This is a genomic window from Falsiroseomonas ponticola, from assembly GCF_016805305.1.
GTDB lineage: Bacteria > Pseudomonadota > Alphaproteobacteria > Acetobacterales > Acetobacteraceae > Falsiroseomonas > Falsiroseomonas ponticola.
Genome location: NZ_JAERQN010000003.1, coordinates 1 through 113577, shown reverse-complemented (window position 1 = coordinate 113577; position 113577 = coordinate 1). Strand labels below are relative to the sequence as shown.

Here is a 113577-nt window from a genome sequence, read left to right as displayed (position 1 = left end):
CCGGCCTTTTTCATGCGTGCTACACGCCGAAGACGGAAAGGCTTTCCTCGAACACCGCGGGCCCCTCGCCCGGGCGGGCCCAGGCACCGATCACGGCGGTGCTGTCCACCGTCACCATGCCGGCCGTGACGCGTTCCCCATACACCGTGATGGTGCCGAGCGCGTCGCCATTCGCGCCGGCGGTCAGGCGCAGGATGCTCTCCGCCACGCGGTCGCCATTCACGTCGCGCCAGGTGATGCCGGCCAGCACGACGCCATGGCCGCGCAGCACGATCGCATCGCCGCTGCTGGCGCTGAAATCGGTGATGACGTCGTCGCCGATCCCCTCCAGCCAGCGGTCATGGGCAGCAAGGCTTTCCGTCGCCGCCACCGCCGCCCAGTCGATGCGGCCATCCGGCAGCAGGTGCCTGGCCGCGGCGGCATCGCTGGCGCCCGTCAGCAGGTCGAAGCGGAAGATGTCGGCGCCGGCATCGCCGGTCAGGCGATCCGCCGTCGCATCGGGCAGCGGCACGGTCACGCGCGCGCCGCCGCCGATGGGCGCGGGTTCGCCGGCATCGGACCGGCTGAGCAGGAGGTCGGCGCCGCTGCCGCCGCGCAGCGTATCCGCGCCGAAGCCGCCGAGCAGCGAATCATTGCCCGCGCCGCCATCCAGCGCATCGTCGTCCCGCCCGCCCAGCAGCAGATCCGAATCATCATTGCCGGAGAGGCGGTCCGCCCCCGTGCCGCCGCGCAGCGTATCCGCGCCCGCGGCGCCCGACATGCCATCGCCATCGGCGCCGCCCAGCAGCAGGTCGCCATCCTCCCCGCCATCCATGTTGTCCGCGCCGTCATCGCCCGACAGCGTGTCGGCCCCTGCCTCCCCCCGCAGCGCGTCGGTGCCGGTGCCGCCGGACAGGCTGTCCGCCCCGGCGCCGCCCAGCAGGCGATCGGCATCGCCCTCCCCCAGCAGCGTGTCGTTGTCGTTGCCGCCACTGAGCCAGTCATTGCCGGCACCGCCCACCAGCGAATCCGCGCCCGCCACGCCGCGCAGCGAATCCGCGCCGGCATCGCCGGCCATCACGTCATTGCCGGCGCCGCCTTCCACCTCGTCATTCCCGTCGCCGGCGGTGAGCGTATCGGCGCCGCGGCCGCCGACCAGGCGGTCATTCCCCGCATCGGCCTGCAGCAGGTCGGCATCGTCGCCGCCCTCCAGCGTGTCATTGCCGCTTCCGCCATAGAGCCGGTCGCGGCCGCTGCCGCCGGCCAGGGCATCGTCGCCGGTCTCGCCGAACAGCGTGTCGTTCTCCGCCTGCCCGTTCACCGTGTCGTTGCCCGCGCCGCCGCGCAGGCGGTCATTGCCGAGCGCGCCCCAGAGCTGGTCGTTGCCGGTGCCGCCATCCAGGCTGTCATTCCCCTCATCGCCCGCCAGCCGGTCATTGCCGATGCCGCCCAGCAGCGTGTCGTCGCCCTCGTCGCCCTCCACCCAGTCATCGCCGAGGCCGCCGGCCACGACATCCTTGCCGAGGCCGCCATGGAGGTCGTCATTGTCGGCGCCGCCATCGATGGAATCGTCGCCCTCCCCGCCATCGGCCCAGTCGCGGCCGGCGCCCATGTCGATGGTGTCGGCGCCGCCCATGGCCTTCAGCCCGTCATCGCCGCCCATCATGCGGAAGGTCTCGGCGGTGGCATCCCCCTGGTGCCAGGTGCCGGCATCGCTGCCCTCCACAAGCGCCCGGCCGAAGAGGAGGTAGTTCAGCCAGGTCGCGACATCGCCGATATCGGCATTGGCGTCGCCATCCTCGTTGCGGAAGCGCTGGTCCACGATCTCGAAGCCGATGTGGTAGATGCCATCCGCGATGGTGTTGACGAAGTTCTCGTCGAGGAAGCGGCTGTTCGCGCCATCGTTCTGCACCAGGTGGAAGCCGGTCTCGGTGCCGTTCTCGTCGTCGCCATGCAGGTCGATGAAGCGGGCGAGCCGCGCCTCGTCCGCGCGGATCCAGGCGCTGGCGGCGGCGACCTCCGCCGCGGTGATGCGGCCATCGGCCCGGGCGCCGCCGGCATCGAGGGCGGCCAGCACCAGCTGGTTCAACTGGTTCGCCGCGCGCGCGCCGCCCATGATCTGGTCCGCGGCGGTCCCGCCGGCGAGCCCGCGGTCGGTCACGATGACCTCCACGATGTCGTCGAGGCCGGTGCCGGTACTGGCGACATTGGCGAAGAAGTAGTCGAGCCAGGCCGCGACATCGGCGACGGTCTGATTCTGGTCCCCGTCCTCGTTCACGAAGCGGTCGCCATCGGCGGTCGCCACGATGTCGAAGCCGATGTGGTAGAGGCCGTCGGCGACGGTGTTGACCAGGTTGCGGCCGAACATCGAGGTCCAGGCCCCGTCATTCTGCACGAGGTGGAAGCCCGTCTCCTCATCCGTGTCGGCGTCGTCGTCGCCATGCAGTTCGACGAAGCGCGCTTCCCGCGCGGGATCGGCCTTGAACCAGGCATTGAGGGCCAGGACATCGGCGGCGGAGATGACGCGGTCCGCATCCAGGCGCAGGGTCCTGATGCCTTCCGTGATCATCAGGCTGAGCCCGTTCGCGGCCTGGGCGCCGGCCAGGATCTCCTCCCGCGGGATCTCGAAGCGAAGGCCGCGGTCGGTCAGGATGAGATCGACGATCTGGTCGATCCGCCCCCTTGCGGTGCTGGTGCCGCTGACGGTGGCGATGTCGAGATCGGCATGGGCCAGGGTGAAAGCGCGCATGGATGGGGCTCCGTCGATCGGACGGGCACGTCCAGGCTAGCCCGCCCGGCAGCTGCGCTGCGGGGACGGGAAAGGGTTAACAACCTTTGGTAGTCTTGTCCCGCAAAGAATCAGCCATGGCGCGCAGGCTTCCCAGCGGGGAAAGGCGCGCGGTCAGACCTTCAGCCGCTCCGGGATCGCCAGCCCCAGCCGCAGCGGCACGGGCCAGACCTCCCGCACCGTGCGGACCACGCGGAAGCCGGCGGCCTTGTAGTTGGGCAGCGCACGGGGATGGTCGGCGGTGCAGGTATTGACCGTCAGCGCGCGCGGATGCTCGCCCCAGGCCTCGTCCACCGCGTGGCGCAGCAGGGCGCGGCCGGCGCCGAAGCCGATGGCGTGCGGCATCAGCCCGAAATAGGCGAGGTTGGTGCCGTGGTCCCCGCGGCGCTCCAGCTCATAGAACCCGGCCGGTTCGCCGCCGTGGTAGAGGACGTGGATGCTGATCTCATGCCGCGCCAGCAGGGATGCGATCTCGCTGTCCGGCATGGTGCGGCGCAGCCACCAGACATAGTCCCGCCCGACCGTGTCGTAGAGGTAGCGGTAGAAGGGCACGGAGCATTGCGCCACGCGCTGCACGGCGCTGCCGCGCGGCAGGGCCGGGGCAGCTTCGTCCGGCGGGCTGTCCATGCGGAGGAAGGTGACATCCACCGCGATACGCTGGACCGGTTCACGGGCCACGGCGATGGTCGCCACCTCAATTGTCCAGGAAGCTGCGCAGCTTGCGGCTGCGGCTCGGGTGCTTGAGCTTGCGCAGCGCCTTGGCTTCGATCTGGCGGATGCGCTCGCGCGTCACGTTGAACTGCTGCCCGACCTCTTCCAGCGTGTGGTCGGTGTTCATGCCGATGCCGAAGCGCATGCGCAGCACGCGTTCCTCGCGCGGCGTCAGGCTGGACAGCACCCGCGTGGTGGCTTCGCGCAGGTTCGACTGGATCGCGGCGTCCAGCGGGATGATGGCGTTCTTGTCCTCGATGAAGTCGCCGAGGTGGCTGTCCTCCTCGTCGCCGATCGGCGTCTCGAGGCTGATCGGCTCCTTCGCGATCTTCAGCACCTTCCGGACTTTCTCGAGTGGCATGCCGAGCTTCTCGGCCAGTTCCTCGGGCGTCGGTTCGCGGCCGATCTCGTGCAGCATCTGGCGGCTGGTGCGGACCAGCTTGTTGATGGTCTCGATCATGTGGACCGGGATGCGGATGGTCCGCGCCTGGTCGGCGATGGAGCGCGTGATGGCCTGGCGGATCCACCAGGTGGCATAGGTCGAGAACTTGTAGCCGCGGCGGTATTCGAACTTATCGACCGCCTTCATCAGGCCGATATTGCCTTCCTGGATCAGGTCCAGGAACTGCAGGCCGCGATTGGTGTATTTCTTGGCGATGGAGATGACGAGGCGGAGGTTGGCCTCGATCATCTCCTTCTTCGCCTGGGTCATGTCGCGTTCGCCGCGCGACACGGTGGCATAGACGCGCTTGAAGTCCGGCACCGGCAGGCCGGTATCGGCGGCCACCTTGGCGATCTCCGCGCGGATCGCTTCCGCATCGTCCTTGGACCGCGCGACGAAGGCCTTCCAGCCCTTGCCCGGCAGCTTGGAGATCCGGTCGAACCAGGCGGGATCGAGTTCGCTGCCGCGCCACTGCTCGATGAACTCGTCGCGCTTGACCTTCTGCGCCTCCGCCAGGCGCAGGACCTGGCCTTCCAGCATGGTCTGGCGGCGGTTCAGGCCCTTGAGCTGATCGACCAGCTCCTCGATCCGGTTGTTGTGGAGGTGGACCTTCTCCACCAGCGCCACCAGCTCCTGGCGCTGCTTCTCATAGGTCTTCTCGCTGCGCGCGGACTGCTCGCCGCCGGAGGTATAGGCGTCCATCCGCTTGGAGGTGAGCTTGTTGAGCTTGCTGTAGGCGGCCTCGATCTCCTCGAAGGCCTTCAGCGCTTCCGGCTTCAGCTTTTCCTCGAGCGCGGAGAGGGAGAGGCCCACGCCTTCCGCGGCCTCGTCGCCTTCCTCGTATTCCTCCTCCGGCGGCGGCGTGCCTTCGGGGGTATTGGCGCCGGCAGTGGCTTCCAGGTCGATGACGTCGCGCAGCAGCATGCGGCCATTGTTGACGGCGTCATGCCAGGCGACGATGGCCTTGAAGGTCAGCGGGCTTTCGCACAGCCCGCCGATCATCATGTCGCGGCCGGCCTCGATCCGCTTGGCGATGGCGATCTCGCCCTCGCGCGACAGCAGCTCGACCGAGCCCATCTCCCGGAGGTACATGCGGACCGGGTCGTCGGTGCGGCCGAGATTGGCCTCATCGACGTTGCCGCCGCCTTCCTCATCGTCCTTCTCGTCGTCATCGGCCTTGGCGACGGGCTTGTCGGCGGAAGCCTCGCCGTCCTCGCTCTCCTCGCTCTCCACCACGTTGATGCCGATCTCGCTCAGCATCGCCATGGTGTCCTCGATCATCTCGGAGGAAACCTGTTCGGAGGGCAGCGCGGCGTTCAGCTCGTCATAGGTGACGTAGCCGCGTTCCTTGCCGCGGGCGACCAGCTTCTTGACCGCGGCGGTCAGGGTATCGAGCAGCACGCCCTCAACCGCCTCGTCACGGCCTTCTGCCGTTTCGGCGCCACCTGCGACCTTGCTCGCCATGCCTTCATCCGCTCCGTCAACGGCGCAACGACAGGCCGCGGGGTCTTGCCCGTGGCACGCGGAAGCGCGTTAAGACCTTCACCGTCAATGCCCACCGCCGATGGCCGCGTCGCCCGCGGCCCCGGCCCCATCCGATTCCGTCCACTCGCCGCGGCGCAGCGCGGCCAGGGTCAGTGTCAGCCGGATCAGGCGCTGCTGCGCCCGGGCCTGCGCCGCCGGATCGTGCGCCGCGTCCCAGTCGCGCTTCGCCGCCATCCGGTCTTCCTCCAGCTCCGCCTCGCCCCGCAGCAACCCGAAGAAGTGCCACCAGGCGTCCAGCGCTTCCTTCGGCTGGGCGTCGGCGCCGGCTTCCGCCGGCAGGCCCGGATCCCGCAGCAAGGCCGATACCAATTCCCCCCACCCGTCCCGGGCGAGTTGGTCCATCAGGCCGATGGAGTCAAGTTCATGGCCGCCCGCCAGCCAGCGGAGGGCGCAGGCGCGGCAATCCGCCAGCTGAGCGTCGCCCAGGTCGAGCCCGGCGAAGACCTCCTCCACCTCCGGCAGCAACCAGGGATGGCGGAGCGTGATGGCCATCAGGGCCCGGGCCTGGGCCACCCGGACGCGGCCGGGGGTGATGGCGGGGCGCAGCCGCGGGGCCACGACCTTGCGCGCCCCGGGCCGCCCGGGGGCACCGCCGAAGGCGGGCTTCTGCGGCCGGGTGCTTTCGAAGAAGCGGTCGAGCAGGGCGCGGCGGTATTCGGCGGCCAGCGACTTGTCGGCGATGAGGTTCGCGGCCTCCGCCAGGCGGTTGCGCAGGCTGGCCTTCTGCTCCGGCGTCGCGGCGGGGCGGCCTTCCGTCAGCAGGCCATAGAGCGCCTCCGACAGGGGCCTCGCGCCATCCAGCACCGCCTGGAAGCCCGCATTGCCCCGGCGGGAGACGAGGGTGTCCGGATCCTCCCCGGCCGGGAGGGTGGCGAGGCGCAGGCTGCGTTCGGTGGCCAGCAGGGGCAGGGCTGCCTCCGCCGCCCGCGCCGCCGCCCGCGCGCCCGCGCCGTCGCCATCGAAGCAGAGGACGGGTTCGGGGCTGAGGCGCCACAGCTCCTCCATCTGTTCGGGCGTGAGCGCGGTGCCGAGCGGCGCCACGGCGCCGCCGAAGCCGGCCTGGTGGAGCGCGATGACGTCCATGTAGCCCTCCACCGCCACCACCGCCGCGCCGCGGAAGGCGGCTTCCCGCGCCATGTCCACGCCGTAGAGGTTGCGGCGCTTGGAGAAGACCGCGGTCTCCGGCCCGTTCACGTATTTCGGCTGGCCATCGCCCAGGATGCGCCCGCCGAAGGAGACGACGCGGCCACGCCGGTCCCGGATGGGGAAGATCACACGGTTGAAGTAAAGGTCCGAATAACCCTCCCCCCCTTCGCGTTCGCGGATCAGCCCGGCTTCCGCCAGTTGTTCGGGGGTGATGCCATCGGTCTTCAGGTCCGCGGCGATGGCGCCGCGGCCGCCGCCGGACCAGCCGAGGCCGAAGCGCGCGATCGTCTCCTCGCTCAGGCCCCGGCGGCGGAGATAGGCGAGGCCCTCCGCCCCCTCCGGCAGCCGCAGGCGGCGCTGGAAGGCCTGGGCGGCGGCTTCCAGCACGCCGTAGAGGTCCCGCGCCGCACGCTCCCGCGCCGCGGCTTCCGGCGTGGGCTTCGGAACCTCGAGCCCGGCTTCCTGCGCCAGGCGCTCCACCGCTTCCGGGAAGCCCTGGCCCTCCGCCTTCATGACGAAGGTGATGGCATCCCCATGCGCGCCACAGCCGAAGCAGTGGAAATGGTCGTCATAGACGTAGAAGGAGGGGGTCTTCTCCCCATGGAAGGGGCAGCAGCCCTTCCAGTTCCGGCCTGACTTGGTCAGCCGGGTCTTGCGCTGGATCAGCGGCGCCAGCGGGGTGCGGGCGCGCAACTCGTCCAGGAATTGCGGGGGCAGCGCCATGCCGGCCCCTTAGCATGCCGCGCGGGGCCGCAAGGAACGGCGTAGCGAATTCTTCAGGGGCCGGGGCGCAACAATGCCGCCGTGCAGCGCCCGCCCCCTTCCACCGCCACCCGGCCCGGCAGCAACTGGCGGGATGCGCTGGCCATCGACTACCACCCCGTCTCCCCGGCCGAGCTGGCGGAGGCGCTGGCCCTGCATCGCCGCCATCTGCGCGGGGAACGCGGCGGCAAGCGCGCCAGCTTCAAATTCGCCGATCTCGCCCATGTCGAGCTGCGCGGGGCGCCGCTGGCCGGCGCGGACCTGACGGGCGCGCGGCTGGAGGGCGCCGACCTGGCGGAGGCCGATCTCGGCGATGCCTGCCTGTTCGGCGCCAATCTCCGCCGCGCGGACCTGACGCGGGCGCGGCTGCAGAAGGCGGATCTGCGCGGGGCCTCGCTGCTCGGCGCGAAGCTGATGCGCGCCAACCTGACGGGCGCCGACCTGCGCGACGGGCACCTGGTCCGCAGCAAGGGGGGGGAGCTGGTGCCGGCCACCGCGACGGAGGGACGCGGGGAATTATCGGAAGCCTCCGCCGCCAATGCCAACCTGACCCGCGCCAAGCTCTCCAACGCCTTCATCGTGCAGACCGACCTGCGCGATTCCAACCTGCGGGAGGCGGTCTTCGTCCGCGCCGACCTCAGCCGCGCGGACCTCAGCGGCTGCAACCTGGAAGGGGCGGACCTGTCGGAGGCGAACCTCGAAGGCGCGGTGCTGGAGGGGGCGATCCTCAGCCGCGCCACCTTCCGGTCCACCAACCTCGCCGGCGCCAACCTGCTGGGCGCCCTGCTGGACGAGGTGGACCTCGGCTCCGCCATCCTGGACGGGGCGGAGATGACGCGGCGGCTGGAGAACCTGGCGGATGCGGTGAGCGAGGCCATCGCGCTGCACCAGACCTGGATCCGCAGCAATGGGCGGGAGGGACAGCGGGCGGATTTCTCGGCCTGCGACCTGGCGGGGGTGGACCTCTCCGGCGTGAACCTGGCGGCGGCGGTGCTGAAGCACGCGGTGATGCGCGGCTGCGACCTGACCGGCACGGTATTGGCCATGGCGGATCTGGCCATGGCCGATCTGCGCGGGGCGAAGATGCCGCGGGCCAATCTGCGGGGAGCGAGCCTGGTCCGCGCCTCCCTCAACGAGGCCGACCTGACGCGGGTGGAGGCCGGGCCGATGACCCTGAAGCACGGCCAGACCTGGCCCACCACCCTGACCAGCGCGCGGCTGGTGCGGGCGCGGCTGGTGGGGGCGGACCTGGCCGAGGCCCGGCTGGGCGATGCCGACCTGACCCAGGCCGACCTGCAGGAAGCCGCGCTGGCCGGCGCGGACCTGACCGATGCCACGCTGACCATGGCGGATCTGCGCCGCGCCGACCTGCGCGGCGCGGTGCTGGTGGGTGCGGAGGGCCTGGTATTGCCCGGCCGGGACGGCGGCTAGCCGCCCAGCTTCGCCTTCACCAGCGGGCCCGCCTTGGCCATGTCCAGCACCGCCCCGTGCTTCGCGCGCAGCACGGCCATGACCTTGCCCATCTCCTTGATGGAGGTCGCGCCGGATTCCGCGACGGCCTCGGCGACCGCGGCCTCCATCGCGGCGCCGTCCATCTGCTGGGGCAGGAAGGATTCGATCGTGGCGATCTCGAACTCCTCCTTCTCGGCCAACTCCGGGCGTCCGCCCTGCCGGTACATGGCGGCGCTTTCCGCGCGGGACTTCACCATGCCGCGCAGCATGGCGACGATCTGGTCATCCGGCACCTTGTCCACGCCCGACGGGCGGGCGGCGATGTCCACATCCTTCAGCTTGGCCGTGATCATGCGGATGGCGGAGGTCTTCGGCGCATCCTTGGCAATCATGGCGGCCTTCAGGGCCTCGGTGAAACGGCTGCGGAGATCGTCGGCCATGGGAAATCCTCCTTGATGGCGGGGCTGTAGCACGGGAGGGCGGTTGGGAAAAATCTTCCCAAGACCAGACTCGCCTTGCGACCGGAAGTTTTTTCCCACATATGCCCGGCATGCGCAGCGTCGATGACATCATCACCCTGCTGGGCGGCGCGGAAGCGGCGGCCCAGCGCCTCGGCATCGGGACGGAGGCCGTGCGCAAGTGGCGCCAGGCCCGCGCCATCCCGGCCAAGCACTGGCCCGCCATCCTGGGCGCCACGGGCCTGACCCTGGCCGACCTGCCCCAGAGTATATCCCCCCTTGGCGACACCGCCCCCCGCAAGCCCCGCATGGAGACCGCCCCGGTGACCGAGACGACCCCGACCGCCCCCGAAGGCGCGACTGCCGCCCTCGTCCTGGCCGATGGGTCCGTCTTCTGGGGCCGCGGCTTCGGCGCGCACAGCACGACCGTGGCGGAAATCTGCTTCAACACCTCCATGACCGGGTACCAGGAGGTGCTGACCGATCCCTCCTATGCCGGGCAGACCATCTGCTTCACCTTTCCCCATATCGGCAATGTTGGCGCGAACCCCGAGGATATCGAGGCGGTGACGCCCGCGGCGCGGGGCCTGATCGTCAAGCAGGACGTGACCGATCCCTCCAACTACCGCGCGACCCGGCACCTCGAGGACTGGCTGAAGTCGCATGGCGTGCCGGGCATCGCGGGCATCGACACCCGCGCGCTGACGGCCCGCATCCGCGATGGCGGCGCGCCGAATGGCGTGCTGGCCCACCCCGCGGATGGCGTCTTCGACATCCCCGCGCTGATCGCGCAGGCCAAGGACTGGCCGGGGCTGGAGGGGATGGATTTGGCGAAGCAGGTCTCGACGCGCCAGACCTATGGCTGGGACGAGGCCGAATGGGCCTGGGGCCAAGGCTACACCACCCAGACGGCGCCGAAGGTGAAGGTCGTGGCGGTGGATTACGGCGCCAAGCGCAACATCCTGCGCTGCCTGGCGGCCGCCGGCTGCGCGGTCACGGTCGTGCCCGCGACGGCGACGGCGGAGGATATCCTCAGCCACGCGCCGGATGGCGTGTTCCTTTCCAATGGCCCAGGCGACCCCGCCGCCACCGGCGAATACGCGGTGCCCGCGATCCGGGGCGTGCTGGAGAAGGGCGTGCCGGTGTTCGGGATCTGTTTGGGCCACCAGCTGCTGGCTCTGTCGCTCGGCGCCAAGACCTTCAAGCTGGATCGCGGCCATCGCGGCGCGAACCAGCCGGTGAAGGACCTGGTGACGGGCAGGGTCGAGATCACGTCGCAGAACCACGGCTTCGCGGTGGATGAGAAGACGCTGCCGGAGGGCGTGACGGTGACGCATCGGAGCCTCTTCGACGGGACGAATGAGGGCATCGCGAGCAGCAAGTACCCGGCCTTCTCCGTGCAGTACCATCCGGAGGCGTCCCCGGGCCCGACGGACAGCCACCATTTGTTCAGGCGCTTCGTGGGCATGATCGAGACGCGCAAGGCGGGCTGAGCATGGTGGAGCCCGGCGCCCTGCTGGCCTTCGCGGCGATCGCACTCGGCATGGTGCTGACGCCCGGGCCGAACATGATCTACCTGGTCAGCCGCACCATCCTGCAGGGGCGTGCGGCCGGCTTCGTCTCGCTGGCCGGAGTCGCGCTGGGCTTCGTCTTCTACCTGCTCTGCGCGGCGCTCGGCATCACGGCCATCGTGATGGCCGTTCCCTTCGCCTATGACGCGCTGCGCATCGCGGGCGCGGCCTACCTGCTGTGGCTGGCCTGGCAGGCCGTGCGCTCGCCCGGCACGCCATTCGCGCCGCGCGCGCTGGCCCATGACAGCCCCGCGCGGCTCTTCGCCATGGGCTTCCTCACCAATCTGCTGAACCCGAAGATCGCGGTGCTCTACCTGTCCCTGCTGCCGCAATTCATCGACCCGGCGGCGGGCCATGTCTTCCTGCAATCCGTGATGCTGGGCGCGACGCAGATCGCGGTCAGCGTCGCGGTGAATGCGGGGATCGTGATGGCGGCCGGGTCCGTTGCCGTGTTCCTCGGCACGCGGCCGAGCTGGCAGCGCCTGCAGCGCTGGCTGATGGCGACGGTCCTGGCGGGGCTGGCGGTGCGGCTGGCCTTCGACGGACGGCGCTGACATGCCCTCCGCCGACACGCTGCTCGTCTTCGCGCTGCTCTCGCTCGGCCTGGCGGTCACGCCGGGGCCGAACATGCTCTACCTCGTCTCGCGCTCCCTCGCGCAGGGGACGGGCGCGGGGATGGTGTCGCTGGCGGGGTGCCAGGCGGGGTCGCTGACCATCATGGTCTGCGCGGCGGCCGGCATCACGGCGGCGCTGCTGGCCATTCCCTATGCCTGGGACGTGCTGCGGCTGGGCGGCGCGGCCTATCTGCTGTTCCTGGCCTGGCAATGCGTGCGGCCGGGCGGGCAGCCGATCTTCGCCCCCAGGGCCATGCCGCGGGAGCCGGCGCCGCGGCTGTTCATGGTGGGCTTCGCGACGGCGGCGCTGAACCCGAAGGTGGCGCTGTTCTACATGGCGGTGCTGCCGCCCTTCCTCGATGCCGATCGCGGCAGCCTCTTCGTCCAGGCGGCGATCCTCGGCTTCGTGCAGATCGCGGTCTGCACGCTGTGGGATGCAGTGCTGGTCTGGGGTGCGGCGGGGACGGCGCGGTTCCTCTCCACCAAGCCGCTCTGGATGGCGGTGCAGCGCTGGGTGCTGGGCGGCGCGCTGGCGCTGCTGGCCGTGAAGCTCGCGGCGGAGAGCCGGGCATGATGGACATCGCCCTCGGGCTTTTCGCGCTGGCCTATTCGGGCCTGGTGCTCTTCACCGTCGCCTCCTCGTTGCGGCGCCTCTATCCGCCCGTGCGGTCCGCCGTGATGGCCTTCGTGCTGTCCGTGGTCGTGCATGGCGCCACCACGCTGATGGCCGGCGAACTCGCGAAAATCGCCTTCTTCTTCTGGGCCGTGCCGCACGCCCTGATCCTGCCGCTGCTGCTCTACAGCGCGCGGCGCCAAGCCAGATCGACCGGAGCCTGACATGCCGAAGCGCACCGACATCAAGTCCATCCTCATCATCGGCGCGGGCCCGATCGTCATCGGCCAGGCCTGCGAGTTCGACTATTCCGGCGCCCAGGCCTGCAAGGCGCTGCGGGCGGAGGGCTATCGCGTCATCCTGGTCAACTCCAACCCGGCCACGATCATGACCGATCCGGGCCTGGCGGATGCGACCTATATCGAGCCGATCACGCCCGAGATCGTCGAGAAGATCATCGCCAAGGAACGCCCCGATGCGCTGCTGCCGACCATGGGCGGGCAGACCGCGCTGAACACGGCGCTGAAGCTGGATGCCGCGGGCGTGCTGAAGCAGTATGGCTGCGAGCTGATCGGCGCCAAGGCCGACGTCATCGACAAGGCGGAGGACCGCCTTAAGTTCCGCGATGCCATGAGCAAGATCGGCATCGAGAGCCCGCGCAGCGCCATCGCGCATTCGATGGAGGAGGCGCGCGCGGGGCTGGAGGTGGTGGGCCTGCCCTGCGTCATCCGCCCCTCCTTCACGCTCGGCGGCACCGGCGGCGGCATCGCCTATAACCGGGAGGAGTTCGAGCAGATCGTCTCCGCCGGCCTCGCGGCCTCCATGACCACCGAAGTGCTGGTCGAAGAGAGCGTGCTGGGCTGGAAGGAGTATGAGATGGAAGTGGTCCGCGACAGCGCGGACAACTGCATCATCGTCTGCTCCATCGAGAACCTGGACCCGATGGGCGTCCATACCGGGGACAGCGTGACCATCGCGCCGGCGCTGACGCTGACGGACAAGGAATACCAGCGGATGCGCGATGCCAGCATCGCCTGCCTGCGGGAGATCGGCGTCGATACCGGTGGCTCCAACGTCCAGTTCGGCATCAACCCCGTCGATGGCCGCATGGTGGTCATCGAGATGAACCCGCGCGTGTCTCGCTCCTCCGCGCTGGCGTCGAAGGCGACGGGCTTTCCCATCGCCAAGGTCGCCGCCAAGCTCGCCGTCGGCTACACGCTGGACGAACTCGCCAACGACATCACGAAGGTCACGCCCGCATCCTTCGAGCCCACCATCGACTATGTCGTGGTGAAGATCCCCCGCTTCACCTTCGAGAAATTCCCGGGCACGCCGGCGACGCTGACGACCTCCATGAAGTCGGTCGGCGAAACCATGGCGATCGGCCGCAGCTTCGCCGAGGCGCTGCAGAAGGGCCTTCGCGGGCTGGAGACGGGGCTCTCCGGCCTCGATGAGATCGAGCTGCCGGGCGATGGCAGCCACGCCGCCATCCGCACCTCGCTGGCCACGCCGAAGCCCGACCGCGCGCTGGTCGTGGCGCAGGCGCTGCGCGCGGGGATGAGCGTGGAGGAGATCCACGAGGCGTGCCGCTTCGACCCCTGGTTCATCCGCGAGATCGCCCGGATCGTGGACGCCGAGAATGTCGTGAAGGCGCAGGGGCTGCCGAAAACGGCGCAGGAGTTCCGCGCGCTGAAGGCGCTGGGCTTCAGCGACAAGCGCCTGGCCAAGCTGGCGGGCACGACGGAAGCGGCGGTGTTCGCGGCGCGCGACGCGCTCGGCGTGCATGCCGTCTTCAAGCGCATCGATACCTGCGCGGCGGAGTTCGCCTCCGATACCCCCTACATGTATTCGACCTATGAGGGCGGCTTCGGCACGCCGGATTGCGAAAGCAGGCCGACGACGCGCCAGAAGGTGATCATCCTGGGCGGTGGCCCGAACCGGATCGGCCAGGGCATCGAGTTCGACTATTGCTGCGTCCATGCCTGCTACGCGCTGCGCGATGCCGGCTACGAGACCATCATGGTCAACTGCAACCCGGAGACGGTCAGCACGGACTACGACACCAGCGACCGCCTGTATTTCGAGCCACTGACCGGCGAGGACGTCATCGCCATCATCCGGAAGGAGCAGGAGCAGGGCGAACTGCTGGGCTGCATCGTGCAGTATGGCGGGCAGACCCCGCTCAAGCTCTCCCAGGCGCTGCACAAGGCGGGGATTCCGATCCTGGGAACCTCCGCGGAGGCGATCGACATCGCGGAGGATCGCGAGCGCTTCCAGCTTCTGCTCAAGCAGCTCGGCCTGAAGCAGCCGCAGAACGGCATCGCGCGCGACCTGGATGAGGCGATCGTCGAGGCGGAGCGCATCGGCTACCCGGTGGTGGTGCGCCCGTCCTATGTGCTGGGCGGCCGCGCGATGGAGATCGCCTACAACAAGGAACAGCTGCGCCGCTTCGGCGCGGAGGCCGTGAAGGTTTCCGGCGAGAACCCGATCCTGATCGACCAGTACCTGGTCGATGCGATCGAGGTCGATGTGGACTGCATCTGCGACGAGGTGGGCGAGGTCTATGTCGCCGGCGTCATGGAACACATCGAGGAAGCCGGCATTCATTCCGGCGACAGCGCCTGCTCCCTCCCCCCCTATTCCCTGCCGCCCGCCATCGTCACGGAGCTGAAGGCGGAGACGGAGGCGATGGCCAAGGCCCTCAAGGTCAAGGGCCTGATGAACGTCCAGTACGCCGTGAAGGATGGCGAGATCTTCGTCCTCGAGGTCAATCCCCGCGCCAGCCGCACCGTGCCCTTCGTGGCGAAGGCGACGGGCGTGGCGGTGGCCAAGATCGGCGCGCTGGTCATGGCGGGCGCGCGGCTGAAGGCCTTCGGGCTGGATGACACGGCCGTCTCCCGCCATGTCGCGGTGAAGGAAGCGGTCTTCCCCTTCAACCGCTTCCCCAATGTGGACGTGATCCTGGGCCCGGAGATGAAGTCCACGGGCGAGGTGATGGGCCTCGACCTCAGCTTCGAACGCGCCTTCCTGAAGTCCCAGCTCGGCGCCGGCGTGAAGCTGCCGGAAGCCGGCACGGCCTTCCTTTCGGTCAAGGACAGCGACAAGGCGGGTGCCGTGACGCTGGCGCGGCGCCTGACGGAGATGGGCTTCAAGGTGATGGCGACGCGCGGCACCGCGGCCCGGCTGCGGGACGTCGGAATCGAGTGCTCCGTGGTCAACAAGGTGGCGGAAGGCCGCCCGCATTGCGTGGATGCCATGAAGTCCGACGCCATCCAGCTGGTGATCAACACCGCGAGTGGCGGGCAATCCGTGGCCGACAGCTTCGACATCCGCCGCAGCGCGCTGACGCATGGGATCCCGCACTACACCACGCTGGCGGGCGCCCGGGCCGCGGTGCACGCCATCGCGGCGCTGAAGGGCGGAACCCTTGATGTGGCGCCCCTCCAGTCCTACTTTGCGGGCTCATTCTGAGCGGGCGGGGTGGGGGCGGAAGCCTCCACCCCGTTTGCCTGTTCCAGCCCCGGCCAGAACATGCTTGCATGGTGCCGGCCCGTCCTGTCGGGCCCGGCACCGCTGGCGGGATCGGTGCCGGGCCGGGCAGGACCCGCCGGTCTGTCACCGCTTTCCGTTGCCTGGAGGATAGACGCGACGTGCAGAAGTTCCCCATGACCGCCGAAGGTCTCGCCCGGCTGGAGGAGGAACTCCGTCAGCTCAAGGCCGAGGAACGCCCCGCCGTGATCCGCGCGATCGCGGAGGCTCGCGCGCATGGCGACCTGTCCGAGAATGCGGAGTACCACGCGGCGCGCGAGAAGCAGTCCTTCATCGAGGGCCGCATCGCCGAGCTCGAATCCGTCATCCCTTCCGCGGAGGTCATCGACACCTCCAAGCTCACCGGCAACCAGGTGCGCTTCGGCGCGCATGTGACGGTGGTGGATGAGGAGACGGAGGACGAGAAGACCTACCGCATCGTCGGCCAGCATGAGGCCGACATGAAGAAGGGCTCCATCTCCATCTCCTCGCCGCTCGCCAAGGCGCTGATCGGCAAGAAGGTCGGCGACAGCGTCGAAGTCCCGGCGCCGGGCGGCGCGCGGGTCTATGAGATCGCGGGCGTCCGCTTCGTCTGATAAGGCCTGACCATGTCGCCTGTCCGCGCGCTCGCCCCGGTGATGGAAAGCTCCACCGCCCCCTCCATCACGCTGGCCGATGTGCGCGCGGCGGCGGCGCGGATCGCGGGCGCCGTGATCCGCACGCCGACCATCCGCTGCGACGCGCTGTCGCGGGCGACGGGGGCGACGATCCACCTGAAGCTCGACAATCTGCAGGCGACCGGCGCCTTCAAGGAACGGGGCGCGGCCAACCGCATCGCCCTGCTGACGGCGCGGGAGAAGGCGGCTGGCGTCATCGCCATGTCCGCCGGCAACCATGCCCAGGCAGTGGCGCGCCACGCGTCCCTCGCCGGCATCAACGCGACCATCGTGATGCCGCGCTTCACCCCCGCCACCAAGGTGACGCGGACGGAAGGCTGGGGCGCCCGGGTGGTGCTGCAGGGGGAGACGCTGGCGGAAGCGGCGGCCCATGCGCATGAACTCGCGCTGCGGGATGGCCTGACCTTCGTCCACCCCTATGACGACCCCGGCGTCATCGCCGGCCAGGGCACCGCGGCGCTTGAGATGCTGGAGGACTTTCCCCAGCTGGACAGCCTGGCCATCCCGGTCGGCGGTGGTGGCCTGCTGGCGGGCTGCGCCACCGCGGCGCTGGAATTGAAGCCCGGCATCAAGGTCTTCGGCGTGGAGGTCGAGGGCTATCCCGCCATGGCGCAGCGCCTGGCGGGCGAGCCCGTGGCCGTGGGCGGGCCGACCGTGGCCGAGGGCATCGCGGTGCGCGATGTGGGCGAAGTGCCCTACGCCATGCTGAAGCGCCTGGGCACGGAAGTGCTGGTGGTGCCGGAACGCGCGGTGGAACAGGCGATCGCCATGCTGGCGGAGGGCGCCAAGCTGGTGGCGGAGGGTGCCGGCGCCGCGGGCCTCGCCGCCGTGCTGGCCTATCCCGAGCGCTTCGCGGGCAAGGCCGTCGGCATTCCCGTCTGCGGCGGCAACATCGATGCGCGGGCGCTGTCCAACGTGCTGCTGCGCCAGCTGCTGCGGGATGGCCGCATCCTGCGCCTGCATTTCGACATCCCCGACCGCCCCGGCATGCTGGCCGATATCGCGGCGCGCATCTCCGCCCTCGGCGGCAACGTGATCGAGGTGAACCACCAGCAGCTCTTCGGCGCGCCGACGGTGCAATCGACGGAGCTGTACCTGATGGTGGAGGTGCGCGACGGCGCGCAGGGCAACGCCATCATCGCGGCGCTGCAGGCGGCGTCCTACGTGGTGCGGCGGGGCTGATCGCCATGCGGGGGCACTGCACCTGCCGCCGCATCCGCTACGAGGTCACGTCGAGGCCCCTCTTCGTCCATGCCTGCCATTGCCGCTGGTGCCAGCGGGAAACGGGTTCGGCCTTCGCCATCAACGCGATGATCGAGACCGACCGCATCCGCCTGGTGGCGGAGGCGCCGGAGCTGGTGGACACGCCGTCGGCCAGCGGCCGCGGCCAGAAGATTCTGCGCTGCCCCACCTGCCGCGTCGCGGTCTGGAGCCATTATCCCGGCGCTGGCCCGCGCTTCGCCTTCCTCCGCGTCGGCACGCTGGAGGACCCGGATTCCTGGCCGCCCGACATCCACATCTTCACCAGTTCGAAGCAGCCCTGGGTGGTGCTGCCGCACGGCGTGCCGGCGGTGCCGGAGTATTACGACCGCGAGGAACTCTGGCCGGCGGAAAGCCTGGCGCGGCGGCAGGCGGTGCTCAGCGCGGCCGCCTTCAACGGGGATTGACCCGCGACTCCCAGGAAGGCGGCGTGTAGCCCGACAGCACGCGGCATTCGCCGGCGTAGCGCGCGCGCAGCGCCTCGCAGCGCCCGCGCACCTCCCCCGGCGTGGGGCGGCGCCGAGTCTCCGCCCAGTCGGCCAGCGCGGCCAGCGCGGCGGGGTAGAGCGCGGCGGAGAGCTTGTTGTGCTCCCCGTCATCGACAAAGACCTGCGCCAGCAGATGCGCGGTGCCCGCGGCCTCCAGCGTCGCGCGATAGGCGGCCTCGTGCTCCACGAAGACGGTGCTGTCGGCGATGCCGTGGAGCGTCAGGACGGGGATGGCGATGGCCCCGGTGGGGTCGCCATCGGCGGCGAGCCGGGCACGGGCATCGGGATCGGCCGCGATGCGCGGCACGCGGGCGTTGAAGGCGGCATCGTCGCTGGTGCCGCTGTAGCGCACCCCCGCATTCCCGAAGGCGCTGCGGCCTTCCATCATCCGCCAGGCGATATCGGCGAAGACCGTGGTTGCCCACATCAGGTGCCCGGGAATCGCCCATTCGGTGATGCGGCTCGCGGCGGAGAGGTCGGCCATCGCCTGGCGCTGCGCCGGTGTGCGCGCTTCCGGCGCCAGATCGGCGCCGGTGCAGGCGAGGTAGCGGTCCATCAGCGCCTCCCGCGTCATCGCCTGGCCCTGGGGCAGGCCGAGCGTCACGGGGTATTGCGGCTCCTCCGGCCTTGGATGCGTGCCGCAGACCGCCTGGAAGGCGGCGCGGAGATCGACCCGCATGTCATAGGCCCGCGTCGGCCCGGCCAGGACGGCGGAGGTGAGCAGCGCGGCCTGCCAGGGGCGGCGCCCCTCCCCATCCGGCTCGTTCAGTGTCTCGATCGCCTTGGCCGCGACCGCCCCGCCCCAGGACTGGCCATGCAGCACGCTGAGGCGCGGGCGGCCGAAGGCGGCTTCGGCGGCACGGGTCGCGGCCAGCGTGTCCTCGCCGGCCCGGCGGATGCCGAAGCCTTCCCGGCGGCGGCTGGAGGAAGCCCAGGCCCAGCCCTCGGCCAGGAATTCCTGGTAGCGGATCAGGTCCTCGTCCGTCGTCTCCCGCGCCGGCGGCGCCATGCGGGGCCCGCCGAAGATGTGGGTGACGAGGCCGCCATGCCAGTTGGCCGGGCGCGCCAGCAGCAGCCAGGCGCCGTTGCCGTCCTGGCCCCGCAGGCAGGTGGTACCGGCGGGCAGGCCGGGGGGGCAATCGGCCGGCGCGACCTCCGCCCGCGCCGCCGCGGGCAGCAGCAGCGCAAGCGCCAGCGACGCACGGCGCAGCCAGCTCACCCCGCGGTGCCTTCCCGGTCGATCGGCACGCCCGTCTGGTCCTTGGCGGTGTGGATGGTCTGCAGCGTCTGCACGCGCAGCACATTGGGCGCGCCGGTCAGGCGGGCGGTCAGCTGGTTCTCATGCGCCGTGTCGCGGGCGACCAAGCGCAGCATGAAGTCGCCGCCGCCGCGGATCATGTGGCATTCTCGCACTTCCGGCCATTCGCAGACCATCGCCTCGAAGGCGGCGAGCACGGCCTGCTTCTGCGTCTCCAGCCCCACCAGGGCGAAGAAGGTGATCTCCCACCCCAGCACATGGGGGTCTAGGTCCGCATGGTAGCCGCGGATCACGCCCTGTTCCTCCAGCCGCCGCACGCGGCGCAGGCAGGGCGGCGCGGAGAGGCCGACGCGGCGCGCCAGTTCCACATTGGTCATCCGGCCATCGCCTTGCAGCTCCGCCAGGATGTGGCGGTCCACCTGGTCGATGTCCTGGGCAGCGGCGTCCGTCATGGCGCGGTGAAATGTCCCGGTCAGCGTTATGCGCGCAATATCCTTGCGTTGAACCATGTCTGCAAGATGGCCGGACGGGGGGAGGTTGAGCATTCCGCCGCGGGCGCCGATATCCCTGCCCGAAGACCCCGACCGCAACGGATTCCCCGCCCGTGTCCCAGACCATCACGACCCGCCTGCTGATCCTCGGTGCCGGCCCCGCCGGCTACACCGCCGCGATCTACGCCGCCCGCGCGGGGCTGCAGCCGCTGGTCGTGGCCGGCATGCAGCCGGGCGGGCAGCTGACCATCACCACCGATGTCGAGAATTTTCCTGGCTTTGCCGGCCCGATCCAGGGGCCCTGGCTGATGGAGCAGATGCAGGCGCAGGCGCTGCATGTCGGCGCGCGGATCGAGCAGGACGTCATCACCGCCGTCGATCTCTCCCGCCGCCCCTTCCGCTGCACGGGCGACAGCGGCGTGACCTATGTGGCGGAGGCGCTGGTGATCGCGACGGGGGCGCAGGCCCGCTGGCTCGGCATCCCCGGGGAGAAGGAGCTGTCGGGCTTCGGCGTCTCCGCCTGCGCCACCTGCGACGGCTTCTTCTACCGGGGCAAGGACGTGGCGGTGGTCGGCGGCGGCAACTCCGCGACGGAGGAGGCGCTCTACCTCTCGAACCTGGCGCGGCACGTCACGCTGATCCACCGGCGCGACTCGCTGCGCAGCGAGAAGATCCTGCAGCAGCGCCTCTTCGCCAAGGCGAACATCACCTGCCTCTGGGACACGGCGGTGGAAAGCGTGCTGGCCGACCCCTCCGGCCGTGTGCCGGTGGCGCGCGGCGTGGCGCTCAGGAACCTGAAGACCGGGGAGCGGTCGGAACTGGCCGTGCACGGGCTGTTCGTGGCGATCGGGCATGATCCGGCGACGGCGCTGTTCAAGGGCCAGCTCGGCATGGACGGGGACGGCTATATCGTGACGAAGCCCGGCACGACCCAGACCAGCATCGCCGGCGTCTTCGCCGCCGGCGATGTGCAGGACCGGATTTATCGCCAGGCGGTGACGGCGGCCGGCACGGGCTGCATGGCGGCGCTGGAGGCGGAGAAGTTCCTGGCCCATGTGCCGGCCGATGCGCCGGCCCTGGCCGCCTGGGATTGAGGCTGCGCGGCTCCTCCTGAAGGGGCCATGGAAAAAACCTGTCGCCGATGTCAGGCAAAGCCTACTCAAGCGCCATCATTGCATGGCAGCCTGCGCGCCGAATCGAGAGCTGGGAGAGCGCGCGGGCATGCCGCTGGACTGGGACAAGCTGCGGGTCTTCCACGCCGTCGCCGAGGCCGGGTCCTTCACCCATGCCGGGGAGACGCTGAACCTTTCCCAATCCGCCGTCTCGCGCCAGATCCAGGCGCTGGAGGAGGCGCTGCAGGTTCCGCTGTTCCACCGCCATGCGCGCGGCCTGATCCTGACCGAGCAGGGGGAGACGCTGAACCGCGCCGTGCGCGAGGTCTTCGCCAAGCTGGCGATGACCGAAGCGCTGCTGACGGAAAGCCGGGAAAGACCGACCGGGCGGCTCAAGGTCACCACCACGACGGGCTTCGGCAGCGTGTGGCTGGCGCCGCGGCTCCGCCGCTTCATGGCCATGCACCCCGACGTGACGCTGACGGTGCTGCTGGACGACGCGGACCTCGACCTCGCGATGCGGGAGGCCGACGTTGCAATCCGCATGCATCCGCCGCGGCAGCCGGACCTGATCCAGCGGAACCTCGGCACCTTCGGCTGGCGGGTCTGCGGCGCGCCGGACTACCTGAAGACGGCCGGGATGCCGCAGCGGGCCGAGGACCTCGATGCCCATCGCATGATCGTCTATGGCGACTACCGCCCGCCGGTGGAGAGCGTGAACTGGCTGAGCGAGGCGGGGCGCCGGCCAGGCTCCTCACGCCGCGCGGTGCTGGAGATGAACTCCCTGCCCGGCATCCTGGCCGCGGTGCGCAGCGGCCTCGGCCTCGCCGCCCTGCCCGACTACATGGGGGAGGAGCTGGACGGGCTGGTGCAGGTGCTGCCGGAGCTGAAGGCGCCGCGGATCGAGGCGTATTTCGTCTATCCGGAGGAGCTGCGGCACTCCAAGCGGGTCGCGGTGTTCCGCGACTTCCTGGTGGCGGAGCTCGCCGCCCCCTCGCGGATCAACGGCGCGGCCTGATCGTCGGCATGATCGTACGCCGGGCCGTGGGGGGATGCCTGCGGCGATGTTCCGCGGGCTGAGAAAACTCGCCAGTATTTTTCCGTTCGCGCAGGCCTCCCGCTTACCCATGCGTCACGCGCATGTCGGCTACCGCCAATTCACCAATCCTCCATGCCGCAGCGCAGCACTATGTTCTGGGTGTGCCGGCGGCGACGCTGGCTCAGGGTCACTCGGGACACTCTCCCGAACCCCTTCGTCTCCCAGACGTGAAGCCTCCCTGTTTGACTAGGCCGCCGCCCCCACGGGCAGGCGGCCTTCTTTTTTTCGCGCGGCTGCACGGCCGGAACCGCGGCTTCGCCCGGGTCGCGCAACGCCACGGGCGCGGTGCCGGCGAGGCCGCGGCCTTGCCACGCCTGGCGCGGGGTTGTTGCATGGCGGCGCGGCGGCACCGTGATCGCCGCCAATCCTCGAGGAAGCGCCCATGACCCCGCCCGATCGCCTGCGCGCCCTGCTGGCCCGGCCCGATTTCGTCACCATGCCCGCGGTCTGGGACGGCATTTCCGCGCGCCTGGCCTCCGAAGCCGGGTTCGAGACCGCCTTCCTCTCCGGCTCCTGCGTCGCGGCCAGCCGGCTCGGCGGGCCGGACCTCGACCTGATCTCCTTCGGTGAGATGTTCGACAGCTTCACCATGGTGCGCAACGCCGCGCCGAAGACGCTGATCCTGGCCGATGGCGACCATGGCTACGGCAACGCCATGAACGTGCAGCGCACGGTCGCCGCCTATGGCCGCGCCGGCGCCGCCGCCGTGCTGATCGAGGACAAGGTGACGCCGCGCGCGCTGACCGCCGCCGGCAAGCCCTGCATCCCGCGGGAGGAGGCGCGCATGAAGATCCGCGCCGCCGTCCAGGCCGCGAAGGAAAGCGGCATCCTGATCTGCGCCCGCACGGATTGCCGCCCCACCCGGGGGATCGACGAGGCGGTGGCGCGGATCGAGATGTATGTGGAGGAAGGCGCCGACATCCTCTTCCTCGACAGCCCGGCGGATGAGGCCGAGATCCGCCGCGCGGTGGAAGCCTCGAAGGGCCGGCCGCATTTCGCGGTGCTCTCGCCCGGCGGCAACCGCATCATCCCGGACCGCAGCCTGGCGGAGCAGCTGGGCCTCAAGATCGGCACCTACCCGACCGCCATGCTCTCCCCCGCCATCGCCGGCATCCAGTCCGGCCTGGCGGCGCTGCGGGCCGGCAAGGCGGCGAGCGACCTGGCGCTGCCGCCGGCGGTGCACAACGCGACGCTGGGCTACGGCACCTATGACGAGGCCGCGAAGCCCTTCATCGTTCCGGCATAGGGTCCAGCAGCGGCAGCGCCGGGGCCAGGCCCTGGCGCCGCCGGGGCCGGCCGCGGCGCGCGGCGGCGGCACGCAGCCGCAGCAATTCGTCGAGCATCCGGTCCATGGTGCGCCACAGCGGTTCGTCGCCCCGACGTTCGGCCATCACCAGGCGATGCGCGGCCAGCGTCACGTTCAGCGTGCCCCGCGTCGTCTCCGGCCGGGGGGAGCGCATCTGCACCAGCGCCTTCTCCACCTCCTCCACCGGCACGCCGAAGCGGGCGGCGATGGCGTCCGGCTCCATCCCCTGGCGGCGCAGCGACCGGGCGCGGGTGGCGGCGGCGGGGTCCAGCGCGATGGGCGGCCGCAACGCCGCGGTGCGGCGCGACATCTCCCCCGATCCGGATCCCGGCGGCTTCCCCCTGAACGGCATGTCGGGCCTCACGCGGTGTTGTGGGCGAAGACGCGCAGGGGCGCGGCCGGGTTCCGTCAGCCCGGCCCGCGGATCGCCTTTCTGCCATCCGGGTCGCGCACCCGCCGCCACAGGCCGCGCAGCGCCACGCCCAGGCGGCCGGCGCGCGCCACATTGTCGGGGGCGCGGGAGAAGAGGGCGGCGATGATCCGCCGCCGCGCCACGGCATCGATCCGCCAGGCGATGCCCACCACGCCGGGGGCGCCGCGGCGCACCACCTCCCCGCGCACCGCGCCCACTTCGGGCAGCACCAGGTCGAGCGTCGTGCCGATGGCCGGCGCCAGGGAAGGGTCGTCGTAGCGCAGCCGCGCGCCGCTGACGGAGCAATCCTCCACCGTGAGCCCGGGCAGGCGCCAGCGGACATCGAAGCGCTCCTCCCCCCGCGGCCGCGGCAATTCGCAGGAGACGAGCATGCAGACCAGGGCGAGGACGATGGCGATGGAGGCCCAGACGATGTTCATCACATCCTCGGCCGCCACCTCCACCGGATTGTCCGGGCCGATCAGGGACCAGGCGATGCCGCCCAGATTGGCCGCCAGGATGGCGCCGAAGCCCATGGCGAAGCCGCGGTTGAAGGTCATGGCGGTGCGCGACCTGCCCTTGGCCGTCACCTTGAAGGGCCGGCCGAAGGGGCGGATGGCGGCGGCGACCAGGGACATGGTCACGGGCAGGGCGGCGACGGCGTGGCTCACCTCCGTGAACAGGGGCAGCGAGCGCCCGCCGGAGATCCAGGCGCTGTGGATCCAGAAGCAGGCCAGCGCCGGGACGCCGTAGGTGACGAAATCGACGTGGTCGGCCTGGAAGGCCGGCACGCCGAGCACCCAGTAGATGGCGGGCCCCAGCAGCAGCAGCAGCAGGAAGGGCTTGGACAGCCAGTGCAGCAGCCCGTGCAGGTAGTGCAGCCGCTGGCCGATGGTGTAGCCGCGGCCGACGAAGGGCCCGTCCCGCAGCAGGGCCACCTGGATGGTGCCGAGGCACCAGCGCGCGCGCTGGGTGCAGTATTCCGCCATGTCCTCCGCCGACAGGCCGATGGACAGGCGCTCGTTCAGCCAGCGCGTCTCGTAGCCCCGGCGGAGCAGGGAATAGGTGAGGTAGATGTCCTCGCTGACCGCGCCTTCGGGGAAGCCGCCCATGCGGTCCAGCAGGTCGCGGCGCACGATGAAGCCGGTGCCGACGCAGAAGGCGCAGCCCCAGGCATCCTTGGCGGGCTGGAACAGGTCGAAGAAGACGCGCTGGTCATCCACCCAGGACCCGGTGATGCCGAGGTTGTGCTGGATGGGATCGGGGTTGAAGTAGAATTGCGGCGTCTGCACCACGCCGACCTTCGGGTCCAGGAACAGCCCGACCATGCGCTTCAGCATCTGCCGCTGCGGCGCGAAATCGGCGTCCAGCACCAGGATCAGCGGCGCGCCGGTGATCGCCGCGGTCTGCCGGTAGCCGCTGTTGAGGTTGCCGGCCTTGGCACCCTTGTTGTCCGGGCGCGTCAGGTAGCGGGCGCCCACCTCCTCGCAATAGTCGCGCAGCCAGCCGCGGCGCGTATCGTCCAGCACCCAGACCGTGAAACGGTCGCGCGGGTAGTCGAGCGCGAGGGCGGAGACGATCGCCTTCTCCAGCACCTCCAGCTTCTCGTTGTAGGTGCAGATGAAGATGTCCACGGCCGGCCAGTCGCCGCTGCGCGCCAGCAGCGCCTCCGCCGCATCGGCCTGCGCGCGGACCCGCGCGGCGGAACAGCGCGTCATGATCAGCGCGGCGCCGAGCGTATAGGCGATGGAGATCGTCTCGAAGAGCAGGAAGAGCCGCGCCCAGAGCGGTTCGAACGCCATGTCGAAGGCGGGCAGGGTCTGGGTGATGCGCCAGTGCAGGTAGACCAGGATGGGCAGCATGGCGCAGCCCGTGAACAGCACGCGGTCGAAGGGCCGGGACCGGTCGAGCAGCAGGGCCAGCAGCAGCGCCGCCAGCGCGAAGCCCGCCCCCCAGGACAGCGCGGCCTGCAGGTCCCAGGGCGCGCCCGCGATCAATTCGGCCCTTCGCCCCGCGGGGGGGAGGCCGCGTCGCGCGTGGGCGATGCCTCGGCGCGGCCGAAGATCATCGCCACCACGCCGCGCGTCCAGCGCCAGGCGGTGGTGGTGACGTCGCCGAAGAAGCTGCCATCCACCTCCACGCTCACCCAGCGGCCGATATCGCAGGGGACGGAGGGGGCGAGCCGGCTTTCATAGCCGCGCGACCAGCGGCGCGGCGACCGTTCGTCGAATTCGACCAGCACGTACATCTCCCGCCGCTCCATCGGCGGAAAGGGCACGGCGTAGCCGGTATCGACGCGGTCCGTGGTGCGCGGCAGCACCTGCACCACCACGCCCAGCCGGGTCTCCTGCCAGCCATCGGCCTCGATCCTGACGCGGGTGCCGAGGCCGAGGCGATGCGCCTGGCGGACGGAGAAGATGGCGACGACGAAGGCGCGGCCGCATTCGACCGTGCCCGCGATGGTGTCGCCGGCCGCGAGCCGCTGGCCGGGGCTGGCGAAGGCGCGCAGCACATGCCCGCCATTGGCGGAGACGGCCTGCGCGGCGCGCTGCTGGTTGAAGCGCTCCTCCTCCACCCGGGTCTGCGCCTCCAGGCTGGCCAGGCTGGTCATCAGCTGCTGGCGCTCGACCCGCATGCGGTTGATCTCGAGGATCGTGTCCCGCCGCCGCTCCACCAGCGCGCCGAGCGCCCCCTGGCCATCGCCGACATAGCTGCCGGTCTCCACCGCGATGCGTTCCGCGACGCGCCGCGCCAGCGTGGCCTCCGCGGCGATCAGCTCCTCCCGCGCGCCGCGCTCCCGCATCTGGGCGATGCGGTACACGGTCTCCGTCACCACGCCGCGTTCGAACAGGATGCGCTGGCGGTTGGCCAGCGCCGCCTGTTCCGCGACGGCGGAGGCCGCGGCGGCGGCCTTGGCGCGGGCCTCGCGCTCCCCCTCCTCCGCCATGCGCATGGCATGGGCGCGGTGGGTCGAGAGCGCCGCCTCCAGCGTCACCACCCAGGATTCGGCGATGGAGAGGCGCTGTTCGAGCCCGGTCAGGGCGACCCGGGTGCCGGCGGTCTGGTTCTGCAGGCCGATCAGGGTGGAGCGGTCGAGCCGTTCGTTGCGCAGATGCGCCAGCACCTGGCCGGGGCCCACGGCCTCCCCGGGCTGGGCCAGCAGGCGGTCCAGTTCGCCATCGATCGGGGCGGTGACCAGCGCGATCGGGGCATTCACCACGGCGCGGGTGGAGGTGTCGGACAGGATGGGCGGCAGGGTCGCCAGCAGCAGGCTGCCCGCCAGCAGGATGGCGCCGGAATAGGTGACGGCGCGCAGCGTCCAGGCGGGCCAATGGGCGCGCAGCTCCGCCAGGCTCGGCGGGTCCAGCCGGTGCAGCAGCGCTTCCGCCGCGTCACGCCAGGGCCGGTGGTGGGCGGCCGGGGGTTCGCCCGCGGGCGGGGGGGCGGGGCGCGCGGCCGGGGGCTCCGGCGGCGGGGGCGGCGGCGGGGCCTGGCCGAAGCCGGGGCTGGCGGCTTCGTCGAGGAAGATCGGCTGGGGCGGCGCGGGCGTGGCGCGCGGGGCCACGGGTTCATGGTAGCGCCCGGCCGGGGGCGGGCCGCCGGCCGGCTGCCAGGGGAAACGGGGGCCGGCGGCAGGGTAAGCGGCGCCATCCCCCGGCGCGGCATCACCCGCGGCGGAAGTCGCCCCCCCGTCTGCCGTCCGCGCGGGTTTGCGCGGGTAGCCCCACAATCGCATGCGGGGTTTGGCCCCTTCTTGCGCCGGCCGGCCGTGCCATCAGGGCAGCCCGCGAGCGCAGCGTAAAAATTGAGAGCGAGCCTACCGAATTGGCTCACGCCTTCGTTCTAAATTCACATTCATGTCAAAACAAGCGATCGCTGGTTGCAGCGGCCGCGGACCTGCACGCGCCGGGCTCTATTCCCCGCGCAGGGCCGCCCCGGCCGCGAGGGGCGCGAGCGGCGCGGCCAGCGCCAGCAGCGCGCCCAGCAGCAGCAGGTAGGGGCGCGCCTCCATGCCGCCGGCCGCGGCCTCGATCGCCGCGGCGCCGAAGATCACGGCGGGGATGGACAGCGGCAGCACCAGCAGGGGCAGCAGCACGCCTCCGCGCCGCGCGCCCAGCGTCAGCGCCGCGCCCGCCGTGCCGAAGAGGGAAAGGATGGCGGTGGCGATCCCGAGCGCCGCCATGGCCGCGCCCCAGGCTTCCACCGGCAGGTTGAGCAGCGCCGCGGCGACCGGGCAGGCCACCAGCAGCGGCAGGCCCGTCACCACCCAGTGCCCCGCCGCCTTGGCGGCCGCCAGCAAGGCGGGCGGCAGGCCGGAGAGCAGGAGCTGGTCGAGCGAGCCGTCCTCCGCCTCCGCCCCGAACAGCCGGTCGAGCGGCAGCAGCGCCGCCAGCAGCGCCGCGGCCAGCAGCGCGCCGGGCGCGATGCGGGCCAGGGTCTGGGGCTCCGGCCCGATGCCGAAGGGGAACAGCGCGCAGACCAGCACGAAGAACAGCACCGCCGCCAGCGCATCGCCGGGGTGGCGGAGGGCGAGGCGCACCTCCCGCCCCAGCACCGCGAGGAAGCCCCTCACAGCCGCAACTCGCCGGCGCCCGGCAGGGGCAGGGGCAAGTGCGTCGCCGCCAGCACGGCGCCGCCCGCTTGCCGATGCGCCGCCAGCAGCAGCCCCAGCCGCTCGACCGAGGCCGTGTCGAGCCCGACCGTCGGCTCGTCCAGCAGCCAGAGCGGCGCCGGCGCCAAGGCGAGGCGCGCCAGCGCCAGCCGCCGCTTCTGGCCGGAGGAGAGGACCCGCGCCGGCAGGTCCGCAAGGTCAGACAACCCCACGGAATCCAGCGCCGCCTCCGTATCCCCGCCCCAGAGACGGGCGAAGAAGGAGAGGTTCTCCCGCGCACTCAAGGAGGGTTTCAGGGCGTCCTGGTGGCTGAGGTAGCGGAGCCTGGCGGCGTGGGCCACGCGGTCCGCCAGCGCATCCTGCCCCTGCCAGAGCAGCTCGCCCTCCGCGAGAGGCACGAGGCCCGCGAGCAACCGGAGGAGGGATGACTTGCCCGCACCATTGGCCCCCACCAGCAGCAGCGCGCCGCCAGGCGGCAGCGTGAAGGACAGGCCGGCGAAGACCGCGCGTTCCCCCCGCCAGCAGGCGAGGTCCCGACCTTCCAGCATCAGCGCCCCTTCAACCCCGCCTCACCGGATGGACCGGCCCCCTTGCCTGTGGTTTAAGCCCAATGCTGCGGTCGCGAAAGCGCCGCGGGCGAAACCGCGCCTGGGTCGGCGGAAGGCGCCCCGCTTCCGGGGTCGCACCGGTCCCGGTGCCACGACGGGGATAACCGGACCATGCGGATGATCGGGCAGGACAGCCTGAAGACCCGCCGTACCCTCACGGTGGACGGCAAGGACTACAACTACTTCAGCCTGCCCGAGGCGGCGGCCAAGATCGGCGATGTGACGCGGCTGCCCTACAGCCTGAAGGTGCTGCTGGAGAACGTGCTGCGCTTCGAGGACGGGCGCAGCTACACGGTGGACGACGCGAAGTCGATCGCCGGCTGGCTGGCCGAGGGCCGGTCCACCAAGGAAGTCCCCTTCCGCCCCGCCCGCATCCTGCTGCAGGACTTCACGGGCGTGCCGGCCGTGGTGGACCTGGCCGCGATGCGCGATGCGCTCGACAAGCTCGGCGGCGATCCGCGCAAGGTGAACCCGCTGGTTCCCGTGGACCTGGTCATCGACCACTCCGTGATGGTCGATGTCTCCGGCAGCAAGGACGCGCTGCAGAAGAACGTGGACATCGAGTTCGAGCGCAACGGCGAACGCTATGAGTTCCTGCGCTGGGGCCAGTCCGCCTTCGCCAATTTCCGCGTCGTGCCGCCGGGCACCGGCATCTGCCACCAGGTGAACCTGGAATATCTGGCGCAGGTGGTCTGGACGTCGCAGGACGGCCCCGACACCTACGCCTTCCCGGACAGCTGCTACGGCACCGACAGCCACACGACGATGGTCAACGGCCTCGGCGTGCTGGGCTGGGGCGTGGGCGGCATCGAGGCCGAGGCCGCGATGCTCGGCCAGCCCATCGCCATGCTGATCCCCGACGTCATCGGCTTCAAGCTGACGGGCAAGCTGCGGGAGGGCATCACCGCGACCGACCTGGTGCTGACGGTCACGCAGATGCTCCGCAAGAAGGGCGTCGTCGGCAAGTTCGTCGAGTTCTACGGCTCGGGCCTCGATGAGCTGCCGCTGGCCGACCGCGCCACGATCGGCAACATGGCCCCGGAATACGGCGCCACCTGCGGCTTCTTCCCGGTGGACAAGACCACCATCGACTACCTCCGCATCTCCGGCCGCGACGAGCACCGCATCGCGCTGACGGAGGCCTATGCGAAGGCGCAGGGCATGTGGCGCGATGCCTCCACGCCCGACCCCGTCTTCACGGACACGATGGAACTCGACCTCTCCACCGTCGAGCCCTCCATGGCCGGCCCGAAGCGGCCGCAGGACCGCGTCGCGCTGTCCAATGTCTCGGCCTCCTTCGCCAAGGACCTGGCGGCGGGGACGATGGGCGTGCCGGGCGACAAGGCCGACCTCCGCGTCGGCGTCGATGGCGCCAACTACGACCTCGGCCATGGTGACGTCGTGATCGCGGCGATCACGAGCTGCACCAACACCTCCAACCCCTACGTCCTCGTCGCCGCCGGCCTCGTCGCCCGCAAGGCGCGGGCCAAGGGGCTGAAGCCGAAGCCCTGGGTGAAGACCTCGCTGGCGCCTGGCTCCCAGGTGGTGACCGAGTATCTCGACAAGGCGGGGCTCTCCGCCGACCTCGATGCGCTCGGCTTCCAGACGGTCGGCTATGGCTGCACGACCTGCATCGGCAATTCCGGCCCGCTGCCGGATGCGATCGTCGATGCGGTGGAGAACAACAAGCTGGTGGTCGCCAGCGTGCTCTCCGGCAACCGCAACTTCGAAGGCCGCGTGCACGCCAATGTCCGCGCGAACTACCTGGCCTCGCCCCCGCTGGTCGTCGCCTATGCGCTGGCCGGCACGGTGAAGCTGAACCTGGCGACCGACCCGATCGGGACCGGCAGCGACGGCCAGCCGGTGTACCTAAAGGACATCTGGCCGACGACGCAGGAGGTGAACGACACCGTCCACGCCGTCGTCACCCGCAAGATGTTCATGGAGCGCTACGGCGACGTCTTCAAGGGTCCGGCCCAGTGGCAGGCCATCCGCGTCGATGCGGACAGCGACACCTATCGGTGGAACTCCGGCTCCACCTACGTCCAGAACCCGCCCTACTTCACGGGCATGACGATGGACGTGGCGGACATCAAGAACGTCACCGGCGCGCGCATCCTGGCGAGCCTCGGCGACAGCATCACGACCGACCACATCTCCCCGGCCGGCTCCATCAAGAAGACGTCCCCCGCGGGCGACTACCTGCTGGAACACCAGGTCCGTCAGGCCGACTTCAACAGCTACGGCGCGCGCCGCGGCAACCATGAAGTCATGATGCGCGGCACCTTCGCCAATATCCGCATCAAGAACGAGCTGGCGCCGGGCACCGAGGGTGGCGTGACCAAGCACCACCCCTCGGGCGAGGTGATGCCGATCTACGACGCCGCGATGAAGTACAAGAACGAGGGCGTGCCCCTCGTCATCTTCGGCGGCAAGGAATACGGCACCGGCTCCTCGCGCGACTGGGCGGCCAAGGGCACCTTCCTGCTGGGCGCCAAGGCGGTGATCGCGGAGAGCTTCGAGCGCATCCACCGCTCCAACCTGGTCGGCATGGGCGTGCTGCCGCTGGTCTTCAAGAATGGCGAGGACCGCAAGAGCCTCGGCATCACCGGCGCGGAGACGATCGACCTGCTGGGCGTGGAGAATTTGTCGCCGCGCATGGACGTGACGATGGTGATCCATCGCCCGGACGGCACGACGCACACCACGACGCTGATGTGCCGCGTCGATACGGCGGATGAGGTCGAGTACTACAAGAACGGCGGCATCCTGCACTACGTGCTGCGGGGCATGGCCAAGGCGGCCTGATTCCCCACGGCGACGCCTTCGGCGTTGCCGCGGCCTGCCCGGATTGGGTGCCGGTCCTCTGGGGTCGGCGCCGCCTGCCGCGGTGAAGCCGCGGCAGGGCATCGGGGGGCGGCCCAGGGATCGGGCACGGGCGGGTTCCGCCGGTGCCGGCAAGGTGGAAGGGGCGCGGTCCGGCGGGGCCGCGCCCCTTTCGCATGCGGGGGCGAGGCGCGTCGCCCGACAGCCTCTTCCACGTCGGGGATGGCGACGGCATCGAACCCGACGCATCCGCGGCCGTTACGGCCGCCATGCGCATCGCCGTCGTCATCAATTCGGCCTCCGGCACCGCCCTCGGCCGCGACCGGATCGCGGAGGAGGTGGCGCGCCATCTCGCCGCCGCGGGGCTCGATGCCGAGCTGATCCCGGACCTGCCGGGCGGGCTGCTCGCGCGGCTCGATGCCGCCGTGGCCCATGGTGCCGATGCCGTCGTGGTCGGGGGCGGGGATGGCACCATCGCGGCAGCGGCGGCGCGGCTCATGGGCGGGCCGACGGCCCTCGGCATCCTGCCGCTCGGCACGATGAACATGCTGGCCAAGGATCTCGGCATCCCGCTCGACCTAGACCAGGCGGCGGAGGCGCTGGCCCATGGCGCGATCCGGGAGATCGACGTGGCGGAGGTGAACGGCCATTTCTTCCTCTGCTCCTCCGTCATCGGCTCCCCCTCCTGGCTCGGCCGCCACCGGGAGAAGCATCGCGGGCGCGCCTCGCTACGGAATCGGATCGCCTTCGCCCTCGCCGCGCTGCGCTCCGAATGGAAGCACCGGCCGATGCGGCTCAGCGTCTCGCTCGATGGCGGGCGGGCCGTGCGGCTCTGGACGCGTGCGCTCTCGGTCGCGAACAATCCCTATGCCGAGGCCTTCGGCCAGGTGATGGCGAAGCCCGAACTCGATGGCGGGCGGCTCGCGCTTTATGTCGCGCGGCGATACGGCGCCTGGTGGTGGGTGCGGCTGATGGTGGGCATGTTCCTCGGCACCTGGCGCGGCGCACGCCTGGTACATGAACGCACCGCCCGCGGCGTTACCATCCACACGCCGCGCACGGCGGTCCGCGTGATGAATGACGGCGAAGCGGTGCTGCTGCCCCCGCCGCTGGTCTATCGCACCCATCCCGGCGCGCTGCGCGTCATCGCGCCGCGCCCGGCGCCGGTGACGGTGGACGCGCCCCTGGAGCAGGCGGTACCCCCCGGCGCCGCCATCGCCTGACCATGGTCCGCTGCATCGCCCATCTGTCCGACCTGCATTTCGGGGCGGAGGACCCCTCCGTCGTCGCCGCGCTGGCGGCCGACCTGGCGCTGAACCCGCCGGATCTGCTGGCCGTGTCCGGCGACCTGACGCAGCAGGCGCGGCACCGGGAATTCGCCGCGGCCATGACCTTCCTGCGGGCCATCCCCGCGCCGGTCCTGGCCGTGCCCGGCAACCACGACATGACGCCCTATGACGTCATCGAGCGCTTCACCGATCCCTATGGCCGCTGGCACCGCCATGTGGGGCCGGAGACGGAGCCGGTCTTCACCGATGCGGAGATCGCGGTGGTGGGGCTGAACACCGCGCGGCGCGGCGGGCTTTACCTGAACTGGGCGCGCGGCCGCGTCTCCCCCTCGCGCCTCGCACGGGCGGAGGCGCGGCTGGCGGCGCTGCCGGCGGGGCTGTTCCGCATCGTCGTCGCGCACCACCCCTTCGTGGCGCCGGCCCTGGCGCCGGCGGCGCGGCTGGTGGGCAATGCGGCACCGGCCCTCGAAGCCTTCGCGCGGCACGGGGTCGGGCTGGTGCTGACGGGCCACCTGCATCTGGGCGACATCCGCCCGGCGGGCGATGGCGGCATGCTCCTGGTGCAGGCGGCAACCGCCACCTCCACCCGGCTGCGCGGCACGCCCAACGCCTATAACCGCATCACGGTGGCGGAGGGCCAGGCGCGGGTCTCGACCCGGGTGTGGGATGGCGCGGCCTGGCGGGACGCGCCGGCGGCCGTCACCGCCTGAGCGCGCGGCCCAGCGCCAGCGCCGCGGGCACGGCCAGCAGGCACAGCGCCGCCATGCCCCAGAAGCCGCCGCCCCCCAGCGCCGCATAGGCGGGGCCGCAGGCCAGCGTCACCAGCATCATCCACAGGCCGACGCCCAGCGCCGCGTGCAGCGTCTGCGCCGTCGCGGCCTCCGCCGGCGGCACCACGCGGGCCAGCACCGCCATGGCGGCCAGGTGTTGCATGCCGAAGGTAGCGGCGTGGAGGATCTGCGCGGGGAACAGCAGCAGCGGATCGACCGTGACCGCCGTGATGCCCCAGCGCAGCACGCCCGCCAGCGCCGCGGCCACCGACAGGCCGGTCGGCCCCAGCCGCGCGACGATTCCCCGCCCCCAGAGGAACAGCGCCACCTCCGCCACCACCCCCGTGGCCCAGAGCGCGCCGATCAGCCCCGCGCCGAGCCCCGCCGCCTGCCAGTGAAGTGTGCCGAAGGCGTAGTAGAGCGCGTGGCTCGCCTGGATCAGGGCGGAGACGGCCAGCAGCCGCCGGAAGGCAGGGATGCGCAGCGGCGCCAGGAAGCCGCCCCAGCCCCGCGCGGCGCGGGGTGCGGCGGGGGCCGCGCGCGGCAGCAGCAGCGCGGCCAGCGCGGTGCCAGCGAGACACAGGACCAGCAGCACCACCGCCCCCTGCGTGCCGGCCACCGCCACCGCCTGCCCGCCCGCCAGCGCCGCCAGGATGAAGGCGATGCTGCCCGCGGCGCGAACCCGTGCGTAGTCGAATCCCGGCTTCCCGCGTGCCGCCGTCACGGCTACCGCATCCGTCAGCGGCACGATCGGCGCGATGGCCGCGCTGTGGACCGCCTGCACCACCAGCAGCGCCACGAAGCCCGCCGGCAGCAGGAAACCCGCCGCCGCCAGGGCCGAGATCGCGGCGGAGGCCGCCAGCACCACCGGCGCATTGCCGATCGAATCCGCGATCCGCCCGCCGAGCGGCCCCGCCACCAGCCGCACGGCGGACCCCACCGCCAGCACCACCGCCACTTCCTCCGCGGAAAGGCCGTGGCCCGCCAGCACGGCGGGCAGGAAGGGCAGGATGACGCCGACCGCGGCGAATTGCGTCGCGAAGATCAGGGCATGGCGCGCGGCGAGGGTCACGGGCCGCAACCTGACGGCTGCGGGCCGGGGGCGGAAGGGGTTCAGGCCGCCTTTCGAAGCGGTTCGATCCTGCCGGGGGGCAAGGGATGGCTCCGCGCGGGTGAGATGGCGAGCCCGCCACGCCCTTCCGCCGGCGGCTCCAGGCTGCGTTCCAGCGCCAGGGCGGCGATGCCGGCCAGGATGGCCAGCGCGGCGACGCCACAGGCAAGGATGGTCAGGGCCAGGCTTTCCGCCTGTTCGATCGGCCGGGCGGCCTGATCCGGCGGATCGGCGGGCACGGCGCCTGCGGTGAGCATGAGGGCCATCGCGCCGAGCAGGGCGAGCGCCAGCCCGGCCAGCAGGGTAGCGCGCACGGGCGGCACGGCCCGGCCTCGCGGATCGGTCATGCAGGGCCTCCTGCCCCAGCTGGCACGGCGGGGGACCGGCCAGGCCCCTACCCTCCCGCAAGGAGGTTTACGCTTCGTTGCCAACCCGCATCGCCGCGCCGCCGCCCCCAATCCAGCCCCAAAGGTTGCCAAGCCCGCGGCGGCGTGCCACCCGTCACCTCCCCCACGGACCATGCCGACCAACACGATGTCCGATACCACAAGGTCACACGGCCAGATGTTCGCTCCCCGGGTCCGCGCCGTGCTCGGCCCCACCAATACCGGCAAGACCCACCTCGCGATCACGCGGCTGCTGGCGCATGCCTCCGGCATCATCGGCTTCCCGCTGCGCCTGCTGGCGCGCGAGAATTATGACCGGATGGTCGCCGCCAAGGGCGAGAAATACGTCGCCCTGATCACCGGGGAGGAAAAGATCGTCCCCCCGGAGGCGCGCTGGTTCGCCTGCACGGTCGAGGCGATGCCGCTCGACCGCCGCGCGGAATTCGTGGCGGTGGACGAGATCCAGCTCTGCGCCGATGCCGATCGCGGCCACATCTTCACCGACCGCCTGCTGCATGCCCGCGGCCTGGTCGAGACGATGTTCCTGGGCGCGGAGACCATCCGCCCGCTGCTGCAGCGCCTGGTGCCCCAGGCCGAGATCGAGACGCGCCCGCGGCTCTCCCAGCTCACCCACGCCGGCCAGGCGAAACTCACGAAACTGCCGCCGCGCTCCGCCATCGTCGCCTTCAGCGCGACGGAGGTCTATGCGATCGCGGAGGCCGTGCGCCGGCGCCGTGGCGGCTGCGCCGTCGTGATGGGGCGCCTCAGCCCCCGCACGCGGAACGCGCAGGTGGCGCTGTACCAGAATCGTGAAGTCGATTTCCTGGTGGCGACGGATGCCATCGGCATGGGCCTGAACATGGATGTGGACCATGTCGCCTTCGCCGATCTGCGGAAATTCGATGGCCACAACCTGCGCGCCCTGAATGCGCAGGAAGCGGCGCAGATCGCCGGCCGCGCCGGCCGCGGCATGCGCGATGGCAGCTTCGGCACCACCGCCGATTGCCCGCCCTTGCCGGATGAGCTCGCCCACCAGATCGAGGGCCATCACTTCGAGGCGCTGTCCCAGATCGCCTGGCGGAACAGCGACCTCGATTTCGCCAGCATCGACGGGCTGCTGGACAGCCTGGCCGCGCCACCGCCCCAGCCGGGCCTGGCCAAGGGCAATGACGCGGTGGACCACATCACGCTGAACGCCCTGGCGCGGGAAGCGGAGATCCGCGGCTTGGCGCAGAGCCGCGCCCGCGTGCGGCTACTGTGGGAAGCCTGCCAGGTGCCCGACTTCCGCAAGATGTCGGATGACAGCCACACCAGGCTCTGCGGCAAGATCTTCGGCCACCTAGCGCAGGAAGGCCGGCTGCCCACCGACTGGGTCGCGGGCAACATCGCCGCGCTGGGCAATGTGGAGGGCGACCTCGACACGCTGATGGCGCGGCTCGCCCATATCCGCATCTGGTCCTACATCGCCGCCCGCGGCGACTGGATCGCGGATGCGGAAAGCCACCAGGCGGAGGCCCGCCGCGCCGAGGAGGCGGTCAGCGACGCGCTGCATGAGCGGCTGATCGCCCGCTTCGTCGATCGCCGCGCCGCGCACCTGATCCGCAGCCTGGACGACACGGAAAAGGAACTGCTCTCCGCCGTCACCCGCCAGGGCGACGTACTGGTCGAAGGCCATTCCGTCGGCAAGGTCCAGGGCTTCCATTTCCACCCCGACCCGGATGCGACGAAGGAGGAGGAGAAGCGCCTCGTGCTCCGCGCCGCCCGCCGCGCGCTGCGGGAGGAGATGCCCCGCCGGCTCGCGGCGCTGGAGATGGCGAAGGACGAGGCCTTCACCCTGACGCCGCAGCACCGCGTGATGTGGGACGGCGCGGAGGTGGCGCGCCTGCGCCCGGGGCCGGAGCCGCTGAAGCCCCATGTGGACGTCATCGCCACCGAATTCCTCGACAACACGCAGCGCGAAAGGGTGCGGGCCAAGCTCGCCCTCTGGCTCGATGCGCTGGTGAAGAAGGAACTCGGCGGGCTGGAGGCGATGGAGGCCAAGGCCGCAGAGGACAACACGCTGCGCGGCCCGGCCTTCCGGCTGCGGGAGGCGATGGGCCTCGCCCCCGGCGCCACGGACCGGGAGGTGCCGGCCGATCTGCGCACGCGGCTCAAGGCCATCGGCATCCGGGCCGGGCGCTACGCCCTGTATCTGCCGGATGTGCTGAAGCCGCGCGCGATGCAGCTGCGGGCCCAGCTCTGGGCGCTTCGCCGCAACATCCCGACGCCGCTGCTGCCCAATCCCGGCCTGGTGGCAGTGACGCTGCCGGAAGTGCCGCTGCCGGCGCCGGCCGATCCCAACACGCCGCGCGGGCCGGAAGGCTGGCCGCCGGGCTTCGCCATCATGGCGGGCTGGCTGCCGGCCGGGCGCGTGCTGCTGCGCCTCGACGTGGCGGAGCGGATCGCGGGCGAACTCGGCTACCTCACGCGCCGCGCCCCGGCGCCGGTGCCGGAAGGCCTGGCGTCCCGCCTCGGCGTGAAGGGCGACACGCTGCCCATGGCGCTGGAGGCGATGGGTTTCCGCCTGATCCCGGGTGGCGAGCTGGAGGAGGGGCAGTTCGGCCCGCCGGCGCCGCCCCGCATCAGCGTCCACCGGCCGGAACGCCAGGGCCCGCGCGGCCCGCGCCGGCCCGACCAGGCGCGGCCGGAAGGTCGCCCCGACCAGGCGCGCGGCCCCCGCCGGGATGACCGGCCGCGCGGCCCCCGCCCGGAGGGCACGCCGGATGGCGCGCCGCGCCCGGTCTATTTCGGCCCGCCCATCCCGCCGGAACTGCGCCAGCCCCGCCCCGATCGCGGCCCGCGCCGCGATGGCGCGGATCGTGGCCCGCGCCGGGATGGCCCGCCGCGGGATGGCCAGCGGCGCGATTTCGGGCCGCGGCGCGATGGCGGCAACCGCCCGCCGCGGCATGGCGCGCCGGCTGGCGACCAGGCCCCGCAGGCCGATCGGCCGCAAGGCGACCGGCCCCAGGGCGATCGGCCCCAGGGGGACCGACCCCAGGGGGACCGACCCCAGGGTGACAGGCCCCAGGGTGACAGGCCCCAGGGGGACCGCCAGCGGGGCGACCGGCCGCGTTTCGATGGGCCCCGCCCCGACCGCCGGCCGGACGGCCCGCGCCCGCAGGGCGACCGTCCGCGCTTCGACGGGCCGCGCCCGGATCGGGGTGGCGACCGGGGACGCTTCGGCCGCGACGAGCGGCCGCGGGAGGTGATCGCGGCGCCGAAGCCCGATTCGCCCTTCGCGGTCCTGGCCCAGCTGAAGCTGAAGAAGGACTGAGGCCGGCATGGAGGCAGGGGAAGGGCGCGATTTCCAGCGTCTCGACCTCTGGCTCTGGTGCGCGCGGCTGGCCAAGACGCGGGCGGAATGCGCCCGCCAGGTCTCGGGCGGCAGCGTCCGCATCAACCGGCTGCCGACCGACAAGCCGCATGCGAAGCTGCGCGTCGGCGATGTGCTGACCCTGGCGCTGGGCGGGCGCGTGCGGGTCTGGCGCGTGCTGGCGCTGGCGGAGCGCCGCGGCCCGGCCAGCGAGGCGCGGGGCCTCTACGAGGATCTCTCCGACCCCGCCTGACACAGCCGCTTGCCTTGCGTCGCGCGCCGGGCCATGTCGTCATCTCCGCGCTGCTGGCATGGCGCGGACGAAAGCCGCCGCAGGGGCCGCGGCACGCATCTCCGCCGGAGGCGCAGTTGACCTACGTCGTCACCGAGAACTGCATCAAGTGCAAATACATGGACTGCGTGGAGGTCTGTCCGGTGGACTGCTTCTACGTGGGCGAGAACATGCTGGTCATCCACCCGGATGAATGCATCGATTGCGGCGTCTGCGAACCGGAATGCCCCGCCGAGGCGATCCTGCCCGACAGCGACGACAAGGCGACGCCCTGGGTCGAGCTGAACCGCACCTACGCCACGCAATGGCCGAACATCACCCGCAAGGGCCAGGCGCCCGCCGATGCGGATGAATGGAAGGACAAGCCGGGCAAGAAGGACCTCTTCGACCCCAATCCCGGCTCGCCCTGACCCCGGATCGCCCCGGTACCGGCGAAGACCCGCCCCGGCCGGGGCGGGGGTGGAAACGCACGCCGGTTTGTGTTATGTTATCAAAGGGATCGGGAAAACGACACGGACGGCCGGGCGTTTCCCCCTCATCGGGTTCATGACAAGCCCGCGACCGGGGCTCGCCCGCGGTGCCATTCCCCGGCGGGGGATGCCGCGCGCAGGGCTGCCCGGTCCGCGGCATGGAAAGCGGGTGGCGTGATGAAGCAAACCGCCCAGGCGAAGGCCGGTGCCGTGAAGACGGGCGCCGCGAAGGCCGGCGCCGGAAGGACCGGCGGCGCGAAGGCCGGCACCGCCTCGAAGCCTGCCGGCGCCAAGGCCGCGACCGCCAAGGCCGCCGCCGTGGCCAAGCCACCCAGCAAGGCCGCACCCGCCGCCAAGGCCCCCGCAGCCGCCCCCGCCCCTGCCAAGGCGCCGGCGAAGGCGGCAGCGGCCGCTCCCAAGACAACCGACAGCAAGGCCATCCCCATCAAGACTCCAGCCACCCCGGCGCCGGAGGCCAAGGCCCCGGCCGCGAAGGCCGCCACCGCCAAGGCGCCGGCCGCCAGCAAGGCAGCCGCCGAGAAGACCCCCCCGGCGAAGGCCGCGGCCGCGCCGGAAGCCAAGGTCGCCGCCCCGCCGCCGGCCCGCGCGCCCGAACCCGCGCCGCGCCCCGCCGCCCCCATGCAGAACCGCAATACGCCGCCCCGCCCCGCCGCCGCAGCCGCCGCCTCCGCGCGCCCGCCGGTCTATCCGCCCCGTCCGGCGCCCCGGCAGCCGGTGGTGGAGGATGGGGATGACGCCCCCTCCCCGCCCCCGCCGCCGAAGCCCAAGGGCCCGCCGGTGGAATTCAAGGCGGGCGACCATGTCGTCTATCCCACCCATGGCGTCGGCCAGGTGCAGGGGATCGAGGACATGCCCGTGGCCGGCATGTCCCTCAAGGTCATCATCGTGACCTTCGAGGAGAACCGGATGACGCTGCGCGTCCCGGTCAACAAGGCCGCCTCCTCCGGCCTGCGCAAGCTGGCCAGCCAGGAGATGATGAATGAGGCGCTGGAGGTGCTGCGCGGCCGCGCCCGCATCAAGCGCACCATGTGGTCCCGCCGCGCCCAGGAATACGAGGCGAAGATCAACTCCGGTGACCCGCTGGCCATCGCGGAGGTCGTGCGCGACCTGCACCGCAACGCCGGCCAGCCGGACCAGTCCTTCTCCGAGCGCCAGATCTACGAACAGGCGCTGGACCGCCTGGCGGCGGAACTCGCCGCCATCGACCGGACGGACAAGGCGGCCGCGGCCGACAAGCTGCAGACCTTCCTCAAGACCGTCACCTGACGATCTCGCCCGGGGGTTGGCGAAACCCCCGGGCCTTCCCCTTTCACCGCCACCATGCGAAGGGGCCCGGCCGCGCCGGAGCCCGTAGCCATGTCCACCGCACCGCAACGTCGCCTGTCGCCCCATCTGCGGCGCCTGGAAGCCGAGGGCATCGCCATCATCCGGGAGACGGCGGCCAGCTTCCGCAACCCCGTGCTGCTGTATTCCATCGGCAAGGACAGCAGCGTGGTGCTGCACATGGCGATGAAGGCCTTCGCCCCCGGCAAGCCGCCCTTCCCGCTGCTGCACATCGCGACAGGCTGGGACTTCCGCGCCATGCTGGAATTCCGCGACCGGCGCGTGGCCGAGCTGGGCCTGGACTGCATCGTCCACACCAACCCCGATGGCCTGGCGCGCGGCATCGGGCCCCTCACCCACGGCTCCCAGCTCCACATGAACGTCATGGGGACGGAGGCGCTGAAGCAGGCGCTCGACAAATACGGCTTCGACGCCGCGCTGGGCGGCGCGCGGCGGGATGAGGAGAAGGCGCGCGCCAAGGAACGCGTCTTCAGCCACCGCACCGCGGGCCATGTCTGGGAACCGCGCAACCAGCGGCCGGAGCTCTGGGGCCTCTACAACACGCGGCTCAACGCCGGCGAGGGGATGCGCGTCTTCCCGCTCTCCAACTGGACCGAGTTCGACGTCTGGGACTACATCGCGGCGGAGGAGATCCCCGTGGTCCCCCTCTATTTCGCGGCCGAACGCCCCATGGTCCGGCGCTCCGGCGCCCTCATCATGCGCGATGACGACCGCATGCCGCTCGAGCCGGGCGAGACGGTCGAGATGATGTGGGTGCGCTTCCGCACCATGGGCGACTGGCCGCTGACCGGCGCACATGAAAGCCGGGCGGAGACGATCGGGCAGGTCCTCGAGGAAATCCGCGACAGCCGGAAGAGCGAACGCGAGGGCCGCCTGATCGACAGCGACCAGGAAGCGTCGATGGAACGCAAGAAACGCGAAGGGTATTTTTGACGGGCTGCCGCGGTCTGGTGGCACAGCGGGCCGCCTGGGTCTGGTGACGCGCGACGGCTGCCGGGTTGCACCGGGGCGCTACGCCAGTTCGTACTCAACCTCCGGCACGTAATGCGCGGCCTCCTTCCCGAGGAAGGAGGAGAAGAGCGTGAAGCACTCCACCGTCACCGGCGGCGTGCGGAACAGGCTATGCGCCTGGACGAAGCCGATCAGCTTGTGGGTCTCCGCCCGGTCGGTCCGCGCCAGAGTCACATGGGGGGCGAAGCGCTTGCGCTCCGGCTCCAGCCCGATGCGCTGCAAGGCGGTCTCCACCTTGGCCTGGAGGCGCGTCAGCGCCTCCGACCGCTCTGCCGTCACATGCAGGGACTGGATGCGCCCCGCCTTCTCGAAGGTGCCGACCCCGGCCAGCGCAAGGTTGAAACGCGGGCAGCGGATGGCGGCCAGCGCCGTATCGACCTCCTCCGCCTGCCAGCCCTGCACCTCCCCGATGAAGCGCAGCGTCAGGTGGTAGTTCTCCGGCGGCACCCAGCGGGCGCCGGGGATGCCGCCGGAGAGGGCGGAAAGCTGGGCCTTGACCAGGGAGGGAAGGGCAAGGGCAACGAAGAGACGCGGCATCGGCAGGCGCTCCGAATCCGGGGCGCCCTCAGCCTGAAGCCAAAGGCCGCACCCGGTCCAGTAGCGTTTCGATGGCAGGAAGGATGCGCTCCGCCAGCAATTGTGCGCCCCGCGCCGTGGGATGGATGCGGTCGGGCTGGTTCAGCGCCGGGTCGCCGGCGATGCCCTCCAGCAGGAAGGGGTAGAACACGATATCGGGACGGTCCCGCGCCAGGTCGGTGAAGACGGCGGCGAATTCCCGCCCGTATTCGGCGCCGAGGTTGGGGGGCGCGATCATCCCCGCCAGCAGCACCGGCAGGCGGCGCTGGGCCAGCGTGTCCAGGATGGCGACGAGGTTCGCGCGCATCTGCGCCGGCGTCAGCCCGCGCAGCCCGTCATTCCCCCCCAGCGCGACGATCACGGCATGGGGCCGGTCCGCCAGCGCCCATTCGAGCCGCGCCCTTCCCCCCGCCGTGGTGTCGCCGGAGACGCCGGCATCCAGCACGCGCACGTTGCGGCCGCGGGCCCGCAGCAGCGCCTCGATCCGCGCCGGCGGGCCCTCCCCCCGCGCCAGGCCGTAGCCGGCGGTGATGGAATCGCCCAGCATGAGCAGGCGGATTTCCTGGCCCTGTGTGCCCCCTTGGGCGAACGCTGGCGTGCCTGCCAGCAACACTCCGCAACCCGCCATGGCCTTTTGCAGCGCCGCGCGCCGCCCATATCGGGCCAAACCTTGCGAGGACTTCATGTCGAACCCCGAGAAGCTGGTGGCCGCAACCGGTCTCGTCTTCACCGCCGCCGCCGCTTCCGGCCCCGTGCCCGTGCTGCGCGGCGTGGACCTCAGCGTCGGCGCGGGGGAGGCGGTGGGCATCGTCGGTCCCTCGGGGTCAGGCAAGACATCGCTCCTCATGCTGCTGGCGGGGCTGGAACGCCCCACCGCGGGATCGCTCAGGGTCGCGGGGAGCGACCTGGCGGGGCTGGACGAGGATGCCCTCGCCCGCTTCCGCCGGGACGAGGTGGGGATCGTCTTCCAGGCCTTCCACCTCATCCCCACCATGTCGGCGCTGGAGAATGTGGCGGTGCCGCTGGAATTCGCGGGGCGGCGGGATGCCTTCGACCGCGCCGCGGCGGCGCTGAAGGATGTGGGCCTCGGCCATCGGCTGGACCACTACCCCGGCCAGATGTCGGGCGGCGAGCAGCAGCGGGTCGCGCTGGCCCGCGCCGTCGTGGCCGAACCCCGCCTGATCCTGGCGGACGAGCCCACCGGCAACCTGGACCGCGCCACCGGCTCCGTCGTGATGGACCTGCTCTTCGGGCTGCGGGAGCGACTCGGCACCACCCTCATCCTCATCACCCATGACCCGGCGCTGGCGGAGCGCTGCGGCCGGCAGGTGCGGATGGAGGATGGCCGCATCACCGATGACAGCGGCAATGGCCTGCGCATGGCGGCGGAGTAGCGCGCCGTGCTGACCCATCTCCGCCAGGGTTTCCGCCTGGCGCGCCGCGAATTGCGCGGCGGCTTCTCCTCCCTGCGAATCGTCCTCGCCTGCCTGGCGCTGGGCGTCGCCGCCATCACCGCCGTCGGCACGCTGCAATCCGCCACCAAGGCCGGCCTGGCCGCCGATGGCGCGCGGCTGCTGGGCGGCGATGTGGAGGTCCGCGTCGCCTATCGCCCGCTTTCGCCGGAAGCGCTCGCCTGGGCGCGCGGCCGTGGTGCCCGACTCTCCGAAGTGGTGGAGATGCGCGCCATGGCCGTCGCGCCCAATGGGGAGCGCAGCCTGGTCGAGCTCAAGGCCGTGGATGCCGCCTGGCCGCTGATCGGGGAATTCTCCACCGTGACCGGCGCCACGCTGGCGCCGCGCGAGGGGCGCCCGGCCGTGGCGCTGGAGGCCTCGGTGGTCGATCGCCTCGGCATCCAGACTGGCGAGGCGGTGCGAATCGGCGAGGCCAGCTTCACCTTCGTGGGCACCATCGCGCAGGAACCGGACCGGGTCGCGAGCCCCGCCGTGCTCGGCCCGCGCGCGCTGATCCTGGCGGACGCCCTGCCCGCCACCGCGCTGGTGCAGCCCGGGTCGCTGGTGAACTACGACACCCGCGCCCTGCTGCCGCCGGGCACGGAGGCCCGCGCCTTCGGCCGCGCCTGGCAGGCGGCGATGGGCGATGGCGGCTGGCGCGTCCGCTATTCGGACCAGGCGGAGCCGGGGGTCAACCGCTTCCTCGACCGCGCCGCGGCCTTCCTGACGCTGGCGGGCCTCACCACCCTGCTGGTCGGCGGCATCGGCGTGGCCACGGGGGTGCGCGCCTGGCTGGAGGCCCGCGGCCGCACCATCGCGACGCTCCGCTGCCTCGGCGCGCCATCCGGCACCATCCTGGCGACCTACCTGATCCAGGTGCTGGTGCTGGCCGCGATCGGCATCGCCATCGGGCTCGCGGCCGGCACCGCCGTGACCTGGCTGGCCGCCCAGGCCCTGGCCGGCGCGCTGCCGGTGCCGCCGCGACTCGGCTTCTATCCGGGGGCGCTCGGCCTGGCCGCGCTGTACGGGCTGCTGACAGCGCTGGCCTTCGCGCTCTGGCCGCTCGGGCGCGCCCAGCGCATCCCGGGCGCGGCGCTGTTCCGGGACCTCGTCACCGCCAATCCCGGCTGGCCGTCCAGGCCCATCCTCATCGCCAACCTGCTCGCGGCCGTCGCGCTGGTGGCGCTGGTGGTGGGCACGGCGGAACAGCCGAAATTCGCGCTCGGCTTCTGCGCCGGCGCGGCGGTGACGCTGCTGCTGTTCCGGCTCGGCGCCACCGGGCTGATGCGGGTCGCACGCTCGCTGCGGCACATCCGCCGGCCGGCCTGGCGCCTCGGCCTCGCCAACCTCCACCGCCCCGGCGCGCCGACGCCGACCATGCTGGTGGCGCTCGGCATCGGGCTGACCACGCTGGCCGCCATCGCGACCATCGAGGGCAATCTCCGCGCCCAGCTGGCCGACCAGCTGCCGCGATCCGCCCCCAGCTTCTTCTTCATCGATATCCAGAACGACCAGGCGGAGGAGTTCGACCGCATCGCCCGCGCCCAGGCCGGCGTGGACGATGTCCGCCGCGTGCCCTCGCTGCGCGCGCGGGTGGTTGCCGTGAACGGCACGCCGGCGGAGCAGGTGAATGCCACGGAGGAGACGCGCTGGGCGCTGCGCGGCGATCGCGGCCTGACCTATGCGGCGACGCCGCCAGAGGGCACGCGCCTGGTGGAAGGCCAGTGGTGGCCCGCCGATTACAGCGGCCCGCCGCTCGTGTCCTTCGACGCCGCCATCGCCCGCGGCTGGGGCATCGGCATCGGCGCCACGCTGACCGTCAACGTGCTCGGCCGCGACATCGACCTGAAGATCGCGAGCCTGCGGGAGATCCAGTGGCGCGGCCTCGGCATCAACTACGTCATGGTCGCCTCCCCCGGCCTGCTCTCCGCCGCGCCGCACACCCATATCGCGACGGTGCGGTCGGAAGCGGCGCAGGAGGTCTCGGTCCTGCGCGCCATCACCGATGCCTTCCCCAACGTCTCCGGCATCCGCGTACGGGATGCGCTGGAGGCGGTGGCCGGGCTTCTCTCCCGCGTCGGAGTCGCGCTGCAGGCCACCTCCTCCGTCACGCTGCTGGCGGGGATGCTGGTGCTGGCCGGCGCGGTGGCGGCCGGGCAGCGGGCGCGGGTGCGGGATGCGGTGATCCTGAAGACCATCGGCGCCACGCGCCGGCAGATCCGCGGCGCCTGGCTGGTGGAATTCGGGCTGCTCGGCCTGGTGGCGGGGCTGCTGGCGGCGGCCGCGGGCTCCGCCGCCTCCTGGGCCGTGATGCGCTTCGTGATGAACGCGCCCTGGGTGTTCCTGCCGGGGACGCTCGCGGTGACGGTCGCGGGCTGCGTGCTGCTGACGCTGGCGCTGGGCTATGTCGGCACGGCGCTGGCGCTCCGCGTCCGGCCGGCGGGCCTGTTGCGGAACGAGTAGCGGTCGGGCTTCATCGGGGCATGGACACAGAGCTTTCCGAGACCGACGCCGCCCACCTCCGCCACGCCTTCGCCCTGGCCGGCAAGGCGCGGGCGCGAGGCGACCGCCCCTTCTCCGCCGTGGTGGTGGCCGCCGATGGCACCATCCTGGCGGAGGGGCTCTCCACCCAGGGGACGGGCGGCGGCGGAACGCTGGCCCATAGCGAGATGAATGCCTGCCAGGCGGTCATCGCCGCCGGCATTCCGCGCGCGGCGCTGCGGGCCGCCACCATCTATTCCTCCGGCGAGCCCTGCTCGATGTGTTCGTCGGCCATCTTCTACACGGGCATCGGCCGGGTGGTTTACGGGCTCTCCGCCGCCGCCATCCTGCATCTGCGCAACGCCCAGCCGCATACCGCCGGCCTCAACCTCTCCTGCCGCGCCGTCCTGGCCACGGCGGCGGAGCCGGTGGAGGTGGTGGGCCCGGCGCTGGAGGCGGAGGGCGCCGTCCCCCACCAGGGCTACTGGGTGCAGGGCGCCGCCTGAGCCGGCCGTAAGGTCGGCGTAAGGTCGCGCCGTTACCAGATTTTACAGGCCGGGGCCCCGTCGGCCGCAGATGGCCGCGCGTCCCCGGTTGATCTGGATTACGAAAACTCCATATGATGGCGCATGCCGGGGCGGCTCTAACCCTCGTCCCGCAGGAGGTCTTCGAATCATGGCTTTCGGTCCCGACAACCGCTTTCAGACGGGCGCGTCGGCCTGGACCCAGCCCTTCGGGCGGTCCGCGGCCGTCGACCAGGCGCAGCTCGACGAAGGGCTGCGGAGCTACATGCTGCGCGTCTACAACTGGATGGCCTCCGGCCTCCTGATGACCGGCATCGTGGCCTACCTGATCGCGTCGAACCCCGACGTGGCCGCGCTGTTCTACCAGGTGGTCCGCACGCCGCGTGGCATCGCCACCGTGCCGACGATCCTGGGCTGGGTCGCCATGTTCGCCCCGCTCGCCTTCATCCTGGTGCTGAGCTTCGGCATCAACCGGATGAGCAAGACGACGGCGCAGGCGCTGTTCTGGGTCTTCTGCGCCGTGATGGGCGCGTCGATGTCCAACATCTTCGCGATCTACACGGGTGCCTCCATCGCCTCCACCTTCTTCATCACGGCGGCGATGTTCGGCGCGGTCAGCCTCTACGGCTACACGACCAAGGCGGACCTGACCCGCATGGGCAGCTTCATGATGATGGGCCTGATCGGCATCATCATCGCCGGCCTGGTGAACATGTTCCTGCAGAGCTCCGCCCTGCACTTCGCGATCAGCGTGATCGGCGTGGTGGTCTTCGTCGGCCTCACCGCCTACGACACGCAGCGGATCAAGGCGGACTACCTGGAATACGCCTATGCCGAGGGCACGGAAGAGGCCGGCAAGCGCAGCGTCTTCGACGCGCTCGGCCTCTACCTGAACTTCGTCAACATCTTCCAGCTGCTGCTGCAGTTCGTCGGCGTCCGCCGCGAATAGCCCGGCAGCTCCGGAAGGGGCGACCTGATGGCGGCGCGCATCCCCCGGGGTGCGCGCCGCTTGCGTTTTGGGGCCTTCGCAGCCGCGCCGCCCCGATGCTATGGCAGCGCCGTGCGCCTGCGCCCCGCCCTGATCCGCCTGCTGACCGTCCTGCTGCTGCTGCAGTGGGGCACGGCCTTCGGCCATTGCCTGCGCCTGGCCTCGCCGGAAGCGCTGCTCCATCTGGAGATCTGCACGCCGGACGGACTCCAGCGCGTCGCCATGCCGGCGGCGGAGGATGGCACGGACCCGGCGCAGCCCAGCCCGGCCCATCCGCCCGCCTTCATCTGCCCCGCCTGCGCGGGCCCCGCCGCGGTGGCCCTGCCGCCGCCCGCGGTCAGCCTGGTGCCGCCCCTGCTGCTGGTGCAGGCGCCGCAGCCGCCACCGCCCTCCACGCCCAGCCCGGCCCCGCCGCCCCGCTGCCAGCCCCAGCCCCGGGCGCCACCGACGTCCTGATCCCGTCCGCATGCGCCGGCGCCCCGCCGGCCCGTTCCCACGGCTTCAGGAAACCCATCATGTCCCGTTCGATCATCGCGGCCGCCGCGCTCGGCCTGCTGGCCGCCCTTCCCGCGCCCGCCCGCGCCCATGTCACGCTGGAAGTCCAGCAGGCGCCGCCCAACACCACCTACCGCGCCGTCTTCCGCGTGCCGCATGGCTGCGAGGGTGCGCCCACCATCCGCCTCACCGTCCGCCTGCCCGAAGGCGTCACCGAGGCCCGCCCCATGCCCAAGGCGGGCTGGACGCTGCGCACCACGCCGCGCGCCGCCGCCCCCGCCGCTTCCGGCCACGGCGCCGCCCCGGCGATCGCCGAGGTGATCTGGGAGGGTGGCAGCCTGGACGATGCCCATTACGATGAGTTCATCGTGCGGATGCGCCTGCCCGACCGGCCCGGCGAATTGCTGTACATCCCCGTCGTGCAGGATTGCCCGGATGGGAAGCAGGCCGCCTGGGTGGAGATTCCCGAGCCCGGCCGCCGCGTGACCGACTACCGCATGCCCGCGCCGGCCGTACGCCTGGCGCCGCGCAACTGAAGGGGCCCCGGACCATGGACCAGACCCGCCGCCTGCTGCCGATCGCCGCGCTTGCCGCCGGTGCCGCCAGCCTCGTCGCCCGCCCCGCCGCCGCCTGCGACGCGGAGGCGATGGAAGCCCACCTCACCGCCGTCTGCGACGGGGCGCTGGAACCCGCCCGCCAGGCGCTGGCCGCCGCGATGGAACACGCGACGCCGGAGGAGCGGATGGCGATGCAGCGCGCGCTGACCATCGCCAATTCCACCTGCACCACCGGCGATCCCGTGGCCGGCGCCCGCATCGCCGCCAACCTGGCGCGCCTCGCGGGGCGCATCGAGGGGCGCGCCGGCGTGCAGAGCCTCACGCTCGACCTGCTGGGCTGAGGACAAGGGCATGACCATCCTGACCCGCCGCGCCGTGATCGGCGCGGCGATGCTGCTGCTGCCCGCCACCGCGGGGGCGCAGCCGGCCGGCATCACCGTTGCCAATCCCTGGACCCGCGCCGCCGGCCAGGGCGGCACCGGCGCGGGCTTCATGACGCTGCGCAATGCCGGCGCGGCGCCGGATCGCTTGGTATCCGCCCGTGCCGCCATCGCCCGCACGGTGGAACTGCACACCCACACCAACGACAACGGCGTGATGCGCATGCGCCCCGTGCCCTCCATTGAGGTGCCGGCGCGGGGCGAGGTGCAGCTGCGGCCGAGCGGCTTCCACCTGATGCTGATCGGCCTGACCGCGCCGCTGCGGCAGGGGGAGCGCATCCCCGTCACGCTGGTCTTCGAGAGGGCCGGCGAGGTGCAAGTGGAACTCGCCGTCGAATCCGCCGGCGCCCGCGGCCCGGGAGCGGGCGGCCACCACCACTGACGCGACAGCGCCTGGCCATGCTGTGATGCCTCCCGGACCCGAGGAGGACCAACGGCATGGCCAGGCGCATCGACCCGACCACCCTTCCCCCGGTGGTGGGCACCTTCTACCCGCCACCCTTCCACACCCCCTGCCTCGCCCGGGCGCGCACCAAGCTGGGCGATGCGGCGGGGCTGACGCAGTTCGGCGTCAACCTGCTCCGCCTGCCCCCTGGCGCCTGGTCCAGCCAGCGGCACTGGCAGACCCTCTCCGACGAATTCGTCTTCGTCCTGGCCGGGGAGGTCACGCTGGTGACCGATTCGGGGGAGGAGGTGCTGAAGGCCGGGGAGGCCGCGGGCTTCAGGGCTGGCGACCCCGATGGCCACCACCTTCGCAACCATACCGCGCAGGACGTCCTGGTGCTGGAGGTCGGCACGCGGATCGAGGGCGATGGCGCCGTCTATCCGGACATCGACATGCTGTCGCCCGCGCATGCGCAGCCCGCCATGTACACGCGTCGCGACGGCACCCCCTATCCCGGCCTGAGGCGACGCGGACCGGACGAGGCGTAGCCGCCCCCGGTTGCCGCCCGGCGCGAAGCGGAGCAAACCTTTCCCCAACCCACGGGGGAAAGGACACGATCATGCTGAAGATCCATGGGATCGCGCGCAGCCGCGCCTTCCGTTGCATCTGGGCGGCCGAGGAAGCGGGCCTGCCCTATGAAGTCATCCCGGTCGGCTTCGGCCCGGGGCTGAAGGACGCGATCGCCGCGGTGAACCCGAACGGCAAGATCCCCGCCCTGACGGATGGCGACCTCGTCCTCTTCGAAAGCCTGGCGATCAACCTGCACATCGCCGCCAAGGCCGGCGCGCCGCTGATGCCGGCGGGGGACGATGCCTCCCGCGTCCTGCAATGGAGCTTCTGGGCGGCGACCGAGGTCGAGCCCTCCGCCGGGCAATGGGCCTACAACACCTACCTGAAGCCCGCCGACCAGCGCGACCCCGCCGCCGCCAAGGCCGGGGCGGAAGGGGTGGCCGCGCGACTCGCGGTGCTGGAAGGGCACCTGGCGAAGGGCGGCCCCTGGCTGCTGGGCGCCAGCTACACCATCGCGGACTGCAACCTGGCCGCCGTGCTCTACGGCGCCTGGTCCAACGGCTTCGATTTCGGGCCCTTCCCGAAGGCCAAGGCCTGGCTCGATGCCTGCGTCAGCCGCCCCGCCGCCCTCGCTGCGCGGAAGCAGCGGGAGGGGTGAGGCAAGCCGCCGCCGCGGCCGGCCTCAGCGCGGGCCGCGGCTGCGATTCTGCGCCAGCTGGTCGGGCGTCAGCTGGAAGCTGATCCGCACCACGTAGTTGCCGGCCGACACGCCATCGCCGATCGGCAGGCGCAGCCGCGCCGCCTGGCCGGTGGTGTTCACCCGGGTCTGGTTCGACGTCAGCGTCGCCCGCGCCGTGTAGGCCTGGCGCTCGATCACATCGGTGTCGCCGGCATCCGACAGCGCGATGAACCAGGGGATGTCGAGGGTGCCGCCCCGCGCGGCCGGGCCGCGTTCCACCTGGAAGCGGGGCGTGACGCGGACATCGAGCGCCCGTCGGTCGCGCGACGCATAGTCGCAGACCGCGTCGAAGCCCGCGATGCGGGCATCCAGCACCATCGTCGTCAGGTCCCGCGGCGCGCCGGGCACGTACTGGGTCAGGTCCGAGCCATCGGCCAGGATGGTGATGCGCGGGCAGGGTGCCTGTCCGGCGGTCAGCACATTGCCGGCGGTGGCGCCGCTGCCGCCGCCGCAACCCGCCAGCGCGACAGGCAGCGCCAGCACCGCCGCACATACCGCCCCCCTATGGGCCACCATGGACCGGAACCCTGGCTTCGACATGCCGGAGCACTCCCCCTTTGAACCCGTCCCCGCGGCCGGTAAGGTGGCGCCGCGCCACCCGCTGCGTCTATCGCATCGCGGGCGTCGCCAGACTATCCCCGTATGGCCATCCCTGGCCGCCGTGTCGCCAGCCCCCCACCGCCAGAAGCCGAGCCGCCGAAGCCCTGATGCCCGACGAGACCAAACCCCGGCTGAATGTGCTGCTGGCCGGCCCGCGCGGCTTCTGCGCCGGCGTGGACCGCGCCATCAAGATCGTGGAGGAGGCGCTGCGCCGCCACGGCGCACCCGTCTATGTGCGGCATGAGATCGTCCACAACCGCTTCGTGGTCGAAAGTCTGGAACGCCAGGGCGCCGTCTTCGTCGAGGAGCTGGACGAGATCCCGGATGACGGCCGCCCCGTCGTCTTCTCCGCCCATGGCGTGCCGAAGGCGGTGCCGGAAGCGGCGGCGAAGCGGAACCTCTTCGCCCTGGATGCCACCTGCCCCCTGGTGAGCAAGGTGCACCGGGAGGCCGAGCGCCATTTCGGCCGTGGCCGCCACATCCTGCTGATCGGCCATGCCGGCCACCCGGAGGTGATCGGCACCATGGGACAACTCCCCCCCGGCGCCGTGACGCTGGTGGAGGATGCCGCCCATGCCGAGACGGTGGAACCGCCCGCCGGCCTGCCGCTGGCCTACACCACCCAGACCACGCTCTCCGTCGATGACACGGCCGGCATCGTGGCCATCCTGCAGCGCCGCTTCCCGGACATCGCCGGCCCGGCGAAGGAGGACATCTGCTACGCCACCACCAACCGCCAGGCCGCCGTGAAGGCGATCGCGGCCAAGGGGGCGGAGCTGGTGATCGTGGTGGGCGCGCCGAACAGCAGCAATTCCGTGCGGCTGGCGGAGGTGGCGAAGCGCGCCGGCGCGACGCGCTCCGTGCTCGTGCAGCGCGGCTCGGCCCTCGATCCCGCCATCGCCGATGGCTGCACGACCATCGGCCTGACGGCCGGCGCCAGCGCGCCGGAAGTGCTGGTGGAGGAGGTGCTGGCCAAGCTCGCCACGCGCTTCACCCTGGCGGTGGAGGAGGTGGTGGTGGCGGAGGAGAAGGTGGTCTTCCGCCTGCCCGCCGGGCTCGCGGCGGAATAGCCCCCCTCCATGGCTGTCTATACCGAGGTCTCGGACGAGGCGCTGCGCGCCTTCCTGGCGGATTATGACATCGGCGGCCTGGTCGCCTTCCGCGGCATCGCGGAGGGCGTGGAAAATTCCAACTACGCGCTGCGCACGGATCGCGGCGACTACGTCCTGACACTGTACGAGAAGCGCGTCGATCCGACGGAGCTGCCCTATTTCCTCGGCCTGATGGACCACCTGGCGGCGCGCGGCCTGGCCTGCCCGGTGCCGGTGCGCGGGCGGGACGGCGCGGCGCTGCGGGAGCTGGCGGGGCGCCCCGCCGCCATCTGCACCTTCCTGGAAGGCGTCTGGCCGCGCCGCGTGCGGCCGGACCACCTGGCGCCGCTCGGCCAGGCGCTGGCCCGGCTGCACGATGCCAGCGGGGATTTCCCGCAGGTCCGGCCGAACGCGCTGGGCCCCGGGGGCTGGGCCCCGCTGCTGGAGGGCTGCCGGGACCGGGGGGATGAGGTCGCGCCGGGCCTGGTGGCGGAGCTCGACCGGCACCTGGCCGGCATCCTGGCCGCCTGGCCGGCACCGGGCGCGCTGCCGGTCGGGCAGATCCATGCGGACCTGTTCCCGGACAATGTCTTCTTCCTGGATGACGCCGCCGGCCGGCCCCTCGTCTCCGGCCTGATCGACTTCTACTTCGCCTGCACGGACCTGCTGGCCTATGACGTGGCCGTCTGCCTCAACGCCTGGTGCTTCGAGCCCGACGGCATGTTCAACGTGACCAAGGCCCGGTCCCTGCTGACGGCGTATGAGCGGGTGCGCCCGCTATCCGTCGCGGAACGCGCCGCGCTGCCGGTGCTGTGCCGGGGCGCCGCCATCCGCTTCCTGCTGACCCGCCTCTATGACTGGACGCATACGCCCGCCGATGCGCTGGTGACCCGGAAGGACCCCTTGGAATACCTGCGCAAGCTCCGTTTCTTCGCCCAGGCCGAGACCGCCGGTGCCCTCGGACTCTGACGACCGCCCCCTGGTCGAGATCTGGACCGATGGCGGCTGCAAGCCCAACCCCGGCCCGGGCGGCTGGGCCGCCATCCTGAAATTCGGGGAGGTGGAGAAGGAGCTGACCGGCGCCGACCCCGCCACCACCAACAACCGGATGGAGCTGACCGCCGCCTGCGCGGCGCTGGAGGCGCTGAAGCGCCCCTGCCGCGTCGTGCTTCACACCGACAGCGAATATGTCCGCAACGGCATGGAGCGCTGGATCAAGGGCTGGATCAGGAACAACTGGAAGAACGCGGCGAAGGAGCCGGTGGCGAACTACCCGCTCTGGCAGCGCCTGCTGGCCGCCGCCAAGCCGCATGACATCGAGTGGAAATGGGTGCGCGGCCATGCCGGCGACCCGATGAACGAGCGCGCCGACGTGCTGGCGACCCGGGCGCGGGTGGAGGCGGGGTAGCCCGCCTCCACCCCTGCCCTCAGCGCAGCGGCAGGGCGTACATCAGCCCGCCGCGGGTCCAGAGGTCGTTCAGCCCGCGCGGCAGGCCGATCGGGCTGCCGCTGCCCAGGTGCCGCTCAAAGCTCTCCCCGTAATTGCCCACCGCCCTGATGGCGTTGAACAGCCAGCGCTCCTCCAGCCCCAGCGCCCGGCCGAAGCCCGCCGTCACGCCCAGCATGCGCTGCACCGTCGGGTTCGGGTCGCGCAGCCGCGCCTCGACATTCGCCTGGGTGATGCCCTGCTCCTCGGCCTCGATCAGCCCGGCCAGCACCCATTTCACGACGTCGAACCACTGGTCGTCGCCATGGCGGACCATGGGGCCGAGCGGTTCCTTGCTGATGCGCTCCGGCAGCAGCACATGCTCCTGCGGGTTCTGCAGCGCGGTGGCGCGGTAGGAGGCGAGCTGGCTCGCATCCTGCGTCATCGCGTCGCAGCGCCCGGCGGCATAGGCGGCGACGAACTCGTCCGGCCGCTCGATCAGCACGGGCGTGAAGCGCATGCCGTTGGCGCGGAAATAGTCGGCGATGTTCAGCTCGCTCGTCGTCCCGGGCTGGATGCAGACTGTGGCGCCATCCAGCTGCCGCGCGGAGGTGACGCCGGACGACCGCCGCACCAGGAAGCCCTGGCCGTCATAGAAATTCACGCCCGCCATGTTGAGGCCGAGCGCCGTGTCGCGCACCAGGGTCTGGGTCGCATTGCGCGCCAGCACGTCGATCTCCCCGGATTGCAGCATGGTGAAGCGGTTCTGGGAGGAGGTGGCGACGAAGCGCACCCTGGTGGGATCGCCGAACACCGCCGCCGCCAGCGCGCGGCAGAAATCGGCGTCGAGCCCGCGATACTCGCCCCGGCTGTCGGGGGCGGAGAAGCCCGCCACGCCCTGGTTCACGCCGCAGATCACGCTGCCGCGGGCCTTCACCGCATCGAAGCTCGGCCCCGCCACGGCGGCGCCCATCCCCGTCAGCGCCAGGCAGGCGCCCAGCAGCCAGTTGCGCAACATGGCCTCATCTCCCCCGATCGGTCTGGTGGCGCACCATGCCGCGCGGGGGCAGCGCCCGCCACCCCCGCCCGTTGTCCGCGCCAGCACGACCGGGTACACGCGATGCCGGATGGATGGCGGAGCATCATGACCCGGACAGAGGCGGAAGCCCCGCCGCGCCGCGCGGGATGACGGAGCCGCCGCCCCCCTGGCGCCGGGCGCTGGGCAAGCTGGCCGGCGCGCCGCCCCCGCCGCCACCGCCGCCCGCCCCGCATTCCGTGGCCGTCGCGCCACCGGCGGACGGGTCGTTGCTGACGATGGAGCAGCTGCAGAACCTGTCGCGCACAGTCCTGGAGAACGCGTCCCGCATCCGCTGCCAGGCCGTGCAGGTCGATCCCTCGACGGTGCTCTGCCGCGTGCTGGGCCGCTACAAGATGATGGTGGATGGCCGGGACGTGGCACTGGCGCCGCATCTCATGCTGGATGGCTACTGGGAGATGTGGACGACGGAATTCATGCTCCGCACGGTGAAGCCGGGCATGGTCGTCCTCGATGTCGGCGCCAACCTCGGCTACTTCTCCATCCTGATGGCGGAGCTGGTCGGCGCCGAGGGCCGCCTCATCGCCGTGGAGCCCAATCCACGGCTCGCGCAGCTGGCGGAACGCAACCTCGCCTTGAACGGCTTCTGGCACCAGTCGCGGGTCGAACGCGTGGCCGCGGGCGATGCCAGCGGCCAGGCGCTGGCCTTCCGCTTCCTGACCTCGGATCCCAAGAATGGCCGGCTGGTGAAGGCGGGCGGCGCGGTGCCGGATGATGGCGACACGGTCGAGATCGCCGTCCCCGGCATGCGGATCGACGATCTCGTGACCGGCCGGGTGGACTTCATCAAGATCGACGTGGAGGGGGCGGAGGAACAGGCCTGGGCCGGGCTCACCCGCGTGCTGGATGCCAATTCCGACATCATCGTGCTGATGGAATTCAACGCGCTGCGCTGCCGCGCGGCGGAGGCGACGCTGGCCGACATCGCCGCGCGCTTCCCGCTGCGCGAACTCGGCCTGGATGGCCAGGTGCACCAGGTGGCGCCGCCCGCGATCCTGGAGCGGCGGGAGGATACGATGCTGGTCCTGGCGCGGGGCCCCCTGTAGCCGGTTGGCGGAAGCGTCTGGACGACCGCCCCGCCGGCGCGCGATGCTCCCGCGCAAAGGCATCGATGGGGGCTTGGCATGGCTGGCACTTCCTTCACCCGGCGCACGGCGCTGGCGGCAGGCTCTGGCATCGCGACGGCGGCGCTGATCGGGGCCCGCGGCAGCGCCGCGCAGGGCGCGCCGGTGAAGGTGGGGGAGCTGAACTCCTATTCCCGCATGGCCGCCTTCTCCGTCCCCTACCGCAACGCCATCCAGCTGGCGGTGGACGGCATCAACCGCGCCGGCGGCGTGATGGGCGGCCGGCCGCTCGAATTCGTCTTCCGCGACGATGGATCGACGCCCGGTGACGCGGTGCGCGTGGCCGAGGACCTGCTGACGCGGGAAGGCTGCGCCTTCCTGGCCGGCACCTTCCTCTCCAATGTCGGGCTCGCCGTCGCGGACCTGGCGAACCAGCGGAAGAAGCTGTTCCTGGCGACGGAGCCGCTGACCGATGCGCTGACCATGGCGCAGGGCAACCGCTACACTTGGCGGCTGCGGCCCAGCACCTTCATGCAGACGCGCATGCTGACGGAAGCGGCGCGCGGCCGCACCACGCGGCGCTGGGCGATCGTGGCGCCGAACTACGAATACGGGCAATCCGCCGCCGCCAACTTCAAGCGCCTGATCACGGCCAGCATCCCGGGCGCCGAGATCGTGGCGGAGCAGTATCCCGCCCTCGGCCGGGTCGATGCCGGCGCCACCGTCGGCGCGCTGGCGCAGGCGCGGCCCGATGGCATCTTCAACGTGCTGTTCGGACCGGACCTGACGGCCTTCGTCCGCGAAGGCAACACCCGCGGCCTGTTCGAACGCCGCTTCGTGCTGTCCCTGCTGACCGGCGAGCCCGAATACATGATCCCGCTGGGCGACGAGACGCCGGAGGGATGGATCGTCACCGGCTATCCCTGGGAACAGATCACCGACGGCACGCACAAGGCCTTCATCGATGCCTATCGCGCCCGGTTCAACGACACGCCGCGCAAGGGGTCGCTGCTGGGTTACGTCACCGCGCAGGTGGTGGCGAACCTGCTGAACAAGGCGAATTCCATCGACAGCGAAGTGCTCGTCGAGGCCTTCAAGGATCTCCGCACCGACACGGTGGTGGGCAACGTCACCATGCGCGCCATCGACCAGCAGGGCACCATGGGCACCTGGGTGGGAGAGACGGTGCTGCGCGGCCGCCAGGGCGCCATGCGCAACATCCGCTACGCCGACGGCGCGGACTTCATGTTCCCCGAGGCCGAGGTCCGCGCCGCCCGGAGAGTTTAGTTGATGCCCTCAAGCGCCGGGCGCGCGCATCCGCGCGCTTGGCTCGCCGGACTTCCGGCGGCCGCCATTCGGCGGCTCGGCCAGCAGCCGCCGGCCGCCTTGGTTTTTCAGGTGCGGTAGATGGATATCGGGTTCATCGTGGTCCAGTCCCTCTCGGGACTGGCCAGCGCCTCCGCGCTGTTCATCATCGCCTCGGGGCTGACCCTCGTCTTCGGCGTCACGCGCATCGTCAACTTCGCGCATGGCAGCTTCTACATGCTGGGCGCCTATATCGCCGTCACGGTGGTACCCTGGCTGCTGGAGATCGACCGATCCCCCGCGCTGTTCTTCGCGGGCGTCCTGATCTCCGCCATCGCCGTCGGCGTGCTGGGCGTATTGATGGAGCTTCTGCTGCTGCGCCGCCTCTACAAGGTGCCGGAGCTGTTCCAGCTGCTGGCCACCTTCGGCGTTGTGCTGATGGTGCAGGATGCGGTGCTCAAGATCTGGGGGCCGGTCGATATCCCCGGCCCCCGCGCGCCCGGCCTGCGCCATGGCGTGGAGATCCTGGGCCAGCGATTCCCGGCCTATGAGCTGTTCCTGATCGTCATCGGCCCGGCCGTGCTCGGCCTGCTCTGGCTGCTGATGCACCGCACGCGCTTCGGCATCCTGATCCGTGCCGCGACGCGGGACCGGGAGATGGTGGGGGCGCTCGGCGTCAACCAGGCGATGCTCTTCACCGGCACGCTGTTCCTCGGCGCCGCGCTGGCGGGGCTTGGCGGCGCGCTGCAGATTCCGCGCCTCTCCGCCTCCTCCCAGATGGACCTGTCCATCATCACGGAGGCCTTCGTGGTGACGGTGATCGGCGGCATGGGCAGCGTGCCCGGCGCCTTCCTCGCCGCCGTGCTGATCGGGCAGTTGCAGGCGTTTGGCGTGCTGGTATTCCCCAAGATCACGCTGGTGCTGGTCTTCCTGCTGATGGCGGCGGTGCTGGTGGTGAAGCCCTGGGGGCTGCTCGGCCGGCCCGAGGCCGCCGCCGGCCGCGCCGCCCTGCCCGAGGGCATCCTGTCGGTGCGCGCCTTCGGCCTGCCGGAACGCATCATCGCGGGCGTCGCCATCACCGCCATGCTTGCCGTGCCCGTCTTCGGCGACGCCTATGCGGTGAAGGTGGCGACGGAGGTGCTGGTCTTCGCGCTGGCCGCCTTCTCGCTTAACTTCCTCGTCGGCAATGGCGGCATCGTCAGCTTCGGCCATGCCGCCTATTTCGGGCTTGGCGCCTATGCGGCGGGGCTGCTGGTGACGAAGGGCGGGCTGCCCATGGAACCCGCGCTGGTCGCGGCCCCCATCGCGGGTGCCGCCTTCGCCGCGCTGTTCGGCTTCTTCGTCGTGCGCCTCTCCGGCATCTACCTCGCCATGCTGACCCTCGCCTTCGCGCAGATCGCCTATGCCGTCTGCTTCCAATGGGTGGAGGTGACGGGCGGGGACAATGGCGTGGTCGGCGTCTGGCCCAGCGCCTGGGCGTCATCCCGCCATGTCTATCACTACGTCGTCGCGGCCAGCGCCATCCTGGCCATCGTGGCACTGCGCCGCGTGGTCTATGCTCCCTTCGGCGCGACGCTGCGGGCGGCACGGGACTCGGAACAGCGCGCGGATGCCATCGGCATCGATGTCCGCACCCATCGCTGGCTGGCCTTCACCCTCGCCGGCGGCGCGGCGGGCCTGGCCGGTGGGCTCTACGCCTTCTCCAAGGGCTCCATCGACCCGACGCTGCTGGCGATTCCGCTCTCCGTCGATTTCCTGGCCATGATCCTGCTGGGCGGCATCCAGACGGTGATGGGGGCCGTCGCGGGCGCCGCGGCCTTCCACACCATCAAGGACATCTTCATGCCGCTGACGGATTTCTGGCGCTTCCTGCTGGGGTCCTCGATCATCGCGCTGGTGCTGGTCTTCCCGCGCGGCCTGGCCGGCGCCTTCGCGGGGTGGCGCGCATGACGCTGCTGGCGGTGGAGGGGCTGAACAAGGCCTTCGGCGGCGTCGTCGCCGCGCGGAACGTCAGCTTCGCGCTGTCGGCCGGGGAGATGCTGGCCATCATCGGCCCGAACGGCGCCGGCAAATCCACCACCTTCAACATGGTGGGCGGCCAGCTGCGACCGGATACCGGGCGCGTGGTCCTGGCGGGCCAGGACATCACCGGCCAGCCGCCGCGCCAGGTCTGCCGCATGGGCGTCGGCCGCACCTTCCAGGTGGCGCAGACGTTCCTGTCGATGTCCGTCGCCGGCAACGTCCAGATGGCACTGGTCGCCCATCACGGGCGGACGCGGGACATGGTAGCGGATGCGGCCAGGCTGTATCGCGACGACGCTCTCGCGCTGCTGGCCCGCGTCGGCATGGAAGGCGAGGCGGATCGCCCGATCGGCGAACTCGCCTATGGCGATGTGAAGCGCGTGGAACTCGCCATCGCGCTCGCCGCCGCGCCACGCCTGCTGCTGATGGATGAGCCGACCGCCGGCATGGCGCCCCGCGAACGCGCCGCGCTGATGCAGCTGACCGCCACCATCGCGCGCGGCAGCGGCATCGGCGTGCTGTTCACGGAGCATGACATGGATGCCGTCTTCGCCCATGCCGACCGCATCCTGGTGCTGGTGCGCGGCGAGGTGATCGCGGAGGGCACGCCCGAGGAGGTGCGCGCGAATGCCGAGGTTCAGCGCGTCTATCTCGGCACCAGCGGCCACAAGGCGGCGCTGCGCGCCAGGCGGGCGCTGCATGGTTGAGGCGGTGCTGGAGGTTGCGGGCCTCAAGGCCGGCTATGGCCCCGCCGAGGTGCTGTTCGGCGTCGATCTCACCCTGGCGCGCGGCGAGGTCGCGGCGCTGATGGGACGCAACGGCGCCGGCAAGTCCACGACGATGAAGGCCATCATGGGCCTGCTGCCACCGCGCGCGGGCCGCATCCGCTTTGCCGGCCAGGACATCACGGGCTGGGCGCCCTACCAGGTCGCGCGGCTCGGCCTCGGCTATGTGCCGGAGGACCGGCGCATCTTCACGGACCTGACGGTGGCGGAGAACCTGGAAGTGGGGCGCCGCCCCGCCCGCGGCGGCCGCGCGCCCTGGACGCCGGAGCGGTTGTGGAACTTCTTCCCCAACCTCGCGGAAATGCGCGGCCGCCGCGCCAGCGCCATGTCGGGGGGCGAGCAGCAGATGCTGACCATCGCCCGCACGCTGATGGGCAACCCCGATGCCGTGCTGCTGGACGAACCCTCCGAGGGCCTGGCACCCGTCATCGTGGAGCAGATGGCGGAAGCCGTGCTGCGCATGAAGGAGGAAGGCATCGCCGTGCTGCTCTCCGAACAGAGCCTCGACTTCGCCGCCGCCGTCGCCGACCGCGCGCTGGTGATCGAGCGCGGAGAGATCCGCTGGACCGGCACCATGGAAGCGCTGGAGAATGACGAGCAGGTGCGGGCGACATGGCTGACGGTATAGTCGCGGGCATCGATGTGGGCGGCACCTTCACCGACCTGCTGCTGCGCGCGGCCGATGGCCGCATCCGCTTGGCCAAGGTGCCCACTACCATCGCCAACCAGGCCGATGGCGTGCTGGCCGCCATCGAGGCCGCCGGCGCCACCCCCGCCACGCTCGACCTCATCATCCATGGCACGACGGCCACGACGAATGCCGTGCTGGAGCGGAAACTCGCCAAGGTCGGGCTGGTCACGACCCAGGGGTTCCGGGATGTGCTGGAACTCGGCCGCCGCACCCGGCCCAACCCCTATGGACTGAAAGGGACCTTCGAGCCGCTGGTGCCGCGCGAGCTTCGCCGGGAAGTGCCGGAGCGCATGGATGCGCGCGGCGCCGTCGTGACGCCGCTGGACGAGGCGGCGCTGACGCGCGAGGTGCGGGCGCTGCGCGACGCCGGCTGCGAATCCCTCGTGATCCATTTCCTGCACGCCTATGCCAACCCCGCGCATGAACGCCGCGCGGGAGAGATCGCGCGCGCGATCTGGCCCAACGGGCATGTCACGCTGGGGCATGAGCTGCTGTCGGAATTCCGGGAATACGAACGCGGCACCACGGCCTCCGTGAACGCCGCGGTGCAACCAGTGCTGGACCGCTACGTCACGCGGCTGCAGGAACAGCTGGCAGCGCGCGGCCACAAGCGCGACCTGCTGGTGATGAACGGCAATGGCGGCACCGTCTCCGCCCGCCTCGTCTCCCGCGAAGCCGCCAAGACGGTGATGTCCGGCCCGGCCTCCGGCGTGATGGCCGCCGCCGCGACGCTGGCGCAGACGGGGCTGCGCAACGCCATCACCTACGACATGGGCGGGACCTCCACCGATGTGGCACTGATCGCAGGTGGCGTGCCGGAAGTCTCGGCCGAACTCTCCATCGCCTATGGGCTGCCGATCCATTTGCCGATGGTCGATGTGCGGACGGTTGGCGCCGGCGGCGGCTCCATCGCGAGCCTGGACCGCGCGGGCATGCTGCGCGTGGGGCCGGAAAGCGCGGGCAGCACGCCGGGTCCGATCTGCTATGGCCGCGGCGGCACGCGGCCCACCATCACGGACGCGAACATCATCCTCGGGCGGCTGGATCCGGCCCGTCTGCTGGCTGTCGCGAACCCGGTTTCGCTCGACAGCATCAGGGATGTCTTCAGGCACGACATTGCGGAACCGCTCGGCATGAGCGTGGAGCAGGCCGCGGAGGCGGTGATCCGGCTCGGCAATGTGCACATGACGGGCGCGATCCGCCTGGTCTCGCTCTCCAAGGGGCATGATCCCCGCGATTTCTGCCTTTTCGCCTTCGGTGGCGCAGGGCCGTTGCATGCGGTGGCGCTGGCGCGGGAGATCGGGATCCCGGAGGTGCTGGTGCCTGCCCGCCCCGGTCTGACCAATGCGCTGGGCTGCCTGGTCGCCGATCTCCGCCAGGATTTCGTCAACACCATCAATCGCGGGCTGTTCGAGATCCCCGAGGGCGAGATCGCCGCGACGCTGGCCGCGCAGCGTGATCGCGGCATCGCGATGATCCAGGCCGACGCACCTGCGCTGGAGGAGATCGTGGTGCTGCACAGCGCGGAGATGCAGTTCCGCGGCCAGACGCACCTGATCCGCGTCGCGCTGCCGCGCGCCGACATGGCACTGACGGACATCCAGAAGGCCTTCGAGGCCGCCTACTTCGCCCGCTTCCGCGTGGAGCTGCCGGAGATCCGGGCCGTGCTGGTCAACCTGCTGACGACGGTGATCGGAAGGCGCCCGTCCTTCCCGCTCTCCGCGCTGCTCGATCCCGATGCGCGCCAGGGGGATGTGGAGGCCGCGCGGATCGGCGAGCGCGCGCTCTACGCCGATGGCGCCTGGCACCAGGCCACCGTCTGGCAGCGTGAGCGCCTGCCGGAGGGTGCGGTGCTGCACGGCCCCGCCATCATCCAGCAGGCGGATGCGACGACGGTGCTGGAACCCGGATCGCGCGCCATCGTCGATGTCATCGGCAATCTCCGGGTGGCGCCATGATGGATGCGCTGACCCTCGCGGTGATCCAGGCAGGCCTGCAGCAGGTCTGCAACGAGATGGATATCGCCTTCTCCCGGAGCGCCTTCTCCCCCGTGATCGCGGAGGCCGATGACCGGTCGGATGGCATCTACGCCGCGGAGGATGGCGCGCTGATCGCGCAGGGCGAATTGGGCCTGCCCGTCTTCGTCGGCACCATGGCGCATTCAGCCGCGCATCTCGTGCGGCTGATCCGCGAAGGCGCGGTGGCGGCACCGGAGCCCGGCGACATCTACATCGTCAACGACCCCTATCTCGGCGGCACGCATCTCATGGATGTGCGCTTCGCCCTGCCCTTCTTCGTGGAGGGCGAGCTGTTCTGCTGGCTGCAGAACACCGGCCACTGGCCGGATATCGGTGGCATGGTGCCCGGTGGTTTCTCCGCGCATGCGACGGAGGTCGAGCAGGAGGGCCTGCGCCTGCCCCCCGTGAAGCTCTTCAAGCGCGGCGTGCTGGATAGGGAGATCCTCTCCATCATCCAGTCCAACATCCGCGTGGCCGAACAGCGCATCGGCGACATCAAGGCCCAGGCCGCGGCGCTGCTGGTCGGCGAACAGCGGCTGCGGGAGATGGTGGCGCGCTACGGCCTGGCCACGCTGCGCGACGCCATCGCCGGCATCCGCGACCGCGCCGCGGAGCGCATGCGCGCCGAGATCCGGCGCATCCCTGAAGGAACCTACCGCGCGGAAGCCTTTGTCGATTCCGATGGCGTGGTCAACGAACCGCTGCGCATCGCGCTCACCGTCGCGCGCGCCGGTGACGAGCTGTACTTCGATCTCTCGGAAAGCTCACCGCCCTGCCAGGGCCCGATGAACTCCGTCTGGGCCACCACCTGTTCCGCCGTCTATCTCGCGATGAAGCACATCTTCCCCGATGTGCCCATCAATGCCGGCACCTTCGAGCCCATTCGCGTCGCGCGGCCGGCGGGCACCTTCCTCGATGCCCGCTATCCCCGCCCCGTCTCCGGCTGCGCGGCGGAGGTTTCGCAACGCGTGGCGGAGGCGGTGTTCCTGGCGCTCGCGCCCGTTCTCGACATCTGGGCCGCGCCCGCCGGCACCTCCGGCAATTTCGCGCTCGGCGGCTTCGATCCCGCACGCAGGGCGGGCTATGTGATGTACCAGATCACTGGCGGCGGTTATGGCGGCACCGCGGATGCGGATGGCCTGACGAATGGCTGCTCCACCATCGGCATCAGCAAGACCGCGCCGGTCGAGGTGATGGAACAGTACTATCCCATCCTCTTCCGCCGCTTCGCGATCCATGAGGGCAGCGGCGGCGCCGGCCAGCATCGCGGCGGCTTCGGCGTGCATTACGAGGTGGAATTGCTGCGCGGCGAGGCGCGGGCTAGCTTCGTGATGGACCATGGCCGCTTCGGCCCGCCCGGCGTGCGCGGCGGCCAGGCCGGCGCGCCCAACGTCGTGCGCCTGCACCGTGACGGCATCACCACCATCCCGCCGCATCTCTCGAAGGACCAGGGTTTGCTGCTGCGCGAAGGCGATCGCGTCGAGGTCATGACACCCGGCGGCGGCGGCCATGGCGATCCCTTCATGCGCGACCCCGCGCTGGTTGCGCGCGACGTGATGCGCGGCACCTACACGGCCTCGCAGGCGGACTCGCTCTGGGGCGTCGTGCTGCGCGATGGCGTTGTGGACGAAGCCGCCACGCAGGCAAGGCGCGCAGCGCGATGACCCGCTACCACCGCCCCGCCACGCTGACCGAGGCGCTGGCGATCCGCTCTGGCGAGGATGTCGCGATCCTCGCCGGTGCCACGGACATCTATCCCGCCGCCGCCAATCGCCGCGCCTGGGGCGACCCGACGCACAAGGATGTGCTGGACATCACCGCCATCCCCGGCCTGCGCGGGATCGAGGAAGGCCCGCATGGCTGGCGCCTCGGCTGCCTCGTCACCTGGTCCGACATCTGGCGCGCTGGCCTGCCGAAGCAGTTCGACGGGCTGCGCCAGGCGGCGCGGCAGGTCGGCGGCCAGCAGGTGCAGAATCGCGGCACCATCCTCGGCAACCTCGTCACCGCCTCGCCGGCCGGCGATGGCATCCCGAACCTTCTCGCGCTGAACGCGCATGTCGAGGTCGCGGGGCGTGAGGGCACGCGCATGCTGCCCGTCGCCGACTTCCTCACGGGCTACCGCGCCACCGCGCTGGCGGCGGACGAGATCGCGGTCGGGCTGCATGTCCCGAAGCTGCCCCGCGCCGTCAGCGGATTCCGCAAGCTCGGCGCGCGGCACTACCTCGTCATCTCCATCGCCATGGTCGCCGCCGTCATCGACATCGATGAGAATGGCCGCATCCTGATGGCGCGCCTGGCCATCGGCGCCTGTTCCGCCACCGCGCAGCGGCTGCCGGGGCTGGAGGCGGAATTGCGCGGCAGCTCCCTCTACCACGCGGACAAGGTGCCGGAGGCGCGGCACCTCGATCACCTCTCGCCCATCGACGATATCCGCGCCACCGGCGCCTATCGCCGCGATGCCGCGCTGCGGCTGCTGCGTGACCTGCTCTGGGATCTCGGGGAATGATCGCCTTCACGCTGAACGGCGCGCCCGCCAGCACGGATGCCGCGCCCTTCGCGCCGCTGTCGGACACGCTGCGTGAAGCCCTCGGGCTTACGGGCACCAAGGTGGGCTGCGAGGCCGGCGATTGCGGCGCCTGCACCGTGCTGCTGGATGGCGCCCAGGCCTGCGCCTGCCTGGTGCCGACCGCGCAGGCGGAAGGTGCGGCGATCACGACGATCGAGATGCAGTCGGGCGAGACGGGCGCGCTGCTGGCCCGCCTGCGCGCCGCCTTCCTCGCCCATGGCGCCGCGCAATGCGGCATCTGCACCCCCGGCATGATCATGGCGGCGGCCGACCTGCTGCTGCGCGACGCCGCGCCCCATGCGCAGGCGGTGCGGGATGCCATCGGCGGCGTGCTCTGCCGCTGCACGGGCTACCAGAAGATCGTGGAGGCCGTGCTGGCGGCCGCGCAGGGCTTTGCCCCGGTGGAGCAGGAGGCCGCCGCCGGCGAGGCCGTAGGCGCCTCCCTGGCACGGCTGGATGGCTGGCCCAAGGTGCTCGGCAGCGAACGCTACGGCGCGGACAGCGCGCCGGCCGAGGCGCTGTGGCTCCGCGTGGTGAGATCCCCCCATGCCAGCGCGCGCTTCACGCTCGGCGACATCGAGGCGGCGCGCATCGCGCTGAGCCTGCACGCCATCCTGACGGCGGCCGATGTCCCCGGCCTCAACGGCTTCGGCATCATGCCCGCGCTGAAGGACCAGCCCGTGCTGGCCGACGGTTTCGTCAGATATCGCGGCGAAGCCGTGCTGGCGCTGGTCGGTGAGCGTGCAGCGGTGGAGGCCGTGCGCGATGCCGACCTGCCGATCACCTGGCAGCCGCAACCCGCCCTCATCGGCGTGGAGGCCGCGCGGGCCGAGGGCGCGCCCCTGCTGCATGCCCATGCGCCCGGCAACGTCCTGGTGCAGGGACGGCTCGCGCGCGGCAACCCCGATGCCGCGCACGCCACGGCCGCTGCCACCGCCGAGGGCGCCTTCACCACCAGCTTCGTCGAGCACGCCTATATCGAACCCGAGGCCGGCCACGCCATCCCGCGCGAGGACGGCATGGACATCATCGCCTGCACCCAGGCGCCCTATATGGACCGGGAGGAGGTGGCCCGCGTGCTCGGCATCGCCGAGGACGCCGTGCGCATCATCCCCTCCGCCTGCGGTGGCGGCTTCGGCGGCAAGCTCGACGTCTCCGTGCAGCCGCTGCTGGCCGTGGCGGCGCGACGCGTGAACCGGCCCGTCCGCGTAACCTACAGCCGCACGGAGAGCATGGCGTCCTCGACGAAGCGTCACCCCGCTCAACTTCACGCGCGGATGTCCGCTGACACTGAAGGAAGCTTCCTCGCCTATACGCTGGAGGGCGACTTCAACACCGGCGCCTATGCGAGCTGGGGACCGACGGTCGCGAACCGCGTGCCCGTCCATGCCGCGGGGCCGTACCGCGTGCCGCATGTCCGCGCGCAGGCTCGGGCCGTACACACCAATGAACCACCCTCCGGCGCCTTCCGCGGCTTCGGCGTGCCGCAGGCGGCGATCGCGACGGAGGCGCTGGTCGATGACCTGGCGCTGCAGCTCGGCATGGACCGCTGGGCGATCAGGCGGCGCAACGCGCTGGGCCGCGGCGATGTCACCCATTCCGGCCAGGTGCTGCAGGCCTCGGCGGGGCTGACGGATTGCCTGGATGCGCTGAAGCCGGACTGGGACGCGATGCTGGCGAAGGTCGAGGCGCACAACGCCGGCAACCCGCGCCACCGCCTCGGCGCCGGTATCGCCTGCATGTGGTATGGCTGCGGCAATACCTCCATGTCCAACCCGTCCCGCATGCGGGCCGTGCTGGCGCGCGACGGGCGGCTCACGCTGTTCAACGGTGCGGTCGATATCGGCCAGGGCAGCACCACCGTCATCGCGCAGATCTTTGCCGATGCCGTAGGCCTGCCCGTTCACGCCATCGACTTCGTGCTGGGCGACACCGCGCTGACGCATGACGCGGGCAAGACCAGCGCCTCCCGCCAAACCTTCGTGAGTGGCCGTGCCGCGATGGAAACCGGCCGCGCGCTGCGGGCCCGGATCCTCGCCCTGGCCAATGCCGGGGAGGATGCACGGCTTTCGCTGGCGGGCACCACGCTCACCGTCACCGATGGCGCCGGCGCCGCGCGGACCATCGACCTCGCCGCCCTGCCCGCCGACCTGGACGCCGAGGGCCGCTACGACCCGCCGACGACGGCGCTGGACGCCGATGGCCAGGGCATCCCCTACGCCACCTATGGCTTCGCCGCGCAGATCGCGCTGGTGCGCGTGGATACGCAGCTCGGCACGGTGAAGGTGGAAGAGATCGTCGCCGCGCAGGATGTAGGCCGCGCCATCAACCCGGACCTCGTCCTCGGCCAGATCCATGGCGGCATCGCGCAGGGCCTCGGCCTGGCGCTGATGGAGGAGTACATCCCCGGCCGCACCGAGAACCTCCACGACTACCTGATCCCGACCGCGGGCGACGTGCCGCCCATCCGCGTGCATCTTGTCGAGGATCCGGAACCGGAGGGCCCCTATGGCGCCAAGGGCGTCGGCGAACCGGCCCTGGTCCCGACCTCGCCCGCCATCCTCGGCGCCATCCGCCACGCGACGGGGGTGCGCGTGACGCGCGTGCCGGTCCTTCCCCACCGCCTGTGGGAGGCGATGCGATGACCGATGACCACATCTCCGCCGAGGCCCGCTCGCGAAAGTTCGGGGCGGCGGAGGACGGCGGCATCATCCGCTGCGATGCCTGCCCCGTGCTCTGCCGCATCCGCCCGGGCCGCAGCGGCGCATGCTCGCGCTACGCCAACCAGGATGGCGTGCTGGTCCGCACCGACCCCGCCCTGGCGCTCGCCCATGTCGTCGACGCCGGCGGCGCCGTCGTCGCCTTCGCGGACGCCGAATGGGACGGCAAGCTGCTCGATCCCGCCCGCGCCTTCATCACCGGCGTCGGGTCCGGCACCACCTATCCCGACTACAAGCCCGCCCCCTTCATCGTGGGCGCGACCCATGCGGGCGTCGATACCGTCACCGTCGTGACGGAGGGGATGTTCAGCTATTGCGGCGTGAAGGTGAAGATCGACACGGACCGCCATCTCGGCCCCGAAGCCGCGGCGGTGCGCGTGAAGGGCGAGCAGGTCGGCCACGTCACCACTGCCGAATATGGCTCCCAGATGCTCTCGCTCGGCGGTGTCCGTCACCTCACGGGCGGCAGCAAGAAGGAAGGCGTCGTCACCTGCGAGACGCTGCTGACGCTCTGCGAGGCCGGGCCCGTCGAACTCACCATCGATGGCGGCCACAGCGTCATCGTCCAGGCCGGCCAGGCGCCGATCGTGGACGGCGTGGCGGAGCGCCGCATGCGCGTGGGATGCGGCAGCGCCGCGGTCGGCATCTTCGCCCAGCAATGGCTCGGGCATGTGGATGAGGTGATCGTGGTCGATGACCACATCACCGGCGTGCTGACGGAACACCAGGCGGGCAAGGTGCTCGGCATGCGCGCCGCCGGCATCCGCGTGCGCGGCCGCCGCTCCACCCCCGGGCGCTACTTCCAGGTGGCGCAGCCCGGCATGGGCTGGGGCGGCACCGACATCACCGACCCGCTCGCCATCATCGAGAGCATCGATCCGAAGACCGCCTGGCCGGGGCTCCGGCTGCTGATGACCTCCACCACCGGCGAGGATGCGATCTGGTGCGTGCTCGACGACGCGTTGAAGCCCCGGCCGGCGGAGATGCCGCCGGCGGTGCGCCAGGTGGTGGAGCGCATCGGGGAGAATTGCGAGCCCTCGCTCTGCTCCGTCATCTTCATGGCCGGCGCCGGCGGATCCTTGCGCGCCGGCGTCACGGAGAATCCCGTGCTGCTGACGCGCGCCGTGGCCGCCGGCGAGGTGCGCGTCACCATGGGCGGCGCGCCCGTCTATCTCTGGCCCGGCGGCGGCATCACCATCATGGCGGATGTGCTGCGCATGCCGCGCGGCAGCTTCGGCCATGTGCCGACGCCGGCCCTGGTCGCGCCCATCGAATTCACCCTGCCGCGCGACCTCTATGCGCGGCTCGGCGGGCATATGGGCGATGTCGTGCCGGTGGAGACGCTGCTGCGCGGGCTGGGCGATGGGCTGCGCATCCAGGGCTGGGATTCCGCCAATCCCTGGCCGTTCGCGCGCTGAGCATGCAGGCGGCGCGGCTTGCCGATGGCCGGCTGCACCTGAACCACGGGCCGATCGATCTCGTCCTGCGCACCTGGGGCAGCGGTGCCGCGGCGGCGGAACAGGCGGCGCTGGCGTGCTTTCCCTCGATCCTGCCGGCGCTGGTCGCCGAACTCCCGCTTCTGCGCCAGCCCGTCGGTGCCGTGCCGGCGGGCGCCGTCGCGCGCCGCATGCACGCGGCCTGCGCGCCCTACGGCGCGCGCGGCCTCTTCATCACCCCCATGGCGGCGGTGGCGGGTTCGGTCGCGGATGAACTCCTCGCCGTCATGCGCGCGGCGGCGCCGGGGCTGACCCGCGCCTTCGTCAACAATGGCGGCGATATCGCGGTCTTCGCGGCAGCGGGCGAGAGCCTCGCCATCGGCCTCGCCCTCGATCCGCGCCTCGCCAGTTTCGATGGCGCCCTGCGCGTGCGTGGCGGCGATGGGGTGGGCGGGATCGCGACCTCCGGCCGCCACGGCCGCTCCTTCTCGATGGGCATCGCGGATGCCGTCACGGTGCTGGCGCGGGATGCGGCGGCGGCGGATGCGGCGGCGACGCTCATCGCCAATGCGGTGGATTGCGACAGCCCCGCCGTCACGCGCGCGCCTGCCGATTCCCTCGACCCCGACAGCGATCTCGGCGCCCGCCTCGTCACCACCGCTGTGGGCCCGCTGGCGGAGGAGGAGGTCGCGCGCGCCCTCGATTCCGGCGCCGCCACGGCGGCTTCCTTCCTGCGCGACGGGCTGATCATCGCCGCCGCGTTGCGCCTCGCGGGCCGCAGCCGCATCCTAGGCCGGCCCTTCGCCGTGGAGACGCCCGCATGAGCAGCCAGGACCTCGTCATCCGCAAGACCGTGCTCTGCGTGGAGGAGGTTCGCCATGATGGCGGGCCGGTGCTGGAGACGCCGATCCTGAAGGGCTGGTGCGCCGTCGTGCTGCGCAACCCCTTCGCCGGGCGCTACGAGCCCGAGCTGATGTGGATGATGGAGGCGATGAAGCCGATCGGCCTGATGGTGGCGGAGAAGCTGCTGGCCGGGCTCGGCGGCGATCCCGCACGAGTGGAGGCCTATGGCAAGGGCGGCATCGTGGGCAGCGCGGGGGAGCTGGAGCACGGCGCGCTGTGGCATGTGGCCGGTGGCTATGCGATGCGCGGCCTGCTCGGCCAGGCGCTGTCGATCGTGCCGTCCATGACGAAGGTCGGGCCCATGGGCGCCATGCTCGACCTGCCCATCCACCATCGCAACGCCGCCTATGTCCGCAGCCATTTCGACGGCATCTCCTGCGTCGTGCCGGATGCGCCGCGGGCGGACGAGATCCTCTTCGCGCTGGCCATGACCACCGGCGGGCGGCCGCATGCGCGGGTCGGCGGGCTGCGGCAGGAGGAGATCAGCCGATGGGACGGGCAGCGGTGATCCGGCTGGCGGGGCGCCGCGGCCCTCGCTACCGCGGCGTCACGTCGAAGATGTAGATCCGCGTCCGCTCATCCTCCGGCGCGAACCAGAAGCGCAGGCCGTTCGTCCCTCGGGCCGCGACCGCGAAGGGGTTCTGCGTCATCGGCAGGCCGCTCTCGGTCCAATGCTCCACCGGCAGCTGGAACACCGGCGCGCCGCGCGCCAGATCCACCAGCTCCACGCCCCCCAGCGCGAAGACCGGGCCCTGCGATCCGCGCGGGCGATAGGCATTCAGCCCGCCGCAGAGCGCCAGCCCCGGCCCGACCGAATGGCAATCCTGGTAGTCGATGTAGTGGGACGGGTTCGGCCGCCGCAGCGCCTCCGGCGCCGTCGCCAGGTTGGTCGGCCGGCCGGCGCCATCCAGCGGCCAGGCGTAGAAGCGGCGGGACCCCCAGGAGACGCCGTGCAGCGTGTTGGACGCCACGTCCCGCACCAGCCCGCCCACATGGTCGCCGAAGCGGAACATCGCCTCCGCCCGCATCGTCGCGGGATCGACGCGGTAGATGATGGACCGGCTGTTAGGCCGGTACTCCGCGACCGGCACCCAGAGATGCGTGCCGTCGAAATCGATGCCGCCGGGGTGGTAGATGCTGCCCTCGCCGAGCGTGATGCCGCGCAGCAGCCTGCCCTCGGCATCGATCTCGAACAGGTGGCCGCGGCCTTCGCCCGCGCTGCGGTCCAGCCCCTCCCGCGGCTCGGGGTAGCGTTCGGTGCGGGCGATGATCTCGACCGAGGAGAGGAAGAAGCGGTCGCCCACCCGCGCCATGCCCTGGGGATGGTGGGTGTTGAAGGCCAGCGGGATCACGCCCGCCGGCTGCCAGGCGGCACCGCGGCCCAGCGCCGCGAGGCGTTCCGGGACGCCACCTTCCTGCGCGGCGGCAGGACCGGCGAGTGACAGGGCCATCAGGGCCAGGCGGAGGATCGGGCGCATGCCGGCATGGGACACCCGCGCGCCACGCCCCGGCAAGCGCCGCCCGATGACATCTCAGCGCGGCAGGAAGGGGTTGGTCCGGCGCTCCTCGCCGAAGCTCGATCCCGGCCCATGGCCGCAGAGGAAGCGCATCCCGTCGCCGAGCGGCAGCAGCTTGGTGACGATGGAGCGGATCAGCGCCTCATGGTCGCCATAGGCGAAGTCGGTGCGGCCGATGGAGCCGCGGAACAGCACATCCCCCACCAGCGCGAAGCCGAGTGCGACGGAGGTGAAGACCACATGCCCCGGCGCATGCCCGGGGCAGTGCCAGACATCGAAGGGCTGCCCGGCGATGGAGACGGTCTCCCCTTCCTCCAGCCAGCGATCCGGCGTCACGGATTGCAGGTCCGGCACGCCGTATTGCGCGGCCTGGGCGGGGATATTGGCCAGCAGGGGGGCATCGTCGCGGTGCGGGCCCTCCACCGGCACGGCGCCGCCCTGCTTCGCCTCCAGCGCCGCCTTCAGGCCAGCGGCGCCGCCGGCATGGTCCAGGTGGCCATGGGTGATGAGGATGCGGTCGATGGCGCAGCCCGCGCGGTCGATCGCGGCCAGGATGCGGGGCACGTCGCCGCCGGGGTCGATGACCGTGCCCGTGTTGCTCTCCGCGTCCCAGATCAGGGCGCAGTTCTGCTGGAAGGGGGTGACGGGGATCTGGGCGGCTTGCAGCTTGGGCATGGGTCAGGGGTGCCGGGATGCGGCCGCCGCGTCAACCGGCCGGCCCTTCCCGCGGTTCGCTGGCGATGCGGGCGAAGACCCGCCGCGCTTCCTCGGCCGAGGCCGCGCCAGGCGCGCCGGCGCGCACCTCCTCCCGGTTCCACATCCAGGACCGGGCCGGGTCCTCCAGCATGTCCCAATCCGGGAAGCTGCGGAACGGCGCATCGCCGCACCACAGCAGCGTCACGTCGATATGGCGGTCGTCGCGCAGGATGCGGCCGAAGGTGGCCGTGACGCGGGATCGCGGGCCCTCCAGCATCTGCATGAACAGGTCGTTGCGGCAGATCAGCGCGCCGGTGATGCCATCCGCCCGGTTGCGGCGCCGTGCGATCATAAGGATGTCGTCCAGCGCGTCGCCGCTGAAGCCGAAGGGGCGGGAGGCGTAGATCAGCTGCATCAGGCGCATGGGCCAGTGGTCCGGACGTTTCCGCGAGTGTGCCCATGAAGCACGCGGCACGGCCAGATGTTCCCGGCGCACGGCGATCGTTTCACCGCCGGCCGAACAGCTTCTCCAGCTCCGCCTTCCCCAGCCGCAGCACGGTGGGGCGGCCATGGCTGCAGGTGGCGGCCCGCGGCGTCGCCTCCATCTGGCGGAGCAGCGCCGCCATCTCCGCCCCCTTCAGCCGCCGCCCGGCGCGGATGGAGCCGTGGCAGGCCAGCCGCGCCACGGCGGCATCGAGGCGGGCTTCCAGCGCCAGCGCCTCATCCATCTCCGCCAGCTCCGCCGCGATGTCACGCAGCAGGGCCGAGGGTTCGGGATTGCCGAGCAGCGCGGGCAGGGCGCGCACCAGGATGGCGCCGGGGCCGAAGCCCTCCACCTCCAGCCCGAGCCGCCCGAGTTCGCCCGCCTTGTCCAGCAGCCGCGTCACGTCGCGCGACGGCAGCTCGACCACGGCGGGCAGCAGCAGCGGCTGGGCGCGCACGCCGCCTTCCACCAGCTGGGCGCGCAGCGCCTCATGCGTCAGCCGTTCATGCGCGGCGTGCTGGTCCACCAGCACCAGCGACCCGTCCGGCGCCTCCGCCAGCACGTAGGTATCCAGGATCTGGGCGATGGGCCGGCCGAGCGGCCCGTCCTCGGGAAAGTCCGGCAGGGGTGCCGGCGGCGGCGCGGGCGCGAAGGCCAGCGGGAGGGAGGGCGGGCGCGCGGGCCGGGCCACCGGGCCCGGGGGCGGGCGCCAGCCGGGGAAGACCGGCACCGGCGCCTCCGCGAAGCCGGGCTGCGCGAAGCCGGGGGGGGCGAAGCCGCTCCCCGGGGCATGGACCGGCATCGGGTCGAAGGAGGGCACCGCCACCGGCTCCGTCGCCATGCCATCCGGCGCCGCGCCCTGCGCCCCGACGGCCAGCGCCCGGCGCAACGCCGAGATCATCAGCCCGCGGACGCCATCGGCATCCCGGAAGCGGAGTTCGGTCTTCATCGGGTGAACGTTCACGTCCACCGCTTCCGGCGGCACCTCCAGGAACAGCGCCGCCGCCGGGAAGCGCCGGGCGGGCACCAGGTCCCGGTAGGCGACGCGCAGCGCGGTCTTCAGCTGCGGGTCGCGCACCGGGCGGTTGTTGACGATGAGGTGCTGCGCCTCTCCGGTCGCGCGGTGGTGGGTCGGCAGGCCGGCCAGGCCGGACAGCGCGATGCCGTCCCGCTCCGCCTCCACCGCCACCGCGGCGGCGGCGAAATCCGCGCCCAGCAGCGCCGCGATGCGCCCGGCGCGGTCGGCGGGCGGCAGGTTGAGGGCCTGGCGGCCATCCACTGTGACGCGGAAGCCCACGCGCGGCCAGGCCATGGCCAGGCGTTCCACCGCCGCCACCGCGGCATCGGCCTCGCTGCGCGGGGATTTCAGGAAGGCCCGCCGGGCGGGCGTGGCGTAGAACAGGTCCCGGACCTCGACGCGGGTGCCCGGCGGGCCGGCGGCGGGGGCGACCGGCGATTTCCGCCCGCCCTCCACCGTGATGGCATGCGCCGCCCCGCTGCCGTTACGGGAGGTCAGCGTCAGCCGCGCGACGGCGCCGATGGAGGGCAGGGCCTCCCCCCGGAAGCCCAGCGTGGCGATGCGGAACAGCGCCGCTTCCTCCGGCAGCTTGGAGGTGGCGTGGCGTTCGACCGCGAGGTCGAGGTCATCCGCCCCCATGCCGCCGCCGTCATCCTCCACCAGGATGCGGCCGATGCCGCCTTCCTCCAGCGTCACGGCGATGCGGGTGGCGCCGGCATCCAGCGCGTTCTCGACCAGCTCCTTCACCGCCGCGGCCGGCCGCTCCACCACCTCGCCCGCCGCGATGCGGTTGGCGGTGGTCTCCGGCAGCAGGCGAATCCGGGGGGCGGTGGCCATGGCGCAGAGATGCGCCGGGCTGGCATCAGGGGCAAGCGCAACCCGAAAGGCGGCCCGCGCGCTTCAGCGGGCCGGGCGCGCGACGGCGCGCCGCGCCCAGACCATCAGCGCAGCCAGGCGCAGCCATGCAGGGCGCGAAGGCAAGGGCGCGGATGCGGCCGCCCGCCGTGTGAGGGCGAAAAACTAGGCGTGCCCGGCAAAGCCCGACAGCGCCGCGGGGTCCACATGCAGCTTGCCCAGCGCCTGGCGCCAGAGGTCCCCGGCATTCTGGCCGAACAGCAGCGACTCGTCGGCCGGCACGTTCAGCCAGGCATTCTGCTGGATCTCGGCCTCCAGCTGGCCCGGACCCCAGCCGGCATAGCCGAGTGCCAGGAACCCCTCCTTCGGCCCGCCGCCGCCGGCGATGGCCTTGAGGATATCGACGCTCGCGGTCAGCGCCACCGCGTCGCTGACGCGCAGGCTCCCTTCCGTCTCCCAATCCGCGGTGTGCAGCACGAAGCCGCGCCCGCCCTCCACCGGGCCGCCGGAGACGAGGCGGATGCGGCGCTGCGGCGGCACGGGGTCCAGCCCCAGCTGGCCGAGCAGGTCGTCGAAGGAAAGCCCTTCCAGCGGCTTGTTCAGCACGATCCCCATCGCGCCTTCCGCCGAATGCGCGCAGAGGCAGATGACCGTGCGGGCGAAGCGGGGATCCTCCATGGTCGGCATGGCGACCAGGAGCTGGCCCGCAAGGTAGCCATCCCCGGTCAGGAACGGGGTCGGCCGGGGGGTGGGGGCTGTGGGGGCGCGGCGTGCCATGGCCCGCAACAAGATGGCGACACCCCCGCCGGGCCGCAAGCAGGGCCTGTGGGCGCCCGCATCACGGAAGCGGGGTGCGCCAGGGCGGCGGGCCTCCACGCCGGGGTTCCATGGCCTTCGCGCATGCCCGCCGCGCATGGACGCGCCCCCCCGATCCGCCGTATGTCAGGAACCACAGAGGGAGATTCCGCATGACGATCCAGGTTGGCGACAGCATTCCGGCCGTGAAGCTGATGCAGGCGACGGCGGAAGGGCCGAAGGAGGTCTCCACGGAGGAGCTCTTCAAGGGCAAGACGGTGGTGCTGTTCGGCGTCCCCGGCGCCTTCACGCCCACCTGCTCCGCCAAGCACCTGCCGGGCTTCGTGACGCAGGCGGAGGCGCTGAAGGCCAAGGGCGTCGATACCATCGCCTGCATGTCCGTGAACGACGCCTTCGTCATGGGCGCCTGGGGCAAGGACCAGGGGATCACCGACCAGGTGGTGATGCTGGCCGATGGCTCCGCCGTCTTCACCAAGGCGCTGGGGCTGGAGCTCGACCTGACGGCGCGCGGCCTCGGCGTGCGCAGCCAGCGCTTCGCGCTGGTCGCGAAGGACGGGAAGGTGACGCATATCGGCGTCGAAGCCGCCGGCGCCTTCGAGGTTTCCAAGGCGGAAGCCATCCTGGCGGTCCTCTGATGCCGCCGGCCGCCTATGCGCTGTTCGCCTGGCAGGCGGGGTGGGTCTTCACCCTGCGCAGCCTGCAGCTGGCGACGGACCCCGCGACGGCGGCCTCTACCCTGACCGCCATGGTGGCGGAAAAGCAGAAGGCCTTCGCCGACGGCGCCATCGCCGCCGGCCAGGCCCTGCTGGACGGCGCGCGGCCCGATGTGGTCGCCGCCGCCGCGCTGCGCCCGGCCCAGCGCCGGGTCGCGGCCAATATGCGGGCGCTGAAGAAGCCCGTCTGAGCCGGCAGGCCGGGCGCGGCCGCACGCCGCGCCTATCGCCGCGCCGCCCGCTCGCTCATCACGCAGGCCAGCACCACCAGCCCCGCGCCGGCCAGCGTGACCAGGGCCGGCGCATGGCCCCAGAACAGCGCATCGAAGGCCACCGACCAGATCATGCCGGTGTAGCTGATGGGGGCCAGGCGCGCGGCCGGGGCGTGGCGGAAGGCCTCCGCCACCATGACCGTCGCCGCCGCCACGGCCACCCCCGCGCCCACCATCTGCGCCCAGGCCAGCGCCGTCGGCGCCTGCCATTCCGCGATGCCGAAGGGCGTCATCACCAGGAAGCCCAGCAGGGCCGGCCAGAACAGCACGCGGCCGATCCCGGGCTCGTTCCGCAGCTGCCGGTTCAGCAGGAAGACCGCCGCGTAGCAGCCGGTGCCGAGCAGGGCGTAGACGTAGCCCATCAGGGGCCCGCGGCCGATGCCATCCGCGAAGCCCGGCGCCAGCGCCAGCGCCACGCCGCCGAACCCCACCGCGCACCAGGCCCAGGCGAGCGCCGACACCCTCTCCCGCAGCAGGACCGCGGAGGCCAGCAGCACGATCAGCGGCGCGGTGAAGAAGACGAGGTAGCCCTCCACCAGCGGCAGGTCGCGGAAGGCCAGGAAGAAGAAGCAGGCGCTGCCCAGCATCGCGACCGCCCGCGCCAGGTTCAGCCGCGGATTCCGCGTGGCCAGGCTGCCCAGCACCCCCGGCGCCAGCCGCCGCAGCAGCAGCACCAGCGCCAGCAGCACGACGAAGCGCACCGTCAGCACCTGGGCGAGCGGATGGTGGCCGGAGAGCAGCTTGCTGTTGGCGTCGAGCACCCCGAACAGCAGGATCGCGCCGAACATCAGCGCGGGACCGCGCACGAATCTCCCCCCGGAATGCCAGGCGCCCTTCTGGCCGGGCGGCGCGGCGCTGTCCATCACGCCCGGCGCGGGACTGCCCCGCGCCGGCTTGCCGCTTCCCAAGCCGCGCGCGACGGGGCAAAAGCCGCGGCGATGACCCCCCGCATTGCTTCCACGCTGATGCCGCTGATGCGCGGCATCGATCCCGAACGCGCGCATGACCTGGCGCTGCGCGCGCTGCGCTTCGGCCTGGCCGGCGCCGACCGGTCGCAGGACGATCCGGTCCTGGCGACGGAGGCCCTCGGCCTTCGCTTCCGCAACCCGATCGGCCTGGCCGCCGGCTTCGACAAGTCGGCGGTCGCCGTGGCGCCGCTGATGCGCCTCGGCTTCGGCTTCGTGGAGGCGGGGTCGGTCACGCCCAAGCCGCAATTCGGCAATCCGAAGCCCCGGCTGTTCCGCCTGGCGGAGGACCGGGCCGTGATCAACCGGATGGGCATGAACAATGCCGGGCTGGACTCCTTCCTGGCGCGGCTGGCGCATCTGCCGAAGCCGCTGCCGGCGGTGCTGGGCTGCAACATCGCCATCAACAAGGAAGGCGCGGCGCCGCTCCGGGACTACCCCGCCCTCTACACCGCCGTCGCCCCCCACGCGGCCTATGTCACGCTCAACGTCTCCTCCCCCAACACGCCGGGGCTGCGCGACCTGCAGGGGGAACAGCAGCTGCGGGACATCCTGGCGGCCATGGCGGCGGCGCGGGACGCGCTGGCCGGCCATCGCCCGCCGATCCTGGTCAAGATCGCGCCGGACCTCTCCCCGGGCGCGGTGGAGCCCATCGTCGATTCGGCGTTGCTGCACGGCATCCAGGGCCTCATCATCTCCAACACCACCATCGCGCGCCCGGCGCCGCTGCGCTCCGCCCTGAAATCGCAGGCGGGCGGCCTGTCGGGCCCGCCGCTGCGCGAACCCTCCACCGCCCTGCTGCGGCGCGTGGCGCGGGTGACGCAGGGGCGCCTGACGCTGATCGGCTGCGGCGGCGTCGGCTCCGGCGCCGATGCGCTGGAGAAGATCAAGGCCGGCGCCAGCCTGGTGCAGCTCTACGCCGCCTTCGCCTATGACGGGCCGGCGCTGATCCCGCGCATCAAGCGCGAACTGGCCGCGGCTTTGCGGCGGGAAGGCTTCGGCAGCGTGGCCGAGGCGGTGGGAGTGGATGCGCGATGAACATCCTCGATGGCGTGCGGACGCTGGCGCCGCGCTATGACGGCTTCGTGCTCGATATCTGGGGCGTGGTGCATGATGGCCGCCGCCCCTATCCCGGCGTCGCGGATGCGCTGGCGCGGCTGACCGCGGCGGGCAAGCGGATCGTCTTCCTCTCCAACGCGCCGCGCCGGTCCTTCGTGGTGCATGAGCTGCTGACCGGCATGGGCCTCGATTCCGCCAGCTGGACGGCCATCGTCACCTCCGGCGAGATCGCCTGGCGGCATCTGGCGCGGCGCGACACGCCCGCCTTCGCCGCGCTCGGCACCCGCGCCATCCATATCGGGCCGGAACGCGACCTCTCCGTGGTGCGGGAGACCGGCATCACGCTGGTGACGGACCTGGCCGAGGCCGATTTCGTGCTGAACACCGGCCCGGACCCCGACCGCGGCGCGGAGGATGCGCAACCCTATGCCGCGCAGCTGGCCCCCTGCGCCGCGCGCGGGCTGCCCATGGTCTGCGTCAACCCGGACCGCCACGTGATGGTGGGGGACCGGCACATCATCTGCGCCGGCGCGCTGGCGGACCTCTACGTCACGCTGGGCGGGCCCCGGGCGATCGAGATCGGCAAGCCCGACCCCGCCGTCTATGACCCGGTGATGGAGGCGCTCGGCATCACCGACCGCGCCCGCGTGGTCGCGATCGGCGACAGCCCCCACACCGACCTCGCCGGCGCGCAGGCGGCGGGGATCGATGCGGTCTGGGCGCTGACCGGCCTTGCCGCCCATGCGCATGGGGAAGCGCCGGACGCCGCCCGCCTGGCCGCCGTGGCGGCGGCGGAGGGCGTGACGCCGGTGGCCGCGCTGACCGGGCTGCGCTGGTAGGCCGCTCACGATCGCGCGCCTCCCGCCCCGCGCGGGGGCGACCTGCAAGGAATGGCCCTGTGCAGCACGGCGGGGCCGCCTAGTCTTGGGGGCGTGGACCAGCACGCCCCCTCACCGCCGCCCCTCGCCACGCCGGGCGTGACGCCGAAGCCGAAGCCCCGCCCGCCGATCTGGCTGCTGGTCGCGATGATCGCCATCGGGCCCTTCACCATGCAGGTGCTGGTGCCCTCGCTGCCCTCCATGGGGGGGGATTTCGGTGCCTCCACCGCCGCGGTGCAGCTGACCGTCACGCTCTACCTCCTCTCGGTCGGCGTCGGGCAGCTGATCTACGGCCCGCTGTCGGACCGCTTCGGGCGGCGGCCGCTGCTGATGGGCGGGCTCGCCCTCTATGCCGTCGCCTCGCTCGGCGCGGCGATGGCGGGGGGGATCGGCTGGCTGGTCATCGCCCGCGCCTTCCAGGCCATGGGGGCCTGCGCCGGCGTGGTGCTGGCCCGCGCCGTGATCCGCGACGTCTGGGCGCGGGACGAAGCCGCCTCCGTGCTCGGCTACGTCACCATGGGCATGACCATCGCGCCCATGCTGGCGCCGCTGCTGGGCAGCTTCCTGGACCAGACGGTGGGCTGGCGGGCCAGCATGTGGGCCTGCCTGGCCTTCGGCCTGCCGCTGGCGCTGGTCGCCTGGAAGCGCCTGCCGGAGACGCTGCCCGCGCCGCAGCCCCTGCCCGGGCTCTTCGCCATCCTCGCGGCCTATCGCAGCCTCTGGTCCATTCCCGTCTTCCGCGCCTATGCGGCGCTGACGGCCTGCGCGACGGGCGTCTTCTTCGCCTTCCTCGGCGGCGCGCCCTATGTCGTGGTGCAGGGCATGGGCTACACGCCGGTGCAGTTCGCCATCGGCTTCGCCGCCATCTCCGTCTTCTTCGCCAGCGGCAACTGGCTGGCGGGGGTGCTGTCCAAGCGCCTCGGCATCCTGCGGATGCTCAGCGTCGGCACGGCCATCACCGTGACGGGCTCGATCGGCGCGGTGGTCGGGCAGCTGGTCTTCCCGCCGCATATCCTGGTCTTCTTCGTGCCCATGGTGCTGGTCGGCGTCGGCAACGGCATGACGCAGCCCAACGCCATCGCCGGCGCGCTGAGCGCCCGGCCGCAGCTGGCCGGCACCGCCTCCTCGCTGGTCGGCGCGCTGCAGATGGGCTTCGGCGCGCTGATGACCTTCGTGGTGGGGCTGGTCGAATACGGCGCCGGCATCGGCACGGCGCTGACCATGGCGGCGACCGGCAGCGCCTGCTGGCTGGCGCTGCGCGGCGCGCGGCGGGGGTAGCGCCCCTCACGCGACCGTTCCCGCCATGCGGGCGATTTTCTCCCTTGCGGCCGTCCCACGATGCGGCGATGCCTGACGGCAACGAAACGGGAGGAACCACGATGTTCAGGACCGCAGGGCTCGGGCTGCTCGGCCTGCTGCTGGCCGCCGGCACCGCCGCGGCACAGCCCGCCTATCCCACGCGGCCGATCTCCATGGTGGTGGGCTTCGCGCCGGGCGGGCCGGCCGATGTGGTGGCGCGGCTGATCGCGCCCTCCCTCGGCGCCGATCTCGGCCAGCCCGTGGTGGTGGAGAATGCCTCGGGCGCCGGCGGATCGATCGGCCAGGCGCGGGTCGCGCAGGCCCGCCCCGATGGCCACACCATCCTGTTCGGCAGCCTGGCCCAGGCCACCATCCCGACCCTCTACCGTAGCCTCAGCTTCGACCCCCTGGCGCTGGAGGCGGTGGGCCTGGTGAACGAGGTGCCGATGGCGATCATTGCCCGGCCCAACTTCCCCGCGGCCAACCTGGCGGAGATGGTCGCGCTGGTGCGGCGGGACGGGCGGCGCCTCAACCTCGGCAATGCCGGCGTGGGCTCCACCAGCCACCTCTGCAGCCTGCTGCTGATGGCCTCCATCGGCACGCCCGTCACGCTGGTGCCCTATCGCGGCAATGCGCTGGTGATGAACGACCTCGTCGGCGGCACGCTCGACCTGGGCTGCGACCAGACGACCAACAATGCGGAGCAGATCCGTGCGGGCTCCATCCGCGCCTTCGCGATCAGCACGCCGGAGCGTGCCGGCGCCCTGCCGGGCGTGCCCACCACGGCGGAGGCCGGGCTGCCCGCCATGCGCATGTCCGGCTGGAACATGCTCTTCGTCGCGGCCGGCACGCCGCGCCCGGTGATCGACCGCCTGAACCGCGCGCTGCATATCGCCCTGCGGGACGAGACGGTGATCCGCCGCATGGGCGACCTCGGCAGCGGGCCGGCGGGCGGGGAGCGTACGACGCCGGAGGGCGCACAGACCTTCTGGCGGGCCGAGATCGCGCGCTGGAAGCCGCTGATCGAGGCGGCGGACGGGATGGCCAACTGATGGGGAGGGCGTTCGGCATCACCCGGCTGGCCCTGGCTTGACACCACGCCGGCGCTGCCGCGCAGTGGCGGGGCAGCAGCCTTGGCCGTGGAGTGGCGTGGATGTCCGGGATGCCAGTGCCGCCATCGCGCCGGTCCCTCATGCTGGGCGCGGCGGGTTCCATCCTGCCGGCCGCGAAGCTCCCGTGGTCAGGCCCGCCCGTGGCGGCGCAGACCCCCGGCCCCGGCATGGGCACGAGGATCACCGAGCATCGCGTCGTGAACGATGGCCTTCGCCTGCGCGTCTGGCTCGTCCTGCCCGGTGGCGGTCAGGGCCCGATGCCGGCGGTGGTGTGGAACCACGGGTCGCAGGTCGAACTGGCCGCTGATCTTTCCCTGCAGGACTACACGGCCGTCCCGCAGGTTCAGGGCGATGGCGCGCCCTGGCGGGCCTGGGCAGAGGCCCTCGGCATCGCGCTGGTGATCCCGGAGGGCCGCGGCTACGGCGCGTCCGAAGGACCCAGGCCGATCGACGCCATGCTCGACCCCCTGCGCGTCATGGATCTGCTCGCAGCCAGGGCGCGTGACACGGTGGCGGCGACGGAATGGGCATCCCGGCAACCGGATATCAGGGCAGACCGCATCGTGGTTGCCGGGTCTTCGCATGGGGGCGTGGTGTCGCTGCTGGCATCGGCCCTGCGTGCCTATGCGGGCACGGCCCTGATGGCGACCGGCGCGTGGTACCGGCGCGCGGATGTCGGCCTGGCGGCGCTGCGGGCGGCCGCGGCGGCGGGCCAGGGGCCGATGCTGGTGCAGCACATGCTGACGGACAGCCTCGTCCCCGTGGCCGTGAGCCGGGCGATCAGCGAGGCCGCCTCGGCCGCCGGCCGCCCCTGCGAGCTGCGCGAATATCCGGGCGTGCCGGGCGTGGAAGGCCATGCCAGCTTCGCACCCGCCAACCGCACCCAGTGGACGGCTGACTTCAACGCCTTCCTGCGCAGCTGCTTCGCGGGGTGATGCAGGCGCGTCGCCGGCCCCATCACCGCGCCGGTCGGGCTGGCCGGTTCCGCTATCCCTCGAACCGCGCCAGCCGCACCGCCGTATGCCCCCGCATCACGCGCGGGCTCGGCATCACCAGCAGGCAGTCGTCATGGGGCGTGCGGATCTCGGCCTCCCCATCCAGCGCGATCAGCGTGTTGCGGCGGGCGATCACCTCGCCGCCGCGATAGTCCCGCAGGAAGGCGAAGCTGCCGGTCGCGGCGGTCACGGTGCGCGTCACCCGCGCCACGCGGCCGGGGGCGGGCCAGGCATCGGGGGCGATCGGCGCACCCTCCTCCGCCATGCCGAGCAGCCGCAGCAGGCGCGCGGCCGCGACCTCCATCTGCGCCAGGGTTTCCGGCTGCCAATGCGGCCCGGCTTCGAGCAGCAGGCCGCGGGCGCCTTCCTGCGCGAAGCGGGGATGGTCGATCATGCGCAGCCCCGCCGCGTGGCCATCATCCCCCACCACCAGCGGCGGCGTGCCGACCAGCCGGCCGAGCGAGCGCGCCTCCAGCCCCGTGCCCGCCAGGAACAGCGGATCGGACGGCCAGAGCATGGAATGCAGGTCCAGCAGCACATCTGCCTGCCGCACCACGGGCAGTAGCGCGCGCACGCGCTCCAGCTCCGCCGATCGCCGCCCGCCGGCCAGCGCGCTCGGCGACCAGAGGCGGTTCATGTCCTCATCCACGAAGCGGCTCGCCGTGGGGTCGGCGGCATCGAACAGGTCGAAGGCCGCCAGGTTGGCGAAGACGAAGGTCAGCCGCCCGCGCCGCGGCCGTACCCCCTCCCGCAGCCAGCGGCTGGCGAGCAGCGCGCCGGAGATCTCGTTGCCATGCACCAGCGTGCTGACGACGAGGTGCGGCCCGGCCTCCTCCGCCGCCTGGCTCCAGACACCCGGGATGCCCGCATTCCCCTCGCGCCAGGGCGCGATGTCCGGCACCGGCAGGCGGACCGCCAGGCTCGGCAGCTCGAACAGGGGCAGGCCCTGGGTGAGGTCGCCGCTCGCCATGCTCATGCCGCCAGCGCGTCGCCGAGCCGGTCGATGAAGGCGCAGCAGGCCGCCATCTCCGCCTCCTCGATCCACTCGTCGGGCTGATGTGCCTGCGCCACCTGCCCAGGGCCGCAGACGATGCTGTCGATGCCGGCGCGCTGGAAGACGCCGGCCTCGGTGCCATAGGGCACGCGCAGCGCCGGGCCGCGGGCGCCGCAGGATTGCACCAGCGGCAGCAGCGCCGACCCGGCCGGCAATTCGAAGGGCGGCGCGTAGCAGCGCGTCTCGAAGGCGAAGCCGGCATCGGGCGCCGCCGCGCGCAGGCCGGGCAGGACCTCCCGCGCCAGCCAGGCCTCCAGCGCGCCCCGCACCAGGCGGCCATCCTCGCCCGGGATGCTGCGCACCTCGAAGACGAATTCCGCCAGGTCCGGGACGATGTTGAGGATGGTGCCGGCGTGGAAGGTGCCGGTGTGGATGGTGCTCCAGGGCGGCTCGAAGCCCGCCGCCCGGCCGCCCTCGGCGGCGATGCGGCGCGCCTCCCGCTTCAGCCAGGCCACGGCCTCGGCCGCCGCCTCCAGCGCATTGGCGGTGCGGTGGGTGAGGCTGGAATGCCCCGTCCGGCCGGTGACCCGCACATTCCAGGAGGCATAGCCCTTATGCGCGACCACCGGCGTCATCCCGGTGGGCTCGCCCACCACGCAGAAGGCGGGCGGCGGCGCGGCCTCCGCCAGGCTGCCCACCAGCAGCGGGGCGCCGGCGAAGGTCGTCTCCTCGTCGAAGGAGAGGCACAGATGCACGGGCCGCTTCAGCCCCTTGGCCAGCAGGCCCGGCACGCTGGCCAGGGCGCAGGCCCAGAAGCCCTTCATGTCCACCGACCCGCGCGCCACCAGGCGCCCGTGCTGGCGGCGCAGCGCGAAGGCATCGCCGGTCCAGGCCTGGCCGGCCACGGGCACGCAGTCGCTATGGGCGGAGAGCGCCACGCCCCCCGCCACGGCCGGGCCGAGGATGGCATGCAGCGCCGCCTTGTCCTGGACCGGGTCGTGGATGAGCCGTGCCGCCACGCCCTGCGCGGCGAGCTCGTCCTGCACGTAGCGCACCAGCGCCAGGTTGCTGCGCGCGCTGGTGGTATCGAAGGCCACCAGCCGTGCCAGAACCTCGACCGCCCGCGGTCCCGCCCCCATCGCACTCCCCCTTGGGGGGCAGTCTATACGGCGGGCCGGGGCCGGCAATCCGGCCCGCGGGCGCTTAAAGAAAGTCCATCTTCTACCGAAGATTGATAATCAGCGTGCCGCCCGCGCCTCGGCCACCAGCCGTTCCAGCGCCGGCAGCTCGATCGCCCCGGGGACCAGCGTGGTGCCGATCACCAGCGCGGGCGTGCCCTCGATGCCAAGCCGGCTGGCGAGGGCGAGGTTGCGCTCGATCCGCGCGCCGATGGCCGGATCCTCCATGTCCCGGCGCAGCCGCGCCCAGTCGAGCCCGGCGCGCTCCGCCTGCTGGCGCAGCACCGCTTCCGTGGGTTCCCCCCGCAGCGCCAGCAGCGCGTCGTAGAGCGGCACGTAGCGCCCCTGCCGCTGCGCCGCGAGCAGGGCGCGGGAGGCGAGGACGCTGTTGGGGCCGAGGATCGGCAGGTCCTTCAGCACCAGGCGGATATTGGGGTCGCGCCGCAGCAGCGCGTCCATGGCGGGCTGCATCTGCTTGCAGTAGCCGCAGCGCGCGTCGAAGAACTCCACGATGGTCACGTCGCCGCGCGGATTGCCCTTGCTGGGGTCGGCGGCGTCGCGGAACAGCGCCTCGGCATTATCGGCGATGGCGGCGCGCTGCGCCTCGCTGCGGTCGCGGCGGTCCGCCTCCTCCAGCCCTGCCAAGGCGTCGCGCAGGATGGTCGGATCCTCCCGCAACGCCTGGCGGAGAATGCCGAGGATCTCCGCGCGCTGCGCTGCGGTGAAGCCGGGATTCTCCTGCGCCGGCGCCCCCCCGGCCAGGAGGAGGAGGCCGGCGGCGAGGATGAGGCGCAGGGGCGATCGGGTCATGCCTGTCCTTATCGCAGCCGGGCGGGGCGTGTCACCGCCCGCCCCGCGGGCGGGCCCTCAGCGGCGCCGCGGCGGCAGGTTCTCCGGCTGCGCGGCGTTGCGGAGGTCCGAGGCCCGCAGGCGCAGCGGGCCCGGCGGCAGCGCGCCCTCCGCCCGCGCCGCCAGCGTCCGCGCCGCCAGCGGATCGCCGAGCAGCATCGCCTCCTCCGCCAGCGCCAGGTCGGCCATCGGCATCTCCCCCAGCCGGCCATGCGCCACCGCGACCTGCCGCCAGAGGAAGGCGCTCTCGCGCTCCGTCCGCATGGCCGCTTCGAGTTCGGCCAGCGCCTGGCGCAGCTGGGCGGGCTGGCCGAGCTCGATCAACACCCGGGCATGGCTCAGCCGGATCAGCCCCTCCTCCGGCGCCAGCCTGGCGGCGGTGGCGTAGGGCGCCAGCGAGTCGGGCACGCGGTGGCCTTCGAACAGGATCTGGCCCTTGAGTTCATGCAGCCAGGGGTTCGAAGGCTGTTCCGCGATCAGCGCCTCCACCATCGCCACCGCCGGGGCGATGCGGCCGGAGCGGAACTGGGCGATGGCGCGGGCATAGCGGGCGGGGGCGCCGGTGTCGCTCTCGGGATAGCGGCGCATGGTCAGCAGCGGCGAATCGATGAAGCCGTCCAGCTTGGCGCGCACCATGGCGAAGGCGGCTTCCAGCTCGGCCGGGAACGGCGCCTGCGCGAAGCGGGACCGCGCCAGGTGCTCGCGGATGAATTCCAGCCGGTCGCGGGACAGGGGGTGGGTGCGGAAATAGGGGTCCTGCCGGCTGGCGGCGAGCAGCTCCTGGTCCAGCAGCCGCTCCAGCAGCCTCTCCAGCCCGCGGGCGGACCAGCCCAGGCGGTCAAGATAGTTGACCCCCGCCTGGTCCGCCGCCTGTTCCTGGGCACGGGTGAAGGCGAAGAACTCCCCCATGGCGCTGGCCTGGCCGCCCAGCATGCCCGCCGCCAGCGCCCCTGCCTGGCCGGAGGCCGCGGCCGCCGCGCCGCCCAGCAGCATGGCGCCGATCGAGCGCAGCATGGCGTTGCGCATCTCCTCCGGCAGCCGGGCCAGGTGCCCGCCGGCGATGTGCCCCGTCTCATGCGCTAGCACGCCCACCAGTTCCAGCGCGCCCCCGGATTGCTGGATCAGGCCGGTATGGACGAACAGCCGGTTGCCGGTGCTGACGAAGGCGTTTATGGCGCGGTCCTGGATCAGCGTGGTCCGAACCAGGCCGGGATCCACCCCCGCGGTACGAAGCAGGGGGTGGACCAGGCGCCGGACGAGGTGTTCCGTCTCGGCGTCCCGGATGGTGACGAAGCGTGGTGCCGCCGACTGCGCCGAGGCGGATCCAGGCCAGGCCACCACGGCGAGAAGGGCGAGGACGACCAGCATGACGACCAGCTTCGGGGCGGCAACCATGGCGCGGAAGACCATGGCGGAAGCCGGGGGCCTGGCGATGGAAGAGCGTCGCGGCATGGGCGGGAAGGTAGCGCGCAAGGCCGCCGCTTCCCACCCCGCCCTGGCCGCGGTGGCGGCGCTCGCGCTGTCGGGCTGCTCGGCCTTCGCGCCGGACCCCAACGCCCTGCAGCCGGGCCAGGCGGGCTTCGTCCGCGGCTTCCTCGGCGGCGCCGTCTCCGATGACCCGCGGGCGGCGCTGGTGGCGCGCAACACGCTCTCCGCCGGCGGCTCGGCCGCCGATGCCGCGGTGGCGGGCGGGCTCATGCTCACCGTCACCCAGCCCTCCCGCGCCGCGCTCGGCGGCGGCGGCGCCTGCCTGCTCTTCGCCCCCCGCCGGGCGGAGGCCGAGGCCATCCTCTTCCTGCCCGGCGCGCGGGAAGCGACGCCCCCGGGCGCCGACCGCCCGGCCGCCGTGCCGCTGATGGCGCGCGGCCTCTTCGCCCTGCATGCCCGCGGCGGCGCGCGGCCCTTCGAGGAATTGATCGCCCCGGCCGAGCAGGCCGCCCGCTTCGGGGTGGAGGTCAGCCGCGCCCTGGCCACGGACCTGGCCGCCGTCGCCGGCCCGCTGCTGGCGGATCCCGGCGCGGCCGCGATCTTCGCCGGGCCGGGCGGCCAGCCGCTCACGGCCGGCGCCACGCTGGTGCAGCCGGACCTCGGCACCACGCTCGGCGCGCTGCGCACCTCCGGCGTTGGGGACCTGCACCAGGGCGCGCTGGCGCGGCGGGTGGCCGATGCCTCCATCGCCGCCGGGGGCGGGCTGACGGTGGCGGAGATGCGCGCCGCCGTGCCGCGCGTGGCGGCGCCGATGATCCTGCGGGCGGGCAATGACAGCGTGGCCTTCCTGCCGCCGCCCGCCGATGGCGGCCTGGCCGCGGCGGCGGCCTTCACCGCGCTGGCGGCCGGCGCCACGGCGGATGCCGCATCGCTGCGCGGCGTGGCCGTGGCCCGCGCCTGGCGGGAACGGGGCGGCGACCCCATGGCGCTGGTGACGGCGGAGGTGCCGGCCGACCAGGGCTGGCCCGTGCTGCCGGCCTCCACCACCCTCGTGGTCGTGGACCGGGACGGCATGGCGGTGAGCTGCGCCTTCACCATGAACAACCTGTTCGGCACCGGCCGCGTGGCGCCGGGCACGGGCATCCTGCTGGCCGCCGCCCCCGGAATCGGCCAGGTGCAGCCGCCGCTGCTCTCCGCCGCCATCGCCTTCAACGCGCCGCTCCGCACCTTCCGCGCCGCGACGGCTGGCAGCGGGCAGCAGGCGGCGCCCATCGCGGCCGCGCTGCCCATGGCGGCGGCGCTGCGCTTCAACCTGCCGCCCGCCCCGCGCATCGTCCCGGGCGCGGTGCCCACGCCGGCGGCCCCCTCGCCGCAGGCGCCGGACCTCTTCGCCGGCGTGCCCAATCCCGGCCGCGGCAATGCGCTGTCCTGCCCGCGCTACCTGCCGGGCGACCCCAACAGCTGCTTCTTCGAGACCGATCCGCGCGGCGCCGGCCTCGCCATCGGCGCCGTGGACCGCTGATGGCGCTGAAGACCGGGCGGGGCGCGGAAGCGCCCCCCTTCATGGTGATGGACGTGATCGCGGCGGCGAATGCCCGTGCCGCGGCGCTGCCGCCGGGGGCGCCCGGGATCCTGCGCATGGAGGTCGGCCAGCCCGGCAGCGGTGCGCCGCGCGGGGCGGCGGAGGCCGCGATCCGCGCGCTCCAGGCCGGCAACCCGATGGGCTATACGGAGGCCTTCGGCCTGGCCTCGCTGCGTGCCCGTATCGCCGGCCATTACCGGGACCGGTACGGGGTCACGGTCGCGCCCGCGCGCATCGCCGTCACGGTGGGTGCCTCCGGCGCCTTCCCCCTCGCCTTCCTCGCTGCCTTCGATGTCGGCGACCACGTCGCCATGGCCGCGCCCTTCTACCCGCCCTACGCCAATATCCTGACCGCGCTCGGCATGGTGCCGCAGTTGTTGCCCTGCGATGCCTCCACCCGCTTCCAGCCCACCCTCGCGATGCTGGAGAAGCTGGACCCGCTGCCGGCCGGGCTGATCGTCGCCAGCCCCTGCAACCCTGCCGGCACCATGCTGCCGCCGGAGGAATTGTCGGCAATTGCCCGCTGGTGCCATGCCAACGGCGTGAGGCTGGTCTCCGACGAGATCTACCACGGCCTATCCTACGGCACGGTGGCGGAGAGCACGGCCGCCGCCTTCAGCGACAGCGCCGTGGTGGTGAACAGCTTCTCCAAATACTTCTCCATGACGGGCTGGCGCATCGGCTGGCTGGTGTTGCCGGAGGACCTGATCCGCCCGGTGGAATGTCTGGCGCAGAACCTCTTCATCAGCGCGCCGCATGTCGCGCAGGTCGCCGCCGAGGCCGCCTTCGACTGCACCGAGGAGCTGGAGGCCAACAAGGCCGGCTATGCCCGCGCCCGGAGCGCGCTGCTGGAGGGGCTGCCGGCGGCGGGCTTCGACCGCATCGCCCAGGCCGATGGCGCCTTCTACCTGTGGTGCGATGTCGGGCACCTGACGAATGACAGCCTGGATTTCTGCGCCCGGATGCTCGACGGCGCGGGCATCGCGGCCTCCGCCGGCGTGGATTTCGACCGGGAGAGGGGCAGCCGCTTCCTGCGCTTCAGCTATTGCGGGCCGGAAGCGGCGATGGTGCAGGCGCCGGCGCGCCTGAAAGCCTGGCTCGGGCGATAGGGCTTCCGCCGCCGGTCACGCCCGTCGCGCGGCGGCGCGGTCACTCCTCGGCTGGCGAGCAGGCTTCCTCGGCACGCAGGAAGGCCACCCAGGCGCCACCTGGAAGGGAAAGGCAGCCTTGGGCCCAGAGGCCCGAAACGCTGCCCCCCGCGCTGCGCAGCACGCCAGGGCCGTGCGGCACGCCGTCCCGGAGCGCGCCTTCATAGGTCGATGCCTGCGCAAGCACCTCCACCCGGCCGCGCACGAGCAGGTCGTTGGCGTATTCCCCGGCCTCGAGGATCGTCGCTTCCCCGTTGCGCAGATGGACGAGGGCGCCTTGGCCGTTCAGGCGGCCGCTCTGCATCGTGCCTTCGTAGATCATGCCACGCACGGCACGGCCCTCGCGCCAGAGGAGCATGGCCCGGCCCGGCCCCTCGGCCGGTCCCTCGGCGCAGGCGCCGCTCCATCGCGCCTCGACATCGGTCGCGAGGTCCGACAGCCCGCCGGCCCATAGCCAGCATCCGCGCGTCGCATCGACGACGAAGCCGTCCCGCTCACCGGGAAGCAGCCGCTCGGCCAGCGGCGGCGCCGGCGGCACATCGGCCCGCACCGGACCCGCGAGCAGCACCAGCGGAAGAAGCCATCGCATGCGAATCGTCCCCTCGCGCGCGGGAATGGGAGCGGTCAGCCCCGGCCGGTACATCCTGCCCTGCTTCTGCAAGACGGGAGAAGCGACAGGCCACCGCAGAGGCGCGGGCGCCACGCTACCCCGGGCCGCAGCTAGCCGCGCCAGGTCATCCGCCGTGCCGCGCCTCGGCCCCACCCCAGCGCCACCAGCCATCGGGCAGCGCGGCGGCGGCGGCTTCGGCTTCCACCGGCGTCGCGAAGAGGCCGAAGCAGGTCGCGCCGCTGCCGCTCATCCGCGCCAGCAGGCAGCCGGGCCGCGCGGCGATCGCGGCCAGGACACCGGCGATGGGCGGGCAGAGCGTGATCGCCGCCGCTTCCAGGTCGTTGCCCAGCGGCCGCAGCCAGTCCGCCAAAGCCGCCGCGTCCGGCCAGCGATCGGGATAGGCCGCCTCCGCCGAGAAGCCCGGCGCGCGCGCCTTGAAGACGGCGGGCGTGGCCAGTGCGAGGCGCGGATTGGCCAGCAGCAGCCCGAAGGGCGGTAGGGGCGGCACGGCATCCAGCACCTCCCCCACCCCGCGCATGCGCATCGGCCGGCTTTCCACGCAGACCGGCACGTCGGCGCCCAGCCCCGCCGCGATGGTCCGCAGACGCGCGGGGCCGAGCCCGGTTCCCCACAGCGCATCCAGCACCCGCAGCGCCGCCGCCGCATCGGCGGAACCGCCACCGATGCCGGAGGCGACGGGCAGATGCTTCTCGAGCGTGATCGCGGCCGCCGGCGCGATGCCGGCTTCCGCGGCCAGGGCGCGGGCGGCGCGCAGCACCAGGTTGTCGGGCTCCGCCTGCAAGGCCCCCGCGCCCGGGCCGGCCAGGGCCAGGGAAAGCCCCTCCGCCGGCGTGGCGGAGACGACGTCCCCCACGCCGGCAAACACCGCCAGGCTGTCGAGCAGATGGTAGCCATCCGCGCGGCGGCCCGTGACGCGCAGCGCCAGGTTCACCTTGGCCGGGGCGAAGCCGTGCATCGGGGCGGCGATGGCCGCGTCAATCCGTGCGCTGCGCCGTGGAGGCCGGCGGCGTCGGCAGGCCGTCCCGGAGCTTCGCCTCGATCTTCACGAGGTCGGCCGGCTCCGGCTCCAGCCCGAGCGCGCGGGCCCATTGGAACCGCGCCTCCCGCTCCCGCCCCGCGGCCCAATAGGCATCGCCGAGGTGGTCGTTGATCACGCTATTGCGCGGCTCCAGCTCCACCGCGCGTTCCAGCCAGCGGATCGCGCCGGGCAGGTCGCCCATCTTGAACAGCGCCCAGCCGAGGCTGTCCACGATGTTGCCGTCATTCGGGCGAAGCTCCACCGCCCGTTCCAGCATGCGGCGCGCGGCCGGCAGGTCCTTGCCCTGCTCCACCCAGGTATAGGCCAGGTAGTTCATGACGTAGGGCTGTTCGGGGGAGAGTTCGAGCGCCTGCTTGAAATCGGCCTCCGCGCGCGGCCAGGCGCCGGCGCGTTCATGGGCGATGCCGCGGGCATAGAGCAGCGGCCATTCCGCCGCGCCCGGCGTGCCGACCCGCTCCAGCGCCGCGTCATAGGCCGCGATGGCATCGGCGAAGCGGTTGCGGGCGCGCAGCAGGTCGCCCAGGCGCGCCATCGGCTGCGGCGCGTTCGGCACCTCCGCCGCGATGGCGCGGAAGGCGGCCTCGGCTTCCGGCACGCGATCCATGCGGTCCAGCAGGGAGGCGCGCCGCAGGGCGGCGACGCGCGCCAGCGGATCGCCGGCGGGCACCTGTTCCAGGATGGCATGGGCGGTGTCGGGGTGCCGCTCCTCCCCATAGGCTTCCGCGATCAGCAGCAGGGCGGGCGCGAAGTTCGGGCGCAGCCGCAGCGACAGCCGCGCCAGGATCAGCGCGCCCTCCCCCGCCCCCTGCTGGCGCAGCGCGGCGGCCAGGGCGAGATGCGCTTCCGCGATCCCCTCCACGGCGGAGGCGACGCCACGCTGGGCGATGACGGCGCGGCGCGCCTGCTCCGTGCCGGCGGCGATGGCGAAGTCGCCGAGCCCCCGGCCCAGCGCCTCCATCAGCCGCAGCGCCTCGGCCTCCCGCCCGCTCCGCGCCAGGATCCCGGCAGCGAGTTGCAGCAGGCGGAGCGAGGGTTCGGGCGTCTCCGCCAGCGCGGTGCGGATGGCGCGTTCCGCCTCCCTCGGCCGGCCGGCGACATCGGCGACGAGCGCCAGGTGCAGCGCGTGGATGCCGCGCAGCCGGCCGCTTTCGGCCAGGGGCCGCAGCGTGGCCAGCGCCGCATCGGTCTGGCCCTTGCCCTGCTGCACCCAGGCCAGCAGCAGCGGCTGCAGGATCTGGGACGGCCCCTGGCGCGGCAGGGCGCGGACGCGCTGTTCCGCCCGGTCCCAGCGGCCGGCCACGGCTTCGGAGCCCACCAGCAGCAGCGCGGCCGCCTGGTTGTCCGGCAACCGCCGGGCCAGGCGCAGCGCATCCGGCCGCCCGTCCAGCAGGGCCGCGGCGAAGGCGCGGTTGACGAGTTCCGCCTGGTCCGGCTCCCGCCTCAGCGCATCCAGCAGGCTGTCGGCCGCGGTGCGCGTATCGGTCTCGGATTGTGCGAAGCGGCCGGCCAGGTAGGTGCCGAAGACGCCCGCGGGTTCGGCGGGCTGGGCCTGGGCCGGCGCGGTGGCGGGAACGGGCGTGCCCGCCGCCGCGCAGGCCGAGAGAAGGGCCGCCGCGAGGAGGACGGCACGGCGGGGGGGCACGAGCCTGATCATCATCCGGACCCTAGCCGGGAAAGACCCGCCGGCGCCACCGCGGCGTGGCGATGTTGCAACATGTGGCGGAAGAGCGATGCCGATTTGCCACGGTGCACGGCGTATCGCCCGATGCGAGGGCGGGCAGGCGCGGCAGGCGGGCTCAATACTGTTCGGAACGCCGGCGGGTGACGATGTGGCTGCCCGGCGGCAGGGCGTGCAGCACGCCCTCGGCCCAATCGGTGATGCGGCGCATGGGGTGCGGCGGCACGGGCGCCTCGGGATCATCCGGCGCCGCCGCCGCCCCATCCCCGCTGGCAAAGCCCACGAGGCGGCTGGCCGATTCCGCGATCTCCGCCATCGGGCCGGCCGCGGCGCCCTCCTCGGCCATCACGGCCTGCAGCACGGCGCGCGTCGCCGTCACCTCCGCGCGCATCTCGTCGATGGCGGCGGAGAGGCGACGGGCGGCTTCCGACTGGGCAGCCGGTGAAGGCGTGGCATCGAGCGACATGCGTGACCCCGTGCGCACCCAACCCGAGCGCGAAGGCAACCCTGCGAACATGGCCCTGCGGAGGAGCAAATGCAACTTTCAAGTGCATCAACCCGTCGCGAGCCCGGTCGATGACGCGGCGCGCAGGGCGGCGTTCCGCCAGGAGAAGCCCCGGCCGGCGAGTCGGGGCCCGCCTCTCAACGCTGTTGCCAGAACCATGCCGATCCCTTTCGATACGTCCAGCATTCCGGGAGGTCCCTTCATGCGTCGCCACCTGATCGCCTGCCTCGCCTTGCTCGCCGGTCTCCTCGGCGCGGGCGCGGCGCAGGCGCAGAACCGCTTCTGGCTGGTCAACGACACCGGCCGGGTGATCGAGCGCGCCTATGTCTCCTCGTCCCGCGTCTCCGACTGGGGGCCGGACATCCTCGGCACCTCCGTGCTGCCGCCGGGCCAGCGCGTCTGGGTCACGCCGAATTTCGGCGACTGCATCCTCGACCTGCGCGTGACCTACCAGGGCGGGGGCGAGGAAAGCCGCATGCAGGTGAATGCCTGCAGCCTCAGCCAGATCGTCTTCGGGCGGTCGGGCGCCGGCGCCGGGGCCAGCATCGGCGGCGGCGGGGCGGGCGCCTCCATCGCCGGCAACCCCAGCTTCTACTTCGTCAACGGCACGGGCCTGACGATCCGGGAGGTCTATGTCTCGCTCTCCACCGACAGCAACTGGGGCGGCGACCGGCTGGGACAGAACGTGCTGCAGCCCGGCCAGCGCCTGCAGGTCAGCCTGCCCGCCGGGCGCGTCTGCACGGTGGACATGCGCGTGGTCTATGCCGATGGCCGGTCCTTCGAACGCCGGCGCGTCGAGACCTGCAGCGTCAACGACTTCGTCTGGCGCTGAGGTCAGGCGAGGCCCAGCAGCAAGAGCAACCCGGCACCCCCCGCCCAGGCCATCATGGCCGGGGTGAGCGGGGTGCCGAGCCGTTCCAGGATCGCGGCCGGCAGCCCGGCCAGCAGCAGCGTGCCGGTGGAGACCATCAGGCTCGCCCCGTAGAACACGATCTCATTGGTGGGCGGCAGCATCTCCGGCAGCCAGACCGGGTGAAGCGCCATCATCACCGGCAGGGCCGGGCTGACCAGGCCATTCATCAGGCAGAGGCCGACGACGACGACGAAGAGGTTCTGCGGCGTCATGGCCCTCACCCCGCCCCGGGCGGCGTGATGCGCGGGCCGAGCCCGGCGGAGATCATCAGCACGCCCCCCACCAGGCGGATGCCGAACAGCCAGCAGGCCGCCACCAGCGGCAGGAACCGCGCCTCCACATAGGACGGCACCGCGCGACGGGCGAGCCAGACGGCCCAATCGGTCAGCAGCCGGAAGCCGCGCCAGATGTAGTTGGGGCTGTCCTCCGGCACCATGACCTGCATGAGGAACCGCCCGAGGCAGGCCCAGGCCGTCAGCGCCAGGACATACATGGGGATCCAGAAGCCGAGGTGGTCGGCGACGAAGGGCTGCATCGGCGGCGTTGATCCAGGTGGTGAAGCGCAGGCGTTGAAGCAGGAAGGGCGGCCGCGTCGCCGCGGCCGCCCCGGTTTCCGTCCCTGGCCGGGACGGAGTCGTTACTCGACGGCCTCGCGCCGGTCCACCAGGCGGACGCCGCCCTTCGGGATGCGGATGTCGTCGATGAAGTCCTGCATCGCCTGGCTCGGCGCCGTGGTGAACTTGGACACCAGCCAGATGGTGAGGAAGGAGAGCGGCACGCCGACGATGCCGCCCGAGATGTTGTTCAGCGTCCAGAGCCGCGCCACCGTCCGGCCGCGCAGCACCACGCTGTCGGTCGTCAGGATCAGCTGGCCGAACCAGGACAGCGCGCCATCCGTGATCTGGCCGGCATTCGCCACCAGCTGGGCGGCATAGGCCTTCAGCGCCGGATCGGCCGCGGGCAGCGCCGCGGTCTGCCGGGCGGCGGCCAGGATCGCCTCCTTCGTCCCGAAGAGTTCCACGAAGGACAGGCCGTAGAACTCCGTCCAGATCAGGTAGCCGAAGGTGAAGACGTAGCCGACCGCCATGCCCCAGCAGGCCGCGGCATTCGTCGTCTTCTTGTACCAGACGCCCATCACCAGCGCGGCGAAGAGCCCCGCGGCGGCGATGGAGAAGGCCCAGGCGACCAGGAACAGGATGTCGGCACCCGCATTGCCCGCCGTCCAGGCCGCCAGGATGGCCACCAGGATGAGCAGGACACGGGAGATGACGAGCCGCTTCGCGGTCGGCGCGTTGCGGTCGATCATCTTGTAGTAGACGTCATGCGACAGCGCGTTGGCCAGCGCCAGCAGCAGGCCATCGGCGGTGGAGAGCGCGGCCGCCAGGCCGCCCGCCGCCACCAGGCCGGCGATCACGTAGGGAAGGCCCGCGATTTCCGGCGTCGCCAGCACGACCACGTCGGGGTGGATGCGGAATTCGCCCCACTGCACGATGCCGTCGCGGTTGACGTCCACGATGTTCACCCACGGCACCCCGTAGGGCGACACGATCTGCCAGTTCTTGATCCACTCCGGCAGGGCCGCGATGGGTTGGCCGATGACGGTCTGGTAGATCTCGAGCTTGCCGAAGGCCGCATAGGCCGGCGCCGTGAAGTAGAGCAGGAAGATGAAGAACAGCGACCAGGCGACGGACTGGCGCGCTTCCCGCACGGACGGCGTGGTGAAGTAGCGCATCAGGATGTGCGGCAGCGCGGCGGTGCCGACCATGAGGCAGAAGACCAGCGCGAAGAAGTTGAAGAAGGCGGACCAGGAGAAGGCGCCGTTGGCGCCGATGAAGGGCGCGGTGTGCCACCCCGTCACCCCGGGCGGCGGCGTCATCCCCGCGGCACGGAAGCCCTGCTCGAGACCCTCGATCCGCTCCAGCGCGAAGCCGTACATCACCTGCGGCAGCGGCACGCCGGTGACCTTCACGGACATCAGGATGGCCGGGATCAGGTAGGCGATGATCAGGATGATGTACTGCGCCACCTGGGTCCAGGTGACGGCGCGCATGCCGCCCAGCATGGAGCAGACCAGGATGCCCGCCAGGCCAAGGAAGACGGCCGTGAGGAACGACACCTCCAGGAAGCGCTGGGTGATGATGCCGACACCCACGATCTGCGCCACGACGTAGACGAAGGAGGAGGTGAGCAGCACGATGACGCCGAGCGAGCGGGCGAGGTTGCCGCCGAAGCGCGCGCCGAGGAAGTCCGGCACCGTGTACTGGCCGAACTTGCGCAGGTAGGGCGCCAGCAGGATGGCCACCAGCATGTAGCCGCCGGTCCAGCCCAGGATGAAGGCGAGGCCGCCATAGCCCAGCGCATAGAGGCTGCCCGCCATGCCGATGAAGCTGGCGGCGGACATCCAGTCCGACCCCGTCGCCATGCCGTTGTAGAGCGCGGGGACGCGCCGGCCGGCCACGTAGTATTCCGCGACGGCGGCGGTGCGGCTGATGATGCCGATATAGGCATAGACGCCGATGGTCAGGACGACGAAGAGGTAGCCGATGATCTTGTCCGGCACGCCCATCTGCTCGAGGATCGCGAGCAGGATGACGAAGACGGCGAAGCCGCCGGTATAGCCGGCATAGATCTTGCCGAGGCTGGCGATGAAGGGGTCCTTGCCCCCGGTGCTGGCGGACATGGGATCAGTCCTCCTGCACGCCGAATTCCTCGTCGATCTCGTTCTGGCGCTTGGCGAACCAGAAAAGGCCGACGACGAAGATGATCAGGCTGCCCTGGGCGGCGAAGTAGAAGCCCAGCGGGAAGCCCATGATATGGATCGGGTTCAGGGCCGTGGCGAAGAAATGAACCCCGAATCCGGCCACGAACCAGATGGCCAGCACGGTCCACATCAGCCCCGATGTCTTCTTCCAGTAGGCTGCCCCGTTCACCTGATCCGTGGCGGCCACCCTGGCCCCCTGTGGATCCTTGACATCCTCCACCAACGGCATCCGCTCTCTCCCCTTTGCGCCGCCAGCCACTCCGGCGGCCAGGCCCCTTCGCCGCCCAAAGTGGCGGTGAATTATAATTAACTGACGCGGCTATCACGTGTCCGGCATGTCATGCAACATCGTTGCGGCGCAGGGAGGAGGCGATTGATGCTGGCGTGGCTTCGGGACCGGCTGCGTCCCGCCCGGGAGACCCGGCCGGAGGCGCTCGACCGCTTCCTGGATCGCCAGGCGGCCTTCGTCGCCCAGAAGACGGTGATCGACTATTGCCGGGTGAAGGCCGGGCGGCATGAACGGCAGACCTTCGCCGACCCCGATTTCCGCGCCGCCCTCGACCATTGCCGCTGGCAGACCTTCGCGGCCTCGGTGGGGGACGTGACGGCGCTGGCGGAAGCCTGGCTCCGCCCCCATGCGCCGGGGCAGGAAGCCCCGCTGGCCGCGGCGCTGGCCGCGATTGGCGCCGCCATCCTCGACCGGGCCGAGGCCCCGGCGACGGAGCGGGAGACGCTGGCCGCCGCCCGGGACGGGCTCGGCCGCCTGCTGGCGGCGCGCCAGGAAACGCCGCCCGGCGGGGCGGACCGCCTGCCGCTGACGGCCGAGGCCCCGCTGCTGGCCACCCTGCCGGTCCATCCGGACCAGCGCGTGGGGGAGACGCCGGCCATCCGCGGCGCGCTGCGCTTCCACATCGTCTCCACCCAGCAGGAGCTGGAGCGGCTCTTCGAACCGGCGCCGCTGGCCCGCGCGCTGGCCGCCGCGTCATTGCGGCAGAGCAAGTGACCCATTTTTAATATGTTACATTGACTAAGGGTCCCAGCCGTTTTCTGGACACGAATTAACGGGAACGCGCGTTGTAAGCGCATGTCCGTTCCGTAAGAGAATGGGCATGCGCGGGGGACAATCCCTGCGCGCGCCACGCGCATAGCGCCTGGCACCGCAACAACGACCTGCGGGCGGGCGTGCCCGCGTATGAAGGGATGGGGGATGTCTGCATCGCACGCCGCGGCCGGCGGGGCCGCGCGACCAATGTCGCCGGAGGAGCGGAAGGTCATCCTGGCCTCCTCGCTCGGCACCGTCTTCGAATGGTACGACTTCTACCTCTACGGCTCGCTCGCCGCCGTCATCGGCGCCAAGTTCTTCTCCATGTACGACGAGAGCACGCGCAACATCTTCGCGCTGCTCGCCTTCGCCGCCGGCTTCCTGGTGCGCCCCTTCGGCGCGCTGGTGTTCGGCCGGCTCGGTGACCTCGTCGGCCGGAAATACACCTTCCTCGTCACCATCGTGATCATGGGTGCCTCGACCTTCATCGTCGGCATCCTGCCCACCTCCGACCAGATCGGCATCATCGCGCCCATCGTGCTGATCGTGCTGCGCATGCTGCAGGGCCTGGCGCTGGGCGGCGAATATGGTGGTGCGGCAACCTATGTGGCGGAGCACGCGCCGAACGGGCGCCGCGGCTTCTACACCAGCTTCATCCAGATCACCGCGACGGCGGGCCTGTTCCTTTCGCTGATCGTCATCCTCACCACCCGCTCCATCACCGGCGAAGCCGCCTTCGCGGATTGGGGCTGGCGCGTACCCTTCCTGATCTCGATCGTCCTGCTCGGCATCTCCGTCTGGATCCGGATGCAGATGCAGGAAAGCCCCGCCTTCAAGAAGATGAAGGAGGAAGGCACGGGTTCCAAGGCGCCGATCGGCGAGGCCTTCGGCCAGTGGAAGAACGCGCGCATCGCGCTCTTCGCCCTGCTCGGCCTGGTCATGGGCCAGGCGGTGGTCTGGTACACGGGCCAGTTCTACGCGCTGTTCTTCCTCGGCTCCGTGCTGAAGGTGGACGGCTTCACCACCAACATGCTGATCGCCTGGTCGCTGATCCTGGGCTCGGGCGGCTTCGTCCTGTTCGGCTGGCTGTCCGACAAGATCGGCCGCAAGCCGATCATCCTCGGCGGCTGCCTGATCGCCGCGGTCACCTACTTCCCGCTCTTCTCGCTGATGAGCGCGGAGGCCAACCCGGCGCTGACTCAGGCCCACCGCACCATCACCACGGTGGTGGAGGTGGACAAGTCCACCTGCTCCTTCCAGTTCAACCCGACGGGCACGGCGCGCTTCACCCAGCCCTGCGACATCGCCAAGGCGGCGCTCGCGCGGCTGTCCGTGAACTACTCCGTGGAGAACAAGCCGGGCCAGACGGGCGTGCGCGTGGTCGTCGGCAACCAGACGGTGTCGTCCGACCAGCCGAACTTCGCGGCCGCCCTCGGCACTGCGGTGACGGCGGCGGGCTATCCGGCGGCGTCCAACCCGACGGTCGTGAAGATGTCCGGTCCCTTCGACGTCTTCCGCGAACAGCCGGCGGTGCTGATCTTCATCCTGACGCTGCTCGTGATCTACGTGACCATGGTCTATGGCCCGATCGCGGCGGCGCTGGTGGAGCTCTTCCCGACGCGCATCCGCTACACCTCCATGTCCCTGCCCTACCACATCGGCAATGGCTGGTTCGGTGGCCTGATGCCGGCGACGGCCTTCGCGATGATCGCGCAGACCGGCGACGTGTATTTCGGCCTCTGGTACCCCGTGGTGATCGCGCTCGCGACCGTGGTGATCGGCTTCTTCATGGTGCCGGAGACGAAGGATCGCGACATCTTCGCGACCAACGCCGACGGTTCCGCCAGCGCCGCGGATTACCGCGCAGGCCGCTGATCCGGGCCGAAGGCTCGGGGCTTGCCGGGCGCCGGGGGGCAACCCCCGGCGCTTTTTTCTTGCGCTGCGTCAATGGCCCCGCCAGCCCGGGCTGGCATGGTTGCGCGGCAGGGCGGGGCGGCGGCACTCTGCGCACCAAGCAGGACCGGGACGCACCCGGCAGGCATGAGGGAACGGCACCATGGATGGCAGCACCGGCACCAGCCGCTACGACGAGGCCTATGGCGCCTGGCGGCGCGACCCGGAGGGCTTCTGGCGCTGCGCGGCGGAGGGCATCGACTGGGCCGTGCCGCCGACCCGCATCTTCGACGCCTCGGCCGGCGTCTATGGCCGCTGGTTCCCCGATGCCCGGCTGAACACCTGCTTCAACGCGCTGGACCGCCACGTGGCCGCCGGCCGGGGCGACCAGGCGGCGCTGATTTGGGACAGCCCCATCACCGGGCGCGCCGCCCGCTTCACCTATGCCGAGCTGCTTGGCCGCGTGGCGAAGGTCGCGGGCGCGCTAGCGGCGCGCGGCGTCTCGGCCGGCGACCGCGTCATCATCTACATGCCCATGGTGCCGGAAGCCGCCATCGCCATGCTGGCCTGCGCGCGGCTCGGCGCCATCCATTCCGTCGTCTTCGGCGGCTTCGCGGCGGCGGAGCTTTCCGCCCGCATCGCGGATGCGCAGCCCAAGGCGATCATCTCCGCCTCCTGCGGGCTGGAGCCCGGGCGGCTCGTGAAATACAAGCCGCTGCTCGATGCGGCGATCGCGCTGTCCCCGCACAAGCCCGACCACTGCCTGATCCTGCAGCGCCCCGAGCACCCCTGCGACCTCACGCCGGGCCGCGACGCGGATCTGCTGGAGGCCGAGGCCGCGGCGGAGCCCGCGCCCTGCACCGATGTCGCGGCGACGGACCCGCTCTACATCCTCTACACCTCCGGCACGACCGGGAAGCCCAAGGGCATCGTGCGCGACAATGGCGGCCATGCCGTCGCGCTGCTGAATTCCATGTCGATGCTCTACGGCCTGAAGGCCGGGGACGTGATGTGGACCGCGAGCGATGTCGGCTGGGTCGTCGGCCATTCCTACATCGTCTATGCGCCCCTCCTCGCGGGCTGCACGACGGTGATGTACGAAGGAAAACCCGTCGGCACGCCCGATGCCGGCGCCTTCTGGCGCGTCGCCGCCGAGCACCGCGTGAAGGTGCTCTTCACCGCCCCCACCGCCATCCGCGCCATCCGGAAGGAGGATCCGGAAGGCGCGCTGCTGGCGCGCTACGATCTCTCCGCGCTGGAAGCCCTGTTCCTGGCGGGTGAGCGCTGCGATCCGCCGACCGCGGAGTGGTCCGCGCAGCTGTTGGGTAAGCCCGTCATCGACCATTGGTGGCAGACCGAGACGGGCTGGAGCATCAGCGGCAATTTCCGGGGCTTCGGCCTCTTCCCCAATCGGCCCGGCTCCGGCGGCAAGCCGGCACCGGGCTACGACCTCCGCGCGCTGGACGAGGCCGGGCAGGAGGTGCCGCGCGGGCAGATCGGCACGCTGGCCGTGAAGCTGCCGTTGCCGCCCTCCAACCTGCCGACGCTCTGGCACGCCGATGCGCGCTTCCGTGAAGCCTATCTCGAGGCGTTTCCGGGCTACTACAACACCTCCGACGCCGGGATGGTGGATGAGGATGGCTATGTCTGGGTCATGTCCCGCACGGACGACATCATCAACGTCGCGGGCCACCGCCTCTCCACCGGCGCGATGGAGGAGGTGCTGGCCGCGCACCCCGATGTTGCGGAATGCGCCGTGGTCGGGGTGAAGGATTCCCTCAAGGGCCAGGCGCCGCTCGGCCTGGTGGTGCTGAAGGCCGGCACCACCAAGGGCGAGCCCGAGATCGCGAAGGAGCTGGTGGCCATGGTGCGCGACCGCATCGGCCCCGTGGCGGCCTTCCGGGAGGCGCGCGTGGTGCAGCGCCTGCCCAAGACGCGCTCCGGAAAGATCCTGCGCGCCACCATCCGCAAGATCGCGGATGCCGAAACCTATACCGTGCCCCCCACCATCGATGATCCGCTGATCCTGGACGAGATCGCGGATGTGCTGAAGCAGGCGGAGAAATAGCCATGCCGGACGGCACCACGCCCCTGCTGCTGCGGCAGGACAGCGCGGCGGGGATCACGCGCCTCACGCTGAACAGGCCGGAAACCCGCAACAGCCTGTCCTTCGCCATGATGGGCGCGGTGCTGGATGCGCTGCGGGCCATCGCGGAGGATCCGGCGGTGCGCGTGGTGGTGCTGGCCGCCGCCGGCCCCGTCTTCTGCGCGGGCCATGACCTGCGGGAGATCACCGCCCATCGCGCCGATGCCGATGGCGGCCGCGCTTTCTTCGACACCGCCATGACGCGCTGCGCGACGCTGATGCAGGCCATCGTCGCCCTGCCCCAGCCCGTGATCGCGGAGGTCCAGGGCGTGGCCACCGCCGCGGGCTGCCAGCTGGTCGCGACCTGCGACCTGGCCGTGGCGTCCGAAGCCGCCCGTTTCTGCACGCCCGGTGTCGATATCGGCCTCTTCTGCTCCACCCCCGCCGTCGCCCTCTCCCGCGCCGTCGCCGCCAAGCCGGCGATGGAGATGCTGCTGACGGGCGAGATGATCGGGGCGGAGGAGGCGCGCCGCATCGGCCTGGTGAACCGCGTGGTACCGGCCGCCGACCTCGCCGCGGCCACGGAAGCGCTTGCCGCCCGCATCGCATCCCGCAGCGCCCACACCGTCCGCATCGGCAAGGCCGCCTTCCACCGCCAGCGCGGGCTTCCGCTGGAGGACGCCTATGCGCATGCTGCCGCGGTGATGACCGAGAATCTGATGGCCGAGGATGCCGCCGAAGGCATCGGCGCCTTCCTCTCCAAGCGCCAGCCCGTCTGGCGCGATCGCTAGGACCGACACACCCCATGGCCGCTGCCGATTTCGATGCCCCGCCCCGCTGCCCCGCCAACCATCAGCCGCTGACGCCGCTGCTGTTCCTGGAGCGCGCCGCCGCCGTCTTCCCGCGCCACACCGCGGTCGTCCACGGCGCGGTGCGGCGCAGCTATGCCGAGCTTCGCGCGCGCTGCGTGAAGCTCGCCGATGCGCTGCGCCAGCACGGCATCGGCCGCGGCGACACGGTCGCCGCCCTGCTGCCCAATATCCCCGAGATGCTGGAATGCCATTACGGCGTGCCGATGACAGGCGGCGTGCTGAACACGCTGAACACGCGGCTCGATGCCGGGACCATCGCCTATTGCCTCGACCATGGGGAGGCGAAGGTCGTGGTGGTGGACCGCGAATTCGTCCCCCTGCTGCGCATGGCGCTGACCCAGTGCCAAGCGAAGCCGCTGGTGATCGAGGTCGATGACCCGGAGGCCAGCGACGCCGCCCGCGCCAACCGCCTCGACGGCGCCACCCCCTATGAGGCCTTCATCGCCGGTGGCGATGAGGGCTTCGCCTGGCCGATGCCGGGCGATGAATGGGACGCGATCAGCCTCAACTACACCTCCGGCACCACGGGCCGGCCGAAGGGCGTGGTCTATCACCATCGCGGCGCGCAGTTGCTGGCCGTCGGCAACGTGCTCTCCGCCGGCATGGGCAAGCATCCCGTCTATCTCTGGACGCTGCCGATGTTCCATTGCAACGGCTGGTGCTTCCCCTGGACCGTCACGGCCCAGGCCGGCACGCATGTCTGCCTGCGCGCCGTGCGCGGCAACGCGATGTGGGAGCTGATGTCGCGCGAAGGCGTCACCCATATGTGCGGCGCGCCCATCGTCATGGCGACGCTGCTCGGCACGCCCGAGGCCGAGAAGAAGCCCCTGCCCCACCAGGTACAGTTCGTCGTCGCCGGCGCGCCACCGCCCGCCGCCGTGCTGGCCGCGATGAAGGAAGCCGGCTTCGCCGTCTGCCACGTCTATGGCCTGACGGAGTGCTACGGCCCCTCCGTGGTGAATGAATGGAACAGCGACTGGGACGTCCAGCCCTCCGCGGAGCAGGCCGCGCTCATGTCCCGCCAGGGCGTGCGCTACATCGCCCTCGAAGGCCTCTGCGTCATGGACCCGGAGACGATGGCACGCGTGCCTGCCGATGGCACCTCGATGGGCGAGGTGATGATGCAGGGCAATGTCGTGATGAAGGGCTATCTCAAGGACGCCGACGCCACCACCAAGGCCTTCGCCGGCGGCTGGTTCCACACCGGCGACCTCGCCGTCACCTATCCCGATGGCTACATCCAGCTGAAGGACCGGTCGAAGGACATCATCATCTCGGGCGGCGAGAACATCTCCTCCATCGAGGTGGAGGACGCGCTCTACAAGCACCCCGCCGTGGCCGTCGCCGCCGTGGTCGCCCGTCCCGACGAGAAATGGGGCGAGACGCCCTGCGCCTTCATCGAACTCAAGCCCGGCTCGGCCGCCACGGCGGAGGACCTGATCGCCCACTGCAAGACCGTCCTGGCGGGCTACAAGGTGCCGCGCCACGTGGTCTTCGCGGAGCTCCCCAAGACCAGCACGGGCAAGATCCAGAAGCACGTGCTGCGCGCCCAGGCGAAGGGCGGCTGAGGCATGGCGGGGCCGGCGCCGATCATCCTCTGCGCCGGCCAGTATGGAAGCGCCTCCACCTGGCTCTACAACGCCGCTTATGCCCTGCTGGAGGCCGAATGGGGCCGGGTGCACCGGCAATTCGCCGACAGCCCGGACCAGCTGCCGCTGCAGGTGGATGCCCGGGTGCCGCTGCTGCTGAAGACGCATGCGCCGACCCGCGGCCTGCGCTGGCTGGCGGCGCGCACGGGTGGGCGCGCCATCCTCTCGGTCCGCGACCCCCGCGATGCCGTCGCCTCCCTGATGGCGCGCTTCCGCTTCGACTATGCGCTGTGCCGCCACCGCGTGGAGGAGTCCTGCCTGGCGCTGCCCGCCCTGCCCGGCGCCATGCCCTGCCTGCTGCTGCGGTATGAGGATGGGTTCAGCCAGGACCCGAAGACGATCACGCGCCTCGCCCGCTTCCTGGGCCTGAAGCCCGGTGCGCGGCTGCGCCGCCAGGTCTTCGCGGCGCTGACGCCGGAGGCGGTGCGCGCCCGCATCGACGCCATGCTGGAATCGGGCGCGCTCGGCCCCAACCCTACGGCGCATTCGCATGACGGCAGCAGCCACTGGCATCCCGGCCATGTCGGGGATGGGCTGCCCGGCAAGTTCGCCACCGTGCTGACTCCGGGCCAGGCCGCCGACATCACGCGCCGCGGCGCCGGATTCGCCGAAGCCTTCGACTACGCCCTGCCGCCGCCCGAGCCGCTGGTCCCGGGCGCGATGCGGTCGCTGGAAGGCTGGGGCCCCGGCATCGCCCTGCTGGGCGCGGGCTTCGCCGCCCCGGATGCGGCGGGCGCCTGGTTCGCCCGCCGGCAGGCGACACTCCATCTGCCGCTCCGCGCCGGCCCCGCCCGCCCCCTGCTGCTGGAGGTGGAGGCGCCCGCCCGTACCCGCCGCCCGGCCATCGGCGCGACGATGGCCGAGGAGGTGCTGCTGGCCCCGACGACGGCGCCGCCCCACGGCGTGGTCACCGTGCCGCTGCCGCCCCTGGCCGAGGATGGGGAGGTCACGGTCACCCTGCAGGCCGGCCCGCCGCGCCCCGGCAAGCCGCCCCGCCTGCGCCTGAGGGCCATCGGCCTGGCGCCCTGAGCGGCCGCGAAACTTTCCTTGCGGACCCCGCCCCGGCACCCCATCCTCTCCTCTGTCCCGCAACAACCGAAAGGAGGTGATCCAGTGTCTCATTGCCCCAAGGCGTCCACCGAGACTGCAGCCTGGATCATCGCCGGCGCCATCGCGTAGGCGAGTCACCAGACGCAAGCAGCCGGTTCGCCGGCAGCAATGGAAGGCCTCGGGGAGCGATCCCCGGGGCCTTCGCTGTTTCGGGAACCCGCGCAGCCCCCCGCGCGATCAGGCCGGACCATTGCGGATACGACCGGCCCATGTCCTCCCTGCCCGCGCTCAACGCGCTGAACTTCTTCATCGCGGATGTGCGGGACGGGCTCGGCCCCTTCCTCGGCGTCTTCCTCCAGCAGCAGGGCTGGTCGCCGGCCTCGATCGGCATCGCCATGAGCCTCGGCGGCGCGGCCGGCATGGCGGCGGCGACGCCGATCGGCCTGCTGGTCGATTCCACGCGCCACAAGCGCGCGCTGCTGGCCATCGCCTGCGTGCTGATCGTGCTGGCCTGCGCGGTGAACTACCTGGCGCCGGTCTTCGCCATCACGGTGGCGGCGCAGATGATCGCGGGCGTGGCCGCCGCCGCCGTCGCGCCCTGCATCGCGGCCCTCACCCTCGGCCTGGTGCGGCAGCAGGGCTATGCGCGGCAGCTCGGCCGGAACGAGGCCTTCAACCATGCGGGCAACGCCACCGCCGCGGCGCTGGCGGGGCTGCTCGGCTGGCAGTTCGGGCTGGTCGCGGTCTTTGTGCTGATGGCGGGCATGGCGATCGCCGCCGTCATCGCCGTGGCGCTGATCAGGCCGCGCGACATCGACCATGCGGCGGCACGGGGCGCGACGGCGGGCGCGCAGGCCGAGCCCATCCTGCCCACCTTGCTCGGGTCGCGCCCGCTGCTGCTGGTGGCGGGGACGGTGGCGCTGTTCCACATGGCGAATGCGGCCATGCTGCCGCTGCTCGGCCAGGCGATGGTGGCGCGCGGCACCGGCATGGATCCCGCCGCCTACACGGCCGCCACCGTCATCCTGGCGCAGGCGACCATGATCCCGATGGCGCTGCTCGCGGCCTGGCTGGCGGTGCGGCGGGGCTATGGCCTCGTCTTCATCCTGGCGCTGGTGGCCCTGCCGATCCGCGGGCTGATCGCGGGCAGCGTGGATCATCCCCTCGCCCTGATCCCGGTGCAGGTGCTGGATGGCGTCGGCGCCGGGCTGCTCGGCGTCGCGGTGCCGGGGATCGTCGCGCGCATCCTGGATGGCAGCGGGCACGCCACGGCGGGGCTGGCGGCGGTGATGACCCTGCAGGGCATCGGCGCCTCCCTCAGCTCCACCATCGGCGGCGTGGTCGCGCAGCAGGCGGGCTACGGCGCCGCCTTCCTGGTCCTGGCCGGCATCGCGCTCGCGGCGCTGGCGCTGTGGCTGGCGGGCGGGACCGTGCTGCGCAGCGCGGCGGGCCAGCCCGCTACGCCGTGAGGAAGGCGATCCGATCCTGTTCGAGCACGCCGCAGGTCAACAGGCCCCCGGCATGGGCGGCGGTGTCGAGGTTGATGCGGTTGGCACGGATCTCGGGCGCCAGCCGCGCGGTATGGCCATGGACGATCACGGCGGGATGCGGCCCCTCGTGGTGCAGGAAGGGGCCGCGGATGGTCAGCAGGTCCTCCGCCGATTGCGCCTCCAGCGCCACGCCGGGGCGGATGCCGGCATGGGCGAGGAAATACGGCCCCTCCCGATGGCTCAGCGCCAGCCCGTCCCGCAGCAGGGCCTGGTGGCCTTCGGGGATCGCGACTGCCCAGGCTTCGGGCCCGGCCTCCGGCGCCAGGCCATAGCTCGCCAGCGTCACCCGCCCGCCACACCAGAGCCAGTCATCCACCGCCGCGCGATCGCCCGCCAGCGCGTCCCGCATCATCGCCTCGTGGTTGCCCAGCAGATTGACCACCACGGCGCCGGGCAGCCGGAAGCCCGCGACCAGCTCCAGCACCGCCGCCGGGTCGCCCGCCTTGTCCACATAGTCACCGAGATGCACCACCACCGCCCGCGCCACCGGCCGCGCCGCCAGGTCCTCGGCCACCTGCCCATGCAGCGCCGCCAGCCGCCCGGCCATGCCATGCACATCGCCGATGGCGTAGAGCCGCACGCGATCATCCAGCCGCGCAGGCGCCGCCTGCCAGGCCAGGGTCACACCGGCCGCCCGTAATCGCCGAGCATCGCCGCCGCCTCCGCCAGCTCGGCCTCGGAGAGCAGCACCGGGTCGATGCGAGCCGCCCGCAGCGCGAGATACTGGGCGGCCAGGTTCTCCACCTCCCGCACCAGCGCCACCGCGCCGGCCAGCGTGGCCCCCAGCGCCACGACGCCATGATTGGCCAGCAGCGTCGCCCGCAGCCCCTCGCCCAGCGCCGCCACGGCCGATCGCGCCAGCGCCTCCGTTCCGAAGGTGGCGTGGGCCGCGCAGGGAATGCCGCGCCGCCCGCCCTCCCCGGCCAGGGTCACCATGTAGTGGATGGGCGGAATCGGGTGCCGCGCGCAGGACAGGGCGGTCGCCATTGGGCTGTGCGTATGGACCACCGCCATCGCATCCGGCCGCGCCCGGTAGATCGCCGCATGCAGCCGCCATTCGGAGGACGGGCGCCCGTTGCCCCGCACCGCGCCATCCCGCCCGCAGCGCACCAGGTCATCCGCGACCATCGCGGCATAGGGCTGGCCGGAGGGCGTGATCAGGAACCCATCCCCGTCGCGCTGCGACAGGTTCCCCGACTTCTGCGGCATGAACCCCGCCGCATCCAGCGCCCGCGCGGCCTCGACCAGCGCGGCGGCGCTCATCAATCCGCCTTGGCGCTGGCGTCCGATCGCGTGGCGCCGACGCGCTGTGCCAGCGCGGCCGCCATGAATTCGTCGATCTCCCCGTCCAGCACCGCGTCGGGGTTGCCCTTCTCCACGCCCGTCCGCAGATCCTTCACCATCTGGTAGGGCTGCAGGACGTAGCTCCGGATCTGGTGGCCCCAGCCGATATCGGTCTTGCCGGCCTCGATCCCCGCCGTGATCGCCTCCCGCTTGCGCAGTTCCAGTTCGTAGAGCCGCGCCTTCAGCATATCCATGGCGATGACGCGGTTGCGGTGCTGGCTGCGGTCCTGGGTGGAGGCCGCGACGATGCCGGTCGGGATATGCGTGAAGCGCACGCCCGATTCCGTCTTGTTCACGTGCTGGCCGCCGGCGCCGGAGGCGCGGAAGGTGTCGGTCTTGATGTCCGCCGGGTTGATCTCGATCTCGATCTTGTCGTCGATCACCGGATAGACATAGACGCTGGCGAAGCTGGTCTGGCGCCGTGCCGCGGCGTCGAAGGGGCTGATGCGCACCAGGCGGTGCACGCCCGTCTCCGTCTTCAGCCAGCCGAAGGCATTGGTGCCGGAGACCTGGATGGTGGCGGATTTGATGCCCGCCTGCTCGCCTTCCGACTGCTCCGTCATCGTCACCTTGTAGCCGCGACGCTCCGCCCAGCGCGTGTACATGCGCAGCAGCATCTCGGCCCAGTCCTGCGCCTCCGTGCCGCCGGCGCCGGCATTCACTTCCAGATAGGCGTCGTTGGGATCGGCCTCGCCGGACAGCAGGCTCTCGATCTCGCGGCGCTTCGCCTCCTCGGCATAGCCCCGCATGTCGGCCACCGCGGCATCGGCCATGGCGGCATCGCCCTCGGCCTCCGCCATCTCGATCAGCTCGACCGCATCCGCGACGTCACGCTCCAGCTTCTGCACGCCCTCGATCTGGGCGGCGAGGCGGTTGCGCTCCCGCATCACCGCCTGCGCCTCCTCGGCCTTGTTCCAGAGGTCCGGGTCCTCCGAGCGGGCGTTCAGCTCCTCGAGCCGCCTGACGGCGGCGTCCCAGTCCAGATGGGCGCGGAGCAGCGCTAGGCTGTCCGCGATCTCGGTCTTCAGCTTTTCGGCGTCTGCGCGCATGAGCCGCTCAGTAGAGCCCACCCAGATTGCTGTCGAGGCCAGCCGCCGCGGTTCCCGCCCCGGCCCCCGCCAGGGGGTCGGAAGGCGGCCGCGCGCTGTTCTCCGTGCCCGGGCGGAAGGCCTCCAGGATGGTCTGGCCGTTATCCAGCTGCAGCCGCACCAGCGCGACCCCCGGCGGCGCGCGGAAGGGAATGGGCGGCGAGCCCTGCGTCGCGGCGGCCACCACGTCGCGGAAGATCGGCGTCGCCAGTCGCCCGCCCGTCACGTCCGCGCCGGTCTCGCTCTGCAGCCGCAGCGTCCGCGGCTCGTCGAAGCCGACCCAGACAGCCACGACCAGGTCCGGCGTGAAGCCCACGAACCAGGCATCCTTGTAGTCATCCGTCGTCCCGGTCTTGCCGGCCACGGGGCGGTTCAGCCCTTCCGCGGCCCGCGTGCCGGTGCCGCGCTGCACCACGCCCTGCAGCAGGCTGGTCATCTGGAAGGCCGTCACCGGGTCCACGATCTGCCGGCGCGTGTCGGAAAGCCGCGGGGGCTGGCTGTTCGCATCCGCGTTGCAGCCGCTGCATTCGCGGGCATCGGTGCGCCAGACCAGGCGGCCATGGCGGTCCTGCACGCTGTCGATCAGCGTCGGGATCACCTGCCGCCCGCCATTGACGAAGCTGGCATAGCCCGCGGCCTGGCGGAGCACCGTCGTCTCCCCGGCGCCGAGCGACATGGCCAGGACGCGCGGCATGTTGGGGATGACGCCGAAGCGGTTCGCCACATCCGCCACCGCCGGCATGCCGACCTGCTGCGCGAGCCGGATGGTCACCAGGTTGAGGCTGCGCTCCAGCGCGCTGCGCATCGTCACCCAGCCCTGGGCGGCGCCGCCGCCGTAATTGCCCGGACGCCACATGCCCTGCGGCGTCATGATCTCGACCGGCGCGTCCAGCAGCAGCTGGTTGGGCGGTATCCCCGCCTCCAGCCCCGCGAGATAGACATAGGGCTTGAAGGAGGAGCCGGGCTGCCGCATCGCCTGCGACGCCCGGTTGAACCAGGACCGCTCGAAGGAGAAGCCACCCACCATCGCCAGCACGCGGCCGGTATTGGGGTCGAGCGCCACGACCGCGCCCTCCACCTCCGGCAGCTGGCGCAGCATCAGGCGTTCGGGGCGCGCGGCGACACGGGGCGGCTGCGCGGCCACGGCGGGCAGCGTCTCCACCATCACCACGTCACCGGGGCTGAGCGCTTCCTGCATGCGGCGCAGCGGCGGCCCCATCCGGCCATCACGCACGGGTCGCGCCCAGGTCGCGATGTCCTCCAGATACATGGTGCCGGTGCGCGGCTGCGGCGCCGTGCGGGCATCCGGGCGTTCCAGCCAGGCGAGCCGCGCCTCGCGGTCCCGCACCTCCAGCGCCACCGCCAGGCGCCAGCCCGGCTGGATGCCGGGCGGCCGCGCCACGGCCTGCAGCGCTGGCAGCCATTCCGTCGGGTTCGCGGAAATCCGCGCCACCGGGCCGCGCCAGCCACCCCGGCGACGGTCATAATCCAGCAGCCCGTTCCGCAGCGCCTTCTCGGCCTCCGCCTGCAGGTTCGGGTCGAGCGAGGTGCGCACCACCAGGCCGCCCATCGTCGTCTGGTCCACGCCGAAGCGCGTGATCAGCTCCCGCCGCACCTCCTCCGTGAAGTGCTGGCCCACCGCGACCATGTCCGGCCGGCGCTGCGGCCGCGGCACCAGCGGCTCCGCCCGCGCGCGCGCCGCTTCCTCCCGCGTGATGGCGCCATCCTCGGCCATCCGTTCCAGCACCCAGTCGCGCCGGGCCTTGGCGGCCTCCGGGAAGCGGATGGGGTTGTAGTTGTTCGGCGCCTTGGGCAGCGCGGCCAGGAAGGCGGATTCGGCCAGGGACAGCTCGTCCAGCGACTTGTTAAAGTAGTTCTGCGCCGCCGCCGCCACGCCATAGGCCTGCTGGCCCAGGAAGATCTCGTTCAGGTAGATCTCCAGGATGCGGGACTTCGGCATCGCCTGCTCGATGCGCAGCGCCAGGATCGCCTCCCGCACCTTGCGCGTCAGCGACCGCTCCGCCCCCACCAGCATGTTCTTGGCGACCTGCTGGGTGATGGTGGAAGCCCCCGCCATCCGCCGCCCGCTGCCGATCTGCTCCACATTCGTCAGCACCGTGCGGAAGATGCCGATGGGATCGACGCCATGATGCGTCCAGAAGCGCTGGTCCTCCGCCGAGACGAAGGCCTGCTGCAGCCGCTGGGGAATCGCCTCGATCGGGATGAAGACCCGCCGCTCCTGCGCCAGCTCCGCCATCAGGCGGCTGTCGGCGGCATAGATGCGCGACATCTGCGGCGGCTGGTAATCCGCCAGCCACCGGTAGTCCGGCAGCTCCGCCACCGCGTTGCGATAGAGCGACCAGGCCGCCCCCGCCCCCGCCAGCCCAACCGCCACCACCAGCACGATCGCCGTCTTCACGAGGAAACCGACCGTGCCGACGAACCACCGGCGCTTGCGCCGCGGCGGCTTGGCCGGCGGCGGAGCCTCGGGTTCCGGAGCAGCAGCAGGCCTTCCGCCCACCATGGGGCCTTCGGCGCGAAGATCAGGGGTATCCATGCGGCGCTCCATACACCACCCCGGCCAAAGGGGCACATGCGCAACGCACCAGATGGGCATGCACCGCCGTCACGGCCAGTTGTGCAGCGCAGGATACGGGCGAAGGGGTTGGCGGGGGGTGTAGGCGGGGTGCCGACGGTGCGCCTGTGGCCCGGGGAAGGGACGCCGTCCCTTCCCCGTACCCCAACCCTGCCAAGGGCCAGCGGGCCCTTGTGTCTTGGCGATGATGCATAGTGTGACCGCCGGTGCAGGGCTGCAGCCCTGCACCGGCGGCGCGATCTCGAGGCCGTCGGCCCTTCGGTCCTAAGACCGTTTCCGAGCTTGGCCC

At 71.8% G+C, this 113577-nt stretch carries 101 protein-coding genes and 1 pseudogene; 62 read left to right on the top strand and 40 right to left on the bottom strand.

What is annotated here, in order from left to right; all coding sequences use genetic code 11:
- Positions 1-19: 19 nt before the first annotated feature.
- The 4 genes from JJI54_RS11040 to dnaG form a co-directional block, all read right to left on the bottom strand.
- Complete coding sequence (locus JJI54_RS11040; protein WP_203073042.1) at positions 20-2728, bottom strand: calcium-binding protein; 2709 nt, start codon at positions 2726-2728, stop codon at positions 20-22.
- A 153-nt stretch (positions 2729-2881) separates the two neighbouring features.
- Entirely contained in the window at positions 2882-3460 is a 579-nt protein-coding gene (locus JJI54_RS11035) for a GNAT family N-acetyltransferase (RefSeq protein ID WP_404817618.1), read from the bottom strand.
- 1 nt (position 3461) lies between these two features.
- Positions 3462-5384: an RNA polymerase sigma factor RpoD gene (gene rpoD, locus JJI54_RS11030; RefSeq protein ID WP_203073041.1), complete on the bottom strand. Its 1923-nt coding sequence runs from the start codon at positions 5382-5384 to the stop codon at positions 3462-3464.
- 84 nt (positions 5385-5468) lie between these two features.
- A complete protein-coding gene (gene dnaG, locus JJI54_RS11025) occupies positions 5469-7334 on the bottom strand; it encodes a DNA primase (RefSeq protein WP_203073040.1) in 1866 nt (621 codons plus the stop codon).
- Between the two features lie 81 nt (positions 7335-7415).
- Between dnaG and JJI54_RS11020 the strand changes: the two genes are divergently transcribed.
- The gene (locus tag JJI54_RS11020) at positions 7416-8804 is read left to right on the top strand and encodes a pentapeptide repeat-containing protein (RefSeq protein ID WP_203073039.1); all 1389 of its coding nucleotides are present in this window, start codon (positions 7416-7418) and stop codon (positions 8802-8804) included.
- Here JJI54_RS11020 and JJI54_RS11015 read toward each other — a convergent pair.
- The gene (locus tag JJI54_RS11015) at positions 8801-9265 is read right to left on the bottom strand and encodes a GatB/YqeY domain-containing protein (protein ID WP_203073038.1); all 465 of its coding nucleotides are present in this window, start codon (positions 9263-9265) and stop codon (positions 8801-8803) included. The genes JJI54_RS11020 and JJI54_RS11015 overlap by 4 nt on opposite strands.
- A 110-nt stretch (positions 9266-9375) precedes the next feature.
- Here JJI54_RS11015 and carA point away from each other — a divergent pair, with 110 nt between their 5' ends.
- From carA to JJI54_RS10975, 8 genes are all read left to right on the top strand, one after another.
- Positions 9376-10776 (top strand): glutamine-hydrolyzing carbamoyl-phosphate synthase small subunit, encoded by a 1401-nt coding sequence (gene carA / locus JJI54_RS11010; RefSeq protein ID WP_404817617.1) that lies wholly within the window; start codon positions 9376-9378, stop codon positions 10774-10776.
- A gap of 2 nt (positions 10777-10778) precedes the next feature.
- A complete protein-coding gene (locus JJI54_RS11005) occupies positions 10779-11408 on the top strand; it encodes a LysE family translocator (RefSeq protein WP_203073036.1) in 630 nt (209 codons plus the stop codon).
- 1 nt (position 11409) lies between these two features.
- Positions 11410-12042 (top strand): LysE family translocator, encoded by a 633-nt coding sequence (locus JJI54_RS11000; protein ID WP_203073035.1) that lies wholly within the window; start codon positions 11410-11412, stop codon positions 12040-12042.
- A complete protein-coding gene (locus tag JJI54_RS10995; RefSeq protein ID WP_164696754.1) occupies positions 12039-12305 on the top strand; it encodes a hypothetical protein in 267 nt (88 codons plus the stop codon). Before JJI54_RS11000 ends, JJI54_RS10995 begins: the two co-directional genes overlap by 4 nt.
- A 1-nt stretch (position 12306) precedes the next feature.
- Complete coding sequence (gene carB, locus JJI54_RS10990; RefSeq protein ID WP_203073034.1) at positions 12307-15552, top strand: carbamoyl-phosphate synthase large subunit; 3246 nt, start codon at positions 12307-12309, stop codon at positions 15550-15552.
- Positions 15553-15731: 179 nt separating this feature from the next.
- The gene (gene greA, locus JJI54_RS10985) at positions 15732-16205 is read left to right on the top strand and encodes a transcription elongation factor GreA (RefSeq protein WP_203073033.1); all 474 of its coding nucleotides are present in this window, start codon (positions 15732-15734) and stop codon (positions 16203-16205) included.
- Between the two features lie 12 nt (positions 16206-16217).
- On the top strand, positions 16218-17468 hold the full coding sequence (locus JJI54_RS10980; RefSeq protein WP_226381668.1) for a threonine ammonia-lyase: 1251 nt from the start codon (positions 16218-16220) through the stop codon (positions 17466-17468).
- A 5-nt stretch (positions 17469-17473) separates the two neighbouring features.
- On the top strand, positions 17474-17953 hold the full coding sequence (locus JJI54_RS10975) for a GFA family protein (protein WP_203073032.1): 480 nt from the start codon (positions 17474-17476) through the stop codon (positions 17951-17953).
- Here JJI54_RS10975 and JJI54_RS10970 read toward each other — a convergent pair.
- Together JJI54_RS10970 and JJI54_RS10965 are read right to left on the bottom strand one after the other, a co-directional pair.
- Complete coding sequence (locus JJI54_RS10970) at positions 17940-19253, bottom strand: hypothetical protein (protein ID WP_203073031.1); 1314 nt, start codon at positions 19251-19253, stop codon at positions 17940-17942. The two genes, JJI54_RS10975 and JJI54_RS10970, sit on opposite strands and share 14 nt — an antisense overlap.
- Positions 19250-19744: an Lrp/AsnC family transcriptional regulator gene (locus JJI54_RS10965; protein WP_203073030.1), complete on the bottom strand. Its 495-nt coding sequence runs from the start codon at positions 19742-19744 to the stop codon at positions 19250-19252. Before JJI54_RS10965 ends, JJI54_RS10970 begins: the two co-directional genes overlap by 4 nt.
- Positions 19745-19896: 152 nt before the next feature.
- Here JJI54_RS10965 and trxB point away from each other — a divergent pair, with 152 nt between their 5' ends.
- The 3 genes from trxB (at position 19897) to JJI54_RS10950 (ending at position 23240) form a co-directional block, all read left to right on the top strand.
- Entirely contained in the window at positions 19897-20877 is a 981-nt protein-coding gene (gene trxB / locus JJI54_RS10960) for a thioredoxin-disulfide reductase (RefSeq protein WP_203073029.1), read from the top strand.
- A 127-nt stretch (positions 20878-21004) separates the two neighbouring features.
- Positions 21005-21913 carry a LysR family transcriptional regulator gene (locus JJI54_RS10955; RefSeq protein WP_203073028.1) on the top strand — a complete coding sequence of 303 codons (909 nt, stop codon included), beginning with the start codon at positions 21005-21007 and terminating at the stop codon, positions 21911-21913.
- A 463-nt stretch (positions 21914-22376) separates the two neighbouring features.
- Positions 22377-23240 carry an isocitrate lyase/PEP mutase family protein gene (locus tag JJI54_RS10950; RefSeq protein ID WP_203073027.1) on the top strand — a complete coding sequence of 288 codons (864 nt, stop codon included), beginning with the start codon at positions 22377-22379 and terminating at the stop codon, positions 23238-23240.
- Here JJI54_RS10950 and JJI54_RS10945 read toward each other — a convergent pair.
- The 5 genes from JJI54_RS10945 to ccmA form a co-directional block, all read right to left on the bottom strand.
- Positions 23224-23610 (bottom strand): hypothetical protein, encoded by a 387-nt coding sequence (locus JJI54_RS10945; RefSeq protein ID WP_203073026.1) that lies wholly within the window; start codon positions 23608-23610, stop codon positions 23224-23226. The genes JJI54_RS10950 and JJI54_RS10945 overlap by 17 nt on opposite strands.
- A 98-nt stretch (positions 23611-23708) precedes the next feature.
- Positions 23709-25709: a glycosyltransferase gene (locus JJI54_RS10940; protein ID WP_203073025.1), complete on the bottom strand. Its 2001-nt coding sequence runs from the start codon at positions 25707-25709 to the stop codon at positions 23709-23711.
- Complete coding sequence (locus JJI54_RS10935) at positions 25706-27277, bottom strand: HlyD family secretion protein (protein WP_203073024.1); 1572 nt, start codon at positions 27275-27277, stop codon at positions 25706-25708. The genes JJI54_RS10940 and JJI54_RS10935 overlap by 4 nt, the downstream gene beginning before the upstream one ends.
- Positions 27278-27625: 348 nt before the next feature.
- Positions 27626-28285, bottom strand: a complete 660-nt coding sequence (ccmB, locus tag JJI54_RS10930) for a heme exporter protein CcmB (protein WP_203073023.1) — start codon at positions 28283-28285, stop codon at positions 27626-27628.
- Positions 28282-28872, bottom strand: coding sequence for a heme ABC exporter ATP-binding protein CcmA (gene ccmA / locus JJI54_RS10925; RefSeq protein WP_203073022.1), 591 nt, complete (start codon positions 28870-28872; stop codon positions 28282-28284). Before ccmA ends, ccmB begins: the two co-directional genes overlap by 4 nt.
- A 171-nt stretch (positions 28873-29043) precedes the next feature.
- Here ccmA and acnA point away from each other — a divergent pair, with 171 nt between their 5' ends.
- From acnA to JJI54_RS10910, 3 genes are all read left to right on the top strand, one after another.
- On the top strand, positions 29044-31740 hold the full coding sequence (gene acnA, locus JJI54_RS10920) for an aconitate hydratase AcnA (protein WP_203073021.1): 2697 nt from the start codon (positions 29044-29046) through the stop codon (positions 31738-31740).
- A 287-nt stretch (positions 31741-32027) separates the two neighbouring features.
- Positions 32028-32981 (top strand): diacylglycerol/lipid kinase family protein, encoded by a 954-nt coding sequence (locus tag JJI54_RS10915; protein WP_203073020.1) that lies wholly within the window; start codon positions 32028-32030, stop codon positions 32979-32981.
- Between the two features lie 2 nt (positions 32982-32983).
- Positions 32984-33757, top strand: a complete 774-nt coding sequence (locus JJI54_RS10910) for a metallophosphoesterase family protein (RefSeq protein ID WP_203073019.1) — start codon at positions 32984-32986, stop codon at positions 33755-33757.
- Here the strand turns inward: JJI54_RS10910 and JJI54_RS10905 are convergent.
- Together JJI54_RS10905 and JJI54_RS10900 are read right to left on the bottom strand one after the other, a co-directional pair.
- The gene (locus tag JJI54_RS10905; RefSeq protein ID WP_203073018.1) at positions 33747-34889 is read right to left on the bottom strand and encodes an MFS transporter; all 1143 of its coding nucleotides are present in this window, start codon (positions 34887-34889) and stop codon (positions 33747-33749) included. The genes JJI54_RS10910 and JJI54_RS10905 overlap by 11 nt on opposite strands.
- Before the next feature lie 41 nt (positions 34890-34930).
- Positions 34931-35275: a hypothetical protein gene (locus tag JJI54_RS10900; RefSeq protein ID WP_203073017.1), complete on the bottom strand. Its 345-nt coding sequence runs from the start codon at positions 35273-35275 to the stop codon at positions 34931-34933.
- A gap of 172 nt (positions 35276-35447) precedes the next feature.
- Here JJI54_RS10900 and JJI54_RS10895 point away from each other — a divergent pair.
- From JJI54_RS10895 to cysD, 5 genes and pseudogenes are all read left to right on the top strand, one after another.
- Positions 35448-37721: pseudogene (locus JJI54_RS10895) on the top strand (helicase-related protein); the annotation flags it as partial.
- 913 nt (positions 37722-38634) lie between these two features.
- Positions 38635-38919: an RNA-binding S4 domain-containing protein gene (locus tag JJI54_RS10890; RefSeq protein WP_203073015.1), complete on the top strand. Its 285-nt coding sequence runs from the start codon at positions 38635-38637 to the stop codon at positions 38917-38919.
- A gap of 116 nt (positions 38920-39035) precedes the next feature.
- Positions 39036-39368, top strand: a complete 333-nt coding sequence (gene fdxA, locus JJI54_RS10885) for a ferredoxin FdxA (protein ID WP_203073014.1) — start codon at positions 39036-39038, stop codon at positions 39366-39368.
- Between the two features lie 237 nt (positions 39369-39605).
- On the top strand, positions 39606-40715 hold the full coding sequence (locus JJI54_RS32035; protein WP_226381666.1) for a CarD family transcriptional regulator: 1110 nt from the start codon (positions 39606-39608) through the stop codon (positions 40713-40715).
- Positions 40716-40805: 90 nt separating this feature from the next.
- The gene (gene cysD, locus JJI54_RS10875) at positions 40806-41726 is read left to right on the top strand and encodes a sulfate adenylyltransferase subunit CysD (RefSeq protein WP_203073013.1); all 921 of its coding nucleotides are present in this window, start codon (positions 40806-40808) and stop codon (positions 41724-41726) included.
- Between the two features lie 78 nt (positions 41727-41804).
- Here the strand turns inward: cysD and thpR are convergent, their stop codons facing one another.
- Both thpR and JJI54_RS10865 read right to left on the bottom strand, forming a co-directional pair.
- On the bottom strand, positions 41805-42341 hold the full coding sequence (thpR, locus tag JJI54_RS10870; protein WP_203073012.1) for an RNA 2',3'-cyclic phosphodiesterase: 537 nt from the start codon (positions 42339-42341) through the stop codon (positions 41805-41807).
- 28 nt (positions 42342-42369) lie between these two features.
- Positions 42370-42927: an arylesterase gene (locus JJI54_RS10865; protein ID WP_226381665.1), complete on the bottom strand. Its 558-nt coding sequence runs from the start codon at positions 42925-42927 to the stop codon at positions 42370-42372.
- Positions 42928-43063: 136 nt separating this feature from the next.
- On the opposite strand from JJI54_RS10865, the gene JJI54_RS10860 reads away from it, so the two are divergent.
- The 10 genes from JJI54_RS10860 (at position 43064) to JJI54_RS10815 (ending at position 50929) form a co-directional block, all read left to right on the top strand.
- Complete coding sequence (locus tag JJI54_RS10860; RefSeq protein WP_203073010.1) at positions 43064-43774, top strand: ABC transporter ATP-binding protein; 711 nt, start codon at positions 43064-43066, stop codon at positions 43772-43774.
- A 6-nt stretch (positions 43775-43780) separates the two neighbouring features.
- A complete protein-coding gene (locus JJI54_RS10855; RefSeq protein ID WP_203073009.1) occupies positions 43781-46294 on the top strand; it encodes an ABC transporter permease in 2514 nt (837 codons plus the stop codon).
- A 20-nt stretch (positions 46295-46314) separates the two neighbouring features.
- Positions 46315-46818: a nucleoside deaminase gene (locus JJI54_RS10850; protein WP_203073008.1), complete on the top strand. Its 504-nt coding sequence runs from the start codon at positions 46315-46317 to the stop codon at positions 46816-46818.
- A gap of 169 nt (positions 46819-46987) precedes the next feature.
- Positions 46988-47785, top strand: a complete 798-nt coding sequence (locus JJI54_RS10845) for a Bax inhibitor-1/YccA family protein (protein ID WP_203073007.1) — start codon at positions 46988-46990, stop codon at positions 47783-47785.
- Positions 47786-47896: 111 nt separating this feature from the next.
- Complete coding sequence (locus JJI54_RS10840) at positions 47897-48280, top strand: DUF2946 family protein (protein ID WP_203073006.1); 384 nt, start codon at positions 47897-47899, stop codon at positions 48278-48280.
- Positions 48281-48339: 59 nt separating this feature from the next.
- Positions 48340-48855: a YcnI family protein gene (locus JJI54_RS10835; protein WP_203073005.1), complete on the top strand. Its 516-nt coding sequence runs from the start codon at positions 48340-48342 to the stop codon at positions 48853-48855.
- A 14-nt stretch (positions 48856-48869) separates the two neighbouring features.
- Entirely contained in the window at positions 48870-49217 is a 348-nt protein-coding gene (locus JJI54_RS10830; RefSeq protein ID WP_203073004.1) for a hypothetical protein, read from the top strand.
- 10 nt (positions 49218-49227) lie between these two features.
- Positions 49228-49698, top strand: coding sequence for a copper chaperone PCu(A)C (locus JJI54_RS10825; protein ID WP_203073003.1), 471 nt, complete (start codon positions 49228-49230; stop codon positions 49696-49698).
- A 56-nt stretch (positions 49699-49754) separates the two neighbouring features.
- Complete coding sequence (locus JJI54_RS10820; protein ID WP_203073002.1) at positions 49755-50249, top strand: cupin domain-containing protein; 495 nt, start codon at positions 49755-49757, stop codon at positions 50247-50249.
- Positions 50250-50320: 71 nt separating this feature from the next.
- Positions 50321-50929: a glutathione S-transferase family protein gene (locus tag JJI54_RS10815; protein WP_203073001.1), complete on the top strand. Its 609-nt coding sequence runs from the start codon at positions 50321-50323 to the stop codon at positions 50927-50929.
- 24 nt (positions 50930-50953) lie between these two features.
- On the opposite strand, the gene JJI54_RS10810 is transcribed toward JJI54_RS10815, so the two are convergent.
- Positions 50954-51550, bottom strand: coding sequence for a hypothetical protein (locus tag JJI54_RS10810; protein WP_203073000.1), 597 nt, complete (start codon positions 51548-51550; stop codon positions 50954-50956).
- Between the two features lie 167 nt (positions 51551-51717).
- On the opposite strand from JJI54_RS10810, the gene ispH reads away from it, so the two are divergent.
- From ispH to rnhA, 3 genes are read left to right on the top strand one after another with little or no spacing between them, the layout of a single operon-like run.
- A complete protein-coding gene (gene ispH, locus JJI54_RS10805; RefSeq protein ID WP_203072999.1) occupies positions 51718-52680 on the top strand; it encodes a 4-hydroxy-3-methylbut-2-enyl diphosphate reductase in 963 nt (320 codons plus the stop codon).
- 9 nt (positions 52681-52689) lie between these two features.
- Complete coding sequence (locus tag JJI54_RS10800) at positions 52690-53670, top strand: homoserine kinase (protein ID WP_203072998.1); 981 nt, start codon at positions 52690-52692, stop codon at positions 53668-53670.
- Positions 53654-54109, top strand: a complete 456-nt coding sequence (gene rnhA / locus JJI54_RS10795) for a ribonuclease HI (RefSeq protein ID WP_203072997.1) — start codon at positions 53654-53656, stop codon at positions 54107-54109. The genes JJI54_RS10800 and rnhA overlap by 17 nt, the downstream gene beginning before the upstream one ends.
- Before the next feature lie 19 nt (positions 54110-54128).
- Here the strand turns inward: rnhA and JJI54_RS10790 are convergent, their stop codons facing one another.
- Entirely contained in the window at positions 54129-55145 is a 1017-nt protein-coding gene (locus JJI54_RS10790) for an amino acid ABC transporter substrate-binding protein (RefSeq protein ID WP_203072996.1), read from the bottom strand.
- A gap of 167 nt (positions 55146-55312) precedes the next feature.
- Here JJI54_RS10790 and JJI54_RS10785 point away from each other — a divergent pair, with 167 nt between their 5' ends.
- The 12 genes from JJI54_RS10785 (at position 55313) to JJI54_RS10730 (ending at position 71241) form a co-directional block, all read left to right on the top strand.
- Positions 55313-56269 carry an FkbM family methyltransferase gene (locus JJI54_RS10785; RefSeq protein WP_203072995.1) on the top strand — a complete coding sequence of 319 codons (957 nt, stop codon included), beginning with the start codon at positions 55313-55315 and terminating at the stop codon, positions 56267-56269.
- Positions 56270-56347: 78 nt separating this feature from the next.
- Complete coding sequence (locus tag JJI54_RS10780) at positions 56348-57574, top strand: ABC transporter substrate-binding protein (RefSeq protein WP_203072994.1); 1227 nt, start codon at positions 56348-56350, stop codon at positions 57572-57574.
- Positions 57575-57694: 120 nt separating this feature from the next.
- Positions 57695-59542: an ABC transporter permease gene (locus JJI54_RS10775; RefSeq protein ID WP_226381664.1), complete on the top strand. Its 1848-nt coding sequence runs from the start codon at positions 57695-57697 to the stop codon at positions 59540-59542.
- On the top strand, positions 59539-60321 hold the full coding sequence (locus JJI54_RS10770) for an ABC transporter ATP-binding protein (protein ID WP_203072993.1): 783 nt from the start codon (positions 59539-59541) through the stop codon (positions 60319-60321). The genes JJI54_RS10775 and JJI54_RS10770 overlap by 4 nt, the downstream gene beginning before the upstream one ends.
- Positions 60314-61027, top strand: a complete 714-nt coding sequence (locus JJI54_RS10765; RefSeq protein WP_203072992.1) for an ABC transporter ATP-binding protein — start codon at positions 60314-60316, stop codon at positions 61025-61027. The genes JJI54_RS10770 and JJI54_RS10765 overlap by 8 nt, the downstream gene beginning before the upstream one ends.
- Positions 61012-63048 (top strand): hydantoinase/oxoprolinase family protein, encoded by a 2037-nt coding sequence (locus JJI54_RS10760; RefSeq protein ID WP_203072991.1) that lies wholly within the window; start codon positions 61012-61014, stop codon positions 63046-63048. The genes JJI54_RS10765 and JJI54_RS10760 overlap by 16 nt, the downstream gene beginning before the upstream one ends.
- Positions 63045-64772: a hydantoinase B/oxoprolinase family protein gene (locus JJI54_RS10755; RefSeq protein WP_203072990.1), complete on the top strand. Its 1728-nt coding sequence runs from the start codon at positions 63045-63047 to the stop codon at positions 64770-64772. The genes JJI54_RS10760 and JJI54_RS10755 overlap by 4 nt, the downstream gene beginning before the upstream one ends.
- Entirely contained in the window at positions 64769-65614 is an 846-nt protein-coding gene (locus JJI54_RS10750) for an FAD binding domain-containing protein (protein WP_203072989.1), read from the top strand. Before JJI54_RS10755 ends, JJI54_RS10750 begins: the two co-directional genes overlap by 4 nt.
- Positions 65611-68319 (top strand): molybdopterin-dependent oxidoreductase, encoded by a 2709-nt coding sequence (locus JJI54_RS10745; RefSeq protein WP_203072988.1) that lies wholly within the window; start codon positions 65611-65613, stop codon positions 68317-68319. Before JJI54_RS10750 ends, JJI54_RS10745 begins: the two co-directional genes overlap by 4 nt.
- On the top strand, positions 68316-69812 hold the full coding sequence (locus JJI54_RS10740) for a 6-hydroxynicotinate reductase (protein WP_203072987.1): 1497 nt from the start codon (positions 68316-68318) through the stop codon (positions 69810-69812). The genes JJI54_RS10745 and JJI54_RS10740 overlap by 4 nt, the downstream gene beginning before the upstream one ends.
- A gap of 2 nt (positions 69813-69814) precedes the next feature.
- A complete protein-coding gene (locus JJI54_RS10735; protein ID WP_203072986.1) occupies positions 69815-70654 on the top strand; it encodes a UPF0280 family protein in 840 nt (279 codons plus the stop codon).
- Entirely contained in the window at positions 70651-71241 is a 591-nt protein-coding gene (locus JJI54_RS10730; protein WP_203072985.1) for an amino acid synthesis family protein, read from the top strand. Before JJI54_RS10735 ends, JJI54_RS10730 begins: the two co-directional genes overlap by 4 nt.
- 28 nt (positions 71242-71269) lie before the next feature.
- Here the strand turns inward: JJI54_RS10730 and JJI54_RS10725 are convergent, their stop codons facing one another.
- The 5 genes from JJI54_RS10725 to JJI54_RS10705 form a co-directional block, all read right to left on the bottom strand.
- Positions 71270-72211, bottom strand: a complete 942-nt coding sequence (locus JJI54_RS10725; RefSeq protein ID WP_203072984.1) for a DUF6454 family protein — start codon at positions 72209-72211, stop codon at positions 71270-71272.
- A gap of 54 nt (positions 72212-72265) precedes the next feature.
- A complete protein-coding gene (locus JJI54_RS10720; RefSeq protein WP_203072983.1) occupies positions 72266-72925 on the bottom strand; it encodes an MBL fold metallo-hydrolase in 660 nt (219 codons plus the stop codon).
- A 31-nt stretch (positions 72926-72956) separates the two neighbouring features.
- Positions 72957-73370: a BLUF domain-containing protein gene (locus JJI54_RS10715; protein WP_203072982.1), complete on the bottom strand. Its 414-nt coding sequence runs from the start codon at positions 73368-73370 to the stop codon at positions 72957-72959.
- 82 nt (positions 73371-73452) lie between these two features.
- Complete coding sequence (gene mutL, locus JJI54_RS10710) at positions 73453-75285, bottom strand: DNA mismatch repair endonuclease MutL (RefSeq protein WP_203072981.1); 1833 nt, start codon at positions 75283-75285, stop codon at positions 73453-73455.
- 183 nt (positions 75286-75468) lie between these two features.
- The gene (locus tag JJI54_RS10705) at positions 75469-76080 is read right to left on the bottom strand and encodes a YqgE/AlgH family protein (RefSeq protein WP_203072980.1); all 612 of its coding nucleotides are present in this window, start codon (positions 76078-76080) and stop codon (positions 75469-75471) included.
- A 191-nt stretch (positions 76081-76271) separates the two neighbouring features.
- On the opposite strand from JJI54_RS10705, the gene JJI54_RS10700 reads away from it, so the two are divergent.
- A complete protein-coding gene (locus JJI54_RS10700) occupies positions 76272-76754 on the top strand; it encodes a peroxiredoxin (RefSeq protein WP_203072979.1) in 483 nt (160 codons plus the stop codon).
- Positions 76754-77023, top strand: a complete 270-nt coding sequence (locus JJI54_RS10695) for a hypothetical protein (RefSeq protein ID WP_203072978.1) — start codon at positions 76754-76756, stop codon at positions 77021-77023. The genes JJI54_RS10700 and JJI54_RS10695 overlap by 1 nt, the downstream gene beginning before the upstream one ends.
- A gap of 32 nt (positions 77024-77055) precedes the next feature.
- On the opposite strand, the gene JJI54_RS32955 is transcribed toward JJI54_RS10695, so the two are convergent.
- Positions 77056-77910, bottom strand: a complete 855-nt coding sequence (locus tag JJI54_RS32955) for a DMT family transporter (RefSeq protein ID WP_203072977.1) — start codon at positions 77908-77910, stop codon at positions 77056-77058.
- Between the two features lie 132 nt (positions 77911-78042).
- On the opposite strand from JJI54_RS32955, the gene JJI54_RS10685 reads away from it, so the two are divergent.
- The 5 genes from JJI54_RS10685 to JJI54_RS10665 all read left to right on the top strand — a co-directional run bounded on the left by JJI54_RS10685 (position 78043) and on the right by JJI54_RS10665 (position 83352).
- Positions 78043-79107, top strand: coding sequence for a quinone-dependent dihydroorotate dehydrogenase (locus JJI54_RS10685; protein ID WP_203072976.1), 1065 nt, complete (start codon positions 78043-78045; stop codon positions 79105-79107).
- Complete coding sequence (locus tag JJI54_RS10680) at positions 79104-79967, top strand: TIGR01459 family HAD-type hydrolase (RefSeq protein ID WP_203072975.1); 864 nt, start codon at positions 79104-79106, stop codon at positions 79965-79967. The genes JJI54_RS10685 and JJI54_RS10680 overlap by 4 nt, the downstream gene beginning before the upstream one ends.
- 93 nt (positions 79968-80060) lie before the next feature.
- Positions 80061-81284, top strand: coding sequence for a multidrug effflux MFS transporter (locus JJI54_RS10675; RefSeq protein WP_318987486.1), 1224 nt, complete (start codon positions 80061-80063; stop codon positions 81282-81284).
- Positions 81285-81385: 101 nt separating this feature from the next.
- The gene (locus tag JJI54_RS10670; protein WP_203072973.1) at positions 81386-82357 is read left to right on the top strand and encodes a tripartite tricarboxylate transporter substrate-binding protein; all 972 of its coding nucleotides are present in this window, start codon (positions 81386-81388) and stop codon (positions 82355-82357) included.
- 101 nt (positions 82358-82458) lie between these two features.
- On the top strand, positions 82459-83352 hold the full coding sequence (locus JJI54_RS10665; RefSeq protein WP_203072972.1) for an alpha/beta hydrolase family protein: 894 nt from the start codon (positions 82459-82461) through the stop codon (positions 83350-83352).
- A 52-nt stretch (positions 83353-83404) separates the two neighbouring features.
- Here JJI54_RS10665 and JJI54_RS10660 read toward each other — a convergent pair whose 3' ends face one another.
- The 4 genes from JJI54_RS10660 to JJI54_RS32645 all read right to left on the bottom strand — a co-directional run bounded on the left by JJI54_RS10660 (position 83405) and on the right by JJI54_RS32645 (position 87828).
- On the bottom strand, positions 83405-84388 hold the full coding sequence (locus tag JJI54_RS10660; protein ID WP_203072971.1) for a M14 family metallopeptidase: 984 nt from the start codon (positions 84386-84388) through the stop codon (positions 83405-83407).
- Positions 84385-85545, bottom strand: coding sequence for an acetylornithine deacetylase (argE, locus tag JJI54_RS10655; RefSeq protein ID WP_203072970.1), 1161 nt, complete (start codon positions 85543-85545; stop codon positions 84385-84387). Before argE ends, JJI54_RS10660 begins: the two co-directional genes overlap by 4 nt.
- 99 nt (positions 85546-85644) lie before the next feature.
- Positions 85645-86394 (bottom strand): DsbA family protein, encoded by a 750-nt coding sequence (locus JJI54_RS10650; RefSeq protein ID WP_203072969.1) that lies wholly within the window; start codon positions 86392-86394, stop codon positions 85645-85647.
- A 57-nt stretch (positions 86395-86451) separates the two neighbouring features.
- Positions 86452-87828 carry a M48 family metalloprotease gene (locus JJI54_RS32645; RefSeq protein WP_203072968.1) on the bottom strand — a complete coding sequence of 459 codons (1377 nt, stop codon included), beginning with the start codon at positions 87826-87828 and terminating at the stop codon, positions 86452-86454.
- On the opposite strand from JJI54_RS32645, the gene JJI54_RS10640 reads away from it, so the two are divergent.
- Together JJI54_RS10640 and JJI54_RS10635 are read left to right on the top strand one after the other, a co-directional pair.
- Complete coding sequence (locus JJI54_RS10640; RefSeq protein ID WP_226381663.1) at positions 87800-89383, top strand: gamma-glutamyltransferase; 1584 nt, start codon at positions 87800-87802, stop codon at positions 89381-89383. The two genes, JJI54_RS32645 and JJI54_RS10640, sit on opposite strands and share 29 nt — an antisense overlap.
- Positions 89383-90552 carry a pyridoxal phosphate-dependent aminotransferase gene (locus JJI54_RS10635; RefSeq protein ID WP_203072967.1) on the top strand — a complete coding sequence of 390 codons (1170 nt, stop codon included), beginning with the start codon at positions 89383-89385 and terminating at the stop codon, positions 90550-90552. The genes JJI54_RS10640 and JJI54_RS10635 overlap by 1 nt, the downstream gene beginning before the upstream one ends.
- A gap of 40 nt (positions 90553-90592) precedes the next feature.
- Here JJI54_RS10635 and JJI54_RS10630 read toward each other — a convergent pair whose 3' ends face one another.
- The 4 genes from JJI54_RS10630 to JJI54_RS10615 all read right to left on the bottom strand — a co-directional run bounded on the left by JJI54_RS10630 (position 90593) and on the right by JJI54_RS10615 (position 94405).
- The gene (locus JJI54_RS10630; RefSeq protein ID WP_203072966.1) at positions 90593-91180 is read right to left on the bottom strand and encodes an MORN repeat-containing protein; all 588 of its coding nucleotides are present in this window, start codon (positions 91178-91180) and stop codon (positions 90593-90595) included.
- Between the two features lie 145 nt (positions 91181-91325).
- Positions 91326-92177, bottom strand: a complete 852-nt coding sequence (locus JJI54_RS10625; protein ID WP_203072965.1) for a 4-(cytidine 5'-diphospho)-2-C-methyl-D-erythritol kinase — start codon at positions 92175-92177, stop codon at positions 91326-91328.
- Positions 92178-92196: 19 nt separating this feature from the next.
- A complete protein-coding gene (locus JJI54_RS10620; protein WP_203072964.1) occupies positions 92197-93918 on the bottom strand; it encodes a tetratricopeptide repeat protein in 1722 nt (573 codons plus the stop codon).
- A 139-nt stretch (positions 93919-94057) separates the two neighbouring features.
- Positions 94058-94405, bottom strand: coding sequence for a hypothetical protein (locus JJI54_RS10615; protein ID WP_203072963.1), 348 nt, complete (start codon positions 94403-94405; stop codon positions 94058-94060).
- Between the two features lie 241 nt (positions 94406-94646).
- Here JJI54_RS10615 and JJI54_RS10610 point away from each other — a divergent pair, with 241 nt between their 5' ends.
- Positions 94647-95276 (top strand): Tat pathway signal protein, encoded by a 630-nt coding sequence (locus JJI54_RS10610; protein WP_226381662.1) that lies wholly within the window; start codon positions 94647-94649, stop codon positions 95274-95276.
- A 2-nt stretch (positions 95277-95278) separates the two neighbouring features.
- Here JJI54_RS10610 and JJI54_RS10605 read toward each other — a convergent pair whose 3' ends face one another.
- The 4 genes from JJI54_RS10605 to JJI54_RS10590 form a co-directional block, all read right to left on the bottom strand.
- Positions 95279-95569, bottom strand: coding sequence for a hypothetical protein (locus tag JJI54_RS10605; protein ID WP_203072961.1), 291 nt, complete (start codon positions 95567-95569; stop codon positions 95279-95281).
- A gap of 5 nt (positions 95570-95574) precedes the next feature.
- Positions 95575-95892, bottom strand: a complete 318-nt coding sequence (locus JJI54_RS10600; RefSeq protein ID WP_203072960.1) for a YggT family protein — start codon at positions 95890-95892, stop codon at positions 95575-95577.
- A gap of 102 nt (positions 95893-95994) precedes the next feature.
- Positions 95995-98037, bottom strand: a complete 2043-nt coding sequence (locus JJI54_RS10595; RefSeq protein ID WP_203072959.1) for a sodium:solute symporter family protein — start codon at positions 98035-98037, stop codon at positions 95995-95997.
- 4 nt (positions 98038-98041) lie between these two features.
- Complete coding sequence (locus tag JJI54_RS10590) at positions 98042-98347, bottom strand: DUF4212 domain-containing protein (protein ID WP_203072958.1); 306 nt, start codon at positions 98345-98347, stop codon at positions 98042-98044.
- Between the two features lie 147 nt (positions 98348-98494).
- Here JJI54_RS10590 and JJI54_RS10585 point away from each other — a divergent pair, with 147 nt between their 5' ends.
- From JJI54_RS10585 to JJI54_RS10555, 7 genes are all read left to right on the top strand, one after another.
- Positions 98495-99121, top strand: a complete 627-nt coding sequence (locus JJI54_RS10585; protein WP_203072957.1) for a hypothetical protein — start codon at positions 98495-98497, stop codon at positions 99119-99121.
- A 204-nt stretch (positions 99122-99325) separates the two neighbouring features.
- Positions 99326-101035, top strand: a complete 1710-nt coding sequence (locus tag JJI54_RS10580; RefSeq protein WP_203072956.1) for an MFS transporter — start codon at positions 99326-99328, stop codon at positions 101033-101035.
- A gap of 181 nt (positions 101036-101216) precedes the next feature.
- Positions 101217-103121, top strand: a complete 1905-nt coding sequence (locus tag JJI54_RS10575; protein ID WP_203072955.1) for a propionyl-CoA synthetase — start codon at positions 101217-101219, stop codon at positions 103119-103121.
- A gap of 2 nt (positions 103122-103123) precedes the next feature.
- Positions 103124-103930: an enoyl-CoA hydratase gene (locus JJI54_RS10570; protein ID WP_203072954.1), complete on the top strand. Its 807-nt coding sequence runs from the start codon at positions 103124-103126 to the stop codon at positions 103928-103930.
- A gap of 14 nt (positions 103931-103944) precedes the next feature.
- Positions 103945-105579 (top strand): acyl-CoA synthetase, encoded by a 1635-nt coding sequence (locus JJI54_RS10565; protein WP_203072953.1) that lies wholly within the window; start codon positions 103945-103947, stop codon positions 105577-105579.
- Between the two features lie 3 nt (positions 105580-105582).
- Positions 105583-106689 (top strand): hypothetical protein, encoded by a 1107-nt coding sequence (locus tag JJI54_RS10560; RefSeq protein ID WP_203072952.1) that lies wholly within the window; start codon positions 105583-105585, stop codon positions 106687-106689.
- A 290-nt stretch (positions 106690-106979) separates the two neighbouring features.
- Positions 106980-108179, top strand: coding sequence for an MFS transporter (locus JJI54_RS10555; RefSeq protein WP_203072951.1), 1200 nt, complete (start codon positions 106980-106982; stop codon positions 108177-108179).
- Here JJI54_RS10555 and JJI54_RS32020 read toward each other — a convergent pair.
- The 4 genes from JJI54_RS32020 to JJI54_RS10540 are packed head-to-tail and all read right to left on the bottom strand — an operon-like array spanning position 108169 to position 113111.
- On the bottom strand, positions 108169-108885 hold the full coding sequence (locus tag JJI54_RS32020; protein ID WP_318987485.1) for a metallophosphoesterase: 717 nt from the start codon (positions 108883-108885) through the stop codon (positions 108169-108171). The two genes, JJI54_RS10555 and JJI54_RS32020, sit on opposite strands and share 11 nt — an antisense overlap.
- Positions 108882-109523 (bottom strand): class II aldolase/adducin family protein, encoded by a 642-nt coding sequence (locus JJI54_RS32010; protein ID WP_264177172.1) that lies wholly within the window; start codon positions 109521-109523, stop codon positions 108882-108884. The genes JJI54_RS32020 and JJI54_RS32010 overlap by 4 nt, the downstream gene beginning before the upstream one ends.
- Positions 109523-110653 carry a peptide chain release factor 2 gene (prfB, locus tag JJI54_RS10545; RefSeq protein WP_203072949.1) on the bottom strand — a complete coding sequence of 377 codons (1131 nt, stop codon included), beginning with the start codon at positions 110651-110653 and terminating at the stop codon, positions 109523-109525. The genes JJI54_RS32010 and prfB overlap by 1 nt, the downstream gene beginning before the upstream one ends.
- A 7-nt stretch (positions 110654-110660) precedes the next feature.
- Entirely contained in the window at positions 110661-113111 is a 2451-nt protein-coding gene (locus JJI54_RS10540; RefSeq protein ID WP_318987484.1) for a penicillin-binding protein 1A, read from the bottom strand.
- Between the last annotated feature and the right edge of the window lie 466 nt (positions 113112-113577).

Excerpts from the sequence above, each read along its gene's own strand:
- JJI54_RS10575 (WP_203072955.1), top strand. The coding sequence starts at position 101,217 with ATGGATGGCAGCACCGGCACCAGCCGCTACGACGAGGCCTATGGCGCC.
- JJI54_RS10730 (WP_203072985.1), top strand. The coding sequence starts at position 70,651 with ATGAGCAGCCAGGACCTCGTCATCCGCAAGACCGTGCTCTGCGTGGAG.
- JJI54_RS10665 (WP_203072972.1), top strand. The coding sequence starts at position 82,459 with ATGTCCGGGATGCCAGTGCCGCCATCGCGCCGGTCCCTCATGCTGGGC.
- argE (WP_203072970.1), bottom strand. The coding sequence starts at position 85,545 with ATGGGGGCGGGACCGCGGGCGGTCGAGGTTCTGGCACGGCTGGTGGCC.
- JJI54_RS10750 (WP_203072989.1), top strand. The coding sequence starts at position 64,769 with ATGACCCGCTACCACCGCCCCGCCACGCTGACCGAGGCGCTGGCGATC.
- JJI54_RS10955 (WP_203073028.1), top strand. The coding sequence starts at position 21,005 with ATGCCGCTGGACTGGGACAAGCTGCGGGTCTTCCACGCCGTCGCCGAG.
- JJI54_RS10890 (WP_203073015.1), top strand. The coding sequence starts at position 38,635 with ATGGAGGCAGGGGAAGGGCGCGATTTCCAGCGTCTCGACCTCTGGCTC.
- mutL (WP_203072981.1), bottom strand. The coding sequence starts at position 75,285 with ATGGCCACCGCCCCCCGGATTCGCCTGCTGCCGGAGACCACCGCCAAC.
- JJI54_RS10615 (WP_203072963.1), bottom strand. The coding sequence starts at position 94,405 with ATGTCGCTCGATGCCACGCCTTCACCGGCTGCCCAGTCGGAAGCCGCC.
- JJI54_RS10950 (WP_203073027.1), top strand. The coding sequence starts at position 22,377 with ATGACCCCGCCCGATCGCCTGCGCGCCCTGCTGGCCCGGCCCGATTTC.
- JJI54_RS10585 (WP_203072957.1), top strand. The coding sequence starts at position 98,495 with ATGCTGGCGTGGCTTCGGGACCGGCTGCGTCCCGCCCGGGAGACCCGG.
- JJI54_RS10595 (WP_203072959.1), bottom strand. The coding sequence starts at position 98,037 with ATGTCCGCCAGCACCGGGGGCAAGGACCCCTTCATCGCCAGCCTCGGC.
- JJI54_RS10800 (WP_203072998.1), top strand. The coding sequence starts at position 52,690 with ATGGCTGTCTATACCGAGGTCTCGGACGAGGCGCTGCGCGCCTTCCTG.
- JJI54_RS10810 (WP_203073000.1), bottom strand. The coding sequence starts at position 51,550 with ATGTCGAAGCCAGGGTTCCGGTCCATGGTGGCCCATAGGGGGGCGGTA.
- JJI54_RS10915 (WP_203073020.1), top strand. The coding sequence starts at position 32,028 with ATGCGCATCGCCGTCGTCATCAATTCGGCCTCCGGCACCGCCCTCGGC.
- JJI54_RS10830 (WP_203073004.1), top strand. The coding sequence starts at position 48,870 with ATGGACCAGACCCGCCGCCTGCTGCCGATCGCCGCGCTTGCCGCCGGT.
- JJI54_RS10630 (WP_203072966.1), bottom strand. The coding sequence starts at position 91,180 with ATGCGATGGCTTCTTCCGCTGGTGCTGCTCGCGGGTCCGGTGCGGGCC.
- JJI54_RS32035 (WP_226381666.1), top strand. The coding sequence starts at position 39,606 with ATGAAGCAAACCGCCCAGGCGAAGGCCGGTGCCGTGAAGACGGGCGCC.
- dnaG (WP_203073040.1), bottom strand. The coding sequence starts at position 7,334 with ATGGCGCTGCCCCCGCAATTCCTGGACGAGTTGCGCGCCCGCACCCCG.
- JJI54_RS10785 (WP_203072995.1), top strand. The coding sequence starts at position 55,313 with ATGACGGAGCCGCCGCCCCCCTGGCGCCGGGCGCTGGGCAAGCTGGCC.
- JJI54_RS11000 (WP_203073035.1), top strand. The coding sequence starts at position 11,410 with ATGCCCTCCGCCGACACGCTGCTCGTCTTCGCGCTGCTCTCGCTCGGC.
- JJI54_RS10910 (WP_203073019.1), top strand. The coding sequence starts at position 32,984 with ATGGTCCGCTGCATCGCCCATCTGTCCGACCTGCATTTCGGGGCGGAG.
- ispH (WP_203072999.1), top strand. The coding sequence starts at position 51,718 with ATGCCCGACGAGACCAAACCCCGGCTGAATGTGCTGCTGGCCGGCCCG.
- JJI54_RS10900 (WP_203073017.1), bottom strand. The coding sequence starts at position 35,275 with ATGACCGATCCGCGAGGCCGGGCCGTGCCGCCCGTGCGCGCTACCCTG.
- carB (WP_203073034.1), top strand. The coding sequence starts at position 12,307 with ATGCCGAAGCGCACCGACATCAAGTCCATCCTCATCATCGGCGCGGGC.
- JJI54_RS10725 (WP_203072984.1), bottom strand. The coding sequence starts at position 72,211 with ATGCGCCCGATCCTCCGCCTGGCCCTGATGGCCCTGTCACTCGCCGGT.
- JJI54_RS10770 (WP_203072993.1), top strand. The coding sequence starts at position 59,539 with ATGACGCTGCTGGCGGTGGAGGGGCTGAACAAGGCCTTCGGCGGCGTC.
- rpoD (WP_203073041.1), bottom strand. The coding sequence starts at position 5,384 with ATGGCGAGCAAGGTCGCAGGTGGCGCCGAAACGGCAGAAGGCCGTGAC.
- JJI54_RS10695 (WP_203072978.1), top strand. The coding sequence starts at position 76,754 with ATGCCGCCGGCCGCCTATGCGCTGTTCGCCTGGCAGGCGGGGTGGGTC.
- JJI54_RS11040 (WP_203073042.1), bottom strand. The coding sequence starts at position 2,728 with ATGCGCGCTTTCACCCTGGCCCATGCCGATCTCGACATCGCCACCGTC.
- JJI54_RS10865 (WP_226381665.1), bottom strand. The coding sequence starts at position 42,927 with ATGCTGGGCGATTCCATCACCGCCGGCTACGGCCTGGCGCGGGGGGAG.
- JJI54_RS10565 (WP_203072953.1), top strand. The coding sequence starts at position 103,945 with ATGGCCGCTGCCGATTTCGATGCCCCGCCCCGCTGCCCCGCCAACCAT.
- JJI54_RS10850 (WP_203073008.1), top strand. The coding sequence starts at position 46,315 with ATGGACACAGAGCTTTCCGAGACCGACGCCGCCCACCTCCGCCACGCC.
- JJI54_RS10775 (WP_226381664.1), top strand. The coding sequence starts at position 57,695 with ATGGATATCGGGTTCATCGTGGTCCAGTCCCTCTCGGGACTGGCCAGC.
- JJI54_RS10765 (WP_203072992.1), top strand. The coding sequence starts at position 60,314 with ATGGTTGAGGCGGTGCTGGAGGTTGCGGGCCTCAAGGCCGGCTATGGC.
- cysD (WP_203073013.1), top strand. The coding sequence starts at position 40,806 with ATGTCCACCGCACCGCAACGTCGCCTGTCGCCCCATCTGCGGCGCCTG.
- JJI54_RS10685 (WP_203072976.1), top strand. The coding sequence starts at position 78,043 with ATGACCCCCCGCATTGCTTCCACGCTGATGCCGCTGATGCGCGGCATC.
- JJI54_RS10590 (WP_203072958.1), bottom strand. The coding sequence starts at position 98,347 with ATGCCGTTGGTGGAGGATGTCAAGGATCCACAGGGGGCCAGGGTGGCC.
- JJI54_RS10740 (WP_203072987.1), top strand. The coding sequence starts at position 68,316 with ATGACCGATGACCACATCTCCGCCGAGGCCCGCTCGCGAAAGTTCGGG.
- JJI54_RS10965 (WP_203073030.1), bottom strand. The coding sequence starts at position 19,744 with ATGACGGACGCCGCTGCCCAGGACATCGACCAGGTGGACCGCCACATC.
- acnA (WP_203073021.1), top strand. The coding sequence starts at position 29,044 with ATGCGGATGATCGGGCAGGACAGCCTGAAGACCCGCCGTACCCTCACG.
- JJI54_RS10700 (WP_203072979.1), top strand. The coding sequence starts at position 76,272 with ATGACGATCCAGGTTGGCGACAGCATTCCGGCCGTGAAGCTGATGCAG.
- JJI54_RS32645 (WP_203072968.1), bottom strand. The coding sequence starts at position 87,828 with ATGGTTGCCGCCCCGAAGCTGGTCGTCATGCTGGTCGTCCTCGCCCTT.
- JJI54_RS10650 (WP_203072969.1), bottom strand. The coding sequence starts at position 86,394 with ATGACCCGATCGCCCCTGCGCCTCATCCTCGCCGCCGGCCTCCTCCTC.
- JJI54_RS10820 (WP_203073002.1), top strand. The coding sequence starts at position 49,755 with ATGGCCAGGCGCATCGACCCGACCACCCTTCCCCCGGTGGTGGGCACC.
- JJI54_RS10995 (WP_164696754.1), top strand. The coding sequence starts at position 12,039 with ATGATGGACATCGCCCTCGGGCTTTTCGCGCTGGCCTATTCGGGCCTG.
- JJI54_RS10670 (WP_203072973.1), top strand. The coding sequence starts at position 81,386 with ATGTTCAGGACCGCAGGGCTCGGGCTGCTCGGCCTGCTGCTGGCCGCC.
- JJI54_RS10640 (WP_226381663.1), top strand. The coding sequence starts at position 87,800 with ATGACGACCAGCTTCGGGGCGGCAACCATGGCGCGGAAGACCATGGCG.
- JJI54_RS10845 (WP_203073007.1), top strand. The coding sequence starts at position 46,988 with ATGGCTTTCGGTCCCGACAACCGCTTTCAGACGGGCGCGTCGGCCTGG.
- JJI54_RS10610 (WP_226381662.1), top strand. The coding sequence starts at position 94,647 with ATGCGTCGCCACCTGATCGCCTGCCTCGCCTTGCTCGCCGGTCTCCTC.
- JJI54_RS10635 (WP_203072967.1), top strand. The coding sequence starts at position 89,383 with ATGGCGCTGAAGACCGGGCGGGGCGCGGAAGCGCCCCCCTTCATGGTG.
- JJI54_RS10555 (WP_203072951.1), top strand. The coding sequence starts at position 106,980 with ATGTCCTCCCTGCCCGCGCTCAACGCGCTGAACTTCTTCATCGCGGAT.
- JJI54_RS10720 (WP_203072983.1), bottom strand. The coding sequence starts at position 72,925 with ATGCCCAAGCTGCAAGCCGCCCAGATCCCCGTCACCCCCTTCCAGCAG.
- JJI54_RS10790 (WP_203072996.1), bottom strand. The coding sequence starts at position 55,145 with ATGTTGCGCAACTGGCTGCTGGGCGCCTGCCTGGCGCTGACGGGGATG.
- JJI54_RS10745 (WP_203072988.1), top strand. The coding sequence starts at position 65,611 with ATGATCGCCTTCACGCTGAACGGCGCGCCCGCCAGCACGGATGCCGCG.
- JJI54_RS11015 (WP_203073038.1), bottom strand. The coding sequence starts at position 9,265 with ATGGCCGACGATCTCCGCAGCCGTTTCACCGAGGCCCTGAAGGCCGCC.
- JJI54_RS10605 (WP_203072961.1), bottom strand. The coding sequence starts at position 95,569 with ATGACGCCGCAGAACCTCTTCGTCGTCGTCGTCGGCCTCTGCCTGATG.
- JJI54_RS10660 (WP_203072971.1), bottom strand. The coding sequence starts at position 84,388 with ATGAGCATGGCGAGCGGCGACCTCACCCAGGGCCTGCCCCTGTTCGAG.
- carA (WP_404817617.1), top strand. The coding sequence starts at position 9,376 with ATGCGCAGCGTCGATGACATCATCACCCTGCTGGGCGGCGCGGAAGCG.
- JJI54_RS10625 (WP_203072965.1), bottom strand. The coding sequence starts at position 92,177 with ATGCACGGCTTCGCCCCGGCCAAGGTGAACCTGGCGCTGCGCGTCACG.
- JJI54_RS10600 (WP_203072960.1), bottom strand. The coding sequence starts at position 95,892 with ATGCAGCCCTTCGTCGCCGACCACCTCGGCTTCTGGATCCCCATGTAT.
- JJI54_RS11005 (WP_203073036.1), top strand. The coding sequence starts at position 10,779 with ATGGTGGAGCCCGGCGCCCTGCTGGCCTTCGCGGCGATCGCACTCGGC.
- JJI54_RS10755 (WP_203072990.1), top strand. The coding sequence starts at position 63,045 with ATGATGGATGCGCTGACCCTCGCGGTGATCCAGGCAGGCCTGCAGCAG.
- ccmA (WP_203073022.1), bottom strand. The coding sequence starts at position 28,872 with ATGCTGGAAGGTCGGGACCTCGCCTGCTGGCGGGGGGAACGCGCGGTC.
- JJI54_RS10705 (WP_203072980.1), bottom strand. The coding sequence starts at position 76,080 with ATGGCACGCCGCGCCCCCACAGCCCCCACCCCCCGGCCGACCCCGTTC.
- JJI54_RS10570 (WP_203072954.1), top strand. The coding sequence starts at position 103,124 with ATGCCGGACGGCACCACGCCCCTGCTGCTGCGGCAGGACAGCGCGGCG.
- prfB (WP_203072949.1), bottom strand. The coding sequence starts at position 110,653 with ATGCGCGCAGACGCCGAAAAGCTGAAGACCGAGATCGCGGACAGCCTA.
- JJI54_RS10580 (WP_203072956.1), top strand. The coding sequence starts at position 99,326 with ATGTCTGCATCGCACGCCGCGGCCGGCGGGGCCGCGCGACCAATGTCG.
- JJI54_RS10735 (WP_203072986.1), top strand. The coding sequence starts at position 69,815 with ATGCAGGCGGCGCGGCTTGCCGATGGCCGGCTGCACCTGAACCACGGG.
- JJI54_RS10560 (WP_203072952.1), top strand. The coding sequence starts at position 105,583 with ATGGCGGGGCCGGCGCCGATCATCCTCTGCGCCGGCCAGTATGGAAGC.
- JJI54_RS10780 (WP_203072994.1), top strand. The coding sequence starts at position 56,348 with ATGGCTGGCACTTCCTTCACCCGGCGCACGGCGCTGGCGGCAGGCTCT.
- JJI54_RS32010 (WP_264177172.1), bottom strand. The coding sequence starts at position 109,523 with ATGAGCGCCGCCGCGCTGGTCGAGGCCGCGCGGGCGCTGGATGCGGCG.
- JJI54_RS10945 (WP_203073026.1), bottom strand. The coding sequence starts at position 23,610 with ATGTCGCGCCGCACCGCGGCGTTGCGGCCGCCCATCGCGCTGGACCCC.
- JJI54_RS10975 (WP_203073032.1), top strand. The coding sequence starts at position 17,474 with ATGCGGGGGCACTGCACCTGCCGCCGCATCCGCTACGAGGTCACGTCG.
- JJI54_RS10835 (WP_203073005.1), top strand. The coding sequence starts at position 48,340 with ATGTCCCGTTCGATCATCGCGGCCGCCGCGCTCGGCCTGCTGGCCGCC.
- JJI54_RS10860 (WP_203073010.1), top strand. The coding sequence starts at position 43,064 with ATGTCGAACCCCGAGAAGCTGGTGGCCGCAACCGGTCTCGTCTTCACC.
- JJI54_RS10815 (WP_203073001.1), top strand. The coding sequence starts at position 50,321 with ATGCTGAAGATCCATGGGATCGCGCGCAGCCGCGCCTTCCGTTGCATC.
- thpR (WP_203073012.1), bottom strand. The coding sequence starts at position 42,341 with ATGCCGCGTCTCTTCGTTGCCCTTGCCCTTCCCTCCCTGGTCAAGGCC.
- JJI54_RS10760 (WP_203072991.1), top strand. The coding sequence starts at position 61,012 with ATGGCTGACGGTATAGTCGCGGGCATCGATGTGGGCGGCACCTTCACC.
- JJI54_RS10980 (WP_226381668.1), top strand. The coding sequence starts at position 16,218 with ATGTCGCCTGTCCGCGCGCTCGCCCCGGTGATGGAAAGCTCCACCGCC.
- JJI54_RS10825 (WP_203073003.1), top strand. The coding sequence starts at position 49,228 with ATGACCATCCTGACCCGCCGCGCCGTGATCGGCGCGGCGATGCTGCTG.
- JJI54_RS10715 (WP_203072982.1), bottom strand. The coding sequence starts at position 73,370 with ATGCGCCTGATGCAGCTGATCTACGCCTCCCGCCCCTTCGGCTTCAGC.
- JJI54_RS10680 (WP_203072975.1), top strand. The coding sequence starts at position 79,104 with ATGAACATCCTCGATGGCGTGCGGACGCTGGCGCCGCGCTATGACGGC.
- JJI54_RS10620 (WP_203072964.1), bottom strand. The coding sequence starts at position 93,918 with ATGATGATCAGGCTCGTGCCCCCCCGCCGTGCCGTCCTCCTCGCGGCG.